General features: G+C 63.6%; 139 protein-coding genes, 2 tRNA genes, 1 pseudogene and 1 riboswitch (1 of these 143 cut by a window edge). Of the genes and pseudogenes, 72 read left to right on the top strand and 70 right to left on the bottom strand.

The window, feature by feature from the left end; all coding sequences use genetic code 11:
- Positions 1-472, bottom strand: partial view of an exopolysaccharide biosynthesis polyprenyl glycosylphosphotransferase gene (locus tag C5689_RS06710; RefSeq protein WP_244594609.1) — the 5' end (the start) only. 854 nt of this gene lie to the left of the window's left edge; only the first 472 of its 1326 coding nucleotides appear in the window; the start codon lies at positions 470-472; its stop codon lies off the left edge, out of view.
- 397 nt (positions 473-869) lie between these two features.
- Here C5689_RS06710 and ilvD point away from each other — a divergent pair, with 397 nt between their 5' ends.
- Positions 870-2714 (top strand): dihydroxy-acid dehydratase, encoded by a 1845-nt coding sequence (gene ilvD / locus C5689_RS06705; protein WP_108916491.1) that lies wholly within the window; start codon positions 870-872, stop codon positions 2712-2714.
- A 193-nt stretch (positions 2715-2907) separates the two neighbouring features.
- On the opposite strand, the gene C5689_RS06695 is transcribed toward ilvD, so the two are convergent.
- From C5689_RS06695 to C5689_RS06685, 3 genes are all read right to left on the bottom strand, one after another.
- Positions 2908-4062, bottom strand: coding sequence for a DUF3472 domain-containing protein (locus C5689_RS06695; RefSeq protein WP_146188349.1), 1155 nt, complete (start codon positions 4060-4062; stop codon positions 2908-2910).
- A gap of 164 nt (positions 4063-4226) precedes the next feature.
- On the bottom strand, positions 4227-5078 hold the full coding sequence (locus C5689_RS06690; RefSeq protein ID WP_108916488.1) for a 23S rRNA (adenine(2030)-N(6))-methyltransferase RlmJ: 852 nt from the start codon (positions 5076-5078) through the stop codon (positions 4227-4229).
- A gap of 3 nt (positions 5079-5081) precedes the next feature.
- Entirely contained in the window at positions 5082-5777 is a 696-nt protein-coding gene (locus C5689_RS06685) for a ribonuclease T2 family protein (RefSeq protein WP_108916487.1), read from the bottom strand.
- A gap of 154 nt (positions 5778-5931) precedes the next feature.
- Here C5689_RS06685 and C5689_RS06680 point away from each other — a divergent pair, with 154 nt between their 5' ends.
- The 3 genes from C5689_RS06680 (at position 5932) to C5689_RS06670 (ending at position 8753) form a co-directional block, all read left to right on the top strand.
- Complete coding sequence (locus C5689_RS06680; RefSeq protein WP_306432194.1) at positions 5932-6504, top strand: hypothetical protein; 573 nt, start codon at positions 5932-5934, stop codon at positions 6502-6504.
- Positions 6505-6584: 80 nt separating this feature from the next.
- Positions 6585-7982 carry an SGNH/GDSL hydrolase family protein gene (locus tag C5689_RS06675; RefSeq protein ID WP_108916558.1) on the top strand — a complete coding sequence of 466 codons (1398 nt, stop codon included), beginning with the start codon at positions 6585-6587 and terminating at the stop codon, positions 7980-7982.
- 159 nt (positions 7983-8141) lie between these two features.
- Positions 8142-8753, top strand: a complete 612-nt coding sequence (locus C5689_RS06670; RefSeq protein WP_108916557.1) for a L,D-transpeptidase — start codon at positions 8142-8144, stop codon at positions 8751-8753.
- A gap of 98 nt (positions 8754-8851) precedes the next feature.
- Here the strand turns inward: C5689_RS06670 and C5689_RS06665 are convergent, their stop codons facing one another.
- The 3 genes from C5689_RS06665 to C5689_RS06655 form a co-directional block, all read right to left on the bottom strand.
- Positions 8852-9043, bottom strand: coding sequence for a hypothetical protein (locus C5689_RS06665; RefSeq protein WP_108916486.1), 192 nt, complete (start codon positions 9041-9043; stop codon positions 8852-8854).
- 5 nt (positions 9044-9048) lie between these two features.
- Positions 9049-10467 carry a glutamate synthase subunit beta gene (locus C5689_RS06660; protein WP_108916485.1) on the bottom strand — a complete coding sequence of 473 codons (1419 nt, stop codon included), beginning with the start codon at positions 10465-10467 and terminating at the stop codon, positions 9049-9051.
- 90 nt (positions 10468-10557) lie between these two features.
- On the bottom strand, positions 10558-11445 hold the full coding sequence (locus C5689_RS06655; RefSeq protein WP_108916484.1) for a branched-chain amino acid aminotransferase: 888 nt from the start codon (positions 11443-11445) through the stop codon (positions 10558-10560).
- A 252-nt stretch (positions 11446-11697) separates the two neighbouring features.
- On the opposite strand from C5689_RS06655, the gene C5689_RS06650 reads away from it, so the two are divergent.
- The 4 genes from C5689_RS06650 to C5689_RS06635 are packed head-to-tail and all read left to right on the top strand — an operon-like array spanning position 11698 to position 14839.
- Positions 11698-12264, top strand: coding sequence for a MarR family winged helix-turn-helix transcriptional regulator (locus C5689_RS06650; RefSeq protein WP_108916483.1), 567 nt, complete (start codon positions 11698-11700; stop codon positions 12262-12264).
- The gene (locus tag C5689_RS06645) at positions 12261-13040 is read left to right on the top strand and encodes a response regulator (RefSeq protein WP_108916482.1); all 780 of its coding nucleotides are present in this window, start codon (positions 12261-12263) and stop codon (positions 13038-13040) included. The genes C5689_RS06650 and C5689_RS06645 overlap by 4 nt, the downstream gene beginning before the upstream one ends.
- Positions 13037-14404, top strand: coding sequence for an ATP-binding protein (locus tag C5689_RS06640; protein WP_108916481.1), 1368 nt, complete (start codon positions 13037-13039; stop codon positions 14402-14404). The genes C5689_RS06645 and C5689_RS06640 overlap by 4 nt, the downstream gene beginning before the upstream one ends.
- Before the next feature lie 39 nt (positions 14405-14443).
- A complete protein-coding gene (locus C5689_RS06635) occupies positions 14444-14839 on the top strand; it encodes a VOC family protein (protein ID WP_108916480.1) in 396 nt (131 codons plus the stop codon).
- A gap of 71 nt (positions 14840-14910) precedes the next feature.
- Here the strand turns inward: C5689_RS06635 and C5689_RS06630 are convergent, their stop codons facing one another.
- Both C5689_RS06630 and C5689_RS06625 read right to left on the bottom strand, forming a co-directional pair.
- Positions 14911-15120, bottom strand: coding sequence for a hypothetical protein (locus C5689_RS06630; RefSeq protein WP_108916556.1), 210 nt, complete (start codon positions 15118-15120; stop codon positions 14911-14913).
- Between the two features lie 57 nt (positions 15121-15177).
- Positions 15178-15867 (bottom strand): alpha/beta hydrolase, encoded by a 690-nt coding sequence (locus C5689_RS06625; RefSeq protein ID WP_108916479.1) that lies wholly within the window; start codon positions 15865-15867, stop codon positions 15178-15180.
- A 167-nt stretch (positions 15868-16034) separates the two neighbouring features.
- Between C5689_RS06625 and C5689_RS06620 the strand changes: the two genes are divergently transcribed.
- The 3 genes from C5689_RS06620 to C5689_RS06610 all read left to right on the top strand — a co-directional run bounded on the left by C5689_RS06620 (position 16035) and on the right by C5689_RS06610 (position 19281).
- Positions 16035-16226: a hypothetical protein gene (locus C5689_RS06620; RefSeq protein ID WP_026191360.1), complete on the top strand. Its 192-nt coding sequence runs from the start codon at positions 16035-16037 to the stop codon at positions 16224-16226.
- Between the two features lie 112 nt (positions 16227-16338).
- A complete protein-coding gene (locus C5689_RS06615) occupies positions 16339-16653 on the top strand; it encodes a hypothetical protein (protein WP_108916478.1) in 315 nt (104 codons plus the stop codon).
- A gap of 135 nt (positions 16654-16788) precedes the next feature.
- A complete protein-coding gene (locus C5689_RS06610) occupies positions 16789-19281 on the top strand; it encodes an esterase-like activity of phytase family protein (protein WP_158271779.1) in 2493 nt (830 codons plus the stop codon).
- A 22-nt stretch (positions 19282-19303) separates the two neighbouring features.
- Here the strand turns inward: C5689_RS06610 and C5689_RS06605 are convergent, their stop codons facing one another.
- The 4 genes from C5689_RS06605 to C5689_RS06590 form a co-directional block, all read right to left on the bottom strand.
- Entirely contained in the window at positions 19304-20143 is an 840-nt protein-coding gene (locus tag C5689_RS06605) for a TetR/AcrR family transcriptional regulator (protein ID WP_108916477.1), read from the bottom strand.
- A 101-nt stretch (positions 20144-20244) separates the two neighbouring features.
- Positions 20245-21069 carry a pyrroline-5-carboxylate reductase gene (gene proC / locus C5689_RS06600; protein WP_108916554.1) on the bottom strand — a complete coding sequence of 275 codons (825 nt, stop codon included), beginning with the start codon at positions 21067-21069 and terminating at the stop codon, positions 20245-20247.
- 5 nt (positions 21070-21074) lie between these two features.
- Positions 21075-21578 carry a type III secretion system chaperone family protein gene (locus C5689_RS06595; protein WP_108916476.1) on the bottom strand — a complete coding sequence of 168 codons (504 nt, stop codon included), beginning with the start codon at positions 21576-21578 and terminating at the stop codon, positions 21075-21077.
- 368 nt (positions 21579-21946) lie between these two features.
- On the bottom strand, positions 21947-22483 hold the full coding sequence (locus C5689_RS06590; protein WP_108916475.1) for a L,D-transpeptidase: 537 nt from the start codon (positions 22481-22483) through the stop codon (positions 21947-21949).
- Positions 22484-22707: 224 nt separating this feature from the next.
- On the opposite strand from C5689_RS06590, the gene C5689_RS06585 reads away from it, so the two are divergent.
- A complete protein-coding gene (locus C5689_RS06585; RefSeq protein WP_108916474.1) occupies positions 22708-23583 on the top strand; it encodes a methyltransferase domain-containing protein in 876 nt (291 codons plus the stop codon).
- A 43-nt stretch (positions 23584-23626) separates the two neighbouring features.
- Here the strand turns inward: C5689_RS06585 and C5689_RS06580 are convergent, their stop codons facing one another.
- Both C5689_RS06580 and C5689_RS06575 read right to left on the bottom strand, forming a co-directional pair.
- Complete coding sequence (locus tag C5689_RS06580) at positions 23627-23998, bottom strand: protease inhibitor I42 family protein (protein ID WP_158271778.1); 372 nt, start codon at positions 23996-23998, stop codon at positions 23627-23629.
- 2 nt (positions 23999-24000) lie between these two features.
- The gene (locus C5689_RS06575; RefSeq protein ID WP_108916472.1) at positions 24001-25317 is read right to left on the bottom strand and encodes a glycosyltransferase; all 1317 of its coding nucleotides are present in this window, start codon (positions 25315-25317) and stop codon (positions 24001-24003) included.
- An 81-nt stretch (positions 25318-25398) separates the two neighbouring features.
- Between C5689_RS06575 and rlmN the strand changes: the two genes are divergently transcribed.
- Positions 25399-26565 (top strand): dual-specificity RNA methyltransferase RlmN, encoded by a 1167-nt coding sequence (gene rlmN, locus C5689_RS06570; protein WP_108916471.1) that lies wholly within the window; start codon positions 25399-25401, stop codon positions 26563-26565.
- 43 nt (positions 26566-26608) lie between these two features.
- Complete coding sequence (locus tag C5689_RS06565) at positions 26609-27043, top strand: hypothetical protein (protein ID WP_108916470.1); 435 nt, start codon at positions 26609-26611, stop codon at positions 27041-27043.
- Between the two features lie 26 nt (positions 27044-27069).
- Here the strand turns inward: C5689_RS06565 and C5689_RS06560 are convergent, their stop codons facing one another.
- The 3 genes from C5689_RS06560 to C5689_RS06550 form a co-directional block, all read right to left on the bottom strand.
- On the bottom strand, positions 27070-27324 hold the full coding sequence (locus C5689_RS06560; RefSeq protein WP_142861356.1) for a hypothetical protein: 255 nt from the start codon (positions 27322-27324) through the stop codon (positions 27070-27072).
- Positions 27325-27440: 116 nt separating this feature from the next.
- A complete protein-coding gene (locus C5689_RS06555; protein ID WP_108916468.1) occupies positions 27441-27935 on the bottom strand; it encodes a disulfide bond formation protein B in 495 nt (164 codons plus the stop codon).
- A complete protein-coding gene (locus C5689_RS06550) occupies positions 27932-28513 on the bottom strand; it encodes a YqaA family protein (protein ID WP_174800264.1) in 582 nt (193 codons plus the stop codon). The genes C5689_RS06555 and C5689_RS06550 overlap by 4 nt, the downstream gene beginning before the upstream one ends.
- A gap of 151 nt (positions 28514-28664) precedes the next feature.
- Between C5689_RS06550 and C5689_RS06545 the strand changes: the two genes are divergently transcribed.
- A tRNA-Leu gene (locus C5689_RS06545) sits at positions 28665-28749 on the top strand.
- Positions 28750-28953: 204 nt separating this feature from the next.
- Complete coding sequence (locus tag C5689_RS06540; RefSeq protein ID WP_108916467.1) at positions 28954-30213, top strand: tyrosine-type recombinase/integrase; 1260 nt, start codon at positions 28954-28956, stop codon at positions 30211-30213.
- 323 nt (positions 30214-30536) lie between these two features.
- On the opposite strand, the gene C5689_RS06530 is transcribed toward C5689_RS06540, so the two are convergent.
- The 14 genes from C5689_RS06530 to C5689_RS06460 form a co-directional block, all read right to left on the bottom strand.
- Complete coding sequence (locus C5689_RS06530) at positions 30537-31088, bottom strand: hypothetical protein (protein ID WP_108916465.1); 552 nt, start codon at positions 31086-31088, stop codon at positions 30537-30539.
- Between the two features lie 10 nt (positions 31089-31098).
- Positions 31099-31380: a hypothetical protein gene (locus C5689_RS06525; RefSeq protein ID WP_108916464.1), complete on the bottom strand. Its 282-nt coding sequence runs from the start codon at positions 31378-31380 to the stop codon at positions 31099-31101.
- Positions 31381-31531: 151 nt separating this feature from the next.
- Positions 31532-31789 carry a hypothetical protein gene (locus C5689_RS06520; RefSeq protein WP_108916463.1) on the bottom strand — a complete coding sequence of 86 codons (258 nt, stop codon included), beginning with the start codon at positions 31787-31789 and terminating at the stop codon, positions 31532-31534.
- A 44-nt stretch (positions 31790-31833) separates the two neighbouring features.
- Complete coding sequence (locus C5689_RS06515; protein WP_158271777.1) at positions 31834-32622, bottom strand: DUF5131 family protein; 789 nt, start codon at positions 32620-32622, stop codon at positions 31834-31836.
- 86 nt (positions 32623-32708) lie between these two features.
- Entirely contained in the window at positions 32709-33056 is a 348-nt protein-coding gene (locus C5689_RS19105) for a hypothetical protein (RefSeq protein ID WP_368854977.1), read from the bottom strand.
- A gap of 20 nt (positions 33057-33076) precedes the next feature.
- On the bottom strand, positions 33077-33283 hold the full coding sequence (locus tag C5689_RS19100; RefSeq protein WP_368854978.1) for a hypothetical protein: 207 nt from the start codon (positions 33281-33283) through the stop codon (positions 33077-33079).
- Positions 33276-33641: a DUF6283 family protein gene (locus tag C5689_RS19095; RefSeq protein WP_108916459.1), complete on the bottom strand. Its 366-nt coding sequence runs from the start codon at positions 33639-33641 to the stop codon at positions 33276-33278. The genes C5689_RS19100 and C5689_RS19095 overlap by 8 nt, the downstream gene beginning before the upstream one ends.
- Positions 33638-34060: a hypothetical protein gene (locus C5689_RS06495; RefSeq protein WP_108916458.1), complete on the bottom strand. Its 423-nt coding sequence runs from the start codon at positions 34058-34060 to the stop codon at positions 33638-33640. The genes C5689_RS19095 and C5689_RS06495 overlap by 4 nt, the downstream gene beginning before the upstream one ends.
- Positions 34047-34556, bottom strand: a complete 510-nt coding sequence (locus C5689_RS06490; protein ID WP_244594608.1) for a zinc-finger-containing protein — start codon at positions 34554-34556, stop codon at positions 34047-34049. The genes C5689_RS06495 and C5689_RS06490 overlap by 14 nt, the downstream gene beginning before the upstream one ends.
- Positions 34553-36205 carry a recombinase RecT gene (locus C5689_RS06485; RefSeq protein WP_108916457.1) on the bottom strand — a complete coding sequence of 551 codons (1653 nt, stop codon included), beginning with the start codon at positions 36203-36205 and terminating at the stop codon, positions 34553-34555. The genes C5689_RS06490 and C5689_RS06485 overlap by 4 nt, the downstream gene beginning before the upstream one ends.
- A 202-nt stretch (positions 36206-36407) precedes the next feature.
- A complete protein-coding gene (locus C5689_RS06475) occupies positions 36408-37418 on the bottom strand; it encodes an exonuclease family protein (protein WP_108916455.1) in 1011 nt (336 codons plus the stop codon).
- Positions 37415-38728, bottom strand: coding sequence for an AAA family ATPase (locus tag C5689_RS06470; protein ID WP_108916454.1), 1314 nt, complete (start codon positions 38726-38728; stop codon positions 37415-37417). The genes C5689_RS06475 and C5689_RS06470 overlap by 4 nt, the downstream gene beginning before the upstream one ends.
- Complete coding sequence (locus C5689_RS06465) at positions 38725-38964, bottom strand: hypothetical protein (RefSeq protein WP_146188347.1); 240 nt, start codon at positions 38962-38964, stop codon at positions 38725-38727. The genes C5689_RS06470 and C5689_RS06465 overlap by 4 nt, the downstream gene beginning before the upstream one ends.
- Before the next feature lie 77 nt (positions 38965-39041).
- Entirely contained in the window at positions 39042-39782 is a 741-nt protein-coding gene (locus tag C5689_RS06460) for a S24/S26 family peptidase (protein ID WP_108916452.1), read from the bottom strand.
- Between the two features lie 414 nt (positions 39783-40196).
- Here C5689_RS06460 and C5689_RS06455 point away from each other — a divergent pair, with 414 nt between their 5' ends.
- From C5689_RS06455 to C5689_RS06370, 19 genes are all read left to right on the top strand, one after another.
- Positions 40197-40772 carry a hypothetical protein gene (locus C5689_RS06455; RefSeq protein ID WP_146188346.1) on the top strand — a complete coding sequence of 192 codons (576 nt, stop codon included), beginning with the start codon at positions 40197-40199 and terminating at the stop codon, positions 40770-40772.
- Positions 40772-41356 carry a hypothetical protein gene (locus tag C5689_RS06450; RefSeq protein ID WP_108916450.1) on the top strand — a complete coding sequence of 195 codons (585 nt, stop codon included), beginning with the start codon at positions 40772-40774 and terminating at the stop codon, positions 41354-41356. The genes C5689_RS06455 and C5689_RS06450 overlap by 1 nt, the downstream gene beginning before the upstream one ends.
- 4 nt (positions 41357-41360) lie before the next feature.
- Positions 41361-41624 (top strand): hypothetical protein, encoded by a 264-nt coding sequence (locus C5689_RS06445; protein WP_108916449.1) that lies wholly within the window; start codon positions 41361-41363, stop codon positions 41622-41624.
- 46 nt (positions 41625-41670) lie between these two features.
- Positions 41671-41814 carry a hypothetical protein gene (locus C5689_RS18700; RefSeq protein WP_159289143.1) on the top strand — a complete coding sequence of 48 codons (144 nt, stop codon included), beginning with the start codon at positions 41671-41673 and terminating at the stop codon, positions 41812-41814.
- Positions 41811-42068, top strand: coding sequence for a DUF1153 domain-containing protein (locus tag C5689_RS06440; RefSeq protein WP_108916448.1), 258 nt, complete (start codon positions 41811-41813; stop codon positions 42066-42068). The genes C5689_RS18700 and C5689_RS06440 overlap by 4 nt, the downstream gene beginning before the upstream one ends.
- Positions 42069-42072: 4 nt before the next feature.
- Positions 42073-42642, top strand: a complete 570-nt coding sequence (locus C5689_RS06435) for an MT-A70 family methyltransferase (RefSeq protein ID WP_108916447.1) — start codon at positions 42073-42075, stop codon at positions 42640-42642.
- A gap of 213 nt (positions 42643-42855) precedes the next feature.
- Positions 42856-43983 carry a hypothetical protein gene (locus C5689_RS06430; protein WP_158271776.1) on the top strand — a complete coding sequence of 376 codons (1128 nt, stop codon included), beginning with the start codon at positions 42856-42858 and terminating at the stop codon, positions 43981-43983.
- Positions 43898-44560, top strand: coding sequence for a hypothetical protein (locus C5689_RS18155; RefSeq protein WP_158271775.1), 663 nt, complete (start codon positions 43898-43900; stop codon positions 44558-44560). Before C5689_RS06430 ends, C5689_RS18155 begins: the two co-directional genes overlap by 86 nt.
- A gap of 185 nt (positions 44561-44745) precedes the next feature.
- Positions 44746-45069, top strand: a complete 324-nt coding sequence (locus tag C5689_RS06420; protein ID WP_108916444.1) for a hypothetical protein — start codon at positions 44746-44748, stop codon at positions 45067-45069.
- Positions 45059-45277, top strand: coding sequence for a hypothetical protein (locus C5689_RS06415; protein ID WP_108916443.1), 219 nt, complete (start codon positions 45059-45061; stop codon positions 45275-45277). Before C5689_RS06420 ends, C5689_RS06415 begins: the two co-directional genes overlap by 11 nt.
- The gene (locus C5689_RS06410; RefSeq protein ID WP_146188342.1) at positions 45274-46803 is read left to right on the top strand and encodes a DUF4942 domain-containing protein; all 1530 of its coding nucleotides are present in this window, start codon (positions 45274-45276) and stop codon (positions 46801-46803) included. Before C5689_RS06415 ends, C5689_RS06410 begins: the two co-directional genes overlap by 4 nt.
- A complete protein-coding gene (locus tag C5689_RS06405) occupies positions 46800-47111 on the top strand; it encodes a hypothetical protein (RefSeq protein ID WP_108916441.1) in 312 nt (103 codons plus the stop codon). The genes C5689_RS06410 and C5689_RS06405 overlap by 4 nt, the downstream gene beginning before the upstream one ends.
- 14 nt (positions 47112-47125) lie before the next feature.
- On the top strand, positions 47126-47335 hold the full coding sequence (locus C5689_RS06400) for a hypothetical protein (protein ID WP_108916440.1): 210 nt from the start codon (positions 47126-47128) through the stop codon (positions 47333-47335).
- Between the two features lie 165 nt (positions 47336-47500).
- Positions 47501-47860 (top strand): hypothetical protein, encoded by a 360-nt coding sequence (locus C5689_RS18150; RefSeq protein WP_146188341.1) that lies wholly within the window; start codon positions 47501-47503, stop codon positions 47858-47860.
- A complete protein-coding gene (locus C5689_RS06385) occupies positions 47857-48627 on the top strand; it encodes a hypothetical protein (RefSeq protein WP_108916437.1) in 771 nt (256 codons plus the stop codon). The genes C5689_RS18150 and C5689_RS06385 overlap by 4 nt, the downstream gene beginning before the upstream one ends.
- Before the next feature lie 237 nt (positions 48628-48864).
- Positions 48865-49122, top strand: coding sequence for a hypothetical protein (locus tag C5689_RS06380; protein WP_146188340.1), 258 nt, complete (start codon positions 48865-48867; stop codon positions 49120-49122).
- The gene (locus C5689_RS06375) at positions 49119-50108 is read left to right on the top strand and encodes a DNA cytosine methyltransferase (RefSeq protein WP_108916435.1); all 990 of its coding nucleotides are present in this window, start codon (positions 49119-49121) and stop codon (positions 50106-50108) included. Before C5689_RS06380 ends, C5689_RS06375 begins: the two co-directional genes overlap by 4 nt.
- Positions 50105-50266: a hypothetical protein gene (locus tag C5689_RS18370; protein WP_158271774.1), complete on the top strand. Its 162-nt coding sequence runs from the start codon at positions 50105-50107 to the stop codon at positions 50264-50266. The genes C5689_RS06375 and C5689_RS18370 overlap by 4 nt, the downstream gene beginning before the upstream one ends.
- On the top strand, positions 50263-50592 hold the full coding sequence (locus C5689_RS06370) for a hypothetical protein (RefSeq protein WP_146188339.1): 330 nt from the start codon (positions 50263-50265) through the stop codon (positions 50590-50592). Before C5689_RS18370 ends, C5689_RS06370 begins: the two co-directional genes overlap by 4 nt.
- A gap of 925 nt (positions 50593-51517) precedes the next feature.
- Here C5689_RS06370 and C5689_RS18945 read toward each other — a convergent pair.
- The 7 genes from C5689_RS18945 to C5689_RS06340 form a co-directional block, all read right to left on the bottom strand.
- Positions 51518-51652 (bottom strand): hypothetical protein, encoded by a 135-nt coding sequence (locus tag C5689_RS18945; RefSeq protein ID WP_280176403.1) that lies wholly within the window; start codon positions 51650-51652, stop codon positions 51518-51520.
- Positions 51649-51891 carry a helix-turn-helix domain-containing protein gene (locus C5689_RS19090; protein ID WP_108916433.1) on the bottom strand — a complete coding sequence of 81 codons (243 nt, stop codon included), beginning with the start codon at positions 51889-51891 and terminating at the stop codon, positions 51649-51651. Before C5689_RS19090 ends, C5689_RS18945 begins: the two co-directional genes overlap by 4 nt.
- A 10-nt stretch (positions 51892-51901) precedes the next feature.
- On the bottom strand, positions 51902-52162 hold the full coding sequence (locus C5689_RS06360) for a hypothetical protein (RefSeq protein ID WP_146188338.1): 261 nt from the start codon (positions 52160-52162) through the stop codon (positions 51902-51904).
- A 97-nt stretch (positions 52163-52259) separates the two neighbouring features.
- Positions 52260-52592 carry a hypothetical protein gene (locus C5689_RS06355; RefSeq protein WP_108916431.1) on the bottom strand — a complete coding sequence of 111 codons (333 nt, stop codon included), beginning with the start codon at positions 52590-52592 and terminating at the stop codon, positions 52260-52262.
- 136 nt (positions 52593-52728) lie between these two features.
- Positions 52729-53601 carry a DUF932 domain-containing protein gene (locus C5689_RS06350; protein ID WP_108916430.1) on the bottom strand — a complete coding sequence of 291 codons (873 nt, stop codon included), beginning with the start codon at positions 53599-53601 and terminating at the stop codon, positions 52729-52731.
- 141 nt (positions 53602-53742) lie between these two features.
- Positions 53743-53994, bottom strand: a complete 252-nt coding sequence (locus C5689_RS06345; protein ID WP_108916429.1) for a hypothetical protein — start codon at positions 53992-53994, stop codon at positions 53743-53745.
- Between the two features lie 14 nt (positions 53995-54008).
- A complete protein-coding gene (locus C5689_RS06340) occupies positions 54009-54236 on the bottom strand; it encodes a hypothetical protein (protein WP_108916428.1) in 228 nt (75 codons plus the stop codon).
- Between the two features lie 318 nt (positions 54237-54554).
- Here C5689_RS06340 and C5689_RS06335 point away from each other — a divergent pair, with 318 nt between their 5' ends.
- The 33 genes from C5689_RS06335 (at position 54555) to C5689_RS06175 (ending at position 83015) form a co-directional block, all read left to right on the top strand.
- Complete coding sequence (locus tag C5689_RS06335) at positions 54555-55016, top strand: hypothetical protein (protein ID WP_158271773.1); 462 nt, start codon at positions 54555-54557, stop codon at positions 55014-55016.
- Between the two features lie 125 nt (positions 55017-55141).
- On the top strand, positions 55142-55615 hold the full coding sequence (locus tag C5689_RS19085; RefSeq protein WP_108916426.1) for an HNH endonuclease: 474 nt from the start codon (positions 55142-55144) through the stop codon (positions 55613-55615).
- Between the two features lie 242 nt (positions 55616-55857).
- A complete protein-coding gene (locus tag C5689_RS06325) occupies positions 55858-56301 on the top strand; it encodes a hypothetical protein (RefSeq protein ID WP_146188336.1) in 444 nt (147 codons plus the stop codon).
- Between the two features lie 68 nt (positions 56302-56369).
- Positions 56370-58025: a terminase large subunit domain-containing protein gene (locus tag C5689_RS06320; RefSeq protein ID WP_158271771.1), complete on the top strand. Its 1656-nt coding sequence runs from the start codon at positions 56370-56372 to the stop codon at positions 58023-58025.
- A gap of 6 nt (positions 58026-58031) precedes the next feature.
- Entirely contained in the window at positions 58032-59846 is a 1815-nt protein-coding gene (locus C5689_RS06315; RefSeq protein ID WP_108916423.1) for a phage portal protein, read from the top strand.
- 1 nt (position 59847) lies between these two features.
- Positions 59848-60564, top strand: coding sequence for an HK97 family phage prohead protease (locus C5689_RS06310; RefSeq protein ID WP_108916422.1), 717 nt, complete (start codon positions 59848-59850; stop codon positions 60562-60564).
- 10 nt (positions 60565-60574) lie between these two features.
- The gene (locus C5689_RS06305) at positions 60575-61855 is read left to right on the top strand and encodes a phage major capsid protein (protein ID WP_108916421.1); all 1281 of its coding nucleotides are present in this window, start codon (positions 60575-60577) and stop codon (positions 61853-61855) included.
- A gap of 62 nt (positions 61856-61917) precedes the next feature.
- Complete coding sequence (locus C5689_RS06300) at positions 61918-62352, top strand: hypothetical protein (protein WP_108916420.1); 435 nt, start codon at positions 61918-61920, stop codon at positions 62350-62352.
- A gap of 63 nt (positions 62353-62415) precedes the next feature.
- Complete coding sequence (locus C5689_RS06295; RefSeq protein WP_108916419.1) at positions 62416-62781, top strand: hypothetical protein; 366 nt, start codon at positions 62416-62418, stop codon at positions 62779-62781.
- Positions 62782-62790: 9 nt separating this feature from the next.
- Positions 62791-63048, top strand: coding sequence for a spike base protein, RCAP_Rcc01079 family (locus tag C5689_RS06290; protein ID WP_108916418.1), 258 nt, complete (start codon positions 62791-62793; stop codon positions 63046-63048).
- Between the two features lie 19 nt (positions 63049-63067).
- Entirely contained in the window at positions 63068-63556 is a 489-nt protein-coding gene (locus tag C5689_RS06285) for a hypothetical protein (protein WP_108916417.1), read from the top strand.
- A gap of 3 nt (positions 63557-63559) precedes the next feature.
- A complete protein-coding gene (locus C5689_RS06280) occupies positions 63560-64213 on the top strand; it encodes a hypothetical protein (protein ID WP_108916416.1) in 654 nt (217 codons plus the stop codon).
- Entirely contained in the window at positions 64214-64612 is a 399-nt protein-coding gene (locus tag C5689_RS06275; protein ID WP_108916415.1) for a hypothetical protein, read from the top strand.
- A gap of 12 nt (positions 64613-64624) precedes the next feature.
- Entirely contained in the window at positions 64625-65134 is a 510-nt protein-coding gene (locus tag C5689_RS06270; protein WP_108916414.1) for a hypothetical protein, read from the top strand.
- A gap of 6 nt (positions 65135-65140) precedes the next feature.
- A complete protein-coding gene (locus C5689_RS06265) occupies positions 65141-65764 on the top strand; it encodes a hypothetical protein (protein ID WP_108916413.1) in 624 nt (207 codons plus the stop codon).
- On the top strand, positions 65765-66157 hold the full coding sequence (locus C5689_RS06260; protein ID WP_108916412.1) for a phage tail terminator-like protein: 393 nt from the start codon (positions 65765-65767) through the stop codon (positions 66155-66157).
- Positions 66158-66168: 11 nt separating this feature from the next.
- Positions 66169-66642, top strand: a complete 474-nt coding sequence (locus tag C5689_RS06255) for an iron ABC transporter substrate-binding protein (RefSeq protein ID WP_108916411.1) — start codon at positions 66169-66171, stop codon at positions 66640-66642.
- A 33-nt stretch (positions 66643-66675) separates the two neighbouring features.
- Entirely contained in the window at positions 66676-67092 is a 417-nt protein-coding gene (locus tag C5689_RS06250) for a hypothetical protein (RefSeq protein ID WP_146188335.1), read from the top strand.
- Positions 67032-67466 (top strand): phage tail assembly chaperone, encoded by a 435-nt coding sequence (locus C5689_RS19080; RefSeq protein ID WP_210252729.1) that lies wholly within the window; start codon positions 67032-67034, stop codon positions 67464-67466. Before C5689_RS06250 ends, C5689_RS19080 begins: the two co-directional genes overlap by 61 nt.
- On the top strand, positions 67466-70642 hold the full coding sequence (locus C5689_RS06240; protein WP_108916408.1) for a phage tail length tape measure family protein: 3177 nt from the start codon (positions 67466-67468) through the stop codon (positions 70640-70642). The genes C5689_RS19080 and C5689_RS06240 overlap by 1 nt, the downstream gene beginning before the upstream one ends.
- A 22-nt stretch (positions 70643-70664) precedes the next feature.
- The gene (locus C5689_RS06235) at positions 70665-70886 is read left to right on the top strand and encodes a hypothetical protein (protein ID WP_108916407.1); all 222 of its coding nucleotides are present in this window, start codon (positions 70665-70667) and stop codon (positions 70884-70886) included.
- Between the two features lie 3 nt (positions 70887-70889).
- The gene (locus C5689_RS06230) at positions 70890-71324 is read left to right on the top strand and encodes a hypothetical protein (RefSeq protein ID WP_108916406.1); all 435 of its coding nucleotides are present in this window, start codon (positions 70890-70892) and stop codon (positions 71322-71324) included.
- Between the two features lie 3 nt (positions 71325-71327).
- Positions 71328-71831: a hypothetical protein gene (locus C5689_RS06225; RefSeq protein WP_108916405.1), complete on the top strand. Its 504-nt coding sequence runs from the start codon at positions 71328-71330 to the stop codon at positions 71829-71831.
- The gene (locus C5689_RS06220; RefSeq protein ID WP_108916404.1) at positions 71828-72268 is read left to right on the top strand and encodes an NlpC/P60 family protein; all 441 of its coding nucleotides are present in this window, start codon (positions 71828-71830) and stop codon (positions 72266-72268) included. The genes C5689_RS06225 and C5689_RS06220 overlap by 4 nt, the downstream gene beginning before the upstream one ends.
- On the top strand, positions 72261-75344 hold the full coding sequence (locus tag C5689_RS06215; protein ID WP_146188334.1) for a host specificity factor TipJ family phage tail protein: 3084 nt from the start codon (positions 72261-72263) through the stop codon (positions 75342-75344). The genes C5689_RS06220 and C5689_RS06215 overlap by 8 nt, the downstream gene beginning before the upstream one ends.
- A 1-nt stretch (position 75345) precedes the next feature.
- On the top strand, positions 75346-76395 hold the full coding sequence (locus tag C5689_RS06210) for a hypothetical protein (RefSeq protein WP_108916402.1): 1050 nt from the start codon (positions 75346-75348) through the stop codon (positions 76393-76395).
- Positions 76396-76405: 10 nt separating this feature from the next.
- Positions 76406-76561 (top strand): hypothetical protein, encoded by a 156-nt coding sequence (locus tag C5689_RS18365; RefSeq protein ID WP_158271768.1) that lies wholly within the window; start codon positions 76406-76408, stop codon positions 76559-76561.
- 27 nt (positions 76562-76588) lie between these two features.
- Complete coding sequence (locus tag C5689_RS06205) at positions 76589-79627, top strand: hypothetical protein (protein WP_108916401.1); 3039 nt, start codon at positions 76589-76591, stop codon at positions 79625-79627.
- Between the two features lie 10 nt (positions 79628-79637).
- Complete coding sequence (locus tag C5689_RS06200; RefSeq protein WP_108916400.1) at positions 79638-80657, top strand: hypothetical protein; 1020 nt, start codon at positions 79638-79640, stop codon at positions 80655-80657.
- An 80-nt stretch (positions 80658-80737) separates the two neighbouring features.
- Positions 80738-81574, top strand: coding sequence for a lysozyme (locus C5689_RS06195; RefSeq protein ID WP_108916399.1), 837 nt, complete (start codon positions 80738-80740; stop codon positions 81572-81574).
- 286 nt (positions 81575-81860) lie between these two features.
- The gene (locus C5689_RS06190) at positions 81861-82289 is read left to right on the top strand and encodes a hypothetical protein (protein WP_108916398.1); all 429 of its coding nucleotides are present in this window, start codon (positions 81861-81863) and stop codon (positions 82287-82289) included.
- A gap of 214 nt (positions 82290-82503) precedes the next feature.
- Positions 82504-82785: a hypothetical protein gene (locus C5689_RS06180; RefSeq protein WP_108916396.1), complete on the top strand. Its 282-nt coding sequence runs from the start codon at positions 82504-82506 to the stop codon at positions 82783-82785.
- Between the two features lie 20 nt (positions 82786-82805).
- Positions 82806-83015, top strand: coding sequence for a hypothetical protein (locus C5689_RS06175; RefSeq protein ID WP_108916395.1), 210 nt, complete (start codon positions 82806-82808; stop codon positions 83013-83015).
- Between the two features lie 52 nt (positions 83016-83067).
- Here C5689_RS06175 and C5689_RS06170 read toward each other — a convergent pair whose 3' ends face one another.
- The 17 genes from C5689_RS06170 to C5689_RS19000 all read right to left on the bottom strand — a co-directional run bounded on the left by C5689_RS06170 (position 83068) and on the right by C5689_RS19000 (position 91004).
- Positions 83068-83316, bottom strand: coding sequence for a helix-turn-helix domain-containing protein (locus tag C5689_RS06170; RefSeq protein ID WP_108916394.1), 249 nt, complete (start codon positions 83314-83316; stop codon positions 83068-83070).
- A 489-nt stretch (positions 83317-83805) separates the two neighbouring features.
- The gene (locus C5689_RS18145; protein WP_146188333.1) at positions 83806-84285 is read right to left on the bottom strand and encodes a hypothetical protein; all 480 of its coding nucleotides are present in this window, start codon (positions 84283-84285) and stop codon (positions 83806-83808) included.
- Positions 84286-84620: 335 nt separating this feature from the next.
- A complete protein-coding gene (locus C5689_RS06155; protein ID WP_108916391.1) occupies positions 84621-84851 on the bottom strand; it encodes a hypothetical protein in 231 nt (76 codons plus the stop codon).
- Positions 84848-85198 carry a hypothetical protein gene (locus tag C5689_RS06150; protein ID WP_108916390.1) on the bottom strand — a complete coding sequence of 117 codons (351 nt, stop codon included), beginning with the start codon at positions 85196-85198 and terminating at the stop codon, positions 84848-84850. Before C5689_RS06150 ends, C5689_RS06155 begins: the two co-directional genes overlap by 4 nt.
- Positions 85195-85659 carry a histidine phosphatase family protein gene (locus C5689_RS06145; protein WP_244594607.1) on the bottom strand — a complete coding sequence of 155 codons (465 nt, stop codon included), beginning with the start codon at positions 85657-85659 and terminating at the stop codon, positions 85195-85197. The genes C5689_RS06150 and C5689_RS06145 overlap by 4 nt, the downstream gene beginning before the upstream one ends.
- Positions 85656-86075 (bottom strand): hypothetical protein, encoded by a 420-nt coding sequence (locus tag C5689_RS06140; RefSeq protein WP_108916389.1) that lies wholly within the window; start codon positions 86073-86075, stop codon positions 85656-85658. Before C5689_RS06140 ends, C5689_RS06145 begins: the two co-directional genes overlap by 4 nt.
- Positions 86072-86566: a hypothetical protein gene (locus tag C5689_RS06135; RefSeq protein ID WP_108916388.1), complete on the bottom strand. Its 495-nt coding sequence runs from the start codon at positions 86564-86566 to the stop codon at positions 86072-86074. The genes C5689_RS06140 and C5689_RS06135 overlap by 4 nt, the downstream gene beginning before the upstream one ends.
- The gene (locus C5689_RS06130) at positions 86563-87033 is read right to left on the bottom strand and encodes a hypothetical protein (protein ID WP_146188332.1); all 471 of its coding nucleotides are present in this window, start codon (positions 87031-87033) and stop codon (positions 86563-86565) included. The genes C5689_RS06135 and C5689_RS06130 overlap by 4 nt, the downstream gene beginning before the upstream one ends.
- 188 nt (positions 87034-87221) lie before the next feature.
- A complete protein-coding gene (locus C5689_RS06120; protein ID WP_108916385.1) occupies positions 87222-87551 on the bottom strand; it encodes a hypothetical protein in 330 nt (109 codons plus the stop codon).
- A 244-nt stretch (positions 87552-87795) separates the two neighbouring features.
- Positions 87796-88068: a hypothetical protein gene (locus C5689_RS06110; protein WP_108916383.1), complete on the bottom strand. Its 273-nt coding sequence runs from the start codon at positions 88066-88068 to the stop codon at positions 87796-87798.
- On the bottom strand, positions 88065-88295 hold the full coding sequence (locus tag C5689_RS06105; RefSeq protein ID WP_108916382.1) for a hypothetical protein: 231 nt from the start codon (positions 88293-88295) through the stop codon (positions 88065-88067). Before C5689_RS06105 ends, C5689_RS06110 begins: the two co-directional genes overlap by 4 nt.
- Positions 88288-88542, bottom strand: coding sequence for a hypothetical protein (locus C5689_RS06100; protein WP_108916381.1), 255 nt, complete (start codon positions 88540-88542; stop codon positions 88288-88290). Before C5689_RS06100 ends, C5689_RS06105 begins: the two co-directional genes overlap by 8 nt.
- Position 88543: 1 nt before the next feature.
- Positions 88544-88990: a hypothetical protein gene (locus C5689_RS06095; RefSeq protein WP_108916380.1), complete on the bottom strand. Its 447-nt coding sequence runs from the start codon at positions 88988-88990 to the stop codon at positions 88544-88546.
- Between the two features lie 121 nt (positions 88991-89111).
- Complete coding sequence (locus C5689_RS06090) at positions 89112-89759, bottom strand: hypothetical protein (protein ID WP_108916379.1); 648 nt, start codon at positions 89757-89759, stop codon at positions 89112-89114.
- Complete coding sequence (locus C5689_RS06085; RefSeq protein ID WP_108916378.1) at positions 89759-89944, bottom strand: hypothetical protein; 186 nt, start codon at positions 89942-89944, stop codon at positions 89759-89761. The genes C5689_RS06090 and C5689_RS06085 overlap by 1 nt, the downstream gene beginning before the upstream one ends.
- A gap of 38 nt (positions 89945-89982) precedes the next feature.
- On the bottom strand, positions 89983-90357 hold the full coding sequence (locus C5689_RS06080) for a hypothetical protein (RefSeq protein ID WP_108916377.1): 375 nt from the start codon (positions 90355-90357) through the stop codon (positions 89983-89985).
- Positions 90358-90503: 146 nt separating this feature from the next.
- On the bottom strand, positions 90504-91004 hold the full coding sequence (locus C5689_RS19000; RefSeq protein WP_342210423.1) for a SlyX family protein: 501 nt from the start codon (positions 91002-91004) through the stop codon (positions 90504-90506).
- Positions 91005-91055: 51 nt separating this feature from the next.
- On the opposite strand from C5689_RS19000, the pseudogene C5689_RS18825 reads away from it, so the two are divergent.
- Positions 91056-91410 (top strand): annotated as a pseudogene (locus C5689_RS18825) (P-loop NTPase family protein); the annotation flags it as partial.
- Positions 91411-91437: 27 nt separating this feature from the next.
- On the opposite strand, the gene C5689_RS06055 reads toward C5689_RS18825, so the two are convergent.
- From C5689_RS06055 to C5689_RS06010, 10 genes are all read right to left on the bottom strand, one after another.
- Positions 91438-92565: a GGDEF domain-containing protein gene (locus C5689_RS06055; RefSeq protein WP_142864762.1), complete on the bottom strand. Its 1128-nt coding sequence runs from the start codon at positions 92563-92565 to the stop codon at positions 91438-91440.
- Between the two features lie 109 nt (positions 92566-92674).
- Positions 92675-92749, bottom strand: a tRNA-Gly gene (locus tag C5689_RS06050).
- A gap of 23 nt (positions 92750-92772) precedes the next feature.
- Entirely contained in the window at positions 92773-93318 is a 546-nt protein-coding gene (locus C5689_RS06045) for a hydrogenase maturation protease (RefSeq protein ID WP_108916375.1), read from the bottom strand.
- 1 nt (position 93319) lies between these two features.
- Positions 93320-94612: a Ni/Fe hydrogenase subunit alpha gene (locus C5689_RS06040; protein WP_108916374.1), complete on the bottom strand. Its 1293-nt coding sequence runs from the start codon at positions 94610-94612 to the stop codon at positions 93320-93322.
- Positions 94602-95396, bottom strand: a complete 795-nt coding sequence (locus C5689_RS06035) for an NADH-quinone oxidoreductase subunit B family protein (protein ID WP_108916373.1) — start codon at positions 95394-95396, stop codon at positions 94602-94604. Before C5689_RS06035 ends, C5689_RS06040 begins: the two co-directional genes overlap by 11 nt.
- 2 nt (positions 95397-95398) lie before the next feature.
- Complete coding sequence (locus tag C5689_RS06030; RefSeq protein WP_108916372.1) at positions 95399-96250, bottom strand: FAD/NAD(P)-binding protein; 852 nt, start codon at positions 96248-96250, stop codon at positions 95399-95401.
- On the bottom strand, positions 96234-96698 hold the full coding sequence (locus C5689_RS06025) for a cyclic nucleotide-binding domain-containing protein (protein WP_174800277.1): 465 nt from the start codon (positions 96696-96698) through the stop codon (positions 96234-96236). The genes C5689_RS06030 and C5689_RS06025 overlap by 17 nt, the downstream gene beginning before the upstream one ends.
- Positions 96695-97807 (bottom strand): 4Fe-4S dicluster domain-containing protein, encoded by a 1113-nt coding sequence (locus C5689_RS06020; RefSeq protein ID WP_108916548.1) that lies wholly within the window; start codon positions 97805-97807, stop codon positions 96695-96697. The genes C5689_RS06025 and C5689_RS06020 overlap by 4 nt, the downstream gene beginning before the upstream one ends.
- A 177-nt stretch (positions 97808-97984) precedes the next feature.
- Positions 97985-98227 carry a hypothetical protein gene (locus C5689_RS06015; RefSeq protein ID WP_108916371.1) on the bottom strand — a complete coding sequence of 81 codons (243 nt, stop codon included), beginning with the start codon at positions 98225-98227 and terminating at the stop codon, positions 97985-97987.
- 129 nt (positions 98228-98356) lie between these two features.
- Entirely contained in the window at positions 98357-99460 is a 1104-nt protein-coding gene (locus tag C5689_RS06010) for a 2'-deoxycytidine 5'-triphosphate deaminase (RefSeq protein WP_108916370.1), read from the bottom strand.
- A gap of 139 nt (positions 99461-99599) precedes the next feature.
- Positions 99600-99678, top strand: a riboswitch (SAM riboswitch).
- Positions 99679-99731: 53 nt separating this feature from the next.
- Between C5689_RS06010 and C5689_RS06005 the strand changes: the two genes are divergently transcribed.
- Positions 99732-100925: an O-succinylhomoserine sulfhydrylase gene (locus tag C5689_RS06005; RefSeq protein ID WP_108916547.1), complete on the top strand. Its 1194-nt coding sequence runs from the start codon at positions 99732-99734 to the stop codon at positions 100923-100925.
- A 4-nt stretch (positions 100926-100929) separates the two neighbouring features.
- On the opposite strand, the gene C5689_RS18140 is transcribed toward C5689_RS06005, so the two are convergent.
- The 3 genes from C5689_RS18140 to C5689_RS05985 form a co-directional block, all read right to left on the bottom strand.
- On the bottom strand, positions 100930-101145 hold the full coding sequence (locus C5689_RS18140; RefSeq protein WP_146188331.1) for a hypothetical protein: 216 nt from the start codon (positions 101143-101145) through the stop codon (positions 100930-100932).
- Positions 101146-101752: 607 nt separating this feature from the next.
- Positions 101753-104218 (bottom strand): TonB-dependent receptor, encoded by a 2466-nt coding sequence (locus C5689_RS05990; protein WP_244594606.1) that lies wholly within the window; start codon positions 104216-104218, stop codon positions 101753-101755.
- A 188-nt stretch (positions 104219-104406) separates the two neighbouring features.
- The gene (locus C5689_RS05985; RefSeq protein WP_146188330.1) at positions 104407-104775 is read right to left on the bottom strand and encodes a hypothetical protein; all 369 of its coding nucleotides are present in this window, start codon (positions 104773-104775) and stop codon (positions 104407-104409) included.
- Positions 104776-104995: 220 nt separating this feature from the next.
- Here C5689_RS05985 and apaG point away from each other — a divergent pair, with 220 nt between their 5' ends.
- Together apaG and argE are read left to right on the top strand one after the other, a co-directional pair.
- The gene (apaG, locus tag C5689_RS05980; protein ID WP_108916365.1) at positions 104996-105388 is read left to right on the top strand and encodes a Co2+/Mg2+ efflux protein ApaG; all 393 of its coding nucleotides are present in this window, start codon (positions 104996-104998) and stop codon (positions 105386-105388) included.
- A 20-nt stretch (positions 105389-105408) separates the two neighbouring features.
- Complete coding sequence (argE, locus tag C5689_RS05975) at positions 105409-106569, top strand: acetylornithine deacetylase (RefSeq protein WP_167398691.1); 1161 nt, start codon at positions 105409-105411, stop codon at positions 106567-106569.
- A 33-nt stretch (positions 106570-106602) separates the two neighbouring features.
- On the opposite strand, the gene C5689_RS05970 is transcribed toward argE, so the two are convergent.
- Positions 106603-106786, bottom strand: a 184-nt coding sequence (locus tag C5689_RS05970) for a hypothetical protein (protein ID WP_206605357.1), incomplete at its 5' end; no start/stop codon positions are given.

Here is a 106786-nt window from a genome sequence, read left to right as displayed (position 1 = left end):
CGTAGCCGACGACGACCTCCTCGTTGCGGGTCTCGCCCTCGATCTCTCGCGGATGCAGCGGCGCGCAGAACACGCCGACCGACAAGGCGCGATGGACGAAGGCGCTCTCCGAGAGCGCCCGCCGAATGCGCTTCAGGACCAGAGCGCGCGCGACGATGGCGAGCGATGCGCTGGTCGTGGCCCAGGAAAAGAACCAGAGGCGAGAATAGCTCTCCGCCGACTTGGTCGCCGCGGCGATGCAGATCATCATGGCGAAGGTGGACAGAAAGGAAAGAGCCGCGCGCCTCAGCACATGGCGGCGGTCCAATATGGTGGGCGTCCGATACAGCTCGAAAATATGCGCCAGACCGAATTGCAGAGCCGCGGCGAAGAAAATCGCCCAGATTTGCCCGTCATGCGGCGGCTGGCCCGAAAATCGCGGCGAGCTGAAAAGATCGGCGCATAGGAAACCGGTGAAGAGGAGAGCGATCATATCGAAGGCCGCAAATCCAGCGGCGAAATTATACAGAGAAATACGCTTCGACTTCAGCGTTGGCCTATGGGACCACGCGATCTCCCGCGAGTCGCTGTAATCCAACCACATACGCATCGACCCCGAAAATACACGCAAGTAATATACCTTAATTTTCCGTTAACGCAATCCTCGGGCGGGAGCCGATTTTTCAGGAGACCTGAGCGTATTCGCCTATATCGTTCGAAATAAAACTGCTGGACGGCGCGCTTCGCGCCGCGCCCCGCATGACGGGCGCGGGCCGAGCCGCCCGCCTCCCGACGCCGGGGCTCGATGGGCGTCGACTGGTTGCGGGGCCTTGCTCGTTGGGATAGTGCATCCGGGAACACGCGTTTTGCAAGAAGAAGAGAGCCGCCCAATGCCGCCGTTCCGCTCCCGCACCACCACCCATGGACGCAATATGGCGGGCGCGCGCGGCCTGTGGCGCGCCACCGGCATGAAGGATGATGATTTCGGCAAGCCGATCATCGCCGTCGCCAACTCCTTCACGCAATTCGTGCCGGGCCATGTGCATCTGAAGGACTTGGGCCAGCTCGTCGCGCGCGAGATCGAGAAGGCCGGCGGCGTCGCCAAGGAGTTCGACACGATCGCCGTCGATGACGGCATCGCCATGGGCCATGACGGAATGCTCTATTCCCTGCCCTCGCGCGAGATCATCGCCGATAGCGTCGAATATATGTGCAACGCCCATTGCGCTGACGCTCTCGTCTGCATCTCCAATTGCGACAAGATCACCCCAGGCATGTTGATGGCCGCGCTGCGGCTGAACATTCCCACCATCTTCGTTTCCGGCGGGCCGATGGAGGCCGGCAAGGTCACGCTGCATGGCGAGGCTCACGCCCTCGATCTCGTCGACGCCATGGTCGCCGCCGGCGACGACAAGGTCAGCGACGCCGACGTCGCGGTCATCGAGCGTTCCGCTTGCCCCACCTGCGGCTCCTGCTCCGGCATGTTCACCGCCAATTCGATGAACTGCCTCGCCGAGGCGCTCGGCCTCGCCCTGCCCGGCAATGGCACTGTGCTGGCGACGCACGCCGATCGCGAGCGCCTCTTCGTCGAGGCCGGCCATCTCATCGTCGATCTCGCCCGCCGCTGGTACGAACAGGATGACGCCAGCGTGCTGCCGCGCTCCATCGCGAAGTTCGAGGCTTTCGAGAACGCGATGACGCTCGACATCGCCATGGGCGGCTCCACCAACACCGTGCTGCATATTCTCGCCGCCGCCTATGAGGCGGAAGTTCCCTTTACGATGGCCGATATCGATCGCCTGTCGCGGCGCGTGCCGGTTCTGTGCAAGGTCGCGCCCAGCGTGCCGGACATTCACCTCGAGGATGTGCATCGCGCCGGCGGCATCTACGCCATTCTCGGCGAGCTCGCGCGCGCCGGCCTGCTGCATACGGAGCTCCCCACCGTCCATTCCGCCACGCTCGGCGAGGCGCTGTCGCGCTGGGACGTGCGCGTCTCCAATAGCGAGAGCGTCGCGACTTTCTACCGCGCCGCGCCCGGCGGCGTGCCGACGCAAGTGGCCTTCAGCCAGAGCCGCCGTTTCGACGCGCTCGATCTCGATCGCGAGAAGGGCGCCGTGCGCGACGCGGACCACGCTTTCTCCAAGGATGGCGGTCTCGCGGTTCTCACCGGCAATCTGGCGCTCGACGGCTGCATCGTGAAGACGGCGGGCGTCGACGATTCCATTCTGAAATTCGCCGGCCCGGCGCGCGTCTTCGAGAGCCAGGACGCCGCGGTCGATGCGATCTTGAACGGAAAGATCGTCGCCGGCGATGTGGTGGTGATCCGCTATGAAGGCCCGCGCGGCGGCCCCGGAATGCAGGAGATGCTCTATCCGACGAGCTATCTGAAATCGAAAGGCCTCGGCAAAGCCTGTGCGCTCATCACCGACGGGCGTTTTTCGGGCGGCACATCGGGCCTCTCCATCGGCCATGTCTCGCCGGAGGCGGCCGAGGGCGGGCTCATCGGCCTGGTACGCGAGGGCGATTCGATAGAGATCGACATTCCGGCGCGCTCCATCCGCCTCGCCGTTTCCGATGACGAGCTGGCGAAGCGCCGCGCGGCGGAAGAAGCGCGCGGCAAGGACGCCTGGAAGCCGGCGAAACGCGCGCGCAAAGTCTCGAAGGCGCTGCGCGCCTATGCGGCCATGACCACCAGCGCCGCGCGCGGCGCCGTGCGCGAGGTTCCAGAAGGCTGAGACGCAAGGGAGGACGGCATGGCGCTGACATTGGCGCTCGTCGCGGCTGTCAGGGGCGGCAGCCGCGTGAAGCCCATGTTGAAGGCATAGGCGCGATGACGACCGGCGCCGCGCGAGGCGCCGCGCCGGAGATTTGATCCCGCCTCTCGCGTCGTCGCGCGGAGCCGCGCCTCGCTCTCCCCTCTCGTCTGGCTCAGGGACCGCAGCCGCAAACGCGCTGCGCGCCGGGCGCCGACGAGGCGGCCGTCGTGTCGGGCTTCAAGAGCCACCAGCTCTTGGGGGCATAGCGGTGGCAGCCGAGCCCCTCCTGGGGATTTATGCGCGTGCCGGCCTCCGCTTTCGGCAGCTGGAGCGCCGCCAGCACGCTGTCGCATCTTCCGACATCCCCTCCCTGCCCGGGCGTGCCGAGATAGGGCGATGTCACGCGATCGGAGGCGATTCCACCGAGCGTGTAGGGGACCGCCGCGCTGCATGTCGTCGTCGGCAGGGTTCGCGCCGAGGTGCAGACATCAGAGCAGGATTTTCCGGCGTCGCCGAGATAATAGCAGGCGCTCGCCCCGTAATTGCCCATCGGCACGCCGCCGAGCGGGCAGGTGAGCGTCTCGTAATGCCTGTTCCCGGCTTCGGGAAAGATCTTGAAAGGCGCTTGCGTCCCGTCATAGCCATATGTCTTCGGAGCCACGCCGAGATTGTCCATCGTGGGGCTCGTCCACACGACTTTTTGCGGCGAATAGGCGCAATTGCCGCGGCTCTGCTGACCGCCGAACACTTCCTCCCACTGGACGCTCGAATTCGTCGGATTGAGACGTCCTTTCGGGAAGTCCTGGCTGTCGATCGAGCCGAAAAGGGTCTCCTCCTTCGTCGTCATGTCCATGACGTAGAAGTTCCACCAGCTTCCGTCGACATTCCAGACGCGCAGCCGATAATCACGACCCTCGACCCAGGGATAGGTCGCGACGATCTGCGCGCCGGGAGCCTGGTCGCCGGCATTCTGCGACGCCTGACACGAAATGTAGCGATCCGCCGGCAGAGGGCATTTGACGCTATTCGCGTCGACGACCGTCGTCGGCTTGTAGAATATCGACATGATCACGTTTCGTCTGCCGTCCTGCTGTTGCTGCAGGCCCATATACATCGTGTCATGATCGCTCTTGTCGCCGACGTAGAATTGGTGGGACCAGAAGAACCCGCCGAATTCCGGCGTCGGCGCTCTTTCGATCCGCAAGATCTGATCGAGATTGTATCCGCTGTGATCCGGCCATGTGAAATAGGTCGGCGAAAAAGCGAAACACGATCCCGCGAACGTCATGGTGGCGATGTTACACAAAAATGCGACGAAAAACCTCATGCGCGCCTCCGGGCGTCTGGTCGAAAATCGACGGGCCGAGCAGCTCGATCACATCGACGCATGATTTTAGCACGAGCTGGACAGCAGGGCTCGGCCGCATTTCGGACATGCACAGCGCGATCACGGATTTCCTCACGACAGGGACGGCGCGCGAGATTCGAATCTCACTCGCCGCTCACCCATTCGATCTCGCATTTCGCGCCCGGCCCCTGCGCCAGCCGCTTTTCGAGAAAGGCGCAAATCGCCCTCGCCTCCTCCTCGAAGGTGAAGGGCGGATTGACGACGATGAGCCCCGTGCTCCGCAATTTCGTATCCAGATCGGCGCCGCCCACCGAAAGATCGAGACGCAAGATCTTCTTCACGCCGCTCTCGCGCAAGGCGCCGATCAGCCAGCGAGACTCCGCCGCGTCCTTGATCGGCCGCCACAGCGCATAAATGCCCGTCGGCCATTTGCGATGCGCCTCGAGCAAGGCCTTCAGCATACGCTCGGTCTCGTCGCGCTGCTCGAAAGGCGGATCGACGAGCACGAGCCCGCGCCGCTCCTTCGGCGGCACGAAAGCCGAGAGGCCGACATAGCCGTCGAGATGAATGGTCTTGACGCGCTTGTCGCGCGCAAAGCGCGTCTGCAACGCGTCATATGCGTCGGGCCGCAATTCGCAGAAGACGGCGCGATCCTGCGTGCGCATGAATCGCGTCGCGATCAGCGGCGAGCCGGGATAGAGCGCCGGCCGTCCATCGGCGCCGAGCGGCCCCACGACATCGAGATAGGGCGCGAGCAATTCGCGCGATCGCGCATCGGCGCCGGAGAGATCGGCGAGCCGCGCAACGCCGCCGCGCCATTCGCCGGTGCGCTCGGCTGCGTCTGCGGAAAGGTCATAGGCGCCCTCCCCCGCATGTGTGTCGATGACGCGAAACGGCGTCTCCTTGCGCGTGAGACAGAGGAGAAGCCGCGCCAGCAGCGCATGTTTGAACACATCGGCGAAATTGCCGGCGTGGAACCCATGGCGATAATTCATCGTCTACAGCGGCGCCGGCACGGAGATTTCGCCCGCGCGGCACGCGCCGCGCACGATCTCGGGACAGGGGCGGAACTCGCGCAGATCGCGCGAAAGGCAGATGCGCACATCCTGCAGCGCGCCCTTGCGGCAAGTGACGGCGAGCATCCCCGGCCGCAGCCGCGGATTGGCGGCGATGAAAGCGCGCTGAATATCGAGCGGCGCGAAGCGCTGCGCCTCCCGCGGCCGCTCGAATGGCGCAGGGATCGTCACGCTCTGCGTCGCGCGGCGCACATCGAGGAAATAATCGCTCGGGCTCTTGCCCGAGCAGCGGCCATGCTTGCGCCATTCGTGCCGCGCCAGCCCCTCGTCGGGATAGACCCCTGAGGCATGGTCGAGCGCCATGCGCGAGGGCGTCGCGGCGCCGTCGCAATCGCTGGGGAATCCGTGCTCATATTGCGGCCACAAGCCGTGCGTGACAAAACCCTTGCCGAGGCCGGGCTCGCATTGCGAACGATATTCGCGGCCGCCGCCGCTCTCGCAGAAGGCCGGCGACCAGGAGAGCGTCAGCACATAGAAATCGAAGGAGCCGCCGCCGCGCGCCTCCGCCGGATCGATTGCCGCGCTCCGCTCACGCTCCGGCTCCGCCATGACGCCGATCGGCGCGAAAAACGACAGCAGCGCCAGGACCGCGCCGACGAAGATCGATTGCTTGAACATGCGCCGCTCCGCAAAATCCCGGAAGCGGATTGATGCCGGAGCGCGAGGCGCCGCGTCAAGCCGCCGCGCGGTGAAACGGAGGGCGTTGACGCAATCTACTTATTCACTAGGATATTGCATCGACGCGACAGGGCGACGTCATAGGGAAGCTCATATGCCGAGCGCTATTCGCACGCTCTTTGCCGGCTTTGCACTGCTCGGGCTCGCCGAGCCCGCGCAGAGCGCGCCGATCGTCCCCGTGACGCGCCAAGACGCAGACCGGGGCGCGGCGTCCCGTCTCGCCGACCAGAGGAGCATGAAGATGAGCGAAGAGCTGCGCTATCAGATCCGGCTGAACATCAGCGACGACTACGCCGAGCTCGCCCGCACCGATCCGCAGAACGCCGCGCTCGCGCCGATCGCGGCGATTTTGGCCAAGCATCACGCCGCGCTGAGCAATCAGTTCGACGCTTTCGCGCATTATGTCGCCGAGGCGGAGAAACAGGGCGTCGAACATTTTCCGCTCTATAAATGGACCAAGGCGACGATCGCGGATCCGGTCAAGAAAGCCAAGCACGTCAAATCCTTCTCCCTTTATGTCGAAGGCGAGGAGGTCTATCCGAAAGCCGCCGCGGACGCGCTCGAGGCCGATCTCGCGCCGCTGGTCGGCGGCCGCCTGGTCGAGAAGCTTTCCAAACACGACACCGATCCGGCGCATAATCCGCAGGCGCCCGCGCATCTGCGGTGACAGCGCGAGCGCGGCCGCCAATGCGCGCGCAGCGGGGACGCCGGATCGCTTTGCCGCCGGGGCCGCGCTATATTGGCGATATGCGCAGCCTGTCCCATTCTCTCGGCCTCCTCGCGGTCCTTCTCGTCGCGCTGCTCCTCGGCGGCGTCGAGAGCGCCCGCGCGCAGGACCCTGTCGCGGATTTTTTTCAAGGGCTGTTCGGCGGGAGGCCGCACGCTCCGCAGGCGCGCCCGCCCGCACATGAGACCGGACGAATGCGCCGCCTGGTGCCACATCGCGAATATAGCGCACCGGCCTATTGGCGCGGCCAGAGCAAGGCCGCCAAAAAGGAGAAGACCCAAAAGCCCGAGGACCCCGACGCTCCGCCGCCCTTCCATGTGGCGGTGATCGGCGACAGCCTGGGGCAGATGCTGGCCGACGGCTTGGAGGAGGCCTATTCGGACCGCGCCGACATTCGCATTTTGCACAGGGCCAAGGACAGCACCGGCCTCGTGCGCGAGGATTTTTTCGATTGGCCGAAAGCCGCGCGCGAGCTGCTGGCCGGCGGCGACAAGATCGACATGACCGTCATCATGATCGGCTCGAACGATCGCCAGGCCATTCACGAGGGCTCGGAGACGATGGAGGCGCTGTCGCCGCGCTGGCGCGAGCGCTACGCCCAGCGCGTGGAGAGCGTCAGGGCCGCTTTTCGGGATAAGAAGATTCCGCTCGTCTGGGTCGGCCTGCCGGTCACCAAGAATGAGCATTTCGCCGCCGATATGGCCAAGCTCAACGATATTTATCGTCGCGCGGCGGCGCAGGAGAGCGCGCCTTTCATCGATATTTGGGAGGCCTTCGCCGATGAGCGCAACCAATATCAGGCCTTCGGCCCGGACATAAATGGACGCATCGTCAAGCTGAGATCGGCGGACGGCGTCCATTTCACGGATGTCGGCGCGCGAAAGCTCGCTCATTTCGTCGAGGGCGAGATCAAACGGCTGTTCGACGCGCGCCATCCGGCGCCCGACGCGGCGCCGGCCGACGCCGCCGCTGCGCCTCCCGTCCAGCCGTCCATGCGGCCATCCGCCGAGGAAACCGCGCCCGCGGAGGCCGCGGCGGCCGTCGCCCCGCCGATCCAGATCATCGCGCCGAGCGGCCCTGTTCCGGCGGCCGCGCCCATTTTGCCCGATCGTCCGGCGATCGGCCCGCTGCAATCGCTGACGGCCAGCGCCATCGCCGCCGACAGCGAGCTGGCCCGGCGCGGAAAATCGCCCGCCGCCAATGGAGAAGAGGCCCGCGCGACAGCGGCGCGGGCGCTGGTCGATCATATTTACGTAGAGGGCGGCGAACAGCCGAGCCAGCCCGGCCGCGCCGACGACTTCTCTTGGCCCAAGGGCGCGTCTCGGCCGAAGGGCGCGCCAAATCTCGCGCCGACCGCCACGCAGGCGTCGACGCCGGCCCCAGTAGCGGCCCCGCCGTCCGCCGCCGAGACGCGCTGAGGCGCGAAATCGCTCAAAACGCGCAAAAGCCGTCAATTGCGCGTTCAATTCGTCTCGAATGAAGCGCGACGACAGCGCGCCGGCGTCGGAACCGGCGCGCCTCACGCGGCATTTTCCTCCCGCTCGAAGGGCCCGAGGGCCTCGAAGGGAGTAGCCATCATGAATTTTCGTCGTCCGTCTCTTTCCGTCGCGCTCGCTCTGGCGTTCGGCTGCGCCGCGCCGGCCGCGCAGGCTTTCGAAAACCCGTTTGCCTTCCTGTTCAGCGGACGTTCCGCCGCGAGCGCTCCGTCCTATTCCGACGGCCAGCTCGCCGGCGAAGCTTCGTCGACCCGCTCGGTCGTCGCCGATCCGACCCGCCAGCGGCCGGGAACGATCACCGTCGATACCCAAAACCGCTATCTCTATCTGTCGATGAACGATGGTCAGGCGATCCGCTATGGCGTCGGCGTCGGCCGACCGGGCTTCACCTGGCGCGGCCACACCCATATCGGCCGCAAGGAGGCCTGGCCGGCCTGGACGCCGCCTTCCGCCATGCTGCACCGCCGCCCCGATCTGCCGCGCCATATGAGCGGCGGAGCCAACAACCCGCTCGGCGCGCGCGCCATGTATCTCTATTCGGGCGGCCGCGACACGATGTTCCGCATCCATGGCTCCAACGAGCCCTGGACGATCGGCCATGGCGTCTCTTCCGGCTGCATACGTATGCTGAACGGCGACGTCACCGACCTCTATAGCCGCGTGAAGGTCGGCACGCAGGTCCACGTTCTCTGACGCGATCCCCGCTCTGACGAAAACCCCGCGCTCGTCCGATCCGAAGCGTGATCCGATCCCATCGGATCACGCTCTCGGCTCTCTATTCGGATCGAAGGTCAGCCGACGCAATTGGCGTTGGTCAGGCCCGACATGACGATCTGCGCGACGGCCCAGACGCCGATCAATATCCAGGCGATGCGCGTTTTCTTCTGCCCGTAGAGATAGGCTCCGCCCATCGGCATGGCGAGCAGCAGATAGGGCAGCGCGGAATTTCCGATATTCTCACAGTACCACAGGGCCGTGGGCATTTTCCTCACCTCGGTAGATTTGTTTCGCCCATCAGAAACGCGTCCACCGAGGCGGCGCATTGCCGGCCCTCGCGGATCGCCCATACGACGAGCGATTGCCCGCGCCGCATGTCTCCGCACGCGAAGACTTTCTCGCGTGACGATCGGTAGGATTTGACGTCGGCGGCCACATTGCCGCGCGGGTCCAGCGTGACCGCGAGCTTCTTCAGCAGTCCCTCGCGGACCGGCGAGACGAAACCCATGGCCAGCAGCACGAGATCGGCCTTCAGCGTGAACTCGCTGCCCGGAACGGCGGCCAGCTTACCGTCGACGCGCTCGCAGCGCAGGCCCGTGACGGCGCCGTCTGCGCCCAGAAACTCCCGCGTCATCACCGCGAACTCGCGCGTCGAGCCCTCGTCATGGGAGGAGGAGGTGCGCAGCTTCAGCGGCCAGTCCGGCCAGGTGACGAGCTTGGCCTCCTTCTCCGGCGGCCGCGGCATGATCTCGAGCTGCGTCACCGAAAGCGCGCCCTGCCGCACCGATGTGCCGATGCAGTCCGAGCCCGTGTCGCCGCCGCCGATGACGACGACATGCTTGCCGGAGGCGAGGATCGGCTCATTGGTGACGAGCGGCTCGCCGGAGACGCGGCGGTTCTGCTGCGGCAGGAAATCCATTGCGAAATGCACGCCGCGCAATTCGCGCCCCGGAATGGGAAGATCGCGCGGCTGCTCGGCGCCGCCGGAGAGGATCACGGCGTCATGCTCTCCGACGAGCTTCTCCGCCTCGAGATCGACGCCGACATGCACATTGTAATGGAAAGCCACCCCTTCCGCCTCGAGCTGCGCCACGCGGCGGTCGATGAGATGCTTCTCCATTTTGAAGTCGGGAATGCCATAGCGCAGCAGGCCGCCGGCCTTGGCGAATTTCTCATAGACATGCACGTCATGGCCGACGCGCGCCAGCTGCTGCGCGGCCGCGAGACCGGCCGGGCCGGCGCCGACGACGGCGATGCGCTTGCCGGTCTTTTTCTTCGGCGGCTCGGGCAGAACCCAGCCCGCCTCGAAGCCGCGGTCGACGATCGCGCATTCGATCGTCTTGATCGTGACCGGCTGATCGACGAGATTCAACGTGCAAGAGGCCTCGCAGGGCGCGGGGCAGACGCGGCCGGTGAATTCCGGGAAATTATTGGTGGAGTGGAGATTGGCCAGGGCGCGGCGCCAGTCGCCGTTGTAGACGAGATCGTTCCAGTCCGGGATCTGATTATTGACCGGGCAGCCATTGTGGCAGAACGGAATGCCGCAATCCATGCAGCGCGCCGCCTGATTGCGCGTCGCCTCCTCCGAGAGGGGTATGACGAACTCGTCATAATGGCGGATGCGGTCGGCGGCCGGCTTATATTTGCGGTCCTGCCGGTCGACTTCCAGAAACCCCGTGACCTTTCCCATGCCTCGCCACCCCCTCGGCCCGTCGCGTCAGTCGCGCCTTCGAGGGATTTTTTTACCACGAAGACGCGAAGGACACGAAGCAATTCGTCTTTAGGCGGCGGCCGCCTTCGGATTCACTTCGCGCGTATAGTCTTCGATCAGCGTGCGCGAAATGGCGCCCGGCGTGAAGCGATAGGGACCGGCCTCGGCGACCGGCGTGACCTCCGCGCCCGTGCCGCAGATGAAGCATTCGCTGAACTCCGGCAGCTCGTCCGGCATGATGCGGCGCTCGATCACCTCCATCCCGCGGCGGCGGGCGAGATCGATGACCGTGCGGCGGGTGATGCCGTCCAGAAAGCAATCGGCGAGAGGCGTATGCAGCACGCCGTCCTTCACGAAGAAAATATTGGCCCCGGTGCATTCGGCGACGCGGCCCTGCCAGTCGAGCATCAGAGCGTCGGCGTAGCCGCGGCGCTCGGCGCGATGCTTGGAGATGGTGCAGATCATATAGAGGCCCGCCGCCTTGGCCAGCGAGGGCGCGGTCTGCGGATCGGGCCGGCGATAATCGGCGATGTCGAGGCGAATGCCCTTCATCTTCGTGGCGACGTCGAACATGCTCGGCCAGTCCCACACGGCGATCGCGACATTGATCGTCGAGTTCTGCGCGGCGACGGCCATCATCTCGCTGCCGCGCCAGGCCACCGGCCGCACATAGCAGCTGTCGAAGCCATTGGCCTTCACCACCGCGGCCTTGGCCGCGTCGAGCTCGGCAACGCTATAGGGAATCTCGAAATCGAGAATTTGCGCCGAACGCTTGAAGCGCTCGGAATGCTCGGTCGATTTGAAGATCACGCCGCCATAAGCGCGCTCGCCCTCGAACACGCTGGAGCCGTAGTGCAGCCCGTGCGAGAGAACATGGAGCTTGGCGTCGCGCCAGGGGATGAGCGCGCCATTGAACCAGATGTAGCCGTCGCGCTGGTCGAAGGGCAAAACCGACATCCGACACTCCGATGAGGTCAAAGGCGAAAAAGGGGGGCCGTCCCATGCGGCGGCCGGTCTCGAGCCGGCCTTCTCCAAACCACTAGCCATCGGTCAGAAATATGTCAATATAGCTGACGTATAAGTTCAGGACGATCGAGCGGCGCCGGAGGGGCGTTTCACCCTCCTATTCAGAGGGCGGGCTTCCGAGCGCCCTGTCCAGGGCATGGTTCACGGCTTTTTCGCTTCCACCGACATATAGCGGTTCCCGACGTGAAAGCATCCATCGAACGCAAGCCTTTGCGCCCGGCCTCGACGCAGGCGCTCGTCGGACGCGAGCCTGCGCCCGAGAGCGAGCCCATGTTCGACCTCATCGAGCTGTTCTTCTTCGCCTATCGCGATTTCGTCGGCGACGCCGACCGTCTGCTCGAGAACTACCAGTTCGGCCGCGCCCATCACCGCGTGCTGCATTTCGTCTATCGCCGCCCCGGCCTCGCCATCGCCGCCTTGCTCGATATTTTGAAAATCACCAAGCAGAGCCTCAACCGCGTGCTCAAGCAATTGCTCGACGCCGGCTTCGTCGAGGCGCGCGAAGGCGCGACCGACCGCCGCCAGCGCCTCCTCTTCCCGACAGCCAAGGGCGCGCGTCTCGCCCAGGAGCTGGCGACGCTGCAATCGGAGCGCTTCCGCCGCGTCTTCGGCGAGCTGCCGCCGGAGGCGCGCGAGACGACCGTCGATTTTCTGCTGGCCATGGTCAACGCGCCGGACCGCGAGAAAGTGCGCGCCCATCTGCCGCCGCGCCGGCGCCGGCGGCAGCACACCGAAGACGACGCCGCATGAGCGCGCCGGCGCCGCAGACCGCGGCCGAGCCCGGCCCGCATATTCTCGTCGTCGATGACGACAAGCGCATACGCTCGCTGCTGTCGCGCTATCTCGCCGCGGAGGGCTATCTGGTCAGCGCCGCCGCCGACGCCGTCCAGGCGCGCGCGCGGCTCGCGGACATGACCTTCGACCTCATCGTCCTCGATGTGATGATGCCCGGCGAGAGCGGACCGGAATTCGCGCGCAAATTGCGCAGCGAGGCGGAGCCGCTGCGCTCCTCCCCCATTCTCATGCTGACCGCGCGCGGCGAGACGGCCGATCGCGTGGCCGGGCTGGAGGCCGGCGTCGACGATTATCTCGCCAAGCCCTTCGAGCCGCGCGAATTGTCGCTGCGCATCGCCAGCATTCTGCGCCGCGCCGGCCGCGCGGCCCGCCCCGCCCCGGCGGCGGCGAGCGTGCGTTTCGGCGCCTTCGGCTTCGATCTCGAAAAGGGCCGATTGCGCGAACATGGTCGAATCGTCCATCTGACGACTCGCGAAGAGGAGATTTTGCGCGTGCTGGCGATGAATGCGGGCGAGATCGTGTCACGGCAGAGGTTGGCGCAGCGGCTCGTCAATGGCAAAGTCGAGAGCGCGGGCGAGCGCAGCGTCGATGTCGAGGTGGCCCGGCTGCGGCGCAAGCTCGAGAGCGACGAGCTGGCTCCGCGCCATTTGCAGACGATCCGCGGCCGCGGCTACAGGCTGTGGGTGGACGCCATCGTTGGACAGGCCGAGGAATACGGAAAAGCGCAATGACCCTAGCCCTCCCCGCCGCGCTCGACGCCCCGCGCCAGCTCTGGCGGCGCTTCGCCGGCTGGCTGCACGAGCGAATGCCCAAGGGGCTCTACGCCCGCTCGCTGCTGATCGTGATTCTGCCGATCGTGCTGCTGCAATCGGCGGTCGCCTATTTCTTCATGGAGCGGCATTGGCAGGCGGTGACGTCTCGCCTCTCCGCCGCCGTGGCGCGCGACGTCGCCGGGCTGATCGATTTCTACGACGCCTTTCCCAAAGGCGAGCATCGCGACATCATCCAGCGCATCGCCGGCGAGGATTTGAGCATAGACGTTCATTTCCTGCCCAAGGAGCCGCTGCCGCCGCCGGCCGCCAAGCCATTCTTCTCGCTGCTCGACCATACTTTGTCGCGGGAATTGTCGCTGCGCCTGCAGCGCCCTTTCTGGATCGACACGGTGGGGCGCTCCAACATAGTGGAAATAAGAGTCGCGCTCGACGATTCGGTGATGCGGCTGCTCGCGCATCGCACCCAGGCCTATGCGTCCAACTCGGAAATCTTCTTCATCTGGACCGTGATCGCCTCGATGGTCATCATCGCCATCGCGACGTCCTTCCTGCGCAATCAGATTCGCCCGATCCTGCGCCTCGCCCGCGCGGCGGAGGAGTTCGGCAAGGGCCGCGAGGTCGCTTTCAGCCCGCGCGGCGCGCGCGAGGTGCGGCAGGCGGGCGCCGCCTTTTTGGAGATGAAGCGCCGCGTCGAGCGCGCCATGGAGCAGCGCACCACAATGCTCAATGGCGTATCGCATGATCTGCGCACCATCATCACGCGCTTCAAGCTGTCGCTCGCCCTCATCGGCGAGACGGCGGAGACGGCCGAGATGAAGAAGGACGTCGACGAAATGGAGCGCATGGTCGAGGCCTATCTCGCCTTCGCGCGCGGCGACGGCGGCGAGGCGACGGCGGAGACCGACGTCGCGGCGATGCTCGACGAGCTGAAAACCGATACGGAGCGGCGCGGCCTCGGAGCGCAGACGGACTTTTCCGGCCGCAGGCTGGTGGCCGTGCGTCCCGCGGCCTTCCGACGCTGCCTGGCCAATCTCGTCGGCAACGCCCAGCGCTACGCGAAAAACATAACGCTCACCGGCGTCAACGACGGCCATATGCTGACCATCCATATAGACGACGACGGCCCGGGCATTCCGGTCGAGCGACGTGACGACGCCTTCCGGCCCTTCTACCGGCTCGACGAGTCGCGCAATCAGGACGAGAGCCATTCCGGGCTCGGCCTCGCCATAGCGCGCGACATCATGCGCTCGCATGGCGGCGAGGTGACGCTCGAGGGCTCGCCGCTCGGCGGCTTGCGCGCGACCGTCACTTTGCCAGTGTGATCGCCGGCGGATGCGCCGACAAGGAGGGGGAGCTTTCTCATGCCGAAAAATATGACGCCGTTTCTGATGTTCGAGGGAAGCGCGCAGGAGGCGATCGACTTCTATCTCGCCTCCATCCCCGACAGCAGCATCGTGACGATGGATCGTTATGACGGCTCGGGCCCCGAGCCGGCGGGCAGCGTGAAACGGGCCCTGGTCTCGATCTGCGGCCAGGAGCTCATTTTCTTCGACAGCCCCATTCCCCATCCCTTCTCCTTCACGCCGAGCATCTCATTCTTCATCACCTGCGCCGATGAAGGAGAGCTCGACGGAATCGCTGGCCAGCTGAGCGCCGGCGGCGAATACCTCATGCCGCCGGCCGATTACGGCTTCAGCAGGAAGTTCGGCTGGCTGAAGGACAAATTCGGGATTTCCTGGCAGCTGAACGTCGAGTGACCGCAGCGGCGGACGCCGCTGCGGGAGCGCCATGCGTCATCGACGTCCGATCTTCGCGCGGCCTCGCCCCGCTATTCCGCCGGACAGGGGATTTCCTTCGTCACGCCTTCGAGAAAGGCCTTCATGCCGCAATTGGCGCGCAGGGGGCTCGGCTTCTGATTGCCTTCCCAGGTCAGGAAGGTGACGATTCCGCGCGGATTGATGGCGATCACCTTGTATCGCTCGGGTCCGCGGGTCGCATAGCATTTGCCTTCTTTTATGTCCTCGGCGGTCAGGGCCATGGCCATATCTCCTTTCGCATAGAGCCTGACCTCGTCCCGCAAGAGCCGTGCCGAGCCTCAATGCGCGTGATCGCGGTCGTCGTGATCGTGATCGTGGTCGTGATCGTCTTGCGCCGCGCCCTTCTTGTGCACGACATGCTCGGTGAGGAAATCGCCGGCGGCGATAACGCCATCGTCGTCCATCGCATGATCGAGCCCCTTGCGCGTCATCGACCAGACCTTGGCGCCCTGCCCCGTCAGCTCAGCCTTTGTCTCGCGTGCGGCGGCGAGCGGCGAAACCACGTCGGCGTCGCCATGGATCAGCAGAATGGGCGGCGCGCCATCGGCGCCGACGGGCGGAGCGCCATAGGGACCGCCGGAAAACGCCACCACCGCCGCCGCCGGCCCCGGCCGCGCGACGCCGGCGAGCAGCGCGAGCGTCGCCCCCTGCGAGAAGCCGACCAGCGCCAGATGCGAGGCCGGAAGGCGGCGCTTCGCCAGCGCCGCCTCGAGAAAGCGCTCGAGCGCCGCCAGCCCTTTGGCGAGCCCCTCTGGATCACCGCCGTCGAACCAGCGCTTCACGCCATCGACGCCCACGGGCGCTTCGGCGGCGAGAAATTCGGCCTTGGGCATGGTGGGAGCCCAGTTCAGCGCATGATCGACCATGGTCTGGCCGTCGGCGCCCTCGCCATGCAGCATCACGACGAGAAAGGCGGGCTTGCCGCAGGAGAGAGCGGCCAGCGCCGGCCCTTCAACAATGTCGGTCATGGGGTTCGTCCTCCTTGCCCCGGCGCTCCGCCGGCCGCGAGGCGAGGTTCAATAAGCGTGCCGCCGCATGTCTCGCCATATGGCGCCCAATCTGCTTCGCCACAGTCGCGCCGGGGACGGACCGGCGCACCGTGAGAACAGACGCAGCAAAGCAACAGGAGGACCGCGTGGCGGACTACAAAGTGACGGTCGAGGAGCAGGCCGACGGAAAATGGGCCTGCTTCCTGCACGTTCCGGGCGAGGAGCCGTATAATCTCGGCAAATCCTTCAAGAACGAGGACCGCGCCGAGGCGTGGCTCACCGTCGGCGAAGCGACGACCGCGATCGACATGGCGGTGGCGAAGCTCACCAAGAAGTGAGCCTGCGGGAAGGGCCGCGATGTGCGCCTGTCGGCTATCCGACAGGCGATCCCGGCCCTTCGTCCATTTTGTCCCGCGCCGCCGAAGCCGCGCGCAGCAAGGAGCGAAAAAAATGGCCGTTGATTTGAAGGGCGATTGGACCGACGCCGACATTGCGAAGCTGATCGGCTCGGTCGTCGACGACCGCGACTGGCGCCTCGAGGTCAGCGCCGACGGAATCGCCTCGCTCGCCGACAAGACGGCGCATCCCACCGACGACGCCTACGACAACACGCTCCACTGCTTCCTCGAGACATGGATGCAGGGAACGGATTTCGTCGGCCCCTCGGCGGCCGGCGACAAGGACCTCGTCGGCAAGATCGCCAAGGCGCTGCGCGAGAACTACCCGACGCTCAAGGGCCTCAAATTCGTCTACGTCTCCTTGTGACGCTCGCGAATTGTGGCGGAAGGGCCACAGCCTGAGAATGTTTCCGTCCTGTTAGCGACCGTGGCCAGACTGTCACGGAATCGTTAACGGGCGGCCATAGACCGACCTCCGGCCAAGCTAAAGCCGGGGGATAAAATGCCTTTTCGTAACTGGTTGCTCGCGTCCATCTCGACGCTCGCGCTGCATGGCGCCGCAATGGCGCAGACCTATCGCACGCCCAATGTCGTCGCCAATGACGGGGCCGCCTCTATCAGCATGGGAGGCGTGACCTTCACCAATCAAGGTCTCGTCGGAACCGGACGTCTTCCGGCTGGGACGGTCGATTTCCTCGGCGACACGCTCGGCTCCTTCTCGAGCCTCGCCATCGATCCTTATTCCTGGCGGCGCAGCGGCTCGACTTTCGTCGCGACCATGCTCGCCCTGCCCGACCGCGGCCTCAACGATCCCGCCAATGGCGTCTTCTCCGATTATGCGGGACGGCTGCTGCGCTTCAACATCGCCTTCTCGCCCTATTCGGGCGCGAATCTCCCCGCCTCCACCAGCTCGCAGAATCAGGTGCAGATGACGCCCGACGGCGGCGTTCTGCTGCGCGACAATCAGGGCAAGACATTCACCGGCGCCGATTCTGGGTCGGGCGCCGTCAATCTCTTCGGCCGCCTCGCGCCGAGCCCTGCCGCCGGCATAGGCGCCGGCAAGATATCGCTCGACGCGGAGGGCCTCGCCTTCAAGACCGACCGCAGCTTCTACGTCAGCGACGAATATGGCCCGTCGATCTTCTATTTCGACGCCAATGGCAATCTCGTCGGCTCGGTCGGCGTTCCCTCTTCGCTGCTGCCGCGAACCAATGGCGCGATCGACTTCAACTCGACCGTCGCGCCGACGACGGGACGCCGCAACAATCAAGGCCTCGAGGCGGTCTCGGTGAGCCCGGACGGCAACCGGCTTTTCGCGATCCTGCAGAGCGCGACGATGCAGGACCAGGCCTCTGGACAGCAAACGCGCAACAATACGCGCATCCTGGTCTATGATATTTCGCTCAATCCGACGCCGGCGGCGCCGATCGAGACCTATGTGCTGCAGCTGCCGACCTACAGGCAGAACGGCGATGGCGGCAGCGCCAATCGCACCGCGGCGCAGAGCGAGATGGTGGCGCTCAACGACAAGCAGTTCCTCGTGCTGGCGCGCGACGGAACCGGCCAGGGTTCGGCGGGCGGCAATCCGATCATGGTCAAATCCATCTATCTCGTCGACATCGGACAGGCGACCAATGTCGCCGGCACGGCCGCCGATACGACGGCGGGCGGCCAGGTCGCGCCCAATGGCGTGCTGAATCCGGCGATCACGCCGGCGCAGTCTGTCGAGCTCGTGAACATGCTCAACCCGACGCAGCTCGCCCGCTTCGGCCTCAATCTGAACAATGGCGCGCCCGGCCAGTCGGCGCAATCGCAGCTCACCCTGTCGGAGAAATGGGAGGGCATGGCGCTCGTCCCGACGCTCGTCGAGGGCCGGCCGAACGACTTTTATCTCTTCGTCTCCAACGACAATGATTTCACCACGACCAATGGCGTGATGCAGGGCCAGAGCTACAACTCCGGCCAGAACAACGACAATATGGTCCTCGTCTATCAGCTCACTTTGCCGACCGCCGTCGATCCGCTGTTCCTCAAATCCATGCGCGATACGACGCCCCAGGTGCTCGGACGCATCGACGCCGGCGCTCTCGGCCTCGCCTCCAGCGCCGCCGCGCCGGTCATCGCGCAGCTGCAATCGATTCGACGCGCGCAGAGTGGCGTCTTCGCGGCGCAGGGCCTCTCGACCTGGCTCGGCGGCAATGTCGATTTCGGCCCCACTTCGTCGCGGCCCGGGCTCGACGGCGACCGCACGCTCTATGGCGGCTCCTTCGGCGTCGATTATGGCTGGAAGGAGATTCGCGTGGGCGTCGCGGCGACGGTGCGCGCAGGCCAATATGGCGGCGGCGCGCTGGGCTATTTCGACATTTCGCCGACCGTCTCGCCGAGCCTCTACGCCGGCTATTTCGGCGATCTCTTCTATCTGCACGGAACGGCGACCTTCTCGCCGGACGTCGGCTTCTCGGACATTCGCCGCCTCGGCGCCTATGGGCTCACCGGCGTCGGCCGCACCAGCGTCGATTCTTACGCGTTCGGCGGCGAGATCGGCGCCAAGCTCAAGCTAGACGCCTTCCAATTCACGCCCTTCTTCGGCGTGACGCAGACCCATGCGACCATTCGCGGCTATACGGAGAGCGGCGCCGCCGGCGGCAATGTCGTTTATCCAGAGCACTCGACCTATGCGACGACGCTGCGCTTCGGCGGCGAGCTCTCGGCCTCTTTCCTGGGCGTCAATCCTTGGGTGCGGGTCGCCTATAATGAGATGCTCGACCGCGATCCCAGACGCGTGAACGTCAGCCTCGCCGGCGTGCTCAGCCAAATGGCGACGCAGACGATCCTCATTCCGACCTATGATCGCAACTCCGTCACGGTCGGCGTCGGCGCGCAGGGCGATCTCGCGCCGAACATCGGCTGGCGCATCGGCTATGACGCCGATGTCGCGACTCGCAATGGGGCGGTCGCCCATTCGGTGACGACGGCAGTGCGCATCGGCTTTTGATGAAAGCGGGACGACGCCGCCATCAGGCGGTGGCGTCGTCCTGATGCCGGCGATGGCCCTCCTCATGGCGCCCCTCGCCATGGAGGTGGCCTTCTCCGTGAGAATGCTCTTCGGCGTGGTGATGACGCCGACGCGCCTCCTCATAGTCTTCCTCGAACTCATCGTCGCGGTCGCGCGCATGATGGCGGTGGCGACGGCGGCCGGTCATTCCGCGGAACACCGCCCGCGCCAGACCGCGCAGCGGCGAGGTCAGGCGGCTCACATCCTCGATCCGCTCGATCACCGCCTCGCTGCGTGAGAGCTCACGGTCGAGCGCGGCCTTGGTGCGGCACAGATCGACGTCGCGATCGTCGAACCAGGTTCCGAGCACGCGCCACCAGGCGATGGCGAGTCCCTGCAGCTTCAACGCGCCGAGCGCGCCTTCGCTGTCTATGTCGGCGGCCTCCAGCATGAAGCGCATGGAATTGACCGTCTCGCGATTGAGCGCGGCCGCCGCCAGCGGATCGGTCGAAGCCCATTGCGAGATCGATTCCAGCGCATTGCGATAGGGCTCGAGCGCCTCGAGACGGCGCAGCAGCACCTCATAGAGCCGCTCCTTGGCGGGCTCCGAGGCGTAGCGGCCGGAAAAATCCTCCAGCACTTGCCGGTCGATCTTGCGCGAGAAAGCCGCCAGCACCGCGCCCTTGGACGGAAAGCAGTCGCGGAAATCCGCGAGCGAGACATCCGCGTCCTGGGCGATGTCGGAAATCGCTATATCCTCGAAGGCGCGGCGCGCCGCCAGCCGCATCAAGGATTCGACGATGCGGTCGCGGACCGAGCCGCTTCCATTGCCTGTTTCGTTGGTCTTGCCGCTCGTCGCCATCGCCGCCTCCTCACGTCGCTCGAAGCCAGCCGCTTCCAAGAAGTCAATTTAGGCAAGTTAATTTAGGGCGTTTTTGCCGAATCGGAAGCGCTTTGCGCCACTCAGCCGGACAATTCCCCCGCCCGGCGCTTCGCCGCGGCGACCGCGCGCTCCAGCAGCGGCGCGAGCCCGTCGTCCGCCATCAGAACCTCGAGCGCCGCCGCGGTCGTTCCACCAGGCGAGGTGACGTTCTGACGAAGCGTCGCCGGCGTCGTATCGGCGCTCTGACGTAATAATTCGCCGGCGCCGGAAACGGTTGCGCGGGCCAGCCGCGCCGCCGTCTCCTCCGGCAGGCCGGCCTCGACGCCCGCTCTGGTCAGGCATTCGACGAAATAGAAGACATAGGCCGGGCCGGAGCCGGACACGGAAGTCACGGCGTCGACCAGCGGCTCGGTCTCGACCCAGACCACCTCGCCCACGGCGGCGAGCAGAGTCTCGGCCAGCGCGTGATTCTCCGCATCGACGGCGGGCGCGGCGAAGGCGCCGGTGATTCCGCGGCCGATGGCGGCCGGCGTGTTGGGCATTGCGCGCACGAAAAGCCGCGCCTGCGGCAGTCGCGCGGAGAGATCGGCAACGCGCTTGCCGGCGAGAATGGAGACGATGAGCGTATCGGAGCCGGCTTCTCCCGCGATCGTCGGCGCGACTTGATCCAGCGCCTGCGGCTTCACGGCGAGCAGAAGCGCGCGCGGAGCCTCGCGATTTTCCGGATTGAGGCGAAAACCGCGCTCCTGCGCGAGCGAGACGAGCGCCGGCGAAGGCTGCGGCTCGACAATGGTCACACCCGCGCCAGAAAGCCCGCGAGCCGCCCAGCCCTGCAGCAGGGCGAAACCCATTTTTCCGGCCCCGACCAGAGTGATGGAGCGGGGCAGCTCGGCCGCGTCGGCCATTTGGATCATGCTTCTCCCTTGGTCTCGAAGGTCGCGGTCTCGAGCGCTTCCTTAGCGCCCTTGCCGGCCCAGAGCACGAATTGGAACGCCTGATAATAGCGCTCGCAGGTCTCCAGCGCATGGTCCAGCAGAGCGGCGCATTGCGGACCGGAGGGCTGGGCGCCGCCGGTCAGCAGCAGGCCCTGGCGGTGCATGACGACCCCCTCGCTCGGCCACAAATCGAAATGGCCGACCCAGAGCTGTTCGTTGATCGTGCGGATCAGCGCCTGCGCCTCGGTGCGGCGGCGTTCCGGCACGCGCAGATCGAAGGCGCAGCTCACATGGAGAGTCTCGAGCTCCGCCAGCCAGGTGAAGGCCACATGATAGTCGGTCCAACCGCCGGCGACAGAGATCGAAATCTCGTCTTCATCGTCGCGATCGAAGCTCCAGTCATTGGTGGAGGCCAGCTGCTCGACGATATCGACGGGATGTCGGGGACGGTCGAAGTCTTTGTCAGGTGCGATCAGCATGAGCGAAACCTAATGTGAGGGTCGGCCAGACAAGGGCGACGGACGCTTCTCTCTTCAGAGACGCAGACGCTGACTGCGAGCCTTCGCGCTCCCCTTGTGGAAACCGCCCGACGAAACGAATCGTCCTGCTCGTTCACTCTACTCGAAACAATTGAAATGCCGCCGACTCGACGATGTGTGGACGCGAACCTCATGTGCGTTCGTTGATTTGTCGCACAGTGGTGGATTCGTTTCCGCCGGTCTACAGGCGGCGAGCCGACGTCCACAAGCTGAAGCATTCGCGAAACGAAAAACCGTGGGACAAGTCTGCGTCGCGCGGCTTGCGCGAAGCTGCGCGACGCGGCGGACCGGCTCCGCTCTCGTCTTTTTTAAGGAGTCATCACCACCGGCGTGCCGACGCTGACGCGCTCATAGAGGTCGACGACATCCTCGTTCAGCATACGAATGCAGCCATAGGAGGCCGCAGTGCCGACCGAGGCGCGCATTTTATTGGTCGTGCCATGGATCGCCACCTGATTGCGATCGAGCGTCAGAGCGCGGACGCCCATCGGATTATGCGGCGAGCCACCGTGGATGAAATTGGGCAGCTCGGGATGGTCCTGCTTGACCACCGCCGGCGGAACCCAATCGGGATTCACATATTTCCCGTCGATGCGGGCGTAGCCGGACCATTCCTTGCCGGCCTTGGGCACCGCGACCGGATAGCGAATGGCGGTGCCGTCCCCATTGACCAGGAACAGGCTGCGCTGGCGGGCGCTGATCACCACCGTGCCCGGCTGCACCGGGGCGCTGTAGGAGACGACATTATGCGCCGCGCTCGCCGCTCCCGGCAGTGAGGCGAGGCCGCAAGCGAGCGCCGCCGCGGCCGTGTAACGCGAAATACGCTGACGAAACGAAATGCTCATGGCTCACACCTTCTCCGAATGGCCGGCGTCGCATTCGAACATGTCGCGCATTCTAGCTTCGGCCATAATTCGCGCCAGCCATCTCATAGTTGCGGTTACGGTTTAACACTAAGATTTCCTTACCTGTCTCGCTAAAGCGCGACAGAAGCTGGGGAAATCTCCGCCTTAATTCGGCCTTGCGCGGCGCCGGTTGCGCGGCGCGCGTGTTCGGGGCATGACGGGGCATGGAACATGGACAGTCCGCGCCGGCGATTTTCGACCGCGCCCTGCTGCGCCGCCGGCTGGCGCGGGCGGCGTCCCGCGGCGCGCCCGATTTTCTATTGGCCCGCGCCGCCGACGATCTCGCCGATCGGCTGAGGGGCATAAAGCGTCCCTTCCCCCGCTCGCTCGATCTCTGCACGCCCGCGGCGCATTTCGCACAGATCGTCGCGGCGAGCGGGCGGCCCGCGCCGCTGCGGGCCGGGCGTTTTCAGGAGCCGAGCGTCGATCTCGTCGCCGAGGAGGAGACGCTGCCCTTCGCGGCGGAGGCCTTCGACCTCATCGTCTCCGGCTTTGCGCTGCAATGGGTGGACGACCTCCCCGGCGCGCTCGCCCAGGCGCGGCGGATGCTGGCGCCGGACGGGCTTTTTCTTGCCTGTTTTCCGGGCGGCGCGAGCCTCATCGAGCTGCGCGCCGCGCTCGCCCAGGCGGAGGACGAGATTTGCGGCGGGGCGAGCCCGCGCGTCTCGCCTTTCGTCGATCTGCGCGATCTCGGCGGGCTATTGCAGCGGGCCGGCTTCGCCCTGCCGGTGACCGACGTCGACTCCTTCACGCTGCGCTATGATTCCATGTTCGCGCTCTGCGCCGAGCTGCGCGCCATGGGCGCCGCCAATGTGCTGACGCAGCGCTCCCGCAAGCCGCTGCGGCGCGCCGTTCTGCTGCGGGCCGCGGAAATCTACGCGACGCGCTTCTCCGACGCCGACGGCCGCGTGCGCGCGACGATGGAGCTGGTCTGGCTCTCCGGCTGGGCGCCGCACGAGAGCCAGCAGAAGCCGCTCGAGCCCGGCTCGGCGCAAATGCGGCTCGCCGATGCGCTGAAGCCGAAGGAAGGATCGTCGTAGCGGTCCAGTGTCTCGCGAAGCGCGCCTTCCGGCTCGCAGATCGCTAGCGCACGCGAACCTCGACCTCCCGGCGGCGCACCGCCTGCTTCTCCCAAGGCCGTTCCTCGACGAAGACGAGACGCGCTCTGCCGGCGACGACGGCCTCGATGCGGAAAAAACGCAGGCTGGGGGCGCCGGCTCGCGGCGGCTCCGACTCGTCGCCCGAAGGGACGAAACCGCCATCCACGACCCGCACAATGGCCGGATTTGTGCTCGCCGCGCGGTCGAAACGCCAGACATAGCCGGTGGAGGGATTCTCGATCAATTCGAGCCTCCGCGTCTCGCCCTTTGCGAGCGTCAGACGCGCCTCCCCGGCTCGAACCGACGATAATTCGAGCAAAATCATCGCGATCGCGATAAGAACCAGCTTCGTCATCCTTAAGCCTCGACAGCAACTGCCGCGCATCCGACAAGCTCCGATATCTTCGCCGCGGCCGCGGCTGCGCCATCCTCGCGGCCGATGCGCCCGGCCGCCTCGCGGGCGCTTTCGGCGTAGCGGTCATCGGAAAAGAGAGCGCCCAGCTCCTCGACGAGGCGCTCCCTCGAGCATTGCTCATAAGGGAGGCGCCGGCCGACGCCGAGACGCTCCACGCGCGCGGCGTTGTCGCCCTGATCGCCGAAGACCGGGACGATGAGCTGCGGATGCCCGGCGCGCAGCGCCTGCCCGCAGGTTCCCGAGCCGCCATGATGCGCCACGACGGCGGCGCGCGGAAATATCAGCGAATGGCGGATATGGCCGGCGACGAAGAGCTGCGGCGGCAGCCCCTCGGCCAAAGCCTCTCGCTCCTCCTCCGCGACCAGCAGCACGGCGCGCCGCCCCAGGCGGAGCGCCGCATGGCCGGCGGCGCGGTAGAAGTCCGAGCGCCCGCGCACGACGAAGCTGCCGAGCGTCACGACGATCGGCGGCGCGCCGGCTTCGAGGAAATCTACGAGCGGCTCCGGCAAGCCCTCGGCCGCATCGGTGAAACGGTCATGGAAGGTATGGCCGGCGAGAAAGACATTGGCCGGATGATCGGGCTGCGGCGGCGCCAGCAGCGGGCTCATGAGCCCGAGAGTCGCCTGCGCATAGGAGCCGCCGGTCAAAAGATCGCGCCCGCGTCGATGCGGCAGGCCGAGCTCGCGCCGCAGCCGCGCGATCGGCCGCCCCTGCCAAGCGAGAAAATGCGTCACCGCGAAAGCTAACGCTTTGTTATAGGCGAGCGCGAGGCCGGAACGCGGGTCGGCCACGAAGCGCGAGCGCGGACCGAGCGGCGGATCATAGGCCGAGAACAGGAAGAGCGGCGACACGACGCCGTCGAAGAGCGGCACGGCGAGCCGTTCCGCGGCGAGCTTCGCCGAGAAGCAGATGCTGTGCGCGACCACCGCCGCCGCACCCTCGCCCGCCGCCGCGACATCCTCGAAGCTCTGGCGGAGATAGGGAAAGATCAGCTCGCGGAACATGAAGCCGTCGTCGCGCGCGACGCGATCGGCGACGCCGCCCAAGTCCAGACCGAGCCGCTCGGTCAATTCCTCGACGTCCGGCCGCACGGCGGCGAAGCCGAGGCCCTCGCCCTCGATCCAGTCGCGATAAAAGGCGCTGGTGGCGATCACCGGGCGAAATCCGAGGCGTTTCAGCGCGTGAGCGAGCGCCACGTAAGGATTGATGTCGCCGAGCGAGCCGAAGGTCGCTATGACGATTTTCCGCCCGTCTCCCATGTCCGTCTTCGTCCCTTCGCCGCCCCATGGAGTCGGCCGGCGCGCATGTTATACTGATTTCCTCGCAGAAAAGAGGACTTGATGACCGCCGCTTCCGCTTCCGATCCCCGCCCGTCGCTCGCCGGCGCCACACGCGCCGAGCTGGCCGATGCGCTGCGCGCCATAGAGATACCGGAGCGCGAGATCAGAATGCGGGTCTCGCAGCTCTGGCATTGGATCTATTTCCGCGGCGCGCGCGAGTTTTCCGAGATGCTCAACATCTCGAAAGTCGTGCGCGCGAAGCTCGCCGAGCGCTTCACCTTGGCTCTGCCGGAGATCGCGGCCGAGCAGGTCTCCACCGACGGCACGCGCAAATGGCTGCTGCGGCTCGACCCCGTCGACGCCAATGACAAGGGCGCGGAGATCGAATGCGTCTATATTCCCGAGAGCGACCGCGGCACATTATGCGTCTCCAGCCAGGTGGGCTGCACGCTCAATTGCAGCTTTTGCCATACGGGCACGCAAAAGCTGGTGCGTAATCTCTCGACGCGCGAGATCGTCGCGCAGCTTCTCGTCGCACGCTCGCGGCTCGGCGATTTTCCCGGCCTCGAGCCGCCGACCGATGGGCTCGTGCCCTCGGGGCCGGATGTGCGCGCCGTCTCCAACATCGTCTTCATGGGCATGGGTGAGCCGCTCTATAATCTCGAGCAGGTCGAGAATGCGATCGAGATCATGTCCGATGGCGACGGGCTGTCGCTGTCGAAGCGGCGCATCACCGTTTCCACCTCGGGCGTCGTGCCGCAGATCGAGAAGCTCGGCGCCGAATGCGGGCCTATGCTGGCGATCTCGCTGCACGCCGTGCGTGATCCGCTGCGCAATGAGCTGGTGCCGCTCAACAAGAAATATCCGATCCGAGAATTGCTCGACGCCTGCCGCGACTATCCCGGCGCCTCCAACGCCCGGCGCATCACCTTCGAATATGTGATGCTGAAGGGCGTCAACGACAGCCCGGCGGAAGCGCGCGAATTGGTGCGGCTGCTGAAGGGCATTCCGGCCAAGATCAATCTGATCCCCTTCAACCCCTGGCCGGGTGCGCCCTATGAGTGCTCCGATTGGGAGACGATCGAGCGCTTCTCCGACATCGTGTTCAACGCTGGCTATGCGAGCCCTGTGCGCACGCCGCGCGGCCGCGACATTCTCGCGGCCTGCGGTCAGTTGAAGAGCGAGACCGAGAAGCTGCGCGCGCGGGCGCGGCTCGCGGTGGAATAGAGCGCGCTCGGTCCCGAAGAACGAGATCTCCGGAAAGATATCCATGCGAGACATCGTCCCGATCGTCGAAGGACTGGCGAAGGCTCTCGACCGCGATGATTTCGATGCGGCGAGTTGTTTTCTGAGTGAGGATTGCGTCTACGACACCGGCGGCGACGTCGTGACGGGACGCATCGCGATCATCGACTCCTATCGCGCCGCCTCGGCTTGGGCGCATGCGACATTCGATGAAGTCGTCTACGAATCGGAGATCGATCGAGCCGACGTCTCCGACACGTCCGTCGCCGTGATCTATACGGATCGCATACGCAAAGGCGAGCGCTGGCACACGCACAAATGCCGACAAACGGTCGACGTGGACCGCCGATCCGGCAAAGTCGTCGCCATCGCCCATGGCGATTTCGAAGGCGAAGCGGAGCGTCTGAACGCTTTCTTCGCCGCCTGCGGAGTCGTTCGGCGCGCGCGCCCCGAAAGCTAGCTGCGGCCCGATGTTCGCGGCGCCTGTCAGCCCAGCAGCCGCCGCAGCGCCTCCGCGCTGGTGACGGGGCCATTTGTCGGCGCGCCCTTATTGGCGAGCTTGTCGAGCGTGATGAGAATCTTCGTCAGCTTGTCCTGCATCAGATTGACGTCATTCGCCAATTCGTTGAAACGATTCTCCAATAGGATGAGATGCCGGCCGAGCGCCCGCGTGTTGGGCGAGCCGTCCGGGCTGGTCTGAACGCCCTGCGTCTGCATGTCGTATTGCTGGAAGACTCGCATGGAAATTCTCCGATTGCTCGCGAGCGGGCCGCGCCGCCGCCGATCGAGAATGGTCAATTCTCTATCGGGCAGAGGATGGCGCGAGCGGCCGCTGCGACAAGGCCGTTCGGAGAATTTCAGCGGCCGCGCGCGGCGCGAAAGGCGATGGCGGCGAGAGCGGCGGAGATCAGCACATTCCAATTGCTGAGCGTGAGCGCGAAAATGCGCAGCGCCGGACGATCGCAGCTCACCACTTTCATCTTGTCGAGCGAGGAGCGGAAATCGTCGAAGGAGCCGGCCTTGCTCAGCGCCCCCGTGCATTCGGAGGGGCCGGGAAAAAGCTTCAGCTCGACGCCGGAATGATAGAGCGCCAGCGCCGTCCCCGCCGCGAACAACAGCCCGAGCAGCGCCAGCGCGATGCGCGCGGCGCCCTCCCCGCCCCGCTGCAGCGCTATGGCCGCGAAGGCGGCGAGCGGAATGCCGGCGTAATAGGGTATGCGCTGCTTCAGGCACAGCTCGCAGGGGGCGAAGCCCATCGCCTCGAAGATCCAGGCGCCGCCTATGGTGGCGACGGCGACGCCGAGAACGACCAGCGCCGCGCGCCGCCGCGTGGAGAGCAGCGCCGCGATCACAGGAATTTCGCCGCCACGACGAATCCGACGACGACGATCGCCGCCATGCCGCCGACGAACACGCCGAAATTCGCCTCCAGCTTGTCGCGCAGAAAATCGCCGAAATGATTGATGGCGGCGGCGAGGATGAAGAAGCGCGCGCCGCGCGTGACGAGCGAGAGCGCGAGGAACAGGCCGAAATTATAATCCATCAGCCCGGAGACGATGGTGACGAGCTTATAGGGAATGGGGGTGAGCCCTTTCACCAGAATGAAGATGGCGCCCCATTGGGCGTAGAAGGCGCGCAGCGCCTCCATTTTGGCGGCGTAGCCATAGAGATCGATGAGCCAGAGGCCGATCGTGTCGTAGAACAGCGCGCCTATGGCGTAGCCGAGCGCGCCGCCCGCAACCGAGCCGACAGTGCAGATCGCGGCATAGAGCCAGGAGCGCTTCGGCTGCGCCAGCGACATGGGCAGGAGAATCACATCCGGCGGAACCGGAAAGAAAGAGCTTTCCGCGAAAGCTATGGCGCCGAGCGCGAGCGGCGCGTGCCGGCTGGCGGCGAGCGACATGGTCCAGTCGTAGAGCTTTTTGATCATTTTCCAACCGGTTCGGAAGGCGGAGCGCCTCTCGTTTATCATTTCGGCAGTCGGGAAGCGAGGCTCGAGGCTCGAAGATGTGCGAGGTCGCCTTGACGGAGGCTTCGGCCCGGCTAATATCCGCGCCGCGACGCCGGCCCCGCCGGCCCGCGCCCCTGTGGCGGAATTGGTAGACGCGCTCGACTCAAAATCGAGTTCCGCAAGGAGTGCTGGTTCGACTCCGGCCAGGGGCACCAACTGCTTTTTCCCTGTGGAAATCGGAGGTCAACGAATCCCGCACGCTCCGCCTTGACGCTTCGACAATCCTGCACTGGATTTCCCGCAATGACAAGGGATTTTTCCGCCGCCTAATTGAAATCCCTTACCTTCCATAGATTGCGGAATCTTGGTTTCCGGTTGTTTGTAAGGGCTTGGTCGCAATTAGAACCAAGAAAAACCAAATGGCGCTCACTGACGCGAAGCTCCGCGCCGCCAAGGCGACGGAAAAATTGGTGAAATTGTCGGACGGCCATGGGCTGCAATTTTGGCTCTATCCCTCCGGCGCGCGATCGTGGCGGCTCGTCTACCAGTGGCGGGGCAAGCAGCGATCTATGACGCTCGGGCCATATCCCGAAATGAGCCTGAAGGCGGCCCGAATAGCCGCCGAGGACGCGCGCCGCACTCTCAGGGGCGGGATTGACCCCTCGCCGCAGAAAAACGCGCCAGCGGGCCGCGCTGGCTCGGGAGCGCCGACATATGGGGCAATCCGGTCCATGTGGCAGGCGAAGGAAGCCCGGAATGCCCGCGGCGCCGACACGCTGGCCCGCTATGACCGCCTCGCCAAGATCGGGGCGGATCTGGACGAGCGGCCGATCGCCGAAATCAAGGCGGCTGAAATCCTCGAAATCCTCCAGCGCCTCGAGGCCCGGGGGACATTCGAGACGGCGAAGCGGCTCCGGGCGATGATCTCCCGCGTTTTCCGATTCGCAGCGGCGCTCGACCACGTTTCTGGCGACCCGGCGGCGCTGCTCGTCGGGATGATCGCCTCGCCGCCGGCGCGCGCCCGGTCGGCTGTGACCGATCGAAAGGGCTTCGCCGCCCTGCTCCGCACGATCTCGGCCTATCAGGGGCGATCATGCGTCGGCGATGCGCTCATGCTCTTGGCGCTCACGGCCGCGCGCCCGGGCGAGCTGCGGCTCGCGGAATGGACAGGGGAGTTCGACCTGGACAATGGCGTTTGGACTATCCCCGCCGCTCGAATGAAGATGCGCAAGCCTCACCGCGCCCCGCTCGCGCGCCAGACAATCGCCATCTTGAAGCGGCTGCAGGTGCAGAGTGAAAAGCTCGGGACGCACTTTCTATGCCCCTCGCCGCGCCACGGTCGGCCCCTATCCGAGAACGCTTTCAATTGCGCCCTGCGTTCCATGGGCGTCGAGCCCGAGATTGCGACGGCGCACGGCTTCCGCTCGTCATTCTCGACGCTCGCGAATGAGTCGGGGCTCTGGCGTCCCGAGGCTATCGAAATGACGCTCGCGCATGTCGACGCAACCGTGCGCGGCGTCTATCAGCGTGGCGACTACATGGATGAGCGCGCGCGGCTCGCGCAATGGTGGGCCGACCAAATCGACGCGATGATCTCAGGCCGCGAAGTGGTCGGGAACCTCAAAGAGCCCGACGTCGCCGCGCCAGCGCCGGAAGGGAATTGCGCGGACGTCGCGTAGGACGAAGCCATAAGGCCCCGTGAACCATCTCCCGCCCATAGCGTCGCTCGGCGGCCGACTCACGCAATCGACGAGCAGCGCCGAGGCGAAGAGCCCGCCGCGCGGCATGTCCGCCGGCAACGGGAAATAGATCGACCGCGGAGCCGGATGCGCCAGGGAGAAGACGTCCATCGCTTCCGCCCATTCTCGCGCGTTGCTCGGAGTCTTGCTCACATGCAGCATGATGCGCCCGCGATGATCGGTCGGCCAATGCCGGTTTATGACACGACAACCCGCCCTCGTTATGAGGGCGGGCCAGGGATTGCGAATGCTCAGAGCGAGCGTCAATGCGCGGCCTGTTTCAGAATGTAGAGCTTCGCTTCGATCATCGCTTGAATGATCGCGATAGGCAGGTTCCCCGCCGGGCGGCGATCTATGTCGAACCCATCATTGAACGGGCCATAGGTGAAGTCTCCATGCTCGTCGCGATATTTCACCTCCGGCAACGGGAACTCTCGTGCGAGCCGTTCCCCATGCTCCGGGTCGCTGAAGTCTGGCGCGATGCGAACGTCGTCGCTCAGATGGCATTCGCCCGTATTCATCCACCATCCGGGGAAAATCGAGCGGAACAGCGCCCGCGCCTCGTCCAGGCTCTTCGTGACTGCCTGCGCGCCATAATGCGCGATATGCTCGCCATTCTCCCCGATGATAAGCACACGGCCGACCAAACGATGATCTCCCGGCACGAAATTATCGTCGGCAAACTTCGTCATCCATGACGAGTAGCAGTCCCCCGCATATCGGAAGCCGGCGCAGACCCGCGCGTCGAGTTCGATGCACGGGCCATCCGTCGTTTTGATGTTGTCGAGCAACAACTCCCATTCGTCCAAATTCATCGCATCCCCCTCAGTGCTTCGTGCAAGGCTCGTCGCTCGGCTCCGCCTCACATTGCGGGCATTTCCGATCCTTCAAATCGTTCACATACGAGACGATCAGTTCAACCAGATCGCCGAAACAGCCAATGTTCGATGACGAGGTGACAGTTGCATTCCCTTCCGCGTCCACGAGCTCGGTAAGAACCATGAAATTGAATTCCCGCTCGTCTCCGCCCGCCTTCAGCTCATTTTCTATTGACGCCATCGTGGCCCTTATCGCGTCGCTGATTTTCTTTGTCGTTTCACTGGTCAAATTCGTATCCTCTTCCTCGCCGCGAGAACGCGCGCTCGCGCCCGTTTCACCATCCCGGAAGGCCGCCGAATTACGATCGCCGTCCGCCCTACGCTTCTACCGTCCTTTCGAAATTGGAACGGGATGATTTCCCCGCCGCGCCAAAAGAAGCTCATGCGGCGGCAACCTGTTTCTTCGCCCAGTTCGCGAGGCCGTTTCGGATGACGCGCCAGTCCTTATCGAACTCGTTTTGAAGCGCGGTATTCGCCCATCCATGTTCGAAATGCAGCCGGCCCCAAACCTCGGCTCGCGCGTCGATAATCGGGCCGAGGCGCAGTCCGGCTGTGTTGTTGCGGATTTGATCCTCAGTGAAGCCTGTGCGCTGCTCCACCTCGGCAAACACCTTCTTCAAAATAGCGGTCTTGTCCATGTCACTCTCCGTTGAAAATTGAACTGCTGTTGTGCTCGCGGCCGTCAATATGCTGTTGGGAATTCTCTGACGAGCAAATCGTCAGGAAGCGGTCTCTTGCCGACGTTCTGCTTGCCGAAGAAGGGGGCGCCCGCCTCTCGACATTGCGCGCGCATGACGCGTGCGTTCGCTTCGAAATTGTTGTCTCGCGCGCCTTTGCCGCTCTCGCCGCCGACGATGATCCAATCGAGAGATTGCAGCCAATCCCAATTTTCTGAGAATGTGATAGCCCCGAGCATCGGCTCTATCGATAGGCCTGCGACCGGAATTGCGAGCTTCGATTTCAGTTCCAATAGTCGGGGAACTTCCCGCTCGGCGCTCGCCTGATCGTGGACGCTCGTCAGCAACCATGCATGTTGCGGCCAACCATCGAAGCCCGCCTCCTTGAGGCGCTTTTCGATCATCGCAAGGCGCTTGGTCACGATGATGATATCGACGAGGTTGCAGTCATAGATTGTCTGCCATGCTTCCTCGAACCAATCGAGCGGAACCTCATTGTCGAAGAGGTCTCCCATCGACATGCAGAACACTCGACGACGAATTCCGCTCAGAGGCGGGAGAAGGCCGCATTCATGGTCGGCGGCCCATGCCGCATAATCATTGTCGAGCCGATGCAGCAGCGTGCGCGCGCCCTTGATCTTGCGCCGTGGCGCTCCCGCGCCCCAATGCTCGCCACCAAATCGCTTCGCCCATGTCTCGGCGTAGCAATGATCGCACGCGGCGCTGACCTTCGTGCAACCCCACCAAAAATTGACGGTAGAGTCCGCCCATTCGATATCTGTCTTATCGCCCATGGCGATGATCTCCATTCTTGCCGATGCGAAGGCACGCGACGATCGCGAGCGCCATCGGGATTGCCAGGAAGAGCGCGGGCAAAGCTTCACGCATTGGCGGCGCTCGCCTTCGTCCGTTCTTCGAAGAGTGACCGCAAAAGTGAGGGGTCTACGCGGAAGCAGGCGCTGCGAATTGCCGTCTTGTCGCGCTCGGCGAAATCGCCGCTATTTGTCGTTTCGAGGATGCGCCGGAGCATTTGCCGCTCGCCATCGCGCCGCGCTTCGACGAGCGCGGCGGTGAGAAGGGCGATGGAAGCGAGGTCGCCCTCGCTCTCCCGGCAGCACAGCGCGAGGTCGCCGGCTTCCTTGTGGCCCGAGAGCTTCGCGAAGATGCACTCGGCGATATCCTGAATCGCTTTGTTGTCGATGACGCATTCCGCGATAAGGTGCGTCACTTCGGTTCGCAGGTTCGCGCTCACTTCTTCGCCTTTCGTTTCTTCGCCGGCTTGCGCTTCTTCGGCGCCGTCTGTTTCTTCGTCGGTTCTTTCGTTTCGATCGCAGCACGCGCGCCGGCAATGCGCTTTAGCTTCTCTTGGGCCTTCGGTGGGGTCTCTTCGCCGGCCACGAACATCGAGCGGCGCGGAAGATTTTCGAACGGGTCTTTGAATGGTTCCTTAGCCATAGCGGCGGCCTCCATTCCCGCGCGGGAGAGTATCCTCGAAGCGCTTATGCTGCGCGCCGTCGAGCGCGATCTCGCGAGCGTTCTCGCAATCGCGCATCCGCATTCGGAGCGGGATGTTATTTCCAGGGCCGAGTTGATGCGTCAGCCATCCGACGCAATGCATTTCATCGGCCGGCGCGTGCTCATGACAGGCCATTGTCGTGGTTGATCCGAGCGGCATGTCTGGGCTCGCGATCGTTCGCGAAAGCTCGCGGTGAAGCGCCTCGGAATAGCTCGGGATATCGTGCGGGTCCGTCGTGACCTTCCACGGGCATTTCTTGCACTGGCGCGTGCGCTTCAGTCTGAACGGCTCTCTCATTTTCTTCGCCTCGCTATCTGCCGCTTCGGCCATTTCGATCGCGGCCTCTCGTCCCGCTTCTTGTCGGGGGCCAGGATGCGCGCCTGGAACTCTTCATGCTCGCGCGAGAGACGCCGCGCCTTGTGGATTTTATGAACGTCGGAGTCGGCGCATGTCGCGCCGGCGCCGCTTGTCTTCTTCCGATGATCGGCCTTCGCGCGCGGCGTGATATACTGCGGCGCATGTTGCGGAGGATCGAAGTCATTGCCGACCACTCTCCTAAGTCCGAGCGGCGGCGTATGGTCGAATTCGATGGCGCCGGGCGTCGTCACTTCCTCGAATGAGAAGCCCGCTGCGAGCAGTGCCGCTTGAAGCTTCACGCGCATGGGGATGGCCTTGCGCAAATCGGAGGTCTTCACAACGAGCTTACGTGTCGCCATTTTCTTTCGCGGCCTTCTCTCTAACCTTCGCCCATTCGCGAATTTCGGCGTAGGAAATCCCTTGCAATGCGCGCCACGCAGCGCGGCATTGATCGAGATCGAAAGACCCCGTGTGGCATTCCTCTTTCGTCATCGAGAGCCGGTTCGCGAGGAACGCATAGACGCGGCTCCGGGCCTTCCCTCTGACGATGGTGCGAGCCAATTCGTTTTCAAATCCGCCCTCATAGATTTGGTCGGCCGTCTGCCAAAGCGGGTCGAGCATCCGCTTATGCAAGAGCGTCCTTGCCTCTCGCACTTTTGGCCCTGCCGGGCGCCCGAGCGGCCGTTGCGAGCCCTCATGACAACCGCAGTGTGAGTCCGCGCACATTTGGCATTTCCACATGATCTTGCCGGCAAGGTCGGGCCGATGCGGATAAGCCTCTCGCCCGGTCGCGAGGACAGCCTCCGCGCCGCATTCGACGCAGCGCGGGGCCGTGATCTTCGTGCGCTTGCTCACAGTTCCTCGACGACAGCCGCCGCGGCCGTTTTCTCGAGTTCCGCCATGAATGGGGCGAGCAATTCGAAATCGTGTTGCGAAATCGAGTTGAGCCACATCTTGAAGCGCTTCTTCCCGCGCGACGCTTTGAGCCGCGCATTGCCGAGCAGGTCAGGATTTTCCGTCCAGATCGCCGCTTCAGCGGTAGAGGCCGCAGAGACCGCAGAAACCGCCTTCTCCGTCGGCTTTTCTTCAGCCTTGGCCCTCGGCGCGCGCTTCGGCTTTTCGGCCGCTGGCGCCGGGGCCGCCGCCTTGTCCGCCTCGCGAGTCCTGAGCGTGTTATCCAAGACGAGCTTTTCGGCTATCGCCTTCACGTCGGCCGGGGCGCTCACATACCAAGAGCCTTCGCCCGAATTGCGCGCGGCGATCTCATTCACTTCGCCTTCCGTCTTCGCGCCCGTCAGATCGGCCTCGAGCGTCAGGAGTAGTTCGGAATAGGACGGCTCGTCTTCGGCAGGCGCGCTCGTCCCCATGACTTCATCGACCTCGCCCGCGCGCGCCTGCCCTTCCGCATAGATCGCCTTCACGCGCGCGTTCGCGATCTCGTCGATTTGGTCGAGAACATCATTCGGCGCGTCTCCATACCAAGCGTCGTCTTCGTGCTCGCCGAAGTCGCTCACGAAATGCTCGAGAGCATCCTTGTCGCTGAAGGCCTCGCACCTGACGCGGAAGTCCTCGACGAGCGCCGGATAGTCGGGCTTCGCCTGCGGCTCGACGCTCGCCTTACGGCTATCCGGCTCGCCTGCGGGTTTGGGCTCGTCCCGCGGCTTCCTCTCTTCCTTGGGCTTCTCCGGCTCGCCCTGGGGCGCGGGAGAGGCCTTCCCTTCGATCTCGGCCGTCCCGCGCTCGACGATCTTTGCGTCATAGCCGGCGGCGCCGATCGCCGGGGCCGCGTTCGCGCGCGCCAGCCGCTCGGCCATTTCGTTCGCGCGCAACCGCTGTTCCGACTCGCGATTGTGGAACGTCGGAAGCTCAGAATATTCGATCTCCTCGCGGTCATAGACGCCTAACAGAACGTCTGGGAAATGTCGGCGAGCCATCGCTCGAATGCCGTAGTATCCGAGCTGCTGGTCAGGATCATCGGTCCACAACGGCGACTTCTTTTTGATCTTTCTGAGCTGCGGCGTCTCGTAGTCGTAGATTTCACCGTCCTTGCCGAGAACTGATACCTTGCATTTGCGCTCTTCGCCTTCGCCCGACCATTCGTATTTCGGGCGGCCAACGATCGGCGCGCACGTCAAGATGATCGCCGAGACGAGCTGCGCCTCGAACGCAGTTTGGTCGTTGACGTAATAGCTCTTGTTCGCGACCGTCCAGGGGTCCATCCCCCACCGCAGAGCGAGGTTTGCGATAGCGACACAGGCGCCGGGGTTTTCGCGGAAATGCGAGCGGATCATCCCGCCGGAACGCGCCATAAGGTCGCCGAGCTTCACCATTTCCATGAAGTTTTGCGGCACGACTTGAAAGCCGACGCCGTTGTTGACGACGGTAAGTGCCTGCAAAGAGCCGGGCGGCGGCGCAAACGGGGCGAGCGCCTGCGCGTTATCGACTTGCACCTGTGCATTCATCGTTGCTTCTCCTTCTTCGGGGCGCGCTTGTGACAGCCGCATGATTTCGTCGCGCCTCTGCGCAGATCGGTGCTCGATCCTGCGAATTCATTTCCACAAACGCATTCGCAGACGAAATAGATGCTTTCTTTTCGGCGCCCGAGATATCGCTTCACCTTCACGTCGCCGAACTGCTGGCCGCTCAAATCGACGAAGCGCGAATGAGTCGGGTAAGCTCGTGTGTCCATCGCGAGAAGTTGCGCCATCATTCGGACCTCGGGATAATGCCGCCTTCGATCATCTTTTCGTATTCATCGCTCCGATATTTCGGCAGCGAGACCGTCTGAAAATCGCGCGTCTCGTATCCTTCGAACGCTTCCATCGGAAAGCGGTCGAGCTTCGGATTTTCCTTTTCGAGAACGCGCGCATTGTTCAGCGCCTCCGCGATCTTGCGGAGCGTTGCGCGGATTTCGAGGCGCGCATAATCGATCGCGTATTCGCTGATAGGCTGGATGACGCAACAATGCGGGCGCACGCTCTCTCCGAACATGAGATAGCGGAGCCCGTCGTTGCGTTTCCAGCCGAGCACTTCCTCCAGCCCCATTCCGACGAGCGCCGCTTGAATGTGGAGGTTCGAGTCGTTGAGCGAGCGCTGCACGCCGCGCCGGCTCGCATCTTGAACGATCTTCACATCGACGCTCGTTTCATCCGCGAGCGGAACCGCGTCGGGGCGAGCCTTCAGCCATACCCCCGTCTCTTTGTCCTTCCAGAAAAAGGACTTTTCAACGAGGCCATTGAGAATTCCACCGCGGACATGCGGATTTGCGGCGAAGGACTTTGCAATCCCCTTCACCTGTTTCAGCATCGTCTCAGTGAGAATTCCTTTTCCAGCGAGGACTTGTTCGGCTTCCCATTTCCGGCAAAAAGTCTTGTTCCCGTTCCAGGGGCCGATCTTCCCGGTTGCGTCGGGCGCTTCATTCGGGCGCAAAACGAAGTGCTCGACGAACGCGGCCTCGCCAAGCAAAAGGTGATGACCGGCCCGCCCGAGGATCGAGTATTTCGTGTCGTCGCTCGCGTCGTCTTCCTCTTCGCGATCTGGGTTTAGATATTTGTCCCACCAATGGCGGATCGATTTCGATATCGCGACCCGCAGGCCAGTCGAGCTGATGGATACGCCATCGCAAATGTCGGCACGGTGATAAGCGGCCATTGATAAATCATAAATGCCGGGCTTCGTGATCTTGCCTTTCGGCGCGGGCAGAATTTCGATGTTCATTTTTCTTCCCCAGTGTGACTGCCGAAACTCTTCACGGCGCCGTCTTCGATGACGATCGCGCTCGGCCGACCAGACGCCACGGACTCCACAAAAACCTGCGCATCGAATCGTTCGGCCAAATCCTCGAGCGCTTCGAACGTGTCGGGGTCCATCAAGGCCCCTTCGGAAATGCGGATCACGCGCAAGCGGGAATTACTCGCCATGGCGATGGCGACTGACGCGGTAAGGCGCTCGGCGGCGCTCGCCTGTTCGAAGGGCTGACCGTTGAGCAGAATGCAGCCGTCGCCGAACGAAAGGCCGCGAATGGGGAGGTTAGCCTGTTCGATCGCTTCGCGCTTCGTGCGCTCGCGCTCTTCCATTCGCAGCGTGAGGCGGAGCGCCTCCGCTTCGAGTTCCTGCGCCTGCTCGAGCAGGCGAGCCTTCTCCGCCGCGCGGCCGCCTGCGGCATTGTGCTTGCGGGCCGCGTCCAGTTGCGCGCGCAAATCGGCGACGTCGCGGCGCTCCGGCAGAGGCTCGGCCTCGGCGATCTTCTCCCGCAATTCCTCGGCCTCGGCCGATTCCTCGAGGAGCGTCGAGCGCATGACGGCTATCCGCTCTTCCATCGCGGCGATATCGCGTTGCAGGTCCGCCGCGCGCCGATCGATTTCGGCGATACGTTGCGTGACCTGCCGGCGCCGCTCCTCCCGTTTTCCGATTGCCTCATTGAACTCGGCGGCGCTTGTCATCGCTTCGATGATGGCGGTCTCGTCGATGGCCGTGAAGTTCTCGGGGATGGCGATCAGCTCGGCGGCGGCGAGCTTCTGTTTCGCGTCGCGGTTCGCGTCGCGCCGACGTTCCATATCGCCGCGCGTTTGCGCATCCAGCGCCTCGAAATCGAAATCCGGCACAAAGCGCCGCAACGCCTCAAATTGTTCCTTCGGAGCCTTGTGCTCGAATTCGATCGGATCGAATGAAAGCGTTCCGAGTAGGCTGTCCAGGATGGTTTGCGGCTTCGAGAACACCGCGCCGTCCGCGCCCTCGACGCGCAGGCTCGGCTTGATCTCGCCATCCGCCCCGCGCTTGAAGGTGCGCGTCACGACGAGCTCGCCCATGTCGACGACGATGCGCGCGCTCTCTTCGCCGTCCCTTATCGGCTTCGCCTGGACATGCTTCGTCCCGGCGAGCGCCCAAAAAATTGCGTCAAGGATTGAGCTTTTCCCGGCGCCATTGTTCCCCGTGATCTCGATCACGTTTCCCTTTGGGCGGATTTCGATGGCGCGGAGTTTTTTGATGTTCTCCGCCTGCAGGCGGACAATTCTGAGCGCGCTCATGAGAACGCCCTCCGGCGGGCCAGCTCATAGCGAGCGGCGGCGGGGGCGAACGCGCGCGCCTCGACGAACGTCGCGCCATTGGCGCACAAGATCGCTTCGGCGACGTGCGGAATATCAATGTTGTGGAAGGGGCGCAGGAACCGGGCCGCGCGCGAAACGATCTGATCGCGGCCGAGCGGGGAATTATCCTCGCCCGGCCCCATGAAGGGAATTCGATGTTGCTGCATAGCCGTCATCCTGCAAATCGGATGACGCCACTATGCCAGGGATATTTCCCGTAGCAAGGGAAATAATGGATTTTTCCGCTACTACGTTATTTCCTGAACAGGACAGCCACTACGGGAGAGACAGAGAGGATTTCGGCGTGTTGGATAACGGTTTCCCGCTGGGGAGTGAGGGTCTCGACCCGCAGTCCCTCGTCAGTGCGCCCGATCAGGCGCCGGATGAATCCCTCATTCTCGCCGTCTGTGCCTTCGATCTCGAGGAAAACGAAATCCGCTCCAGCGAGGGGAGCATCTTCCTGGACAATGACCTTATGCCCAGGCCCGAATGCAGGCCGCATCGTCTCATCCGGGACGGTGACGGCAAATGTTTTGTTGTTAGATTCCAACCCAATAGGCGTTTCTAATTCGGCCGCTGATGACATGCGGACCCCTCCAGTGCGTAAATTGACGCGCTCATATAAGGGTATTTTCCGCGCTGAGGGAAGGTCGGGAACGGCGTTCACGGGAATTTTCCGCTTTATAGGTATTTGTGCGAACGGAATAATCTGCGCCTCTGAGGACAGAAGCCCGGTGAGCGCTCCCCTCTCGAAACGAAGAGCATCCTCAACGTCCATGAGAGCTTTCGTGTTTATAGATTTCTTCTTGGGCTTTTTCCAAGCTTTAGACGGATCATCTGGCCCTACCAAATCCTGAATAAACGATGCGTCTCTCTTGATATACAGAGACAGACTCCGCTTGCTGAATCCAAGCTCTTTAATTCTTTCTCTTATCATTTGTCTAAGAGCCTCTGTCTGTTCGTCGTTTGCTTCGTTTTTCTGCTCGTCTGTCACGCCCGTTGCCTCCTCTGCGATGGTTGCGAATAATGGTTTTTTCCGTTACGAAATCCTGCATGTGGGAAAAATCGCTTCGTTCTCAGCTCCTCGAGCTCCTGCGTCTCTACAAAGAGCACACAGGACGCTCCGCATCCGGCGTCTGCAAGCTGGCGCTCAATGACAACCATTGGGCGAATCGCTGTATTTTCAGCGATTCGCCCGCTGGATTTACCGTCTCTTCCGCCGATCGAATTGCCAACTGGCTCTCTGACCATTGGCCTCGAACCGCCGTATGGCCTTCAGAAATCCCGCGGCCCGGAAAGCATCCCGCTCCCGAGGACCGTCAACCGTCTCCAAAAGCCTCGAGAAATTCCCGCAATTCCCGTGGCCCCGCGAAGAAGGTTGTAGGGAAAAAACCATAACACGGCAACCTTGCAAACCACGCATGTGGATACGGAGTGGAAAATGGTAGAACAAACATTTAAATTCCCTAACGAAAAGCGACTTGTCGCGCTCGCGAAGGCCATCAATGAGAACAAAACCAAGGTCGGGAATCTCAACAAGGGAATTGCCGATCGAGTGTCGGACGCGGTGGATTCCGGCAACGTCAATAAGCCGGCACTTGCGTTTCTCGCCAAGCTCATACGGACCGAAGAGCTGAAGGCGAAAGAGTTGGTCGCGCACTTTCGGTTTAGCATCGAAATATTCGAGAAGTTTCTCGCCGAGAACGGCCATGCCGGCGATCTCGCGGACATGGCGGCGGACGAGGCCGAGCAGCGCGCGGAAGCCGAGCGCAAGAAAAACGGCGCGAAGGTGCTCGCGGGCATCAAGCCCATTCCCGATAAGAAGGGCCGCGGCATTTCCAGGGACAAGGCGGCAAAGGCGAAAGCCGAGGAGCCGGCGACCGAGGAAGCGCAGGCCGCGCCGGCCGGCAATGTCACGCCCCTGCGCGTCGGCGGAGGCCGTGGGCGCCGTCCCACGATCGGCACGACGGCCGGCAACGCCTGATGAAAATCCTCGGGCTTGATCTCGCGCGGAAGTGCGGCGTGGGCTACGGGGACGAGAGCGAGCGCACACCGCGCTCGTTTTCGTTTGAGCTGTATTCGGAAGGCCGAAGCGAGGGCTATTACGACGGCGCCGGCAAGCTCGGCTCTTGGCTCAATGATTGGATCACCGCGAACGTCGTCGATGCGATCGTTTGCGAGCGGTTCCTCGACCCCTCTGCGCAGGAAAATCAAGCGGCTATCATTTCCGGCCTGCTCTATCAGGGCGCAGTTCTCGGCGTCGCGCGCTGCTACGATATTCCGGTCTATCTCTACCCGGTCGCGAGCGCGCGCATCCACCTTTGCGGCCGCGCAACCGCACATCCGCCGCGCCGTGGTGGAGCGCCGCGCCTTTCCAAGCGCGAAGTCGCGCAGCGCCGCGAAGACACGAAGCGGATGGTTTGGAAGCAATGCGTAATGCTCGGCTTAATCCCCAGCGACGCCATTCCCGACTACGACCGCAGCGATGGCGTCTGCATGTGGGAATACGGCGTGGCGAAACTGACGCGCGCGACTCGGCCGCTGGCGCTCTCTAACCCGGCATGGTGACGACATGGACGATGCGCCGAAAATGCCGCTCGGTTCTCTAGAAGACGAAGCGACGCTCGCCTTCATCGGCCTGAGAGACCAGATCGAAATCCTAGAGGCGAAAACTGGGCGTGGCTCCCGTTCTTCGGAAGAGCTCGAACGAATGCGCCAGCGCTGCCGCGAACGCCACAGGATCGCGATAGCATTACGCGAACTCGCGAAGCGCCGCGACGATCTCCCGCGCTGGCAGGTAGCGCTTTTCGAAAATGGAACCCTCCCCGACGATTGAGCGGCGGACGCGCGAGCGCATCGCTGTTCGTGCGGTCAATTGGGCTGTGAGTGAGTTCGGCTGCGGCATGGAATCCGGCGAGCTGGCTATTCGATACGCCATTCTCGAAATCCTGAAGATCCGCGGAACCGTCGAGGATTGCGCGCTCGTCGTGCAGGACGTCATTCGACATTGGGTGGTGATGAAATGATCGAAGCAGCGAAGCGCCATAGCGAAAATTATTGGATCAAGGATTTCGATCCCCGCGCGCGGATCACGCGCTGGACTCATATCCGCAAGCTCGCGCTCATTTTCGAAATCGACCGAGGCATGATCTCGGAAGCCGAGGCGTGCAGCGTTCACGGGATATCGACGGACGAATTGGCCGAATGGCGATTGCGCATCGCCAACTACGGTGTCGACGCGATCAAGGCGACGAAGCAGCCGTGGCGCCGGGGAGAGTGACGCCGTGAAAAATTGGCTCTTCGATCCGCTCACGCCATTCTGCGCGGATATCCTTTGCGTCGACCCGCCTTCCGACTTCGAGAACTATTCCGCGGCCGGAGAGACCAAAGGCCCGCGCGCCCAATATGCGACGATGAGCGATGACGAGATTGCAGCTCTGCCGGTCGGAGACCTCGCCAGCGGCGACGCATGGTTCTTCCTATGGGCAACGGCGCCGAAGCTCCCCACGAACCTCATCTGGCTCAAGAAATGGGGCTTCAAGTTTGTGACGATGATCGTTTGGCACAAGGTCACAGCCGCCGGCAAAAACGCCGTTGGCTGTGGCTACGTCGCCCGTTCGATGCAAGAGCCTGTGCTCATAGGCAAGGTGGGCTCTCCGCCATACCGGACGGCGCTACCGGGCATTCTACCGGGCGTCCGCCGCGAGCATTCCCGAAAGCCCGAAGAGTTCTATGCGGCCGTCGATCGCTTCGCCGACCCGGGCGCCAGGAAGGTCGATCTCTTCGCGCGCCAGTCGCGGCGGGGGTGGGTGGCCTGGGGAAACGAGCGTACGAAGTTCGATCCGCCCGAGTAATGGAATTATCCCTTGTTTTTCCCTTGCCGGCGCCGGAATATCGCCAGAAGCCCGTCCTGCGTCGCTCCAACCCGGAGCCAGGACAAAGAAAAACCCCGGAGCTGTCACTCCGGGGTTGAACCTACAAACCGAATGCCCTTCCAGAGGCGAGATAGAAGCTATGGAAATTTCCCCTGAAGCGCAAGCCCCTTTCCGCGAGAAAGCGATGTGGGGATGCGCGTGAGCATCACCGCAGCAATAGAACGCATGATAGCCGCCGGCGTTGAGCCGCGCGAGGCGATTGCTATTGCCGGAATGTTTGAGCGCGCGCTCACCCGCCCTCGGCGGCAAGAGAAAAGGATTTCTGCGGCAATCGCTGAAACCGAGCGTGAAACCGCACGTGAAACCGCACGTGAAACCAAGCGCACATTCGCGCGCGCCGCGGCAGAGGAAGGAATCCCGATCGGGACGCTTAAAACGGTATCACACCGCAATAAATGCGGGCTTGAAGAAGCTGTTACTATCATTCGCGGCGCTGAAACCGAGCGTGAAACCGCACGTGAAACCGCACGTGAAACCAAGCGTGAAACCGCTGCGGTTTCACGCTTGGTTTCGCCGTTGATGGCCGCCGCTTTGGCGAAGGCCGCCCCCCCAAGAGATATAAATCAACCCCCCCTAGAAAATTTAAACCTCCCCGGGCGCGAGACCGCCCCGATCTCCGAGGCGTCGCCGGATGAATCCGCCGGGGCCGCCCCGGAGAAGTCCTCTCGCCGGAAGCCAGAGCGGCCGCTCGGCCAAGATGCGAAAATCACCACTGGCATGATCGCCGCTGCCGCGAAACTTGACCTGACCCAGGGCGAGCGCGACCGCGAATACGAGCGGTTTCAAAATCATGCGCTGCAAAACGATCGCCGCTGCCGAGATTGGGATGCGGCCTTTCGGAATTGGCTCGTCGGATACGTCGAGCGCCGAAAACGCGACGCAGGACGCGGGATGATCCCCGCGGACTATCAGCCAACGGCCGAGGATATCGCCTACGCGGAAGCGCAGGGGTGGGACAGGCAGAAATTCCGCAAGCACTGGCCGATCTTCCGCGACGAAATCCGCGCCCGCGCCTCTCCGCCCGCGGACATCGGCGCTGCGTGGCGAACCTACGTCACCCGCGAGAACAGAGCTTCAGAGCGCCAGCACGCTCGAGACCGCCCGCGGAACGGATCAATTGTGGAAGTTGTCGGCGAGCTTATTGCGGAAGAAAACCGAAAGAATGGATCGACAGATGAAAACAATCGGGCAGTTGACGACATCGATTTCTCAGCCGGGGCAATCGATCTCGACCCAAGTGAATACCGCTTCGACAAGTGAGTTATACGCAGGAATTGGAAAGCTATTTGCAAAGCTTGCTCGACGGGCAGACGATAAACAAGAGCTGCGATTAAAGATTGTTGCCTACGGAGAGGCGCTTGCTAAGCTGCCGAAAGACGAGCTCGAAGAGACGATGCTCAAATTCGGCGATGGTCGCCTCGGGGATGGCGTTTTCGCGCCGACTGCCGCGCAGATCGCGCAGGAAGTTCGCCGCGAACTCGACCGAAAAGCCCGCATCGCCGAGCGCGACCGCCGAGAGGCCGAACAGCTCGCCGAGCGCCGGGCGGCTGTGGAGCGCCGCAAGAACCTCGCGCCTGGCGCTATGGCGCGCGCCGATGCGCTCATGCAGCGGTTTCGCGAAAGCCTGCCGCCAGATCCGCTGAAGAGCGCCAAGAAACCCTATTCCGAGATAACGCGGGACGAGGCCGAGCATAGCCTCAAGACCATCCGCGAGCGCGTCGGCGGCCCCTGCGACATGTCTGATGACCTTCGGAAGATGCTCGGCCTGCCGAGCCATGCGCAGGAATCCGAGAGAGCTGCGGAGCGGGAGGCAGAGCGAGGCGGTCTCGACCAGTAGCGGAATTTCCCCTATTTTTTTGTCTTGTCTAAGGGATTTTTCCTTTATATATTCCCTGACATTGGAACTGGTGTCAGGGAATCAGGCAATGCGCACGATCGGGCAGATTATCGTTCTCATTTCCCTCGCTTCGTGCTGCGCGTTTGTCGGCGCCGTATCGGCTCTTTCGTTCATCTGAGGCGGCAATGCGGACTTTCGAACAAATCCGAGACGACGCGCGCAGCGCCACCCTTTCCGACGTCAGGCGCGCGTCAGATCGTCTCATCAGCAGCGAGGCCGAATATGAGGCGCGCGTGCGCTTCATGATCGGCCCCGACTCCGTGAAGATGCGAGACACGGATATCGCCGCGCATTGCACGATCAAATGCGAGAAGCTTCTCGCCCTCGCCAAGCGCGGCCATTGGACGTTCAGCACGACGGAATATCTCGGCTGGCTCGCCCTGCGGGACGCGGCGAACCTGCGATTGATCGTCCGCGCGAATGGGGAGCTCACGCGCCATGCAGGATGATCGCAGCTTCCGCGAACAGGTCGAGGCGTGTTTCGGAACGCGCGACCCGCTTCTCTATCGCAACCCGGCGCGCGTGGCCGAGAAGGCGCGAGACCGCCTCGAGACAATGGCGAACAATGGTCAGTTCAACTCGCCGCGCTATCGCAAATTCTACAAGCTTTACGAGGCCGCCAAGGCGTGTGCGGCGAGCGCGAGGGCTGCGCAATGACCGCCGCCCTCCCCGTCCCTCGCCAGACGATCGAAGATATCGTGCGAGCGCATGACGAGACGCTCGAGCTCTATGAGCGCGCCTTTTCCGCGATGGAGATTGCCGACGAAGCGTTGCAGGCGGCGCATAGGCGAGCGCATGACGCGGACGGCGGCCAACTCTATGTCTTCGGCGGATCATCGAACGTCGATGAAATACAGCAATTCCGCAATGCGCTCGTCCTGCCGAAGCGCGAACATTACATGCGAACGGCGCGCAAGCTCCTCGCGAATGGAACGTGGGCGAACCTCGTCAAAATGACCGAGCTAATGCGCCTCATGGACAATGAGTCGAAGGAACAGCTCCGCGCACAAATGAACTACGTCCCCGACAAGGTGACGTATGACGGCGAGGTCATCAATCAAGCTGAAATCGACAAGGGCTTGCCGCCGATCACTGTCGGCAACGTCTATGCGACGCTCGAGAAATTCATAGCCGACTCGGGGATGATCTTTCGCCGAGGGATTGCGAACGTCTTTTCGAAATTGGACCGGCGCTTCAAATCGCACGACGGCTTCAAGATCGGCGGCCGGATCATTCTGCGGTGGGTGTTCGATGGCTCCGGCTATCTCAACTCCGGCGCGATCCGCGACAAGCTCATCGACGTCGAGCGCGTTTTCTCAGTGCTCGACGGCGTGGCCGAGGCGGATTTTCAATCGGCGTTGAAAGAACTCGCCGGGCGCAAGGTTCGCGGCACAACCGGCGGAGCGCAGAGCGAGCACGAGACGCCCTACTTCAAAATCCGCGCGTTCAAAAACGGAAACGCGCATCTATGGTTCACGCGCGACGACTTGGTGGAGAAGGTCAATAAGCTGCTCGCCGAATATTACGGCGAAGTCGTCGGAGACGCGCGCACGGCCGATGATGACCCGCTCGAAAATCGGAAGATGACGCCCGCGAAGGATTGGGGCTTTTTCCCTACGCCCGACAAGACCGCAGACGATCTCATAGAATTCTCGCCGCTGCGAACTGAGGGCGTCTCGCTGCGCATATTGGAGCCGAGCGCGGGAACGGGGAACCTCGCCCGCCGTATGGCCGCGGTGCGAACCGCTTCGATTATTTCGGCGGGTCAGTGGATTGATAAAAGATACGCTCACACAGTCGATTGCGTCGAAATCCAGCCGCACCTAGCGCACGCACTTACCGAGCTGCGGCCGAGCATAAACCGAATCGTGACGGCCGACTTCCTCACGCTGCCCCCCGATCCGATCTATGACCGCGTGGTGATGAATCCTCCTTTCGATCGCGAGCGCGATATCGACCATGTGACGCACGCCTGGAAATTCTTGAAGCCCGGCGGCTGTCTCACCGCGATCATGAGCGCTGGCACCGAGTTCCGAGAGACGCGCAAGGCGCTTGCGTTCCGCGTCTTCGTCGAAACGCGCAAGAGCGAATGGCGCGACCTTCCGGCCGGCTCGTTCGCCGAGTGCGGAACGAACGTCAATGTCGTGATGGTCAAGATTTGGAAGGGAGCGAACGAACAATGACGCCTCAGAATATCGCCGAATTCGCCCATAGGCTCGGCTTCGAATTGCCGCTCGTCGGCTTCATGGCGGAGAACGATTTCTTCAGCCGCAGCGATCTCAAAGAGGCCAGCGTCACGGCTGAAGATGTCGTGAAGTTCGCCGTCGCGATGCACGCGGATATGCGAGACATGCGGTTCCCGCCGGGCTGCGAAAGCGTTCGCGAGCGCATGTCGTTCTACCTGTGCGACACGTTCGGAACCGATCTCGACAAATGGGCGCGCGCCGTTCTCGCCAAGGCGCGCGAAGAGCTGCAACAGGTCGCGGCCTAAAGAGGAGAAGGAAGTTGAGCTACAATCGAACGAAGAGACTCGAGCGCATCCGCGAGCATGTGGAGGGATTGCTCGACTGGGCGCACGATCGGCATGGATTGGCTGGCGTCAATGTCGCCATCGGGCTGCTCTGCGCTCTCGTCGTGGAGCTGCTCTATCTCGTCGCCACGGCGCCGGATAGCACGCTCTTGGCGATCATCTTTTTCGTCGTGCTCTTGAAATGATCGTCGCCGCGCTTTCCGACGCAGAGCTTCGCCGGCGCATCGCCGAGCTTGCGCGCGAAGGAAAGCGCGCCGGCCTCCGCCGCGATCTCCCCCGTTACACCGCCATAGCGCGCGAGCTGGTCTCGCTCAGAGTGGAGCGCGATCTCCGCGCAAGAAAGGACCGCAATGTCAAAAGTCGATGAACTCGTTAAGATCGTCGCGCGCATCGTCGATCTAAGCTCGGACGCTGGATTCCACCCGATCGGCGACGCTCGGCAACTCCCCGGAAAATATTCACGAGCTGCTCAGAACCTCATTATGAGCCGCGACGAAAAATCTCCGGTGGTGGCCCGCGCGAAGGAAATTGTCGGCGAAGAAGAGCGTGCGCGCGGCGAACGCGAGCGCGACCAACTCCTCTCGGAATATTCCGCCGAATTGGAAGGGCTGCGCGCAATCCTTCCGTCCATCGCCGCCGCGGCATCCATAGAAATCGGCGTGAGGGCGCGAGCCATCGCCAGCGAAGCGAAAAGCGGGGGCGCGCAATGATGACGGAAGATTTTGAATTCCAAGAGAACGGGATTTTCTGGACTGTGATTGATCGTCCAGTCGGACGGCAGGCGCTCCCAACTTGGATTGCTGACGCTCACATCAATTGGATGGACGGCTACGACAACTCGCCTAGAGTGACCTTCAAGACCCGCGGAAATCCGTCCGAATGGGAAGGGAAGCGGTGGAGGAGAGAGGGCAAGGGCGATTACTTTGCTGAACATGAGGACGGCCGGCTGGACCATTACTTTCACCGTGGTCAACTCGCCCGACGCAAGATCGAAATGTATGTCGACTTCGCCGGGAATCCTCACGTTTATCGGCCTCTCAAGTCAGGATGGCCGAGGCGGACAGTCGACATTCTAGCAACGACTCAAGAAGACGGTTACGCAGGCCGTGCGTATCAAATCACAATGGAAAGCGGCGAAACGGCGCTCTTGCGCGGGCCGTGGTATGGGCTCGCTCGGCCTGGATATGTGGCGTTTTCGTTTGTCGATTTGGGCGCATCTTGGCGCTCGCGGTCTGTATCGAATAGATGGCGTCGCCCATGGTTCAAAGAGACCGCGTGCTTTGGCCTTTACATGCGCACCGATGTTTGGGTTGCCGCGCTCGCGCGGTTCTGCCCCGAGATTGAACTGGCGATTGTGAAGCATTCCAATATCGTCAGTTTGGAGCCTTTCAAGCCGGAATGGGGCGTTCCGAAATGCGTCATCCATGAACGCAAGCGGCAAGCTTTTCTTGCTTCTCAGTCTCGCGCTGCGGAGTGACGATCATGACCCACTGCGACACCTGCAAATTTTGGGATCAATCCGGGCTCCCGCATTATTCACCGCACAGTGACAGCGGCTGATGCAAAGCGCTCCCGCCGGTCCCCGACGATCGAAACGAAGTCGCGCGCTGGCCTATCACAGACTTTCTGGACTGGTGCGCCGCTCACTCGCCCCGTGTCGATTGGCCGTTCAAGAGCCAAGACGAAGACATACCGTTCTGAGGAGAGCGAACCGATGAGCCTGCATGTGCTTTCCTGGGCCTATTCGCGCTCGGCTGGTGATCCAGTGGCGAAGCTCGTCTTGCTCGCGCTGGCGAATGAGGCCGATGCGTCTGGCCTTGTCGGGCGTTCAAGAGCGCTGATCGGTCGGCTGACCGTCGTCACTGAGCTGCCGCGCGGTGACGTGCTTTCCGCGCTGGAGCGCCTGCAGGATGTGAGCGCGATCGTCGACCAGCCGAACGGGTTTCAGTTGAAGTTCGGGGAGGCAGCATGACGAGGCCGCTCGCGCTAGATCTCTTTTCAGGGGCGGCGGGCGGATGGTCGCTCGGTCTCCATCGCGCCGGCTTCACGACAGGCGCGGCTTGCGAATTCGACCCATGGCGCCGCGCTGTCTTTGTGCAGAATTTTCCAGATGCTCGGATGTATGACGATGTTCGAGAACTCACGGCAGATCGAATTATTTCCGACCTCGGCCGCGCGCCCGACATCATCATCGGAAGCCCGCCGTGTCAGGACGCCAGCGCCGCGAACACGAAAGGCAAAGGAGTCGATGGCGAGCGCACAGGGCTGTTCTTCGAAGCGATCCGACTCGTCAGAGATTTGCGACCTCGTTGGGTTGCTCTTGAGAACGTCCCTCGCCTCAGAACTCGCGGTGCTGACCGGGTGCTCGGCGCGTTGGAAGAGATCGGCTACTCCGCTTGGCCGTTCGTGGTGGGTGCTGACGACATCCGCGCCAACCATGAACGAAAGCGCGTCTGGATTATTGCTTTCGACCCCGCGCAAATCGGACGCGGCTGCTGGTGGACACGGCGATACGGGCCGGATGGGGACGGTGCGGCATATCCTGCATCAGGCGATGCTCGCCAGTCCCGCCGCGCGGGACTGGCGCTCCGGCAAGGCTTCTCCGGAGACGATGACCCGCAATGCCAGGCCGCTGAACGAGCAGCTTGCCGGCGCGGATATGATGCTGACGCCAACAGCGAAGGGCAATCTGACGGCGCCGTCGATGCAGAAATGGGCGGGAGCTCGGGCCTTGGCGAAGATGCTGGCGAACCATGGGCTCATTGGAACGGCGGCCTTGCCTATCACATACGGATGGATGCAGGGCTTTCCGCCCGGGTGGCTGAGCAGCGCGGCCTTGCGGGCGCCATTGTCGCCGCGTTCGGAGACAGCGTCGTCCCGCAAATCCCGGAAGCGATAGGACGCGCGATCTGGCGCGTGGAAGAATCGCTCGCTGCTCTTTTCGGGGAGCGCCGATGACCTTCTTCTGGCGGCTCCCCACCATCGCCTATGTGCTCCGCCGCGACGGCCTCTCTGAGGAGCGCCGCGCTGTCGTGGTGCGGCGTCCATCTCAGATGATCAAGCGCGCCAGAGCGCGCGCGAAGGCAGCGCGGCAATGGAAGGCGGCGGCCCCATGATCATCGCGCCCCACGCCATCATCCGGTACCTCGAGCGCATAGAGGGCTTTGATGTCGAGGGCGCTCGCCAACGGCTGCGCCCGGCGGCTCTGCGGACGATCGGCGACGCCGCTCTTGTCGCGCTTCTCGAGCAGGAAGAGCCGGCGCTGATCGCGCGGGTGAGCGAGACGATGATGCGGGCGTGCGCCGATGCTGCGGGGTCTGGCGCGGTGAGTCTGGTGAGCGCAGGCGTCAAATACGTGTTCCGTGGCAGGGCGATTGTCACCGTGATGCGACCGGGCGCGAGGATCAAGAAAAGGAAGCGCGAGAGGGAGACCATCGCTTGAGCGCACGCCCACCATTGGACATTCTCCCGCGCCGAGGCAATCCCGCCAGCTTACACCCGACACATCGCCGAGGCGGCCATCCGGGCGCTCACGGGCGCGGGATTGACGAGGGAAAGTTCCACTTGACGCGCGGGATTCGGCGCGGCTACAAATCGCACACCTCCTGAGTGATGGATTGTTCGTAGCATTCCCGGGCCGGTTCCTCCCCGTCGATAGAGCCGGCCCGGCGGATTGCCTCCCAGTTTCGCCCGAATGGGCAGTTTGTTTCGATCGGCTCTCAGGGGCTCGCCGCGGAGCGTGGGGCGGGTCAGTCGCCGGCGCCAGCCGTTCCCCTCGAGGGACATGGGGCGCGCGGGTCACGGCTTGGGGGAACGGCTCTAGCCGATCGGAAGCTTTCGCCCGCAAGGGCAACGGCACAGCCGGAACAACATAGCCGGCGATAGCGCCCCTCGTTTCTGGCCTTGCGAGGGGGAGGCGAAGAGTGAACGCCAGCGGGCGGGGTTTGCGCCAATAGGTCGCCTCAAGCCCGAAAGTTTGCCGCCCTCCACCGTTGGAGGCTTACCCCCGGCGATGGTCGTAAGCGGCCCGGCCCGCGCGGCCTCCTCGAGGAGCGCGGGCCACCTATTCGCCGCGGGGGTCGCAGCCTTCGGCGGAAGCCCCCTCTCCGAGTCAGACCGGAGAGGGGGCGCCTATTCGAGCGTCGGCGGCCGCACGCCCGGCGCTCGAACTCCCCCGCGCCGCATCGTCCCGGCGCGGGGGAACAAATTCCCGAGCGAAACGAACCAAGGGCAAATCCGGCCAAAGTCAGGGACGGCGGCCGGGCGGGGTTCGGAGTAGGCTGGCGCCTCCCGGCGGATGAGAGGCAAGCCCCGGCGCGCTCTGGCAGAAATGCCTACGCCCTCAAGCAAAGAGCGCCGCCGGGGCGCTATTCGTCGCGCTCTATGCCGCACGTCGGCCGCACGCCGCAGCGCCAGAAACGGACGAAGGGCCAGTAGAGCCAAAACGGCCCTATCGCGAATCCCCAGCTCGTCGCGCCTTTCTGAAAGACGATGATCTTCATTTTTCCGGCTCCCACCTGAAATTCAGCCCCGCGTCGATCGCCGCGCACGCGAGCCGATACCGGAGCATTTCGCGCTCTCCGATCGGCGCCCTCTCGTCCCTGCCGCGCTGAAATCCCGCCTCGAAATCTTGAATGGCGCTTTCGGAATATCCCGTGATCTCGGCGAGCTCGCGCCGGGAGAGTTTCAACGATTCGCGCCATAGGCGGGCGCGCTCGCCTTCGTGGGGATGTTCGGTCATGGCTCTGTCCTCAGCGCGGCATGAAACCGCCGAGCGAGTTCCGCCACGCGCGGTCTTCGGCGATCATTCGTGCCTCGAATGCGTCAATTTCCGCGTCAACGGCGGCGTGCTTCCAGGCGAGCGCCGGGTCCGCCTCGAGCGCCTCCCGCAACGTCGTGAATTGATCGTGGTGGGCCTGAAAAGCCCGGTCGACGAGCCGGCTCTTTTCCTCTTTCAGCTTCGCCCATTTATCGAGCTGTGCCTTCGTCATCTGGCGGCGCGGATTCGGCACGGCCGATCCTCTCATGTTGCGGATGGTGCGGAATGGGCGGCCCGCGACAATGGAGCCGCCCCTGGGGGAGTGAGGGGCGAAAGCCCCCTGTCATTCGTCAGATATGCACGCGGCGCGGGGCGCGGATGGAAGCGAGCGCATGGTCTATGACGTGGGCGTCATAACGGGCGGCCCGCTGCTCGCCAGCGGCCTCGGCCTCGCGCTGGCGCAGCACGACGCCGGCGCGAACCTCGAGTTGAGCGCGGCGGTCTAGGAGAGATTGGTTGCGGCGGCCGAGTTTGGCGCCGAGCAGCCGGGCCAGCGCCCCGCGCAGGATGCGAGCCTCATTCGGGATTTCGTTCCAGCGGCAACCGGCAAGCGAGTTGATCGCGTCGCGCGTCGAGTCGCAAACATCGCGGAACTGAGAAGCGGAAAGAGCGAGCTTATTCATGGTCGCGGTCCTCTGTGGCAATCACCGTTTATCGATGGATTGTTTATAGCGATAATCGCTAAATCACGCAACGGAAAAATCCGTTACTAAGGGAAAAAAGAAGGGCTCGGCAACGTCGCCGAGCCCTTGTTATCGATCAGGCCGCGCGAGCCTGAGACGACAGGATAGAGGCCATTTTCTCGCCGAGGCTCCACAGGGCGCGATTGACTTTCACGTCCTGATCGATACCGCCGATCTCGCGCGTCGTGCGCATCCGGCCGCGGCGCACAATGCCGCGCTCATCCTTCGTCGGTTCCTCGCGGGCCGAGAGGCCGCCGCGGATGGCGTTCTCTTGAATGACGTTGAACGTCGTCCACAGGTCGGAAGCGCGATCTTCGGAGCGGCGCGGCACGAGAAAGGCCTCGGCCTTAATCGGCGAGTCGACCTCGCCCTCTGCGTCGCCGAGGCGGATCATCCGGGCGCTTTCGGCAAAGGCGAGGCGCGCCGGCGCCGGAAGCTGAAGGCCAGACCATTCGATAACGCGGTCTTGCTGCTCTTCGACGGTGGAAATGACGCGGAACGATCCTTCGATAACTTCGTCGACGGCGTTCCCGCTATGGCGGACCTTCGTCTCGTCGATCCGGCAATTTTGGATAATCATTCCATTCGAGCAAATGAAGCGGAACATGCCGCCCATGAGCTTGTAAGCGCTCGAGCCGTCATTCGCATTGACGAGCACGACTTCAGGGGTCACGCCCGCGATATATTGCTTCGTCGCGCGGCTGCGGAAACGAATGATGTGTTTCGTGAAATCCTTCCGGCTCTCGTCGCGGGTCCGGCACTGAAGAGCCTTGAAGGGCTCGAAGCCGGCTTTGCGCATTCCCTCGACGACGTCGATCGTGGCGATGGGCGCGAAACGCTCCGAGCGGCTTTCGTGCGCCTCGCGGGCGAAGATCGAAGGGGCGGCGGCGCGCAGGGCGTCATTATCGAGCGGGAGATTGGCGGCGGCGGAGGCGTAATGGCGGATCATGGTCAATTCCTTCCGTGATTTGAAGCGTCGAACTGCTTTGTTCGATGTTTAATTTTTAGCTGAAGTCGCTAAGATCGTCAATGGATTTTTCCACTACTAAGGGATTTTTCCCGGAGCTTTTGCGGCGGATTCCGGCGCCGGTCATCCCGCAATGAGGTGAACGAAAATTTCGCGCGGCTGATTGAAGGAAAACCGGGAGAATTCCCCGCCTGCCGCGTTGCGAAAGCCGAGGCCGTTGAGCGTGTCGAGAACGGCCGCTTGCGAGCCGTCGAAACAAACGCGGATCGAAGTCGGGAAAACGCGAAGGCGAGCCTTCACGCCAGCGTTGAGCAGGGCCAGCGCGATGAGCGCCTTGTGGTCACTGGTGACGCGATAAAGCTTGATGATCGCCATGGTCCCCACTCCCCTTAGATGACGTCGAAAGCCGAGCGATTGGCGCCGCCCTCGGTCACAACGCCCGTGCTGGAAACGAGGCGGAGTTTCCAGGGATAGCCGTTGAAGTCCTTCCCGATGATCTCACCTTCCATGCCGTGAGCGCGGACCTTCGCGCCGATCGTCGCGCGTTTCGCCGCCGGCTTGCGAGCCTTGCGAACCTTCGGGGTGGTGGCAGAGAGGAAGCGGCAAATCTCATACATGGCGGGCTCTTTCTTATGGGCGTGTCGGTTCGTTCGATGATTTGTTTTTAGCGATTGTCGCTATAAACGTCAATGGAAATATCCATCACAGATTACCTAGTATGCTGGAATTTGACCGCATCATCGCGGAAGCATAAGGATAAATCCGTTATCGGACTTATTCGGAGGGCTGGCATGACGGCGCCGAGACGCAAAGAGGGTCGATACGACCGAATTGAGAATGCGACGCATCCGGGCCCGGCGCTTCCGAGCGCCCCGCGGAAGATGCGAGGAAAGGTCGAAATCGTCGTCGGCGCAGTGCCGGACCCGAACCCCGTCATGGGCGAGAAACTGAGGCGGCAAAAGGTCGCCGTGAATGCCGCCTGTGACCCGCTCGAGCGCGAGCACGCCTATCACCGCATTTCGCCGGCAGCCTACCGCGCCGGGCGCATCTATCAGCGGATCATCGAAGCGGCCAGGATCGGCGGCGGCGGGTCCTCGTTCGGCGAAGCGACGGGCGGCGGCCCCACGGCGGGCGCGCAAGACGCGAAAGCTGCGGAGGCGATCGACCGCGCCGCGGCCGTCGTGAGCCTCACGGAACAAACGCGCCGTGCGATCGGCCAATGGGCGGAGATAACGCTCCGCATGATCCTCGGCGACGGCTTGTCGTTTGCGCAGGTTGCGGCGGCCCGCAGAGAGCCCACAAAGCGCGGAACCGCAAAAGTGGCGAGCGAGTTCCGGGAAGCGCTCTGCGGCCTCGCCAACGAATTTGATCGTATAGGTTGGCGCGGGGGGGATTGACACGCGGGAGCAATTCGATTCACAAACTATACAACGCGATTCACGCCCGGGGCCGGAGACGGCTTCCGGGCGTTTCTGATTCGAGCGCCCGCTCTGCGGGTAAGGCAACACGGGTCGGGCCGAGGATGACCTCGGACATTCGGCGAAAGCTGAATGGATTGGCGACACCACGTCGAGGCCCTACCTTGACGCCGCCGACGAACCTGCGCTCGTTCCATCCCACGGGCAGTGTTGAGCCCACCCTCGACACCCCTATGATGACCTTCCCGGCCACACAGAGTGAGGCGATGGCGCTCCGCACTATCCCCCCACGCCTCAAGCCGGCGCAGCAAAGCCGCGCCAAGCGCATCGATACCGCAGGCGGCGCGAACAAAGCTCACTATCAGAGCGCTGCTCATGACGCATGGGCTAAGGCTGTAAAGGACAGAGACGGCCACCGCTGCGTCAAATGCGGGGCCGCAGGCCCCCGCCTCACAGCCGACCACATCATCGAGGTCAAAGACGGCGGCGCAAAGCTCGACGTCGCTAACGGTCAAACGATCTGCCTCCCCTGTTCGAACACAAAGACCGCACAGGCCCGCAGAGAGCGCCAACGGTAAGCGAACCTCCGCCCTGCCCTCTGCAAAGACGCATCACCAAAAGAACGCCCACAGCGCCCTCCGCAGCCCTTCCCCGAGGCCATCACCTGCTCCATACGCAATAACCCTCGATAGGGGGTGGGGGGGGTAAAATCTCGGGGCCGATAGGGCCTCCCACCGGTTGGGGTCTCACGCGGAGATTTTTTCCCCCAGCCCGGAAAATCGGGCGGCGCCCGGCAACCGACCGAAAAACAGAGGCTAAATTGACGACACGGAAGCGAGGGCGGCCGGCGTTCCGCAAGACCCCGGCGCTGGCCAAGAGGGTCGAGGAGCTGACGAGCGGCGGCATGTCGCAAGGGGCTATCGCCAAGGTGCTGCGCTGCGACTCCGACACTCTGCGGAAGCATTTCGGCGACGAGTTGGACAATGGGATTCAGCGACGGCGGGCCGAGGTTATCTCGCTGCTCTTCAAGAGCGCGCGCGGCGGCAACGTGACCGCTCAAAAGAAGCTCGAGGAAATGACCGGACGCGCCGCCGTCGAGGACGAATTCAACGGCGATCGGGCGCCCGCGCCCGCGTCCCCGAAGCCGAAGAAGGTCGGGAAGAAAGAGTCCGAGTCAGCGCAGGCGACGTCCATGGTCGAAGATCAAGACTGGGGGGCCGATATCGCGGCCTCTCTCGGCGGCGCGCATAAGACGCTGCAATGATACGAACCTCGACGGCATGCCCAGACTGGGAACAGCGCCTCATTGAGGGGCGGTCGCTTGTCCCTGCCATGGACCTGGACGAAGGGGAAGCCGCGCGCGCGGCGCGGTGGTTCGATCGGATGCGGCTCCCCGAGGTCATTGGTCAACCGCTGATCGGAGAGGTTGTCGGAGACTGGTACCGAGACGCAGTTCGCGCGCTTTTCGGGTCATACAACAAAGCGAACAATGTCCGCCGTATCGCGACGGTGCATATGATCCTGCCAAAGAAGCAAGGAAAAACGACCCTCTCCGGCGGAACGATGCTGACGGCGCTCTTGATGAACAAGCGCCCGAATGCGCGCTTTGGCATTCTTGGAGCGACACAGAAAATTTCCGGCGAAGCGTATGACTCTGCCGCTGGCATGATCGAGGCCGAGCCGAAATTCAAAAAGTTCCTGAAGACGACGGACCATCTGAAGCTGATCGAGCATCGGCTCACCGGCGCCTATCTCGAGGTCACGAGCTTCGATACGAAAGTCGCGACGGGCGGAAAATTCGCCGGGTGCCTTGTCGACGAGCTGCATGTTCTGGGCTCAGTCGCTGCCGCTGATCGCGTCATCGGACAAATCAGGGGAGCGAGAATCGCATTCCCCGAGAGCTTCGTATGGCTGATCACTACGCAGTCAGAGGCTCCGCCCGCCGGCATATTCGCAAAAGAACTGAAATATGCGCGAGAAGTCCGCGATGGCGTCATAACCGATCCGAGCTACCTACCGATCATCTATGAGTTCCCGAAGCATATCCAGGAAGATCGCAATAGGCCGTGGGAAAACCCGGAACTCTGGCGCCGCGTTATGCCGAGCCTCGGGTCCGCAGTTTCCCGCGACGTCCTGGAGGAACAGTTCCGGGCGGAGAAGCATAAGGGCGAGGCGGACGTCCGCCGGTGGGCGTCGCAGCACCTGAATATCGAAATCGGAATCGCGCTCGGAGCGGATAGTTGGGTGGGCGCTGAATTCTGGCCCGACGCGGCAGAAAAAGCGTTGACGCTCGAAAAAATCTTGTCGCGATGCGAGGTTGTCGTCGTTGGAATAGATGGCGGCGGCGCGGATGACCTATTGAGCATCTATGTCATTGGTCGACAGCGGTGCGACTCACAGGATGTTAGACGCCGAAAATGGTTTGGATGGGGGCATTCGTGGGCGTTTAGCGACCCCGTACAGGGGCGCGGCGTTGTAGAACGCCGACTCTCTCTCGAGCCGCAGTTGAGCGATTTCGTCGAAGATGGCGATCTTACGATTTTTACGCAGCCGGGCGCAGGGGTCGAAGGCGCGGTCGCGATCATCAAAAAAATTTATGATGCAGGCCTTCTTGGCGGCGTTGGAGCCGACCCCGCGGGCAAAGTCGTTGCATCAATCTCCGATGCTCTGGAGCTTTCCGAAATGACTGACAGCGACGGACCTCTACAGGTTCAGTCCGTCAGCCAGGGTTTCTTACTCCAGGGTGCAATAGGAACATGTGAATTGGAGCTGTTGTCTGGCCGGTTCATCCCCGCAGATCAACGGATCATGGCGTGGGCTCTCGGTAACGCAAAAGCCGAACTGAAGGGTAGCGCGCAGATGATTTATAAACAGGCCGCTGGCTATGCGAAAATCGATCCTATCATGGCGATGTTCGACGCTATTCGCCTTATGAGCTTGAACCCGGAAGCTCCATCCGGAGGTTTCGACGAATTCGCGGTTGTGTGAGGCCGGATGAGCTTTTTCGAGCGCATATTCGGGCGAGGCTCGCACTCGTCTCCGATCTCTGTTGTCGCGGCTGAAGAACAAAAGTCCGTCGACATATCCCCAGAGCTTTGGGCCGCCGTCAATGGCGGCTGGGGAATCCCGACGAAGGCGGGGACGGATGTTTCGTCTGTCACTGCGTTGCAGGTCCCCGCGTTTTTCCGTGGCGTCATGGTGATTGCCGATGGAATTGCGCAACTGCCCGTCGAAATCTATCGCGACCTCCCGAGCGGCAAAGGATCGGAGCCGGCGGTCGACCATCCGCTTTATGATCTGCTGTTGCACCGCGCCAGCGAATTGCAGGATGCGTTTCAGTTCTTCACGACGATCTTGCTGCACGCTGCGGCGACGGGAAACAGCGTCTCCTATCGCGTCGTCGTCAATGGCGAGACGAGAGAGCTTATCCCGATCCGCCCGGAAAGCACGACGATCGACATAGAGACGCGCTTCATGCGCAAGCGCTTCGATCTGACGTTTGAGAATGGAGTCTTCGCTACGGTCGGCGCGGAAGAGGTTTTCCACCTCAGCGGGCCGGGCTGGCGCGCCTATAAGGGCCTCGACCCTGCGGTTATCGGGCGAGAGGCAATCGGGCTCGCCAGAGCGACGGAAGAGTCACAGGCGCGGCTCCATTCGAATGGCGCGCGAACCGGCGGCATTTTGGCGCCGGCGGATGAAAAGGTGCGCCTGACCAGCGAACAGCTTTCCAAGCTTCAGTCCGGCTGGGCGCAAATGCAGACTGGCCTTTCGAATGCGTTCAAGACGTTCGTTTCATCCGGCGCCCTGAAGTGGACGCCGCTTGCTGCGACGGGTGTCGATAATCAGCACCTCGAGACGCGGAAACACCAGATCGAAGAAATCTGCCGCGTGCTCGGCGTCTTTCCGATCATGGTAGGACATGCTGGCGACCAGTCGCCGACATTCGCAAGCGCAGAGGCGTTTTTCGACGCCCATGTCCGCTACACGCTGCAACGATGGATCAAGGCGCTTCGCTCGGCGATCAATACGCAGCTGCTGACGAAAGACGAGCGGCGCGAAGGCTACCACGTCCGCATCGACACGACGGAATTGACGCGCGGGTCCCTCGAGGCGCGAACGAAATACTATCAGGCCGCGCTCGGAACGAACTCGAATCCGGGATGGCTCGATAGGAATGAGGTCCGCGACGACGACGGTTGGAATCCGCGGCCCGAGAATGAGAATGCTGGGCGTCTTTTGGAGCCGCTTACGATGGCCCCGGCCGGAGAGGCGCGCCCCGCCACTACGACGGCCGCTCGACCGCCGGAGCCCCCGCCGTCCGAGCAAAAATCGATGGAGCCGCGCACGCTCTATGTGTCGCGTCGCCTGCTCAACGCCGGAGAGTTTCTCGCGTGGGCGAAATCGCAAGGCTTCAAGACGACGCTCGCAGAGAGCGATCTGCATGTCACCATCGCCTACAGCCGCAAGCGTCTCGATTGGAGCCTCGTCGGAGACGATTGCATTATCTGCGACCCGAAGAATGACGGCGGGCTCGTCATCACGCCCGGCGGCCCCCGCGTCGTCGAGCCGCTCGGTCCGCAAGGCGCGATCGTTCTGAAGTTCGCATCATGGGCGCTGTCCAGGCGCAACCACGAAATCACGGAAGCCGGCGCGTCGTCGGATTGGCCGGAATTCCAGCCGCACGTCACCATCACATACGACGGCGCGGGCGTCGATCTTTCCAAGGTCGAGCCCTTCCGCGGCGCGCTGCGCTTTGGACTGGAAATTTTCGAAGAGATCGACGAAAACTGGAAACCGAGGATCGATTGACATGGAACTCGGCTGCATTGCGGTCCCTCTGGAGCTCAAATTCGACGCTGCCGACAAGCCCCCCGGCTATTTCGAAGGCTACGGCGCCGTGTTCGGGAACATGGATTCCCATGGCGACGTAATCGAGCCCGGCGCTTTCGCGAAGTCGCTGCTCGAGCGCGAACGCTCCGGGCGGCGGCTCCCGCCGATGCGCGTCATGCACGGAAAGGCGAAATGGGGGCCGTCGCCGATCGGTAAATGGCTGGCGATGGCGGAGGACAAGAACGGTCTCGCCGTCGCGGGCCAGCTCTCGAACATGGACCTCGAAAGCGGCAAGGAAATCTATGGGCTGCTGAAGGATGACGTTCTCGGCGGTCTGTCGATTGGATATCAGGTCGCGCCCGGCGGTTCGAAGATGGGGTCTGGGCGCGCCGGCGAGCCGCGCCGCTATCTGAAGACGGTTCACCTTGGCGAGGTCTCCATCGTCGATGACCCGTCCAATCCTCTGAGCAAGGCCTATTACATCAAATCCGCCGGCGTCGATGCGACGCTCGCCGATGAGATCAAGACCATTCGCGACTTCGAGGATTTCCTGCGGGATGCAGGGTTCTCGCGCGCCGCTGCGAAATCCATCGCCATTCGCGGCTTCAAGGCGCAACCGGAACCTCGGGATGAGGACGAAATCGGCAAACACATCCGCGCGCGCTTCGCCGCGCTCGCATCCGTCATCGCGAAATAGGAAACCGATCATGGAACCCGAAGAGATCAAGTCTGCCGTCGACAAGGCGGTGAACCCCGTCATGACCGCGTTCGAACAGTTCAAGGCGGCGAATGACGCTCGCCTCGCCGAGATCGAAAAGAAAGGCTCGGCCGATCCGCTGCTCGATGAGAAGCTGGGCAAGATCGAAAAGCGGCTCGGCGATTTCGAAGGCCTGAATCAGAAGCTGACTCTCGCCGAGGGCCAGGCGAAGGCCGCCCGCGAAGCTGCCGACCGTATCGAAGTCGCGATGGCGCGCATTCCCGGCGCGGCGCGCGGCGGCGGCTCCCCCGGCGAGGTCAAGCAGCGCGCCAATGATTGGCTCCGCTCTGTCGTCTCCGCTCACACGCTCGGCATTCCGAACCTGGGCGCCGAACAGCGCAAGTCTATCGAGGACGCCATCGCCGAATACAAGTCGCTCAACGTGTCGAGCGACACGGCCGGCGGCTATCTGGCGCCGCTCGAATACGTCCGCGAGATCATCAAGGGCGTGACCGAGCAGAGCCCGGTTCGTGCGTTGGTGCGCGTCCGCACCACGGCCGCGAAGTCGATTCAGATTCCGAAGCGCACGGGCCAGTTCGCGGCGCAGTGGGTGGCGGAACAGGGCACGAAGTCGGAGACGACTGGGCTTGCCTATGGCCTAGAGGAAATCCCGGCGCACGAAATCTTCGCGCTGATCGATATCTCCAATCAGATGCTCGAGGATTCGGCCTTCGATATGGAGTCCGAGCTTCGCATGGAAGCGGAGGAACAGTTCGCGGTCGCGGAAGGCGCGGCGGTGATCTCCGGTTCCGGCGTCGGGAAGTCGCAGGGCGTCCTGGTGCATGGAAGCGTCGCCGAAACCAACAGCGGCTCCGCGGCGGCTATCACCGCGGACGGCGTTCTGAGCCTCTTCTACGGCATCAAGACCGCCTATGCGCGCGCCGCGACCTGGGGCATGAACCGCTCGACGATCGGCGCCATTCGCAAGCTGAAGGACGGCGACGGCCAGTATCTATGGTCTCCCGGCCTCGCGAACGGCGTTCCGAATTCGATCAACGGCGCGCCCTATGTCGAGCTTCCCGACATGCCCGACATTGCCGCGAACGCCTATCCCGTCGTCTTCGGCGATTGGCGCCGCGCGTACACGCTTGTCGACCGAATCTCCATGGAGTTCCTGCGCGACCCCTACACGCAGGCGACGGGCGGCAATGTGCGCTTCATCTTCCGCCGGCGCCAGGGCGGGCAGGTCGTGCTGCCGGAAGCGATCCGCAAGCTGAAGATCGCGGCGTAATCCATTCGGCGGCGCATCGCGCGCCGCCGCTTTCCCCATTTCCTACATGAGGAGCGCCGACCATGGCGTCGAAAGACCTCCACAACAACATCCACGTCGCGCGCGGGCTCTCTCCCGTCGCGGCCGGCACGGACAATACGGCCTATGTGTCGCAGATCATCGACACGGCCGGCTATGAGGCGGTGGAATTCCTGATCGCGATCGGCGCGAACACGGACGCCGATGCGACGTTCACGGTCCTTTTCGAGGATGGCAACGCGGCGAACCTCTCGGACGCTGCGGCCGTCGACGATAAGTTCCTTCTGGGGACCGAGGCGCTGGCGAGCTTTCAGTTCGACGACGACAACGAGGTTCGCAAGATTGGCTACGTCGGTCCAAAGCGCTACTGCCGCGTGACCATCACGCCGGCCGGCAACGGTGCGGGCAACATCTTCATCGCGGGCCTGTGGTTGCTGGGCCATCCGCGCTCGGCTCCCACGTCCAATCCCCCGGCCTGATCGGCGGCGCCGCAATAAGCGCCCCGGCGGGCTCTGCCGGGGCGCGATTTTGGAGATTGACGCATGCTCGCCTTCATAAAGAAATCGTTTCCCTACGCGCACGATGGAATCCACGTCGAGGAATTGGCGGCAGGCTCGACGCGAGAGATCGCCGATAGCGTCTTCGATGGTCTCGAGGCGGCCGGCTATGTCGAGGCTCCGAAGCCGCAGCCGATCGCCCCCATAGAGCCGCCGGCCGCAGAGGCCCCCGCCGCCACAGAGCAGGAAAACAGCGGCTCTGAGGAGGCCCCCGCCGCCACAGACGCCGCCGAGTTTTCCGTTCGCCATATCGGGCGCGGCAAATACGATATCTTCATCGGCGATGAGCGTTACACGCATGACGCGATGACGAAAGACGAGGCGGACGCCGCGCTCGCCGCAATGATCTGAGGGCCGAAGATGGCTGATAATTTCTCGACTTTCGCGCCTGGCCTGTCCGACGTTGCGACGCGACACTTCGCGATCTCGCCATCGGACTCTGCTGACCTCGCCATCAAGCCCCGTGCGATCTATTGCACGGTCGCCGGCGATGCGGTCATCCGCGACGAAGCCGGAACCGACATCACCTATCCGCTCACGGCGGGGCAAATTTTACCCTTCCGTGGCGTCCGAATTCTCGCGACCAACACGACGGCGACCGTCGTCGGCTGGTACTGAAATCTGAGAGGAAACGACCATGGTCGACGCGACATACCAGCCGAAAGTCTATGACAAGCAAGGTGGTGACGAGCTGGTCGTCGCCTCGGGCGGAAAGATCACGATCGAAAGCGGCGGCCTCATCGAAAATGCCGGCGTCTATGCGATCGTCCAGGGCGCGCCGACAGCCAAGACGGTCTCGGCGACGCTGACCGCCGCGGAGATATTGGCGGGAATCATCACCGTCAATCAGGCCGCCGGCGCCGCTTCCGCGCTGCAACTGCCGCTCGCGACCGCGATGGATACCGCGCTCCCGGCGTTCGGCGCGAACTCCTCTTTCGACTTCTCGGTCATCAATATTTCGACCGTCGATGCCGAGGATGCGAGCCTCACGACGAACACGGGCTGGACGCTCGTCGGAAGCATGGACATCCCAGCTTACAGCGCTGCCGGCTCGCTGAATTCCTCTGGCCGCTTCCGGGCTCGGCGCACGGCCGCCGGCGCCTGGACGCTCTATCGGCTGTCCTGATCTATGTCTTTCACCGTCACCGTTCCGGCAGCCGATCGCGCGCTCTTGACGCTCGACGAAATCAAGGGCGCGCTCGGAATCTCTGGCACTGACCAAGATGTAGCTCTTGCAAATTTTGGACTGCAAATCTCTGATATCATTTCCGACGAATGCCGCGTTCCCGGCGATGGAATCGCTATCCCGACGCTGTTGCGCGAGACGATCGTTCAAACCGAGCGCATCGTCAGGTGCGATGGAAATGCGAAGCCGGCGTCTTTGATCCTGGTGCGGCGATTCATCGGCGCGATTAGCTCCATCACAGTGGACGGAACCGCGCTCGAGGCGAGCGATTACGAGATCGATCGTGGGGCTGGGCTTCTGCGTCGGCTGTGCGGCTCTTCCTTCGTCGATTGGCCCCAAGGAACGACTGTCGTCTCCTACACGGCTGGATTTGTCGAAATTCCCGGCGCGTTGAAGCGCGCGGCGGTCACCGTGCTGCGCGAGCAAGCGTCGGCGGATAGCCGCGACCCCTCGCTGAAATCTCTTCGCCAGAAAACCGACGGGCTCTCCGAAACAGAATGGGGCTACTGGGTGAATTCTGCCGCTGGCGGGACATCATCTGCGATATCCGGTCCGGCGAGCGCCATGCTCGATCCTTACCGCTATTGGACGGTGTGAGTGTTCGCCGTGACGACCGCGGCCAGCGAGCGAGCGACGCTCGATCGTGTTCTCGCGCTTGTCGGCGAGCCCTGCCGCCTCGAGCGCTTGCTCCCCAGCGGGGAAACCCGCTCCGTCGACGTGCAGGCCGCCGTGCGAGACTACAACGCCGTCGAGATCGGGCAGAGCAACGGCGGGCTCCAGGCTGGATTTTCCAAGGTCATCATGTCGTCGACTGAAATCGACGCGGCGGGATGGCCGGACCTCGTCACGTTGGCGACGCAGACGGCGGATGATCCGCGCATCCCGCGCCGCGGCGATCGCTTCATCGTGCAAGGCAGGGCTCGCATCGTGCAAGCCGCATGGGCAGCACCGCGCATCGGCGGGGAACTCGTCAGAATCGAAATGACGATCAAATAGAAGGAATCTGCAATGTCTGTCACCGCACAACTCCGCGCCGCGCTTTCGTTCAGCCAGACCCGAACGGCGGTTCTCGGCGCTGCGCCTTCGTGGTCGGCCGCGTTCGACCAAATCGTGAGCCTCGTCAACGGCACCGGCGCGGGCCAATTCGACCTCGGCTATGCGGCCGAGCGCACGGTCGCGAGCGCGGCGAATGACGACATCGACCTCGCCGGCGTGCTGACCGACGCCTATGGGGCGGCCGTCACGATTGCCGAGCTCGTCGCCATCATGATCGTGAACAAGCAGCGCGACGGTACGGCGAACACAACCGATCTGACGCCGGGCGGCGGCTCGAATTTCGTCCCTGGCTTTTCGGCGGCGCTCCCCCCGATCAGCCCCGGCGGAATTTTCATGATGGTAGCGCCTGGCGCGGCTGGCCTCGCGACGGTGACGGCATCGACCGGAGATATTCTCCGCGTTGCGAATTCGTCGGGCGCTCAGAACAAATTCCAAATCGCGATCTTGGGCCGCTCGGCCTGAATTTTCATGGCGCGTATCTCGACGTTCGGCCGAGACATCAAGCTGATCGTCGACAAGAACCTATCTCCTCAGGCGCGCCAGAAATTCGCGGCTGCGGAGGCGAGACGCATCCTTTCCGATGTCCAGGCGTCGAATGCGCGCGTGTTCGGAGAGGCGCCGCAGCACACGACGATTGTTGACGGGAAGATCGGCGCGCCGCTGGAAAGCGTGAACCCGGAACACGGCAAGATCGTCTTCGAATTCCAGCTTGTCGGCCCTGTGCTGGAATGGATCGGCGAGCAGCTTGTCCTGAATTCTCCAGTTCTCACCGGCCGCTATCGTGACTCGCACGTCATGCTTGCGGATGGCGTCGAGGTCGATGTGGACGCTGGCGAGAAAGCGCCGGCTGCTGACGAATACAAATTCGTGAATACGCGTCCATACTCGCGCAAGATAGAGCGCGGGCTTTCCGATCAGGCGCCGGATGGCGTTTTCGAAGTTGTCGCCGACTCGGCGCGCCGTCGCTTCGGCAACATCGCCAACATCAAATTCACCTATGTGGCGCTCTACGTCCCGGCGTCTCGCGCGAAATCCGAGCGCGCCGCAGAGCGCGAAAGCCGCAATCCCGCGATCGTCGTAAGGCCGAGGTAGATGGCGCATCCTGACGTCGAAACGGCGATCTATGACCATTTTGTCGCGAACTGGACGCGCTGCGCGATCATGCGTCCGAATGAAGATTTGACGCTTCCCGGAGACGGCTCGCCTTGGCTGCTCGTCACCTATCCGGTGTCGCGCACGAAGAAAGCAGCGCTCCGCCAGCGCAGCCGCGAAACCGGGTCGATCCGCGTCGTAATCGCCGTCGAGATCGGAATCGGCGGCGCGAAGTCGCGGCAATGGGCCGAGGAAATCGCCGCGCTTTTGAGCCGCGAGACGATAGGAGGCGTCGTCTGCGATGTCGCCTCTGTTGGCGACGGGTTCGATGACGGATCGAATTATCGGCGCTCTGTCATCGTGCCTTACCGATACGAATTCACCGTCGTCTGAAAGGAAGCATCATGACCGAACCTTACAGCCCCGAAGGCGCGCGGGTTTATATCGCGCCGGCCGTCACAACGGCGCCCGCAGACGCCGCCGCTTATACGGCGCTCACCTGGACCGAGATCGGCAGCGTCGAAAGCCTCGGCTCCTACGGCGACACGGCGCAGGAACTCACGGCCACCAATCTGCGCAATAACCGCGTGAAGAAGGTGAAGGGTCCGCGCAACGCTGGCACGCTGGCGATCGTCTGTACCGATGATCCGGCCGACCTCGGCCAGCAAGCGGCGATCGCGGCGGAGAGGACCAGATACAACTACCCGATCAAGATCGTGTTCGACAATGCCGTGACAGTCGGCGGAGATGGAGAGATCAACTATCTCACCGGCCCCCTCATGTCTCGAGAGAAGAACGTCGGCGACTCCACGAACATCGTGAAGCGCACGTTCAACGTCGGGATCAACTCCGACATCATCGAAGTCGCCGCGACCTGATCGTGGCGCGAATAGCAAAAGGAGAAGTGAGCAATGGGTTTCGACCTTTCCGAACTCGATACCGTTGCGGCGGCGTCGGCCGGCGCTTGGATGGATGTCACGCACCCGACGACTGGCGTCGCCATCATGGCCGACAAAGACACGACGATGGCGATCAACCTCGTCGGCGACGACAGCGACGTGGCCCGGAAATATGACCTCGGCGCGCGCAATCGCCGGCTCGCGAAAATCCAGCCCGGTCGGCCGGCGAAGGTGAGCGCCGAACAGATCGAGGCCGACGAGATCGACCGCTTGGCGTCGCGGACGATCGGCTGGCGCGGCGTTGCGCTGGACGGCGCCGATGTCGAGTTCTCGGCCGCGGCGGCGAAGAAGCTCTACACGCGGTTCCCGTGGCTTCGCGTCCAGGTCGCGGAATTCATCGAGGACCGCGCGAATTTTTTGAAGGTCTAGCGGAAGAGCTGCTCGAGTTCGCTCGGGCGGCATATTCCGCGAAGGCTGGCGCGCCGATCTATGGCGCTCCGCCTTATCAGCTCGCCCATGTCTGGGAATGGTTCTCTGATCTATCGTTCTCGCGGGGGAGCAACGGATTTTCAGCGCTTCCCCTCCCGCCGAGCGAGATCGCAGCATGGGCGCGCGGGATGCGCATCGAACTGACAGCGTTCGAATTCACGCTGTTGCGCCGCATCGATCGCGTCGTATTGCCGATCCTCAATAAGACGAAGCCAAGCGGCAATGAATCAGCGCCTGATATCGTGCCTATCAATGACACAGCCGGGCTGAAAGCGCTGTTCGCCGGGCTGAAAGAGCGTGCCAGGAGGGATTGATGGCCGAAAATGTCGTCACCCGGATCGATATCGATGTCCGCGGTTCGGACAGCGCGGACCGTGCGACCGCTGCTCTCGAGAAGCTTGTCGGCGCCGAAGAGCGCGCGACGGTATCATCGGACAAGCTGGAAAAGGTGCGTGAGCGCAGCTCGGCGGCGGCCGATCGCATCGCGAAGCGCTATGACTCAGAGTATCGCGCAGTCCAACAGCTCGCAAAGGATCAGGCGGCGCTCAACCGCGCCTATGACGCCGGCCTCGGCGGGACGCTCGCTTATGAGCGCGCACTCGCCGGGGTGACGAGACAGCAGGCCGAGCTTTCCAAGGCCGTCAACGACAACGGCAAGTCCGCCGGGCTCGCGCGCCATGAATGGACGAATCTATCCCGCCAGATGCAAGACGTTGGGACCATGCTCGCGAGCGGTTCCTCGCCGACGCAGGTTCTGGCGACGCAGGGCGCACAGATCTACGATATTTTCTCGTCGTCGAAAGGCGGCGCGGTGTCGGCGCTGAAAGACTTCGCGCTAGCGACGACGCGCTTTCTCACCAATCCGCTGACGATCGGTGTGGCGGTTGTCGCCGGCGCCACCTATTCATTCATACGCTGGCGAGACGAGATCGCAGCGACGACGATCGCGCTCAACGGGCTCGGTCGCGCGAGCGGGCAGACCGTCAATGGCGTCATGTCGCTTTCGCAGTCTGCGGCGGACCGGGCCGGAATATCGGCTTCGTCGGCACGCGGCGTCGCGGGGCAGATGCTCAACGCAGGGGTGAGCGGATCGAACATAGAGGGCGGTGTCGGCGCTTCGGTCGATTTCTCGCGGCGCTTTGGCGTCGACCTCGAAGCGGCGGGACAGACGCTATCCAAAGCGCTCGCGGACCCCGCCAAGGGCGCCGAGACGCTGGCGAAACAGTATGGGCTCGTCACCTTCGCGGAACAGCGCCAGATTTCCGAGATCGCGGCGCTGGGGAACAAGTCGGAAGCGAGCTCGAGGCTCGTCGCCATCTTGAACCAACGCCTCGCCGAAATGGAGGACCCGACTTCGCGAATTGCGAAGTGGTGGGAGACCGTGAAGAAGGGATTTTTCGACGGGCTCGACAAGATCGGACGCGGGATAGACCGCGTTGTCGACGGCCCGGCCGAGACGCAGCGCAAAGCGGAGCAGCGCGCGAAATCCGCGTTGCAGGGGACGCTGCGCGGGCTGGAGAGCGCCGAGCAAGAGCGCGGTCAATCGCTGGACAGGATGCGCGAGGACAGCGCGCTCGCCGTCAAGGAGATCAATGCCCGGACCTATGCGGAGCGCGAGTTTATCGCACGGCAGCGGGCGTGGAATGAGGTGATGCGCTCTGAGGTGCCGGACGCGATCAAGGCCGCGATGGCTGCGGAGACCGAGCGGGCGAAGATGCTCGCGGAAACGTCCCGCAAAGTGGAGGATTATGCGCGCTCTGTCCGCGATCGGGCGGGCATGGCCGGCATGACTGACTATGAACGCGGGCGGCAACAAATTCTGAATTCCGCGCGCGACTTCCGGGAGCAGAATTTTTCAGACGCCGCTACGCCAATGGCGGCAGCGATGAACACGGCGGGCTCGGCCGCGACGACATTCGCGGATGTCCTGACACAGGCGACGGCGAAGATAGGCGGCACGTTCGGACGGCTTGTGCCCGTTTCGGAATGGAAGAACGGCCTCGGGCCTTCCGCCAATGCGACGGCCGCCGACCCGCGCGGCATGTCCGGTTATATCCGCGATCGCGCCGGAGCCTATGGGATCGACCCGGAGACTGCGCTGCGCGTCGCTCGCTCCGAAGGGCTGGGGAACTTCTACGGCGACAATGGAACAAGCTTCGGCTCCATGCAGCTGCATGTCGGCGGCGGCATCGGCGACGAGTTCCGCCGGGATACGGGGCTCGATCCGAGCAACCCCGCTAATGAGCGCGCGACGATCGATTACGCGCTGAAAATCGCGGCACAGCGCGGCTGGGGTCCGTGGCACGGCGCGGCCAAGGTCGGAATCGGCGAGTGGGATGGCATCGGCACGCCCGGAGCGCGCCGGCTCACGGTGTCCCGCAGCGCGGTCAACGACAATGGGACGCGCTCGAAATATGAGGCCGCTGTCCAAGAGGACTTGAAGACATACGACAAAGAGCAAATCGACAAGCGCATCAACTCGTCGAATAACAGTCTGCGCGAACAGAATGCGTTGCTCGACGCGCAACAGAACGCCTTGACGGCGGACAATGCCACTCTGTCGGGCGTCATCGAATCCCAAAAGTTGCTGAACTATTTCACGACGCAGCGTATCGATATCGACGAAAAGTTGAAGAAGTCCATCCTCGGGGTCGGCGAGGCGGAAGCCGCCCGGATGCGCAAGGAAGAAGAATTTCAGCGCCAGAGGAAAAGCTACATCGAAAATCTCGACCTCGCGCGCAGCACTCTGAGCGGGTCGCTCGGCGGTGGGTTGAAGGCGCTGGCTAAGGGCGAGGATGTCGGCGCGGCGTTGCAACAATCGATGCAATCGGCAATGGACCGCATGATCGATATGCAGGCCAACCGCCTCACCGAGTCATTGCTCGGGGCGACGGGTTCCGCGAACGGTGGATTGCTCGGCGATTTGCTCGGGTTCGGTCGTCAGCAGCAGACAGCGCAGATGAACGTCCAGGCGGGCGTCGTCACGGTCAACGGTGGAGTCGGAACCGGGGCAACCGGCGGCGGTATCGGCGGGCTGATCGGCTCGCTGTTCAGCAGCTCGAGTTCCGGCTCGCTCCCGACGATGGCTCAAGGCGGAATGGGGCCGGATTATATGCCGGGGAACGCGAACGGAACCGACTTCTGGCGCGGCGGTCCGACCTGGGTTGGCGAGCGCGGCCCGGAGATCATCAATCTTCCGCGCGGCTCTCAAGTGATGTCGAACAGCGATTCCGTCGCCTATGCGAAGTCGCTCGCGGCTGCTGGGCGCGCGGGCGGCTCCGGCGGTTCGGGCTCGCATCCGCCGACGCAGGTGTCTTTCATCAATGCGCCGGGCGGCGAGGCCGAGGTGAAAGAAACCAGGCGCTCCGATGGCGGCGTGAGCCTCGAGGTGACCTTCAAGAAGATGTTGAAGAAGGCCGTAGCGCAAGGCGTGATCGATCGCGAGATGGGCGCCAGCTACGGCGCGCTCCGGCAAGCGAAATCCCGCTGAACCATCACCAAAGGACAGGGAAATGAGCAATAACTCCGATCTCCCGGAGCGCGTCACTGCGCTCGAAAAGCAGGTCGCCGAGCTGACCGAACGGCTGGACAATCTGAGCGCCAGGCCGCCCGTGCATATCAATGTGAGCGAGACTTTCAGAGACCTTTTGAAGGAGTCTCTCCGGCACGGGGCCATCGATCGCGCGATATCCGAGCGCTTTGGATTTCGTGCCAGTCCGGCGCGCCCGCGCTGATCCATGGCAATCCCCGTCTTTCCCGACGAGCTGTTGGGCAGCGTGCTCACCGATGGATTCGGCGACACGCTCCCCGATGGGCGCTCTGAAGTCCCGACCGATTACGGCCCGGCCATGATGCGCCGGGCCTTTTCGTCGGCTGTCGAGCCGGTGACGGTGACGATCGTCATCGAGCATTACCTCGTATTCCGCTTCAAGCGCTTCTGGCGCGAAGATATCGGCGGCGGCGCTCTGCCTTTCATCCTGCCCGATCTATTGGCCGATGGAGACGTTGTTCTCGACGACGCGGGCGAGCCAGTTCTCGACGATTCCGACGAGCCTATTCTGGTCACGGCGAAATGGCTCGCGCGCTTTGCGCCTGGACAGGCGCCGAAAATCGAGCCGTGGGGCATCGATTATCAGATCGCCATGCAGCTCGAAATCCTCCCGGTCGAATAGCACATGCGCTCTCTGTCATTCCCGATGCGCGCGGCGTTACAGGCGGCGACGGATGAAGTTCCCGTGCTGTTGGTGACGATCACGCACCCTGACCTCGAAGCGCCGGTGCGGCTGTCCAGCGACCCGACGACGCCGATATCGCTCGAGCCTTATGTCATGGGCACGCGCAGCAACGGCGCCGACTACATCTATCTGATCCGCTCCTATCGCCTGCCGGATGATCCAGACGGCGGGACGCCGGGCGGCCAGCTCGTCATCACTGATCTGGACGGCGCGATTTCGCGCTCGGCCCGCGCGCTGACGAACGGCTATCCCATCATCAATTTCGACATCGTGTTGGCGTCGTCGCCGGACCTCATAGAGGACAGCCTGCATGATGAAATCGAGGTCGTATCCGCGAGTTGGAGCGGCGGCGCTTTGACGCTCGATCTGCAGGCGATCAACTATGATGAGCCCGTCCCGGCGCATCGGATGAGCAAGCGCTATTTTCCGGGGCTGCATAAATGAGCGCGCGGGCATGGACAGACGCCTACGTCGGCATTCCGTTCCGCGCGCGCGGCGCCGATCGCGACGGCTGCGATTGCTGGGGACTGGCACGCTTGGTCTATCGGGAATGCCTCGGGATAGCGCTGGTCTCCTACACCGAGTCCTATGCGACCGCCGAAGAGACGATGGAAATCGCTGACCTCGTCGCCGGCGCGCGCGACGTCGGGCCTTGGGCGCCTGTCGAGCCCGGTTGCGAGGGAGCCTATGACATCGCCCTATTCCGCGACCGTCTCGCGCTAGCCAGCCATGTGGGCGTCGTCACCGCGACGGGCCGGGCGCTGCATGTGATGCGCGGGCGCGGCGCCGAGCTTATCAATTATCGCGAAGGCGTCTGGAAACATCGGCTCGTCGCCTTCCAGCGCCATGTGGCGCTCCGCGCGGGCGGCGAGCATGTCTGAGCGCGCGCCCGTGATTTTGGCCCCAGAGGCCAGGGCCGGCGGAATAACCGCCCTCGCAATGCCGTGGATCGATTACGAGCGCCGGGAGGAGCGCGTCTACGCGCCGGGCGTGACGGTGGCCGAGATCGTGGCCGACATGGTGCCGGTCGAACTGCTCATTGCCGAGCGCGTCGCGGTGCGCGTCGTCGTGGGTGGCCGTCTGATCCTGCAGGCCGAGTGGGAGACATTCCGCCCCGAGCCGGGCGCGGTAGTGATCCGCGTCATTCCGGGCAATTCTGGCCTGCTCCGCTCAGTCCTGTTGCTGTCGGCGACGATCGCAGCGACGGCGCTGGGCCAATGGTATCTGACGCCAGCTCTTGCTACCGCCGGCATATCTGGGCTCGCCGCGAATGCGATCGTCGCCGGCGCGACGTTCGCGGCGATGACCGGAGCGAGTTTCCTCGTCAATGCGCTCGTTCCGGTCCGCCCCTCACAAAAATCGAGCGGCGCCGCGAACAGCCCGACATATGCGATTTCGGGATGGTCGAATCCCGTCAGCCCAAACGGCGCGGTGCCGATGATCCTCGGCAGAATGCGGGTCTCGCCGCCGCACGGCGCGCTGCCCTATCGCAAGGTCGTCAATGGCGAAAACCATGGCGTCTCGCGCTATGTGATCGCCTACGGCCCGGCACCGCTCGAAGGTCCGCGCATCGGCTCGACGCCAATCGACAAATACAAGGAAATCACGCTGGAGCTGCGCGAGGGCTACAGCTCGGATGCGCCGATCACGATCTATCCGACGCAGGTCATCGAAGAGAATGTCAGCGTCGAGTTGACGAGCGGCCATGCCGGGCAGTTCGGACCGGACTCCCGCTATTCGGCAGCGGCCGCGAGCAAGATTCAGGTCGACCACACATTCCCCGGCGGACTGATCGCATATTCGGAACAACAGTCGGGTGAATCCACGGTCAATAGCCAGGGCGCTTGGTCGATCGAGTTCGCCGTTGAGGCGCGGCTCGAGACGAGCGACACATGGACGACGGTCGGACCTTGGACGATCGCCGGGATGCAGCAACGCACGCTCACTGCGACATTCGAATGGACGCCTCCGACGCGCGGGAGATATGAGTTCCGCGACGCCAGAATATCGACCGATTGGGATCGTATCGACCAATCACCTTACACCTGGAAAATCATTTCGGTTTCGAACTGGACAGCGATACGCACTTTTCGCCCCGAGGTTCCAATCAATTTCCCCTACCCGCTCGCGCAAGCGGCGCTCGATATCCGCGCGACGGAACAGCTCAACGGGCAAGTCGACGAATTCAACGTCGTCGTCAAATCTATCTGCCCGGATTGGGATTCCGAGACACAGACCTGGATCACGCGCGAGACCCGCAATCCTGCCTCGCTGTTCCGATATGTGCTGCAACACCCCGCATTCGTTCGCCGCGTCCCGGACTCGAAAATCGATCTGGAGCGCTTGCAATATTGGCACGAACGATGCGCCGCGCTCGGTCTCACCTATGACCGCTATCACGACTTCGTTTCATCTCTGACCGAAATACTCGCGGACATCGCCGCCGCCGGTCGTGCAAAGCCGATCCGAAGAGCCGGAAAATTCTCGGTTGCGATCGATGAGCCCGGCAAGCCTGTCGTCGCGTGGATCGGCCCGCGCAATTCGAGCGGGTTCGAACAAAAGCAGGTCTTTGTCAAACCGCCGGATGCGTTTCGAATTTCGTTCAAAGACCAGACCAACAACCACGAAGACGCGGAGCGCATGGTTCCGCGCCCCGGCCTCGTCTGCGAGCCCGAGGAGATCGAAGAGCTTTCGCTCCCCGGCGTGACAAACCCCGAGATCGTCTATCGCGAGGGGCTGCGTCGCCACTACGAAATCCAATATCGCCGCTTCGAATACAGCGTAACGCAGAGCTATGAGGTTCTGACGGCGGAGCGCTTGGACCGCGTCCAGCTTTCCCACGATGTCTTGAACGCCGTGCAGCGGCAGGCGCGCGTTTTGACAGTCGACGAAGAGGCCGGAATCGTCATCATCGATGAGACCGTGACGATGGAGGCGGCCGGCTCTTACGTCGTCATTTTCCGCGTCACGCCAGACGACGAGAGCGCGCCAGACGATGGCCTGCAACGGACCGTCGTCACCGTAGCGGGCGAGACGAATGCGCTCATTCTCGAGGGCGACGGCGCCCTTCCCGAGGCCGGCGACCTCGCCAGTTTCGGGCCTGCCGATGAGGTCGTCATTGACGCCGTGGTCAAGGAAATCGAAAACGGCGACGGGCTGCAACGCCACCTCACTTTGGTGGACTATGCGCCTCAGATTTTCGAGCTCGCGAACAGCGCTGTAGTCCCGGATTGGAATGGCGCGGTCGGCGACGATATCGAGACAGCGCCAGACGACGACGTCGCGCCCACGGCGCCGACTATCGCGAGCGTCTGGTCTACGGCGATCGCGCCGCAGAGCGGATCATCGATGCTATACGTGCAGCTCGCCTATGGGGCGGGCGGCGGGACGGTCGATCATTTCGAGCTCGATCATCGCCTACAGGGCGCCGGATCATGGACGACGGAGACGCTCGGCGCTGGGGCGAGCGCGGCGGTGATATCGACATATGCCAGCGGCGACATCGTGGAGCTCCGGGCGCGCGCGATCGGGACGGGAGGCACGTCCGCCTATTCGGCGACGACGACTCACACGGTCGCCGCGACTGATCCCGTCCCGATGCATGTGACCGCATTCGCGGTCGCGCAGATCAGCGCGACGACGTGGGAATATACATTCTCATTGGACGCGCAGCCGGTCGGAACAGGCGTGCGGATCAAATATCGGCTCGGCCACTACACGACATGGGCGGAACTGACGTCGAGTTTCGGCGGCGTCGTCACGGTGAGTCCTTACGATTCATCGACACCCACAATCGTCGATGGAACCGAATATTCGTTCGGCGCGCGGGCGATCAATTCGGCAGGCCAGGAAAGCGGCGACCCGATCGTGATCCAAGTCGTCGTGTCGGCCGGCGGCGCGCCGTCGCTCGACTTCTCGGACCCGGCGAACTCGCAAAACCAATTCTTGGGGTGGTGACATGGGCGCACTCGCGACAAAGACGATCAAGGATGGCGCTGGCGCGAATTTTACCGAGCGCTGTTGGGATGAGTCCGGCAGCGGAGACGGTCCCTACCAGCGCATCGGCCAGCTCGCCAAGGCCGACGGGACGGTGATCGATCCGGCGCAGGATGGAGTCGACGGCACCGGCATATCGGCGCCCTCGGGCGGCTCCGGCATTCGCGGTTGGCTCTCCGGCATCTATCAGCGTCTCGGCGCACTGCTCTCGGCGACCGCGCCGGCCGACGCCAATCGCGTCCCGGTGTCGCAGCGTGACATGCTCACGATCGGACCGTCATCCGTCACCTCGGCGGCCGTGCTGTTTTCGCAGGACGTCTCGGGATTCGGAAGTCTCGCTTTGCAGGTCACTTCGATCGGCGCTGGAAATACCATCGTCTATGAGGCCAGCAACGACAATTCCACTTGGTATTTTGTTTCGGGCTATTCGCCGCTGCTGCCGGCGTCCGACTCTGCCCAATATCTGACGACGCTGACAGACCTTCTGCTGTTTCCATGCGTCGCAAAATATTTCCGCGCGCGCGTGAGCAGCTACGGCTCCGGGACCGTCACCGTCGTCACCGCGCTGCGGTTCGCGCCGCTCAATCGGTCGGATGTGTTCATCGGCAATGTGACCTCGTCTCCGGTCCCGATATCGTTCTCCGGGCTCGTCGTTCCGGCGAGCTCCGCGATCGGCGCGATGACGCGAGCGCGCGTCGCCTCCGCCGCGAGCACCAATGCGACCTCGGTCAAGGCGACGGAGGGCAGGCTTTACGAAATCCACGTCGCCAATACATCGGCGGCGATGAAATTCTTGAAGCTGTACGACAAGGCCAGCGCGCCGACTGTCGGAACCGATATGCCTGTCGCCACCTATCCGATCGCGGCCAATGGCGGCCGCATCGACATCGTCTCGATCAATGGGCAGTCGTTTCCGAACGGGCTCGCTTACGCCATCACCGGCGCGGTCGGCGACGCAGACACGACCGCAGTCGCCGCCAATGATGTGACCGGCGAGCTGCTCTACGCTTGAGGACACTGACATGACCACCTATCGCATCCTCATCGAATCCACGCCCGGCGAATTTACCGACACGGGCCAGACGCTCGACGCCGAACCCGACGAAATCGTCGCCATCTTGGTGCATTGGCAGACCGAAAATCATGTCTGCTACGCCGCAGAAGCGATTGCGCCCTGAGACGCTGAAATCTGACGAGGAAAAATCATGCCGAGAGCAGTCGATTTCCCGCAATCCTCACGCGCCGACTATTTTCTCGCGCTGACAGATGCTGGTATAGGCCTCCAGGGCCCGCGCAAAGTCTCGGCGGCCAATGTCGCCGCGCAGCTCGCCGTTGGCGCCGGGCGCGTCTTCGCGACATGGGCGGCGGCGGCCACCTATGCCCCTACTAAAGCTGGCGAGCGGATCGAGGTCCATGGCGACCCCGGCACACACACTGATCCAGTCGTTGGCGGCACAGTGCCGAATTCCGGAGTCTTTTCAGGCTCGCTGGCGCCGATCGGCTGGCGCTGGATCGACGACAGCACGCTGGCGCATCTCGACACACAGCTGGCGGCGGAGACCGCCAATCGCATCGCTGGAGACACCGCCGAGGCAACAGCGCGTGCGGCGGCGGACACCGCCGAGGCGGCTGCGCGCGCGGCGGCCGACACGGCGGAAGCGAACACGCGCGGCGCTGCCGACGCCAATCTGCAAAGTCAGATATCGGCGCTCGGCGGCGCGCTCATCGCTGACGGCTCCTGGAATGCGTCGACCAACTCCCCGACACTCGCGTCTGGCACGGGCACGAATGGTCACTATCGCATCGTCTCGACGGCCGGCTCCACGGCGCTCGACGGCGAGTCGTCATGGGCGGTCGGCGACTGGGCGCTGTTCAGCGGCGGGGCGTGGAAGAAAATCACCGGGCAAGTGGTCCCGCTCGAACCGCAAATCACGCTGGCGCAGCTGCCGTCGACGCATGTCCCGGCTTCGATTACGCGCATCGTCGTGACTGGACACACGTCTTATGGCGATCCAGGCTGGGGCGCCGTGTTCCGGCGCGGCGCGTCGGGGCGGCCGCTGTCGACGCAGGATGCAGACGGCGCGTGGTGGGAATATGTGCCGAGCGATGGCGCGATCGGCGCCGGCATCTACGGAATGGTCATGGATGGCGCCTGGAGCGTCGATTATTCGACCGGCGTCATGACGATGACCGGGACGGACAACGCGCCCATGCTGCAGGCGGCCGTGGACGATGCGCTTCGGTTCGGATTCCGGCGCGTGAATATGCCAGTAGGCAAAGCCCGCTACTACGACACGATCCACCTCGGTTACGGGACGTCGATCGCGTCGATCGAGCTGACGTCCTATCACATGATGCGCCCCGGCTATGTTGGGCAGGGCGTCGGCGCGGTGATGATTTTCGCCAACAGCGATCGGCCGGCGATCAATGTCCAGGCCGGGCGCGAATTCATGATCCACGGCTTCGCGATCATCGGGCTGAATTACGGCTACATCGAGCGCTACATCTTCGGACCAGAGGGCGGCAGGCTCTACAATTATTCGGCCGACCCCGCCGATTGGCTCGATCCTGCATGGACTCCGTCCGGCGACAATCCCGGCGGATTGCAACGCCATTCCCCGCTCTGCGCTATCGCGATCGACGCCTATAAGGGTGCGCAGCCGGCCGACCATTATCCGACCGTGACCTATCCAGATTGGACAGGAATCGGAACGACGCAGTACGGAAAAGGCGGCTCCAGCGACGGCCGCATTTTTGATCTCGACATCCATGGATTCCCGGTCGGGATCATCGACTCCCCGAACGGCGACGGGAACGGCGACTTCATCAAAATCACCGACATCGTTTTCTCGCGCAACATCGTGAACATCGCGATCTGCAATACGCAGGCGAGGAACAACGAAATCCGCAATCTGAACTGCGTCTTTTACCACACGCTGCTCGACAACGTGAGTTTCGGCGTCGGCGCCGGGACGATCGATGGACCGCTCGAAAACATCGCTGGAGGCCAGTGCTACCAAGCGTTCAAGCTCAATATCGCGCAGGCCGGCCCCATCACGATGAGCAATTGGTACGCCGAGGGCTCTGTGCGCATCGGCGAGATTGTCGGGGCCAGCGTGCTCTCGCCGGAGGTGATCCTCGATAATTGGAATTACCAGTGCGACGCATCTGAACATAGATGGATTCCGCCCGCGCTCATCCACAATGGAACCGGAAAATATGCGCCGACCGTGCGCTTGCGAAATCCCGGCATTGTCGCAACAGAGCGGCTTACCTCGCTGACGACCGGCGGCGAATGCATCGTAGAGGGCGGCTACATCATCGGCGCTATCGATCTGCCGGCGTCTCACCAGACCGCCGCGATGCGGCAGGCGGTCAATTATGCGGCGGGCGCTTTCGTCGGTCTCCCGCGCACGCCGCTGGACTTCGGCCACGCCATCGCGCGAAACAAAATGGGCCGGACCTGGGTCAATCCTGATTTCAGCCATTCGGTCACGCGCGACGGCCCCGACGCGCTGTTCGACACGGTCGAGTTCGGCGGCGTCGTCAAGCAGCTGTCGCAGTGGAACACAGGATTTATCGACAACCAAGGCAAGCAATGGCGGTTCGGCCGTGCTGTTCCGCACATGCAATTCGAAATGTCGAATGCATCGGTCGTCGTCGTCGCGCATTCGTTCACAAATGATGTCCTGACGTTCAATTACGCGAATGCGCTCCAGAACAACGCCGCGGTCGCATTCTCCATCGGCGACATCATCATGCACCAAAACACGGGGACGCTCTTTGTCATCGAGACGATCGGCGCAGCGGACTCCGGCCATGCCAACAGCTACCCGATCACGGCGCGCCAGACCAACAATATGCGCGTCGACTCCTCGGGCGAATTTGCGACGCAGCTCATCGCCGATCTCGCGCTTCCGGGAAATATGTTCTGGTTCAAGACGGGGATATGGATTCCGAAATGGGTCTACTACGGCGATTTCACGGCAGCGAGCGCGTCAGTCGCGAATGTCCATCTCGGGAACGGCTCCGGCGCTGAACTGGCGTCGCATCTGCCGTCGTCGGCGCTACCGTTGAAGATGATCTCGTATGAGCTCCCCGATGCCGCTCTGTCGTGGCCTCTGAGCGCCAATAACGCGATCGACACGGTGACGGCGGGGAGCCCCGGAAGCCTCACGCTGACCGGTCAAGCGGCGCGCACGGGGCGCTTCCCAATCCATCCCCTCCCGCTCATCCCGGCGTAAGGAGGGGCACATGCTCGGTCTCGGTCTGTCGCTTTCGAACATCGCCGTCATGCATCAGCGCGGGCCCACTCCCGTGATCTCGATCCAATCGGGAGGCGGCTACGCGGGCGCTGTCTACGCGGCCAGTGTCGCGGGCGGCCAGTGGTATGCCGATGGCGTCGCGATCATCGGCGCGACGTCTCAGACCTGGACGATGACGGCGGCCTACGAGGGCGCCGCCATCACCTATCGCGTCGGCGCGCGCGCGAGCAATGCAATCGAGCTGTGGGTTGTCAGCGATCTAGGAGCGCCGCCGTTCGCTCAATTCGACGCGCGCGTGTCCTCCAGCATCATGATCTCGTCGCCCTACATCACGTCTTGGTCATCGCTCGTCGGCTCGCTCTCCGCATCATCGGTGAGCGGCGCACAGCCGACCTATTCGGCGACGGCGATTGGCGGCAATCCCGGCGCGGTTTGCGACGGCGTGAATGATTTTCTGGCGACCGCGCCCGTCGCGCACCCTGCGGCATGGACGGTGCAGATCGTCGCAAAAAAGACCGCGCTCGGAACTCTCAAAATCCTCGCGGCGGCGGATGACGAAGTGCTCGGTAGGCAGGCGCAGCTATTGCGTGTCAGTGCGTCGAACAAAATCGAGACGGTCGCATTTAACACATCAGGCGCGGTCGCTCTCGCGGCGACGACGACAAGCATTTCGGCAGGCGCTCCATTTATCGCGGCCGCCGTGCATCAGACGTCGCCGACCAAGGTGCTGACCGCGTATCTCAACGACGCCGGCTCCGGGTCCGTCACGCCCGGCGGGACACCGCGCACGCTGTCCGCGGCGCTCAGTATCGGGGCCGGTCTATCGAATGGAAATCCGGTAACTCCATTCGACGGCGCCATATCCGAGCTGATCTACATCAGCCGGGACGTCACAACCGACGAGCGGCAAAAGCTCGCTGCCTATAGTGCGTGGCGCTTCGGGCTCGAGGCGTCTCTCGACATGACCAATCCGTATCGGACAGCGCCGCCTTTCGTGACGGCCCCGTGAAATCTCGCTGAATTGCAGGCATTCGCTCGCCGATCGCGAGCGCTCCCGCGCGCCGATGCGCGCTTTCCAAAAGGTGAAACATGACCATGCGAATGAGCGCGGGCGGCCGCGCGCAATTGATCCGTCGCGAGGGCAGCAAGACGAAAGCCTATCGCGATAGCGTCGGCGTCTGGACGATCGGCGTCGGGCACACTTCGGCGGCCGGCGCTCCCGTCGTGACGCCCGGTCTCGTCGTCTCGAAGGCCGAGGTCGACGAAATCCTCTCGCGCGATCTCGGCCAGTATGAGCGCACGGTGAACGACTCCATTCGCGCGCCGCTTACGCAAGGCCAGTTCGACGCGCTCGTCTCGCTCTGCTTCAATATCGGTTGCAAAGGCTTCGCGAATTCGAGCGTCGTGAAGCGCCTCAACGCTTATGATTATGCGGGCGCCGCTGACGCCTTCCTCCTTTGGAGCAAGCCGAAGGAGATCATCGGCCGGCGCAAGACCGAGCGCGCGCAATTCATCGCGGCCACGGGAGACAATCATCTGGACCGCGAGCCGCAGCACGCCGCCGCGCCGACTCACGCCGAGGGCGAAGACGTCTCGACCGCTTATCTGCGCGCCGCGGGCTCGCGCACGATCAAGGGGGCCGACCAGGCGCAACAGGGCGTTGTCGGCTCGCTCGCCTCGATCGGCGGAGCGACGGCGGCGCTCTCTCAGGTCAAAGACGTCGCCGATCAGGCGCAGGAGGCAGCGACGGCCGTCCAGAGCGGCGTCTCGACGCTCGAGGCGCTGCGCACCTATTGGCCGCTGCTCGCCGTCGTCGCCCTCTCCGCCGTCGCCGCTTATTTCGTCTGGCGCGCGTGGCGTGGCGCTGCGCTCGTCAAAGCGGCGCGCGTCGACGACGCCGCGTCGGGGCTCAACATCGGGAGGTGACTATGCCGGAGCTCCACGCTCTTCTGGGCAACGCGGGCGCGGCGGCCGTCATCATCGTGCTGGCGTCCGTCGTCGTCTGCGGCGCGGTCTCGCTGATCTGGCGCTTGCTGTGATCCGCGACATGCTCGGACGCATCTTGGCGGTCCCTTTCATCGTCATCGTCGTCGTCGTCGCGGCGGCGTTTTGCGTCGCCGAGCGGCTGTCCGCGCCGCGGCGCCGATAGTCAAAGCAATCGCGCTCATAATCAACGCTAGAGCGCCATCACTCAACGGCAGGGACACGCATCATGTTCGGTCTATTCTCTGCGATCGGCGACGTTTTGACATTCGCCGCCGACCATCGCTTCGCTGTGCTGGCGCTGCTCTGCGCCGCCGGCGGGCTCGCCGCGCGCGCCTATATCCCCGTCGCCGGCGCGCCGATCGGCAAGGCCCTGTTCGCCGCCGCGATCGGCCTCGGCTGTTTCGACGGCGGCTATAGCCTGCGCGCCCGGCAGGATAGGAGCGCCGAGCTGCGCGCGCAGGTCGACGCCTTGCAAGAGGATATCCGCGCGGCGAATGAGGTCGCGAGCGCGGCGAAGGCCAGAATCGAAACGGCGGAGCGCCAACGCGCCGCGGATCAACGAAAGGTGGCGGACTATGCGAAAATGCTCGCCAAGAGCGGCGACTGCCCTCTGTCTCGCGATGACGCTCGCCGGCTGCGGGACATCGGGCGGTAAGCGTCACCTTCCGCCCGCGCCCGCGGGATTCGGCGCGCCCGTGCCGCTGCGGCCGATCGGCGCCGGCTCCGGGGCCAAGGCCGCCCTCGCCGCCGAGCGAGCCGACCACGCGGCGGCAAATCGGCGCCTCGAGAGCGACGGCGCCTTTTACGACGACGTGCGGGGAAAATTCAGCGCCGATTGAGGCGCGACGGGAGAGGTGAGGGCTCGAAAAATGACCTTGGGGATGTCGATAGACTACTCGATCCGCGTCGGCGATTTGATCCAAATCGCGACGATCGCCGCCGGCGGCCTGCTCGTCTTCGCTCAGATGCGATACGACCTGCGCAGCGTCAACGAGCGGCTCGACAAGAGTTCGACCGATTTGGCCAAGAGGCTCGACAAGAGCGAGGCCGAACTCGAGAAACAGACCGACATCCTCACACAGCTGGCCGCCGGCGACGCGCGCATGGATGGACTCGACCGCCGGCTCACGCTGTTGGAAAACGCCCGATAGCCGGCGCGGCGGCCGTCATCATGCCCGTCCTGGCCGCCGACCTCGCCGCAGTGGTGGGCGAGCTGGACGCGCTGCTCGAGCGCGAGCTCCCCGACAATCTGCGCCGAGCGATAGAGCGCGCCCGCCGCAGCGCCGCCGATGCGCGAGATATGGCTTTCCTCGAGGAGCGGCCCGGGCCGATGGAAACGGGCCTGGGCGGCGACGTAAGGGACATGGGCGGCGTCACTTGACGATCACCGCCCCGGCGCTTCGGCGTCGGGGCTTTTTGTCGATTGGTCGGGATCACCCCGTCACCATCCGCGCCAGCTCGAGCGCCTCTCGTCTGATCGTCACCGGCGCGAGCATAGGGTCACCGCGCTCGACGGCGACCGCCAGCGCGACCCTCTCGGCGGCCGCGACGTGCAGCCCCCGAAGCGATTCGCCGGCCTCGATCACCTGTAGCGCGCGCGTTGACAGCCCCATGCGGTCGGCCATTTCCACCTGCGTCAATCCGAGCCGCTTCCGCAGAGCGATGAGCTCCTCATTCGTCATTGATTTTCCCCGAGGCCGGCGTATCTTCCCCTTCGGAACCGGGGATGAGGCTTGCGCCCCACCCCCGGCCCCTTCGGACTAGAAGGAAATGGAGAGGGCTAGTCTCCATTTCCCCCACCGAAGTTCGATTTTGAGCTTGATGCTCATCTTCGGACTCCAGTCGTCGAGCGGAATTGCCCGACGCCCTTTTTATACGAAAAAACGGCGCGCCATGCAATAGCGACGCGCCGTTTTTGCGTTATTTGTGGATTTTTGCGCTTCAGTCGGCGCCTTGGCCCGGATAATTTGCCTTATACCATTCCACGAATTCCGCAACTCTCTCGTCGCTTAGCCATCCGGTAGACTGGGCTGTGGCAATCCATATCCGACCATCCTCAGAAATACACACAGTAACCGAGAGCAACCACTCGGAGATATATCGCTTGAGCCGATCGATAGACCCGACGCGGTTCTTGAGCGCGCGAAAATCGTCTTGAACAGACATAGCATCTACCGATAGTTATAGTAGCGCTTGAGCAGCTTATAGAGCTCCTCTATCAGAGCAGTCCGCGACACATACGCAGACGTCGGCTTACCCGCCAACTTACGGCGCCAGAGCACATCGTCGGCGAGATGCTCGAGGGTCAAATCGGACAGTAGCCGGGCCTGCGTCGGTGAGTCGCCGTCGAGCCCCATTGTCTCGATATAGTCTCGCGCGATCGACTCCTCGCTCTCCCGCTTTGCGATCAGAGACCGGGCGACGTCGATAAATTCAGCCGCGCCTGTCGACAGATTTACCACCTGCACGCGCTCGCGCGACGCTGGCGCGAAAGGTGACGACCCGTATTGCCGGACCTGCGCATAGCCGCGCTCGTCTGCCTCGCCGTCCCTCAGATCGCCGCGGTAGGCTGCTCTGACCGCGCCTATAGCGTCGGGCGCTTCGTGCTGGCTTGTCGTCTTTGACGGGCGGATGACTTGGAAAAATGCCATTTGGGAATCCTCTTAGATATTGTGCTCCACCACGGGCACGCCGCCGGCGCTGGGCCGGCCAGATAGCGCCGCCGTCTCCGGCCGATCATCTCCCGCCAGGAATAGCCGGCGCCGACGCCGAGCAAAAACATGATGATCAGCAGCGCGCCGAGCGCCATGACGTCGTTTGCGGCGTTAGTGATCGCTGAATTGTCGACGAGCATGGATTGCGCCCCTCGCAAGCATATGATTTTAAATTAGATATTTACGAAAGCGCAGGTCTGGCGCCCGATATACCTAGGCCGCTTCTGCAGGCCGCACAATCCGGGATGATCATGATGCCGGAAAAATGCGTTTCAGGGCTCGCGGCGACGGAACCACATGCGCCGGACTTTGGAGAAATAGATTACGCGTCGCTTTTTCATCCTTTCGAGCGCCGCATTGACGGCCGAGAAATTACCGCCCGGATCGCCTGGATTATGGCGGTTCGCTTGGCGCTCGATTTGCGCGCGCGTCCCCCGGCCCTGGTCGATGCAATGCAGGACCAAGGCCTCGACGTCCTCTCGCGAAATGCCGGCGGCGCTCAAATCCCCGTCCCCCGTTCGATCGCTTGGCGCTTGCATCGTTCCCACGCGCGCCGCGCTTGCCTCAATTTCAGCTCGCGCCGATATGCGACCTTGTGGAGCTCGTCATAGAATGTCGGCGACACGATATCGAGCGAGTGGCCTAGTCGCTGCATGGCGTCGTGTTTTTCGTCCAGCCTATCGAATGCCGCGGTGGCGCGCTTTTGAAGCCTCTTCGCGGCCGGATGGACTAATCGCCAGTGCGTCGCGCAAATCCAGTCCATCCCCTCTTCGATCGGATATCGGTCGCCCTTGCGCGGGCCGCGCGTCCGCCGGCAGAACGGGACGCAGCACGGGAGGCGCGCGGTCATGGCTTTCGATTCTTCAATCGCGCTTCGGCGTAATCCCTGCCGAGCATCGCAAGCCCGTCTTTGAAATGCTCCGGGAACAGCCCGTTGTTGCAGTGTGGGCACGCCGGGACCATCGTCCTCGAGCGCCATGCCTTGTCGAGTTTCTTCGTCGCGATCTGGCGCGCTTGGAATGCCATTGCTTCGTTAAGCTCGGTCGCTTGGCGCTCAAGTTCGGCGGTCGCCCTATGCATTTGCTCGACGAGCAGCCGGAAAGCGTCAAACGGCTCCACGTCCGTTTCGCAGTCCTGGCACCACACGCGCCGCTCTTTTTCATCATAGGCGAGCCGCCGATGATGGCACAAAGAGAATGGACGGCGAGATAGTCCTCGCGACACTCGGACATCGCCGATATCGACGACGTTGACGCCGGCGATGAATCTCTGCTCGATTATCGGCGGTGTTTTCGGGGGATCATCGTTCACGGCTTTTCCTTTATGAGCTTCGCGATGATCGCGGTCCGCGCCGCCTCATCCTCCACGACGATCGTCTCGCCGTCCTCTTCGCCGTAATCGACGACGAAAGCCCTGCGCCCGGAGATCTTCACGACCTTCGTCGGCTTCGGCTCATCCCAAATGCAGACCTCGCCTTCGAGACGCCGCCCCTGCCTCGCCCAAATCCGATGCGCGCGCCAGAACGGCGAGCGCTCCGACGGTTGCTTGTCCAGCACGTCGCCGCGCGCGCTGACGAGATAGGGGCCGAAGCGGTCGCTATCTTCGAACCGAAATGCTTTCCCGCCGACACAGATCACGAATGGACCAGTGCCCCAAGCGTCGATGTGAAAGCTCTGCCCAGTCGCGTCGCGCACCGTCGCGTATTTGTGTCCGAACTCTTTCGTCATGGGGCGCGCTCCATGATCTCAAGCAATGTCGTGGGCGGAGGAAGGGGCGGCGGCGGTGGTGGCGGAGCGATGAAAACCTTGCGGGCAGGCCTGCCGACCATTTCGAGCGTCCATGCGATGAGGAGAGGATAGTCCTTCGCCGAAACGTGATTGTGCCCTGTCCATCGCCGCGCGCGACGGATCATTCGGATCAGGCGCGCCGCGGCCGTCCGCAATGCCGTTTCGCGGGACCGAAAAAACTCCATGGCTGACTCGTCGTCTTTGACGAACCCCTCAACAATCCAGCGGCCGTCAGCGAGAGCGACAACGGAAAAGTTCCATGTGCTGGAGAACCGCCGACCTAAATCGTTGTAGGCCCAGAACCAGTCGTCATGGAGCGGCCAGAGGTAATGATTGAAGGGCGCTCGGCCGTCGATCCGGCGGAGAGGCCCCTTGTAGGGAAATGGATCACCGTGCTCGGCCGCTGTATTGTGAAGTCGCTTCTTGCTCATAGCGCTTCCCTTTCAAGCTTCCACCACTTCCCGAGCGCGTCGAGATAGCCGCGACAAAAACGCAGCTTGCGGCGCTCACTCGGATACGCAAATCCGTCTTTGCTTTCCGGCGCTATCGGCACGCCCTTGTGGCAATGAAACGAGCCGCCGGCTTTGAGGCTCGCAATCAGCTCTCCCCACTTCGCCTTGTCGGCCTGTTCCGGCGAGCCCGGACGAAATGCGCAGTTGTCGCAAGGCTTCGTGAAGCTGCTGGTCTCGTCGTCGCGGTCCATGATGGCGGACTCGTCGATCGGCTCCCATGCAGCGCCGCAGCGGCAGACCGTGAGCTTGCGCCCATAGAACTCGACCGCCTCGGGCGTGTCGCAGGTCATGACGCGCGTCGAGAGGCATACCGGACAGCGGCCAGGGCCGCCGGGCCATGGGCCGCGCTCGAGGGCCGCTGCGCGTTTGCGCTTCGCCTCACCCATTGGCGGCTTTCCTTTCCTTCTCAGCCGCGTATTTCGCGCGCTGAATTGCCCTATTCGTGATTGTGGCGCGAGCGGCGTTGAGCCTCGCCCATTCGTCCCGAGCGGCGTCCGCAGCCTTTAGGACGTCCCGCTCTTCCGCGGTGAGATAGTCCCGCCAGGGATGCTTCGGAGGGCGCTTTTCGAATGCCTCACCCATCGATCTCGTTCCCTTCTGCGTCGAAATATTCAATCGTGGTCGTCGCGCCGCGGATGCACTTCGGACAATCCAGGAGGATGCGTGCCGTCCTCGGCGGGTCGGATGGATCGGGCAGCATGTGCTTCGAGCGCCCGCATGTCGGGCATACGATCGTCACGCGCGGCGACACCGTGCAATTCGGATTGCGGCACGCCTTCCCGGTCTCATAAGTCCAGCCGCACGCGCAGCGCGTCCAGCATGAGCAGGCGCCGGCAGGCGCGCCGCAGATCGTGCAGCGCATGTCGGCGTGGCCAAAGAGCACGTCGATCGGGGAGCGGCTCATCTGCGATTCCTCGCTCGCTTTTCATCCTCAGCAATGGCGTCGCCAATTCGTTCAAATCCGAACAGCGCGAGCCTGCCGTCCTCAGTCTTCGCGATCGATGATTTCCGCAAAACGCGGTGGACGCTCTCCGCATAATCGCGCCAAGCGCGCTCTGCGCTCGTCTGGGGCGCTTCCGAGCCGCTATCGGGCGGACCTCCGTCCGAGCTGCAATATTTGTCGGCGAGGCGCTTCGCGTCGGGAGTCGTCATCGCGGAAAGTCCTCTTCGTCCAGATCCTCGCCAGGATTTAGCGCCGCCTCGGCGCCGGCGCGGGTAAGCCAAAAACAATCGTCCCCGCCGAACAGATCACTTCCTTGGCGCCGCCTCGCGAGCCCGCGCTCGGCCATCCCGAGCCATGCCGCATGATCATCGCCAGATCCGACGACGTAGTGATTGCGGTAGGAGCGCCGGCGCCGGCCGTCGAGCCCGAGCGCATGTCTCGCGAGCACGCGCTCCCGTAGGGTGAGGGTCGCGGTCACTGCTTCACCTCTTCGCAGATGATCGGCACAAGCGGCGCCGACCGCTCCCCATGGCAATCGCAGCGCCAATACAGCCTCGGCTCGTCGCGCAGATCGACAGTCACCGAGCTGCGCACTTCGATGCAGGCGCCTTCTTCTAACCAGTCGAAGGTGATCTCGAAGATCCCGCGGAACTCTCCACTCACTTCGACAGTCGAACCAGCCGCCGTTCTGTAGCGCTCAACCATGCTTCACCTCTCCATCGGCGGCGCGAGGGGCGGCGATGGCGCGCGGCCCTTCCATCATCGCAACGTCGGTAATATCCTTCGTGAGACAATTCGCGACGATCGTCTCGGCGACTTCGCGATCGGTCTCCGGCGTGCGCAGAATGCCGGTATCTTTCGCGCGCTCGTCGGCAAGCGCATCGGCGAACATTTCGAGCGAGCGGCGCAGCGATGATTTGCGGCGCTCGGCCGCGTCGAGTTCTCGTGTCATCCTACTTCCCTCCAAGCGCGCGGATCGCGGCGGCGGCAATCCGCAAAGCACGCTCGGCCGCTTGGAACGGAGCGCGCGCCGCCTCGGCGGCGAACGCTGGCGATAGCGCGCAATCCTTCATGGCCTCGTCAGCTTTTGTCCGTGCGTCCGCAGCGGCAGCATCTATGACCTTCGCCGCCTCTTCGATCCCCTCTGCCTTGCCGGCAGCGCGGGCGACCGCAAGCTCTCTTGCTCTCTCTGAGAATGAGAAGAATCCGTCGATGCAGACAACGCCGTCTCTCGCCGAAAGAAGCTCTAGTTCCTCCACCATCCCCGGCAGCTTCTCCGCAATCGCGAGGGCGCGGCGAGCGGCGTCTCTAAATTCTTCGAAAAATGCGCAGTCGTGCACTTCTGCTTCTCGCCGGCAAAATGCTACCAGCTCGTCGATCTCAGCGCGGGCGATGGTCATCTATCGATCTCCGTCTCATGAAACTGCCGCGTCAATTCATCGACGCGACGGGCGGCGCGACGAGCGCAGACAATCGACACGACAGCGGCGAATGCCGTCACGATAATGGCTGGCATGTTGCTCATTTCGCCATCCTGTCGAGAAACGCTTGCAGCGCGGAGCGCATCATCTCTTTTTGTCGATCGCCCAGCGTGTAGCTCGCCCCATGGCCTTGTGGATCAAGGCCGATTGAGCGCATCGCCGCGTGCTCGACCTCTTCATCCGTGATCGCGGCGCTTGGCTTTGGCGCATCGAGGGCGGAGAGGGCATCGTGCGCAAGGCCGACAGCTTGTGACAAGCCTTCTTCCAATCCAGCCAAGTCCGACGCATCGCAACCGCCATGGCGAAGGTGGCGCGATAGCCCCTCGATCTCGTCCAGCGCCTCCTTCATCGCCTCCACCTGCCGCCGTGATGCGGCGAGCGCGGCTCTGAATTCCTCCACTTCTTTGACTCGATAATGCTGCGACTCGGCGAGTTCGCCCTCAAGTTCCGCCACGCGCGCTTTCAAAGACGACACGATATCGCTCGGCGCCGGCCCATTCATTGTCTCAGACATCGCTTTTCCTTTGCTGTGAGGGTTGCTGATGAGCGCGCGGATTTTTACGCTGGCATCGCGCAGCTCCGCGACGCCTGGAGCATCTTGTCCGCCGAGCGCTGCGGCGGCCTCGTCGACGATATGAGCGGCCGACTCCAGCGCCGCGTTGTTCGCGCCGGCGTTGATCGTGAGCATCAGTCCAGCCGTCCGGCGACATAGGCCAGAGTGAGCACCGCGGTGCTCGCGGCGATGAAGGCGAACCGCCTGCGGCGCGCGCGGATGTGCTCGCCGCGCTCTTCGAGGCTGGCGGCGGTGAGATAGGCGTTGGCGCCGCAGAGGTTCGCGGCGAGCGCAAAGGACAGCAGATAGATCGTCGCCATGTGTCACGTCTCCTATTCGTGATGCACGAGGGAATGTCTCACCGGGCCGCCGGCGTCATCGCCAAGGCGTCATCGGTCGGCAGGATGTAGAGATAGACGAGCATCGTCGGGGCGCATTGCAGGCCGTTCTCGGCGGTCGGCAGCGTCGCCCCGGTGCCGACCGAAAGCGCCAAGAGCAGGCCGGCGAGGCCATCCCGGCGCCGCGTAACGAAATCCTCGAGCGCATGGCGCACGCTCTCTCGGAAATCCATGGACGGGGCGTCGATGAATTCCGCCAGCATCCGGTCGACCTCGGCCGGCGTCGGCGCTCCGAACCGGCCCTTGGACTCCTGTCCGGTTCCGCCGATATGCGGCTTTGGATCGAAAACATAGGGGCTCTCGCCCGTGAAAAATCTCTCTTTTCCGCACGGCATGGGAGGGCTTTCTTGGCTGTGTCTTGGTTGCGATCGACCATCGCGCCAGAAAGCGGAAATAAATCAATATACGTGCAGTTAGAGTTCGACTCCGGCCAGGGGCACCAATAACATTCATAAATTCAAATAGATAGCGCGCGTCCGCATTAGTAATGCGGCGGCGGGGGCTCTGGCGCGTCGCGGTGGCCGAGCGTCTGGAACTCCTCGCGCAATCGGGCGAGCTGCCGTTCCAGCGCATCGATCCTTCGCCATTGCGACGCGATGACGTCGTTCAGCTCGGCGACGGTCCTGTCCTGATGCGCGAGCGCCGTCTCCAGGGCGACGAGACGAGAGGACAATTCCGACAGCTCTTCGCTCATGAGGACTCCATTGCGCCGCACATCCCATCGGCCGGCGCGCGCATCCAAGCTTCGATCGCGCGGAAAGACAAGAGCTTCCGCTCCGCCGCCGCCCTCGCCGTCCCCTCGATCCGCCGCCACCGCCTTCAGCGCCACGGAGGCGGCGGAGGAGCGGCTGTCGACGCCGAGCTTCACGAAAATGCGCTCCAAATGCTTATGCGCCGTGCGCGGCGAGATGCAGAGAATCTCGGCTATGTCGAGATTCGACTTGCCGCGTGCGAGCCAGCTCAGCACCTCCGCCCTGCGCATAGACATCGCGTCCATGCGCCATGAAACGCAATATACGAGGCTGTTCCGCTCATGACCGCGCCCCATTCTCCCAACGGCCCTCTGCGCGTCGGCGTCGGCGGTCCGGTCGGCTCCGGAGTTTCTCACCCGCTCCGGCGCGCTCGCGCCCGAGCGCATCGTCGGCGCGAGACCGGGGGCTGCCCGCATACGGCGCGATCCGCGAGGACGCCTCGGCCAATCTCGCCGCGACCTTCAGCCCCGAGCTCGCCGACTTGACGCTCTATGTCATCGACGTCTCGGCCGGCGACAAAATTCCGCGCAAGGGTGGGCCCGGCATCATGCGCTCCGATCCGCCTCGCTCGAGGTAATGGATCGCGACGCCCGCCGAATGCGCGGCGAACGTCCCTTCGTCTTCGCCAATCTGAAAGACCCGCCGAGGCTCGGTGACGCCATTTCACGACTGCGCGACGAACACCTGATTGCGGCCGCTGGATTTCGCGGCGTAGAGCGCCTTGTCGGCGGCCTCCTTCAGCGCGGAGAGATCGCTCGTCTCATGCCCGGAGAGCGCGATGCCGACGCTGACCGAGGAAAGCCCGTCGCCGAGCGCCGCTGTGGCGGAGACATAGGCGCAACGAATGCGCTCGGCCACGGCCACCGCCCGCGCGCCATCGACACGGGTCAGCAGCAGCGCGAATTCGTCGCCGCCGATGCGCGCCAGAAAATCCTCGTCGCGAATGCTCTTGGCCGCCACCTCGCCGAACGTCGTCAAAGCGCGGTCGCCCATCGAATGGCCGAAGCTGTCGTTGATCGTCTTCAACCGATCCAGATCGAAGATCAGCAGCGCCGAATCGCCCTGGCCGCGCGAATTGCGGATCACGACATCGGCGTTGTGATCGAAGCTGCGCCGATTGGAGAGACCGGTCAGAGGGTCGGTCGCGGCCATGAATTTCTGGCGCTCCACGGCTCGCTCCTTGGTCACCGCCAGCAGCGCGAAACCGATGAGGAGACCATAGCTCAGCGACTCGAAGGTGATGGCGACGATGAAAGGCTTCAGGTCGATCGCCTCTCCCCGCGCCATCAGCGCAACGACGATCACCGCGACGACGGCTCCGAAACAGGCATGAGCGGCGGCCAGCGCGATCGTCGCCTGCTGCGTTATCGTTCGCTGCCGACGAATCGAGCCGAACTCGTCGGCGAGCAGAAAGGCGTAGACCGCCGAGATCGCGCAGCGGTCGACGACGCGAACCGAATCGACGCTCGAGGAGAAGAACAGAAGCCAGATGACCCCGCCTGCCGCCGCCAGCCGCATATCCACCGGCCGGCCGCTGAAAACGCGGGCTCCGCCCCACGCGAGGCCGACGCCCCAGAGAGTGAGTGCATTGCCGAGTCCGATCGCGAGAAGCGGATAGGATGCGCGAAACGACAGCAAGGCGAGGCCTATGCTGATCGCGAATTGAGCGGCGCACCACCAGCGATATTCGTCCGCCTCCGGATCCTCCCGCCACACGAGATAGAGAAAGGCGCCGAGAACCGCGAACACACAGGAATGCATCAGCAGCAAGGTCGGGAGACAATCCGCCATGTTCACACGATCCGGATGAAACGTCCCGACCGTCTCCGCCACGAAAGCACGAGACGCGTTCGAGCGAGGCGGCCGAAAAGCGGACGCTGGTGAAACGAAGGACGCGAAATGGAGCGGGCGATGGGAATCGAACCCACGACATACAGCTTGGGAAGCTGTCGTTCTACCACTGAACTACGCCCGCGAACCGCCGGAAGACGCCTATTCCTATAGGATTTTTCCGCCCTGCGGGCAAGGTCCGACCAAGTCCCCGCGTCCGACCATGTCACCGCCGGTGGAAAACAATGGCGCGGCGGATCGCCGAATCGACGGGAGCTCCCGCAAAATCAGCCGCGCGGCCTCGGCGGCCCCGGCTCTCGCCGCCTCCGATAGCGGCGCGCCGGGCGCAAAGCTCTCTCCCTCGATCACGAACAGAACGCAAACAGCGGGCATTTCGCCGAGCGCGCGCGCGACACCGAGCGCCTCGGCGAGGCCGAGGCCGTGGCTCGACCAGCCGAAATTCAGGCGGAGCGGCGGGCCGTCGCCGCCGATCTCGAAGCGCCGCACGGTTCCGGGCGGAGCGCCGGACAAGGCCGCGTCGACGATGATCGCCGCGCCGGCCTTTTCGAGCGCGTCGAGAACGGCGCCCGACTCGCCCGGGCATTCGACGATTTCCGGCGCGCCCGCGTCCCGCAGCAGCGCCGCCACCGTGCGGCCGACGGCGTCGTCGCCGCGATCCGAATTGCCGACGCACAGAATGACGCAGCGCTCCATCTCAGCCCCGATCGATATCGAGGCGCAAAAAATGCGTCGAGCAGGAGATGCAGGGATCATGATTACGCACCGTCTGCTCGCAGCGATGACGCAGATCGTCTTCCGGCAGATGCAGAAAGGCGCCGACGAGGCTCTTCAAATCCTCCTCGATCAACCCCTGATTTTGCGAGGTGGGCGGCGTGATGACGGCCTCGGCGATCGATCCGTCCGCCTCGAGCCGATAGCGATGATAGAGCATCCCGCGCGGCGCCTCCGTCGCGGCGAAGCCGACGCCGGCGCGCGGCTCGATCGCGATGTGAGGCGCTTCCGGCTCCTCATAGCGTGCGACGATGCGCAGCGCTTCATCCAATGCATAGACGGTCTCCACCGCGCGCACGATGATGCTGCGATAGGGATTGGCGCAAATCGATCCGATACCCGCCTCGCGCGCCGCCTCCTGCGCGAGCGGCGACAGCCGCTCGAAATTGAGCGCATAGCGGGCGAGCGGACCGACCAGATAGGGATCGTCGCCATGGCGCATCCGCGCATGGAGCGCCGTCGAGCGCTGGACGTGGAACTCCTCGAAGTTCGCCTCGAATTCTCGCGCGGGGATGTCGAGGCCGCGGCTCGAGACGATGCGGCCCTCGTTGAACGGATATTCGCCCGGATGACGAAGCGACACGAAGACGTAATCGCGCGCGCAATCGGGAAAATCGAATCCGGCGACGAAACGTACGACCTCCAGCGCCTGCTCCAACGCGCGCTCGAGGCGCTCGCCGAGCGCGCGCAGCTCGCTCTTGCGCGGCGCGCGATAAAAGCCGCCGACGCGCACATTGATCGGATGAATCTCGCGCCCGCCGATGAGCGTCATGATCTCATTGCCGACCTTCTTGATCGCGAGCCCGCGCCGCACGATATCGCAATGGTCGCGCGCCATTTCGACGCCGCCGGCGTAGCCGAGAAAATCCGGCATATGCAGCATATGCACATGCAGCATGTGGCTCTCGATCCACTCGCCGCAATAAAGCAGGCGCCGCAGATCGCGCAGCGGTCCGGTCACGGCGACGCCGAGCGCATCCTCGATCGCATGGACGGCGCTCATCTGATAGGCGACAGGACATATGCCGCAAATGCGCGCGGCGATATCGGGCGCCTCGGTGAAGGCGCGCCCGCGCATCAGCGCCTCGAAAAAGCGCGGTGGCTCGAAAATCGTCAGCGCCGCGCTCGTCACCACGCCGTCTCGCACGGTGATTTCGAGCCCGCCCTCGCCTTCCACCCGCGCCAGCGCGCCGACAGAAATGGTTCTACTCGTCATGGCGCTCGCTCTCCTCGCGGAAGGCCTCCGCCTGCGCGTTGAATGTGCGATAGACGCGCTGCAGCGCTCGCTCATCCATGCCGAGCGACGAGAGACGCGCGCTCAGCGATGGCGCGTTGGGTGTCTCCATCGGACCGAAACATCCATAGCAGCCGCGATCGTAAGAGGGACACAGCGCGCCGCAGCCGGCATGAGTGACGGGACCGAGGCAGGGCGTTCCATGCGCGACCATCACGCAGACATTGCCCTTCAGCTTGCATTGCAGGCAGACGCTATGCGACGGCGTCGCGGGCTTGCGGCCGGCGAGAAAGGCCGAGATCACCTCGATCAGCTGGCCCTTGTCGATCGGGCAGCCGCGCAGCTCGAAATCGACCTTCACGTGATCCGAAATCGGCGTCGATGTCGCGAGCGTATGGATATAGTCCGGCCGCGCATAGACGATCGACGCATATTCGCAAACATTGGCGAAATTGCGCAGCGCCTGTACGCCGCCCGACGTCGCGCAGGCGCCGATGGTGACGAGCGCGCGCGAGCGGCGCCGTACATCCTGTATGCGCTCGGCGTCATGCGGCGTGGTGATCGAGCCCTCGACGAGCGAGAGATCATAATTGCCGCGGATCGGCGCGCGCGTCGCCTCTGGAAAATAGGCGATATCGAGCGCTTGCGCGACGGCGAGCAGCTCGTCCTCGCAATCGAGCAGGCTGAGCTGACAGCCGTCGCAGGAGGCGAATTTCCATACCGCGAGCCGCGGCGCAGACGGCGTCCGATGTCCTTGCCCGCTCATCGTCAGATTTCCTTCTTCGCGATGAGGCCGCGCAATTGCGAATAGGGAAACACCGGCCCGTCGCGGCAGATGAAGACCGGCCCGAATTGGCAATGGCCGCACCAACCGATCGCGCATTTCATATTGCGTTCCATGGAAAGATAGACGCGCTCTTGCGCGACGCCCCGCTCGAGCAGCGCATTGGCGACGAAGCGCATCATGATCTCTGGTCCGCAGAGCATGGCGAGCGCATTGGAGGCGCTGAATTGCGCGCGCGACAGCAGTGTCGTCACCACGCCGACATTGCCGCGCCAATCGCCGCGCGCATGATCGACCGTCGCCACCACCTCTATGTCGAGCCGCCCGCGCCAGGCTTCGAGTTCGTCGCGAAAAAGAATATCCGCAGGACTGCGCGCGCCGAACAGAAGAAGGATGCGCCCGTATTTCTCACGCTCCGCGAATAGGCGATAGAGCGCCGGCCGCAACGGCGCGAGGCCGAGCCCGCCGGCGACGACGATCACATCGCTGCCCTCCGCCTCCTGCATCGGCCAGCCGCGTCCGAAGGGTCCGCGCAGGCCGATCGGCTCGCCCACATGCAGTTCAGTCAGCGCGCGCGAGACGGCGCCGACGGCGCGGATCGTGTGAACGAGCCGCGCGCTATTGGCCGGATCGCCGCTGACGCTGATCGCCGCCTCGCCGACGCCGAAAGCTGTGAGCATGTTGAATTGCCCCGGCGCGAAATCGAAAGCGCCGCCCTCTATCTCGAGAGTCACGACATCCGCGATTTCGCGCCTTCGCTTCACGACGCGGGCGACGCGCGGAATCATGGGATCGGCGATGCTCGCCGCGGAAAATGCGTCAGCCATGGGCGCCATAAATGTCGATCATCTGCATTCGCGCCGCTTGTAATCGCTCGACCAGCGGCGGCATGAAACGCTTCATCATGTCATAGCCGAGCCGTGGATCGGCCTCGCTCTTGCGGCGCAGGCAGGCGGCGTCGACGGCGATGGCGCGGACGAGATCGATTGCGCGCGCATCATATGTCCAGCGATAGGGCGGCACGAGCCAGGAAAGGCCGCAGAGATCGCCCTCATGCAGCGTCTGCACGGTGACGGCGCCGCGCGCCGGATCGCGCAGCTCAATGGCGACGCTTCCATTGCGCAGCAGAAAAAACCAATCGGCGCTGTCGCTTTCGTGGAAGAGATATTGGCCCGGATCGAAGCGCGCATTCTTCGCGCAGCCGGAGACGAGCGCGACGAATCCCGCATCCATGCCGGCAAAAAAGCGATGCTCTTTGACGATATGCTCGATGCTCTCGATCATGTCGCGCCTTTCTGCGCGTCGCTCTCGCGAATGGCGCGCGCCTCCTCGGTCAAGTCTATGCCGACGGGACACCAGACGATGCAGCGTCCGCAGCCGACGCAGCCGGAGCTTCCGAATTGGTCGTACCAAGTGGAGAGCTTATGCGTCATCCATTGGCGATAGCGCGATTTGACACTCTGCCGCACGCTGCCGCCGTGAATATAGGAAAAATCCAGCGTGAAGCAGGAATCCCAGCGCCGCGAGCGCTCGCTCTCGAGGCCTGTGAGATCGCTCGCATCCTCGACGCTGGTGCAAAAGCAGGTCGGGCAGACCATTGTGCAATTGGTGCAGGCGAGGCAGCGCGCGGCGACGTCGTCCCAGCGCGGATGGTCGAGATTGCGCGCCAGCAATTCGCGCACATCGCCGGCCTCGAGACTGCGGCCCATGTTCTCGGCCGTATGCGCGAGAATAGCCTCCGCCTCCTCTGTCTCGCTCGCGCTCGCGGCGCGATGCGGCAGAGAGTCGAGGAGCGCCCGGCCCGCGTCCGTGCCGATTTCGACGAGAAAGGAGCTTCCGGCGACGATCTCGGTGAGCGCTATGTCGAAGCCCATGGTCGCCTTCGGCCCCGTATCCATCGAGACGCAAAAGCAGGCGCCGCCGGCGACGCCGCAATTCACCGCGACGATGAAGACGTCCTCGCGCCGCGCACGATAATGCGGATCGGCGTAAGCGCCGCCGAGGAACACGCGGTCTTGAATGGCGATGGCGTGCAGCTCGCAGGAGCGCGCGCCGATGAAGGCGAATTTCTCGACGCGAGCCGGCTCGGCCTCGACGCGCAACTCGTCGCCCTCGCGTCGCGCGCGCCACAGGCGCAGCACAGGCGGGTGCAGCAGCTTTTTCCAGGATTGCGGGCCGACGACATAGCCGAACAAGGCTTCGTCATTGCGGCGCGTCAGCCGATAATGGCCGCCGTCCTGCTCATCGCCGACGCCGCGCGGCAGATCGTCCAGCGTGGCGATCTCGTCATAGACGATCGCCTCGTCGCGCACGGTCGGGCCAATGAGCGCATAGCCCTGCCCGCGCAGAGCCTCGAGGCCGGCGGCGTCGACGATGGAACGGGCCTCGGCCATGCCTTTGTCCATAGTCTCGAATCTAGGGTTCGAAATGCGCTCGTCGTTATCGCGAACGACCGAGCGCTGCGTCTCGGTTCGCAATGACGCTCCGCCGACGCGCCGGAGCGCTCGTTGATCTCATCGAATTATTGCAGTTTCCCGACAAAAAGCGAGGCGGCGCGCTGTCGCGCCACATCAGATGAGAATCATGACGATCGCAATGGCGATTGCGAAGATATTTTCCGTCGGCGCATACGCCATGCATCGGCTCGGGTTCAGCGGATCATAGCTTATTTCGACTTCGTCGTTCGCTTCGGCGCCATTACGCACATGGCCGAAGGTTTGCTGGACGTCGGAAACATATCGGCGATCGGATATGACGTACGCGACCTCGATCTTATCTTCTATGATCTCGCCAGGCAGCGTCTGACGTTCCACGACCCCAACGTCTGTAGCGGAGGAGATTGAAAGCCGCCAGGACCAGCAGCAGACATCCCGGGATCACAAAAATGTTATGAACGCTCGGGAACGACATCTTAGTCTCCGATCAGCCGCTCTCGGATGCGCTCACGGCGCCTTGAAATGCTTGGAGAGCTTCAGCTCCTGCCCCTGATAATTCGAGACGCCGCCTTGGCCGTAGAGAATCTTCGGTTCGGCGGCCATTGGCTCGTAGACGAGCCGTCCGATCACCTGCCCGTCCTCTAAAATAAAGGGCACGTCATGGCTGCGCACTTCCAGCACGGCGCGGCTGCCGGGCAGGCCCTGCGCGCCATAGCCGAAGCCGGGATCGAAAAAGCCGGCGTAATGCACGCGGAACTCGCCCATTGCGGGGTCGATCGCCATCATCTCGGCCGAGAGATGCGAGGGAATGCGGATGCGCTCGCGCGAGGCGAGAATGTAGAATTCATTCGGGTCGAGAATGAGCTTATTGCCGCGCCGCGGCGTCAGCCGCTCCCAATAATCCTCTATGGCGTAGTGGTCGACGCGATCGACGTCGATGACATCCGTGTGCTTTTGCGCGCGATAGCCGACGACGTCGCCGAGGCCGTCCAGCGCCACGCGGAGGATCACGCCGTCGCGCAGCGTCAGCTCGCCATCGGCGAGCGGCGCGCGCGAATGCTCGGCCGCGAGCGCGGCGTCGGAAAGCGTCGTCTCACCGGCGGCGCCGCGCCGGCGCAGGCGCAGCTGATCGAGCCGCGAACCCTGCCGCGCGCGCACGCTGAAGCTGCGCGGCGAGACCTCCGCATAGAGCCGCCCGCGATAGCCGACCGCGACATGATCGAAAATCTCGGTGTCGTCGGTGATGAGGCGGGTGAAAATGTCGAGCCGCCCGGTCGAGCTCTTGGGATTGGCGACGCCGGACACATCCTCCGGCAGATGCAGGCTCTCGAGCAGCGGAATCACATAGACGCAGCCGCGCTCGAGCACCGCGCCGGCGCCGCGCAGGTCGATCTCGTCATAGGTCAGCTCGGCGAGCAGCGCCTCGACGCTGCGGCGCTTGCCGGGCAGAAAGCTGGCGCGCACGCGATAGGCCGTCGGGCCGAGGCGTAGATCGAGGCTCGCCGGCTGATGCTGGCCGTCCTCGATCGGCTGCGTCGCGGCGATCACGCCGGCGGCGGCCAATTCTCGGATCTGCTCGCAAGAGAGCACGCCATGGACGGCAGACGCCATCGAAACTCCTATCACAACGGTTCGGTCGTCATGGGACCTTACACGCCCGACGCCATCGTGTTCTAGTGGCGATAAAATCGGTGCGCTGCAAGGATGCGGCAGAGTGTTGACTTGGCCGCGTCCTTCGGTTCATTCTGTTAAACGAACGCGTGGTTCTTTGAGCCGGCCGGCTTGCCGCCACGTAAAACAAGGCGCTAAAAGGCCGGGTTTCCTCGTGAAATCCGCTTTTTGTCGCCGTGGCGCGCCCCGCGCGCCGCAGGGGAGACCAAAGTTGAGCGACGACGAGAAGAAACTGCGCCCCGCGACACGGCTCGTGCATGGTGGGGGGCTGCGCTCGCAATTCGGCGAGCTGTCCGAGGCGATGTTCCTCACGCAGAGCTTTGCCTATCCCACGATGGAGGCCGCCGAGGCGCGCTTCAAGGGCGAGGACCCGGGCTTCATCTATTCGCGCTTCTCCAATCCGACCGTGGCCATGTTCGAGCAGCGCATGTGCCTGCTCGAGGGCGCCGAGGCGGCGCGCGCCACCGCGAGCGGAATGGCCGCCGTCACCGCCGCGCTGCTGGCGCAACTGCGCGCCGGCGATCATATTGTCGCGGCGCGGGCGCTGTTCGGCTCCTGTCTCTATGTGGTGGAGGATCTGCTGCCGCGATTCGGCGTCGCCTCGACCTTGGTCGATGGGGCCGATCTTTCGCAATGGAAGGCCGCCGTCCGCAAGGAGACCAAGCTCTTCTTTCTCGAGAGCCCGACCAATCCCGGCCTCGAGGTCTATGACATTCGCGCCATCGCCGACATCGCCCATGAGGCGGGCGCGCGGCTCGTCGTCGACAATGTCTTCGCCACGCCTCTGCTGCAAAAGCCCTTCGAATTGGGCGCCGATGTCGTCGTCTATTCGGCGACCAAGCACATAGACGGCCAGGGCCGCTGCCTCGGCGGCGTCATTTTGGCGTCGCAGGCGCTGATCGAGGAGAATATCCATAATTTCCTGCGCCAGACGGGGCCGGCTCTGTCGCCCTTCAACGCCTGGACCATGCTGAAGGCGCTGGAAACCCTGCCGCTGCGCGTTGCGCAGCAGACGGCGAGCGCGGCGCGGATCGCCGATTTCCTCGCCGAGCAGAAGGAGATCGCCCGCGTTCTCTATCCTTTCCGCTCCGATCATCCGCAGGCGGAGCTGGCGCGGCGGCAGATGACGGGCGGCGGCACGCTGGTGACATTCGACGTGGCCGGCGGCAAGGCGGCGGCGTTCCGCCTCGCCAACGCGCTGAAAATCGTCAAGATTTCCAATAATCTCGGCGACGCTAAGAGCCTTGTCACCCATCCGGCGACGACGACGCATCAGCGGCTGACGCCGGAGGCGCGGGCGCTCATCGGCGTCGGCGAGGGACTGCTGCGTCTCTCGGTCGGGCTCGAGGATACGGATGATCTCCTCGACGATCTGGCGCGCGGCCTTTCCGCCGCGCGCGGCTGAACGGTCAGAACTGGCCGAATTTCGCGCGGCGCTCGAGGTCGATGAGGCGGCCGCTGCGCCGCGCAGCGACATTGGGCGCCGGCCGCGGCTTTTCCTCCGGCTGCGGGAGCGGAACGCCGATCGCGGCGCGCGTCTCGAACAGGCCGAAGGTGCGGCGCTCGCCGGCGAGCGTCCGCAGAAAATCGCGGAAAAACGCGCCGACCCCGGCGCGATCGTTCATCGAAAATCCAAACAATCTCCCCTCCCCGCGCCGCCTTTCGCGACGCATCATCTTTTTTCGAAACCACGTGCCGACGCCCGCGAGACGGCGGGCGGTCGAATTCGGTCGGAAGTCAGATGGAGAGAGGCGGCGCCCGCGCCCGCCGCGCATGATCGGGCTCGAAAATGGCCGCGCGTCGGACCGTCGCCGCCCATTCGGCCCAGGTCCAGCCCGGCGAAGCAATCCGCGCGATTTCAGGAGACGCCGCCAGAGGAGCCGCGACGCCGCAGCAAAGGGCGCAGAGATCACAGAGCTCAGGTCCCGCCTCAGCATGGCCCGCAGGGACGACCGAAGGCGCTGCTTTGCTATCGGCGAAGGCCGCGCAAATCTGCCCCGGAGCGAGCGCGGATCGGGCGAGCCCAGCCGTCGCCGGCGCAATGGCCTGAACGGCCAAAGCCAACGAAAACAGCAATATGCTGGCCAAATTCCGACGCATGAACGCTCCTGCCTGCGACGGGACGAAAGTCTGTCGCAATTCACCCCGCGGAGCAAGAGACGAGGCGGCGGGGAATGTGATGCGCCGCAGCATCCCCTCCTCGCCGTCGCGTCGCATTCGGCTGGAAACGCTCTATTTCGCGCCGAGCTTCATATCGGAGAACATCCCCGACGCCGGACCGCCGAAGTCATATTTCAGACCGAGGAAATAGGTCCGTTGCGGATATGGGTTCGGATTGACGTAATATTTCCAACGGCCGATATTGTCGACGCCGGCGTTTAGCGTCCATTCCTTCGTGAGCTTATAGGTCACCTTGGCGTCGAATACGAGATATTCATTGTCGACGCTACCGTAAATATTGTGGTTGAAGTCAGAATTATTTAGGCTGACGAAGGCCGCCGAACCATAGCGCACGCCCGCCGCAATCGAAAACTCGTCGGTCGGCGCATAGGAGGCGACAGCGCGGATGCGGATGCGCGGAATGCGCGGATATTGCATCCCTTGAATCCAGGGCTGCTGATAGTCGGACACGATCTTGGCGTCGGTGAAGGTCACGCTGCCGTTGAAGTCGAGACCTTTCCAGACGATGTCCTTCAGCACGACGGAGCCTTCGACGCCGCGGAAGATCGCCTTGCCGATGTTGGAGTTCTGCGACACCGGGATACCGGTGGTGAAGTCGGTCTGCGAGACGATCGAGTTCCAGCGATGGTCCATGAACAGCGAAATGCGCGGCCGCACCTCGCCGATGAGGCCGCCGAACACATTCTCCGTCACATATTCGCCGGTCAGGTCATAGGACGTGCCGCTCTCCGGCTGTAGCGTCGGATTGCTGATAGAGACGGAGTTGGGCCCCGAGATGTTCTGGAACAATTCGAGCACGGTGGGGAAGCGATAATAGCGTCCGACCGAGCCGCGCAGCGTGAAATCGGGGAAGACCTGATATTCGATCGCCGCCTTGGGCGAGAAGGTCGGCTTGGAGACCGCGGGCAGAGTGGGCGGCGTGACCAGCATGGGCGGCCAGCCGGCGAAGCCCGGCGCATAGTTCTGGCCGAGCGTGTTGTTGACGCCGCCGAAGGCGCTCCAGAACTCCTGGCGTCCGCCCAAGGTCAGCTTCCATTTCGGCGCGAACCACCAGACCTCTTGCAGATAGAGCGCCTTGGTCTCGGTCTTGCCGAGGTTTATCGCCTGGATGGAGTTGTAATAATTGTCGGTGAAGACATTGGTGTTGGTCTGCGTCTGCGCCAGCGAATAAATGTCCCAATGCGCGCCGACCGAGACTTCGTGCCGGCCGAGCTCGGTCCATTCGGGACGCCAGACGCCGCGAATGTCCAGCGTATGCCAGAAGCTGCCGGTCAGATTGACGTTGGAGCCCCGCGGATTGATCGAATAGGAGGTTCCGGCGGCGTTGGGCAGCCAGCCATAGGCGCGCGCCGTATTATTGTAGTCGCGCAGATAATTGTAAGAGGTTCCCGAGATATCGAAGTCGAAGACGCCCTTGGTGTCCGACTTCAAGGACAGCGCCTGCATCAGATGCGAGGCGTTGCCATGGCTCGGATTGACGGTGAAGGGAAAGACGGCGTTGCCGATCTGCACATTGCCGTTCTGCGTATTATAGATCGGCACGCCATTGGCGTCGCGTATGTAGGTCGTCGGAAAAGTGTCGTCGATCAGCGACCAGAAGCCGAGCTGATAAGTGGCGTGGATTTTGGGCGCCAGCTCGTAGTCGAGCTTTATTTTCGCCATATGCTGCTGGGAATGGTCGGCCTGATTGGCGCCGCCGACGAAACGCGGATTGCCCGCCTGATCGACGTCGGCGAAGCCGCCGAGAATCGGCGTTCCGCTCACCTTGCCCGTCTTGACATTGCCGCCGGGGAAAGTCTGCGACTGGCCTTGCGCGTCGAGCCGGTCATAGCTGACCCAGAAGGAGAGATCATTGATCTTATGGCCGACGAGGAGGTTCATGTCGCCGGCGAGCGCAGTCTCTTTCGAGCCATAGAGCGAAAAAGTCTGCACGCCGGCGTTGCCCGCGAAGTGAACCTCGAAATTCTCCGGCATACGCGTCGTGATCGTCATCACGCCGCCCATCGAATTGCCGGGGTAGAGGGCGGAGAAGGGTCCGTAGATGAGATCGACGCGGTCGATCTCGCCGGGCGACACCATGCCCCAGCGCGGCGCGGTGCTGAATGTGTTGCCGAACAGATTTGAGATCAGCATATTGTCGGCGTAGACGAGGTTCTGCGCGCCGGCGATCGGCGTGTTGACGCGCGTCTGCAATATGCCGTTGCGGTCGCCGATGAAGCGCTCGCGCACCAGCACGCTCGGCATATATTTCATCGTCTCGGCGGTGGTCATGACATTGACCGTTCGGTCGATGTCGGCGCGGGTGACGCTCTCCACCACGGCGGGAATATTGTCGGGAATGGCGCGGCGGACCGGCGCCTCCGGCCTGCGCCCGGAGCCCTGTCCCTGGGCGGGCTTCTGTTCGCCGGCGATGTCGATCGACGGCAATGCCTCTTGCGCGCGCGCCACTCCGGCGGCGAGTGACATGGCCAGCGCGCAGGCGGAGGCGCCGCGCAGCAAATGGAAATGATCGCTCATTCTGGTCTCCTGCGCCTTCGGTCGGGCGCTTTTCGACGCGCCGCGGCTCGCCAAAGCCGGCGCGCATCGTCTCGATGGGGAGGTTGGTCTCGATGGGATGGATCGGAGCGGCGCGCGCTCGCCGACGCTCCGGCGTCCGCGTGACATCGCCTCGTCGGCAGCAGCGCTCGGGCGGCGGCGCCGTCGTGTCAGGAAAATGCGGGCGGGGCGCGGGCCCCATGGGCATGGGCGCGGCCAGAGCCGACGCCGGCTACAGCATCCCGGCTCCAATCCGCATCGGCGACACGGCGCCGGTCGAGCGCATGGCCTGCGAGGGAATAGGGCAGCAGGGGCGAGAAGCCGCCGAGACAAAGCTGGCAGGTGAGGCAGGCGCCGGCGTCCCTATGGCCACCGGCCGGCGCGCGCCGGTCGCTCTCTGCGCCGGCCGCCTCGCAATAGGCGAAGTCGCCGCGGCCATGCGTACCGGCGATGGGAGCGCCGAGCGCATAGGCGGCGCTCAGCGCCTGAAGCGCCAGAGCGACGACCGCCAACATGCCGCGGAGAGAAATTCGACGCATCGCCACCATTCGCCGCTCGGGAGATTTTCCCGCGCCGAAGCTACGCGCCGAAGACGGCGCGAGCAATCGAGCTCATCGTCGACGGAGCGGCTTTTCCTTGACCCGTGTCAATTATGTCACAGATTTTGCTACGCAGATGCAGGTCGGCGCCGGCTTTTGCGGCGGGGCGCCGACACATTCCACATTCCCCTTCGGCGCGCCGCGTCCTAGAGTAGGCCTCATGTATATATCCGTCACTCGCGACATTCAGGTCACCGCGCTGCCCGACTTCCTGCCGGAGCAGTCGGACCCCGCCAACGATCGTTTCGTCTGGTCCTATACGATCGAGATCGCCAATCTCGGCAAGGAGCGCGTCCAATTGCTGTCACGCCATTGGATCATCATCGACGCCTATGGGCGTCGGGAAGAAGTGAAAGGACCCGGAGTGGTCGGCGAGCAGCCGATTCTCGAGCCCGGCGAGACGTTCCGCTACGCCTCGGGCTGTCCGCTCTCGACGCCCTCCGGACTGATGAAGGGAAGCTATACGATGATCACTCCCTACGGCGAGACCTTCGACATAGAAGTGCCGGCCTTCTCGCTGGACAGCCCGCTCTCCAAGCCGACTCTCAACTGAGCCGGCCCATGTCGCAGAACATGTCGACCCTCGAGCGCGCGATCGAGCTGACCGGCCGGCTCGTCGCCTTCGACACGGAGAGCTCCAAATCCAATCTGGCGCTCATCGATTTCGTCGAAGGCTATTTGCGCGCGCAAGACGTGCCGTTCATCCGCGCGCCCAACGCCGAGGGCGACAAGGCGGCGATCTTCGCGACGATCGGCCCGCAAATCGAGGGGGGCGTGGTGCTCTCCGGCCATACCGATGTGGTGCCGGTCACGGGGCAGAATTGGACCGCCGATCCTTTCACTCTGCGCCGCGAGAGCGACCGGCTGCTCGGCCGCGGAGCCGTCGATATGAAGGGCTTCGGCGCGGTTTGCCTCGCCATGGTCCCGGAATTCAAGGCGGCGGGGCTGAAACGCCCCATCCACCTGTTTCTCAGCTATGACGAGGAGACCACCTGCCTCGGGCCGCTCGACCTGCTGGGCCGGCTCGGCCATGAGTTGCCGCGGCCGGCGGCGGCCGTCATCGGCGAGCCGACCTCCATGCAGGTGGCCGATGCGCATAAGAGCGTGACGACCTTCGTCACCAGGGTCCGCGGCTATGAGATTCATTCCGCCAATCTGCATCGCGGCGTCAGCGCGGTGCATGTCGCTCTGCTGCTCGGGGCGGAGCTGCTGCGAATCGGCGAGGAGCTGGTCGCCGCGGGCGATCCGACCGGGCGTTTCGATCCGCCCTATTCCACCCTGCATATCGGCGCGATAGAGGGCGGGACGGCGCGCAATATCGTCGCCAAGGACTGCGTCTTCCATTGGGAGGTTCGCGGCGTGCCGGGAACCGACGCAGCCCGAATCGTCGAGGAGCGCATTTCCGCCTATTCGGCGGAGCTGACGCAGCGTTTCTTCGCGCCCTTTCCCGGAACCGGGATCGAGACCCGAATGGAGGTGGAGGTTCCAGGCCTCGCGCCGCAGCCGGGCTCGCCGGCGGAAACCCTGGCGCTGCGACTCGCCCGCGCCAACCGCACCATCGCCGTGCCTTACGCCTCAGAGGCGGGGCACTTCCAGCAGACCGGCATTCCGAGCGTCATATGCGGCCCCGGCCGCATAGACGAGGCGCATCAGCCGGACGAATATATAGAAGTGAGCGAACTTTCGGCCTGCGTCGATTTCATGCGCGGCCTCGCCCGCGAGCTCGGCGCCTAGGCTAGAGGCGCCGAGCGTCGCGCGATGTTCGGCTCAGTAGCAGGCCCAGACCCAATAGCCGGCCCAACGCCAGCACGGCCCGACACCGTAATTATACCAGCGCCCGTGCCAATAACGGCCGCGGCCGTAGCCATGGCCGCCGCCATGCCAACCGCCGCCGCCATGCCAGCCGCCACCATGGCCGCCGCCCCAGTGGCCGCCGCCGTAATGCTGAGCG

The organism is Methylosinus sporium, from assembly GCF_003113265.1.
Classification (GTDB): Bacteria; Pseudomonadota; Alphaproteobacteria; order Rhizobiales; family Beijerinckiaceae; genus Methylosinus; species Methylosinus sporium.
This window is presented reverse-complemented; position numbering and strand designations above follow the sequence as displayed.

What these genes read in the sequence shown, in the direction of transcription:
- ilvD (WP_108916491.1), top strand. Translation starts at nt 870, where the DNA reads ATGCCGCCGTTCCGCTCCCGCACCACCACCCATGGACGCAATATGGCG.
- C5689_RS06695 (WP_146188349.1), bottom strand. Translation starts at nt 4,062, where the DNA reads ATGAGGTTTTTCGTCGCATTTTTGTGTAACATCGCCACCATGACGTTC.
- C5689_RS06690 (WP_108916488.1), bottom strand. Translation starts at nt 5,078, where the DNA reads ATGAATTATCGCCATGGGTTCCACGCCGGCAATTTCGCCGATGTGTTC.
- C5689_RS06685 (WP_108916487.1), bottom strand. Translation starts at nt 5,777, where the DNA reads ATGTTCAAGCAATCGATCTTCGTCGGCGCGGTCCTGGCGCTGCTGTCG.
- C5689_RS06680 (WP_306432194.1), top strand. Translation starts at nt 5,932, where the DNA reads ATGCCGAGCGCTATTCGCACGCTCTTTGCCGGCTTTGCACTGCTCGGG.
- C5689_RS06675 (WP_108916558.1), top strand. Translation starts at nt 6,585, where the DNA reads ATGCGCAGCCTGTCCCATTCTCTCGGCCTCCTCGCGGTCCTTCTCGTC.
- C5689_RS06670 (WP_108916557.1), top strand. Translation starts at nt 8,142, where the DNA reads ATGAATTTTCGTCGTCCGTCTCTTTCCGTCGCGCTCGCTCTGGCGTTC.
- C5689_RS06665 (WP_108916486.1), bottom strand. Translation starts at nt 9,043, where the DNA reads ATGCCCACGGCCCTGTGGTACTGTGAGAATATCGGAAATTCCGCGCTG.
- C5689_RS06660 (WP_108916485.1), bottom strand. Translation starts at nt 10,467, where the DNA reads ATGGGAAAGGTCACGGGGTTTCTGGAAGTCGACCGGCAGGACCGCAAA.
- C5689_RS06655 (WP_108916484.1), bottom strand. Translation starts at nt 11,445, where the DNA reads ATGTCGGTTTTGCCCTTCGACCAGCGCGACGGCTACATCTGGTTCAAT.
- C5689_RS06645 (WP_108916482.1), top strand. Translation starts at nt 12,261, where the DNA reads ATGAGCGCGCCGGCGCCGCAGACCGCGGCCGAGCCCGGCCCGCATATT.
- C5689_RS06640 (WP_108916481.1), top strand. Translation starts at nt 13,037, where the DNA reads ATGACCCTAGCCCTCCCCGCCGCGCTCGACGCCCCGCGCCAGCTCTGG.
- C5689_RS06635 (WP_108916480.1), top strand. Translation starts at nt 14,444, where the DNA reads ATGCCGAAAAATATGACGCCGTTTCTGATGTTCGAGGGAAGCGCGCAG.
- C5689_RS06630 (WP_108916556.1), bottom strand. Translation starts at nt 15,120, where the DNA reads ATGGCCCTGACCGCCGAGGACATAAAAGAAGGCAAATGCTATGCGACC.
- C5689_RS06625 (WP_108916479.1), bottom strand. Translation starts at nt 15,867, where the DNA reads ATGACCGACATTGTTGAAGGGCCGGCGCTGGCCGCTCTCTCCTGCGGC.
- C5689_RS06615 (WP_108916478.1), top strand. Translation starts at nt 16,339, where the DNA reads ATGGCCGTTGATTTGAAGGGCGATTGGACCGACGCCGACATTGCGAAG.
- C5689_RS06610 (WP_158271779.1), top strand. Translation starts at nt 16,789, where the DNA reads ATGCCTTTTCGTAACTGGTTGCTCGCGTCCATCTCGACGCTCGCGCTG.
- C5689_RS06605 (WP_108916477.1), bottom strand. Translation starts at nt 20,143, where the DNA reads ATGGCGACGAGCGGCAAGACCAACGAAACAGGCAATGGAAGCGGCTCG.
- proC (WP_108916554.1), bottom strand. Translation starts at nt 21,069, where the DNA reads ATGGCCGACGCGGCCGAGCTGCCCCGCTCCATCACTCTGGTCGGGGCC.
- C5689_RS06595 (WP_108916476.1), bottom strand. Translation starts at nt 21,578, where the DNA reads ATGCTGATCGCACCTGACAAAGACTTCGACCGTCCCCGACATCCCGTC.
- C5689_RS06590 (WP_108916475.1), bottom strand. Translation starts at nt 22,483, where the DNA reads ATGAGCATTTCGTTTCGTCAGCGTATTTCGCGTTACACGGCCGCGGCG.
- C5689_RS06585 (WP_108916474.1), top strand. Translation starts at nt 22,708, where the DNA reads ATGGAACATGGACAGTCCGCGCCGGCGATTTTCGACCGCGCCCTGCTG.
- C5689_RS06580 (WP_158271778.1), bottom strand. Translation starts at nt 23,998, where the DNA reads ATGACGAAGCTGGTTCTTATCGCGATCGCGATGATTTTGCTCGAATTA.
- C5689_RS06575 (WP_108916472.1), bottom strand. Translation starts at nt 25,317, where the DNA reads ATGGGAGACGGGCGGAAAATCGTCATAGCGACCTTCGGCTCGCTCGGC.
- rlmN (WP_108916471.1), top strand. Translation starts at nt 25,399, where the DNA reads ATGACCGCCGCTTCCGCTTCCGATCCCCGCCCGTCGCTCGCCGGCGCC.
- C5689_RS06565 (WP_108916470.1), top strand. Translation starts at nt 26,609, where the DNA reads ATGCGAGACATCGTCCCGATCGTCGAAGGACTGGCGAAGGCTCTCGAC.
- C5689_RS06560 (WP_142861356.1), bottom strand. Translation starts at nt 27,324, where the DNA reads ATGCGAGTCTTCCAGCAATACGACATGCAGACGCAGGGCGTTCAGACC.
- C5689_RS06550 (WP_174800264.1), bottom strand. Translation starts at nt 28,513, where the DNA reads ATGATCAAAAAGCTCTACGACTGGACCATGTCGCTCGCCGCCAGCCGG.
- C5689_RS06540 (WP_108916467.1), top strand. Translation starts at nt 28,954, where the DNA reads ATGGCGCTCACTGACGCGAAGCTCCGCGCCGCCAAGGCGACGGAAAAA.
- C5689_RS06530 (WP_108916465.1), bottom strand. Translation starts at nt 31,088, where the DNA reads ATGAATTTGGACGAATGGGAGTTGTTGCTCGACAACATCAAAACGACG.
- C5689_RS06520 (WP_108916463.1), bottom strand. Translation starts at nt 31,789, where the DNA reads ATGGACAAGACCGCTATTTTGAAGAAGGTGTTTGCCGAGGTGGAGCAG.
- C5689_RS06515 (WP_158271777.1), bottom strand. Translation starts at nt 32,622, where the DNA reads ATGGGCGATAAGACAGATATCGAATGGGCGGACTCTACCGTCAATTTT.
- C5689_RS19100 (WP_368854978.1), bottom strand. Translation starts at nt 33,283, where the DNA reads ATGGCTAAGGAACCATTCAAAGACCCGTTCGAAAATCTTCCGCGCCGC.
- C5689_RS19095 (WP_108916459.1), bottom strand. Translation starts at nt 33,641, where the DNA reads ATGAGAGAGCCGTTCAGACTGAAGCGCACGCGCCAGTGCAAGAAATGC.
- C5689_RS06495 (WP_108916458.1), bottom strand. Translation starts at nt 34,060, where the DNA reads ATGGCGACACGTAAGCTCGTTGTGAAGACCTCCGATTTGCGCAAGGCC.
- C5689_RS06485 (WP_108916457.1), bottom strand. Translation starts at nt 36,205, where the DNA reads ATGCGGCTGTCACAAGCGCGCCCCGAAGAAGGAGAAGCAACGATGAAT.
- C5689_RS06475 (WP_108916455.1), bottom strand. Translation starts at nt 37,418, where the DNA reads ATGAACATCGAAATTCTGCCCGCGCCGAAAGGCAAGATCACGAAGCCC.
- C5689_RS06470 (WP_108916454.1), bottom strand. Translation starts at nt 38,728, where the DNA reads ATGAGCGCGCTCAGAATTGTCCGCCTGCAGGCGGAGAACATCAAAAAA.
- C5689_RS06465 (WP_146188347.1), bottom strand. Translation starts at nt 38,964, where the DNA reads ATGACGGCTATGCAGCAACATCGAATTCCCTTCATGGGGCCGGGCGAG.
- C5689_RS06450 (WP_108916450.1), top strand. Translation starts at nt 40,772, where the DNA reads ATGAAAATCCTCGGGCTTGATCTCGCGCGGAAGTGCGGCGTGGGCTAC.
- C5689_RS06445 (WP_108916449.1), top strand. Translation starts at nt 41,361, where the DNA reads ATGGACGATGCGCCGAAAATGCCGCTCGGTTCTCTAGAAGACGAAGCG.
- C5689_RS06440 (WP_108916448.1), top strand. Translation starts at nt 41,811, where the DNA reads ATGATCGAAGCAGCGAAGCGCCATAGCGAAAATTATTGGATCAAGGAT.
- C5689_RS06430 (WP_158271776.1), top strand. Translation starts at nt 42,856, where the DNA reads ATGCGCGTGAGCATCACCGCAGCAATAGAACGCATGATAGCCGCCGGC.
- C5689_RS18155 (WP_158271775.1), top strand. Translation starts at nt 43,898, where the DNA reads ATGAAAACAATCGGGCAGTTGACGACATCGATTTCTCAGCCGGGGCAA.
- C5689_RS06420 (WP_108916444.1), top strand. Translation starts at nt 44,746, where the DNA reads ATGCGGACTTTCGAACAAATCCGAGACGACGCGCGCAGCGCCACCCTT.
- C5689_RS06415 (WP_108916443.1), top strand. Translation starts at nt 45,059, where the DNA reads ATGCAGGATGATCGCAGCTTCCGCGAACAGGTCGAGGCGTGTTTCGGA.
- C5689_RS06410 (WP_146188342.1), top strand. Translation starts at nt 45,274, where the DNA reads ATGACCGCCGCCCTCCCCGTCCCTCGCCAGACGATCGAAGATATCGTG.
- C5689_RS06405 (WP_108916441.1), top strand. Translation starts at nt 46,800, where the DNA reads ATGACGCCTCAGAATATCGCCGAATTCGCCCATAGGCTCGGCTTCGAA.
- C5689_RS18150 (WP_146188341.1), top strand. Translation starts at nt 47,501, where the DNA reads ATGTCAAAAGTCGATGAACTCGTTAAGATCGTCGCGCGCATCGTCGAT.
- C5689_RS06385 (WP_108916437.1), top strand. Translation starts at nt 47,857, where the DNA reads ATGATGACGGAAGATTTTGAATTCCAAGAGAACGGGATTTTCTGGACT.
- C5689_RS06380 (WP_146188340.1), top strand. Translation starts at nt 48,865, where the DNA reads ATGAGCCTGCATGTGCTTTCCTGGGCCTATTCGCGCTCGGCTGGTGAT.
- C5689_RS06375 (WP_108916435.1), top strand. Translation starts at nt 49,119, where the DNA reads ATGACGAGGCCGCTCGCGCTAGATCTCTTTTCAGGGGCGGCGGGCGGA.
- C5689_RS18370 (WP_158271774.1), top strand. Translation starts at nt 50,105, where the DNA reads ATGACCTTCTTCTGGCGGCTCCCCACCATCGCCTATGTGCTCCGCCGC.
- C5689_RS06370 (WP_146188339.1), top strand. Translation starts at nt 50,263, where the DNA reads ATGATCATCGCGCCCCACGCCATCATCCGGTACCTCGAGCGCATAGAG.
- C5689_RS18945 (WP_280176403.1), bottom strand. Translation starts at nt 51,652, where the DNA reads ATGAAGATCATCGTCTTTCAGAAAGGCGCGACGAGCTGGGGATTCGCG.
- C5689_RS19090 (WP_108916433.1), bottom strand. Translation starts at nt 51,891, where the DNA reads ATGACCGAACATCCCCACGAAGGCGAGCGCGCCCGCCTATGGCGCGAA.
- C5689_RS06355 (WP_108916431.1), bottom strand. Translation starts at nt 52,592, where the DNA reads ATGAATAAGCTCGCTCTTTCCGCTTCTCAGTTCCGCGATGTTTGCGAC.
- C5689_RS06350 (WP_108916430.1), bottom strand. Translation starts at nt 53,601, where the DNA reads ATGATCCGCCATTACGCCTCCGCCGCCGCCAATCTCCCGCTCGATAAT.
- C5689_RS06345 (WP_108916429.1), bottom strand. Translation starts at nt 53,994, where the DNA reads ATGGCGATCATCAAGCTTTATCGCGTCACCAGTGACCACAAGGCGCTC.
- C5689_RS06340 (WP_108916428.1), bottom strand. Translation starts at nt 54,236, where the DNA reads ATGTATGAGATTTGCCGCTTCCTCTCTGCCACCACCCCGAAGGTTCGC.
- C5689_RS06335 (WP_158271773.1), top strand. Translation starts at nt 54,555, where the DNA reads ATGGGCGAGAAACTGAGGCGGCAAAAGGTCGCCGTGAATGCCGCCTGT.
- C5689_RS19085 (WP_108916426.1), top strand. Translation starts at nt 55,142, where the DNA reads ATGACCTCGGACATTCGGCGAAAGCTGAATGGATTGGCGACACCACGT.
- C5689_RS06320 (WP_158271771.1), top strand. Translation starts at nt 56,370, where the DNA reads ATGGACCTGGACGAAGGGGAAGCCGCGCGCGCGGCGCGGTGGTTCGAT.
- C5689_RS06315 (WP_108916423.1), top strand. Translation starts at nt 58,032, where the DNA reads ATGAGCTTTTTCGAGCGCATATTCGGGCGAGGCTCGCACTCGTCTCCG.
- C5689_RS06310 (WP_108916422.1), top strand. Translation starts at nt 59,848, where the DNA reads ATGGAACTCGGCTGCATTGCGGTCCCTCTGGAGCTCAAATTCGACGCT.
- C5689_RS06305 (WP_108916421.1), top strand. Translation starts at nt 60,575, where the DNA reads ATGGAACCCGAAGAGATCAAGTCTGCCGTCGACAAGGCGGTGAACCCC.
- C5689_RS06300 (WP_108916420.1), top strand. Translation starts at nt 61,918, where the DNA reads ATGGCGTCGAAAGACCTCCACAACAACATCCACGTCGCGCGCGGGCTC.
- C5689_RS06295 (WP_108916419.1), top strand. Translation starts at nt 62,416, where the DNA reads ATGCTCGCCTTCATAAAGAAATCGTTTCCCTACGCGCACGATGGAATC.
- C5689_RS06290 (WP_108916418.1), top strand. Translation starts at nt 62,791, where the DNA reads ATGGCTGATAATTTCTCGACTTTCGCGCCTGGCCTGTCCGACGTTGCG.
- C5689_RS06285 (WP_108916417.1), top strand. Translation starts at nt 63,068, where the DNA reads ATGGTCGACGCGACATACCAGCCGAAAGTCTATGACAAGCAAGGTGGT.
- C5689_RS06280 (WP_108916416.1), top strand. Translation starts at nt 63,560, where the DNA reads ATGTCTTTCACCGTCACCGTTCCGGCAGCCGATCGCGCGCTCTTGACG.
- C5689_RS06270 (WP_108916414.1), top strand. Translation starts at nt 64,625, where the DNA reads ATGTCTGTCACCGCACAACTCCGCGCCGCGCTTTCGTTCAGCCAGACC.
- C5689_RS06265 (WP_108916413.1), top strand. Translation starts at nt 65,141, where the DNA reads ATGGCGCGTATCTCGACGTTCGGCCGAGACATCAAGCTGATCGTCGAC.
- C5689_RS06260 (WP_108916412.1), top strand. Translation starts at nt 65,765, where the DNA reads ATGGCGCATCCTGACGTCGAAACGGCGATCTATGACCATTTTGTCGCG.
- C5689_RS06255 (WP_108916411.1), top strand. Translation starts at nt 66,169, where the DNA reads ATGACCGAACCTTACAGCCCCGAAGGCGCGCGGGTTTATATCGCGCCG.
- C5689_RS06250 (WP_146188335.1), top strand. Translation starts at nt 66,676, where the DNA reads ATGGGTTTCGACCTTTCCGAACTCGATACCGTTGCGGCGGCGTCGGCC.
- C5689_RS06240 (WP_108916408.1), top strand. Translation starts at nt 67,466, where the DNA reads ATGGCCGAAAATGTCGTCACCCGGATCGATATCGATGTCCGCGGTTCG.
- C5689_RS06235 (WP_108916407.1), top strand. Translation starts at nt 70,665, where the DNA reads ATGAGCAATAACTCCGATCTCCCGGAGCGCGTCACTGCGCTCGAAAAG.
- C5689_RS06230 (WP_108916406.1), top strand. Translation starts at nt 70,890, where the DNA reads ATGGCAATCCCCGTCTTTCCCGACGAGCTGTTGGGCAGCGTGCTCACC.
- C5689_RS06225 (WP_108916405.1), top strand. Translation starts at nt 71,328, where the DNA reads ATGCGCTCTCTGTCATTCCCGATGCGCGCGGCGTTACAGGCGGCGACG.
- C5689_RS06220 (WP_108916404.1), top strand. Translation starts at nt 71,828, where the DNA reads ATGAGCGCGCGGGCATGGACAGACGCCTACGTCGGCATTCCGTTCCGC.
- C5689_RS06215 (WP_146188334.1), top strand. Translation starts at nt 72,261, where the DNA reads ATGTCTGAGCGCGCGCCCGTGATTTTGGCCCCAGAGGCCAGGGCCGGC.
- C5689_RS06210 (WP_108916402.1), top strand. Translation starts at nt 75,346, where the DNA reads ATGGGCGCACTCGCGACAAAGACGATCAAGGATGGCGCTGGCGCGAAT.
- C5689_RS18365 (WP_158271768.1), top strand. Translation starts at nt 76,406, where the DNA reads ATGACCACCTATCGCATCCTCATCGAATCCACGCCCGGCGAATTTACC.
- C5689_RS06205 (WP_108916401.1), top strand. Translation starts at nt 76,589, where the DNA reads ATGCCGAGAGCAGTCGATTTCCCGCAATCCTCACGCGCCGACTATTTT.
- C5689_RS06200 (WP_108916400.1), top strand. Translation starts at nt 79,638, where the DNA reads ATGCTCGGTCTCGGTCTGTCGCTTTCGAACATCGCCGTCATGCATCAG.
- C5689_RS06195 (WP_108916399.1), top strand. Translation starts at nt 80,738, where the DNA reads ATGACCATGCGAATGAGCGCGGGCGGCCGCGCGCAATTGATCCGTCGC.
- C5689_RS06190 (WP_108916398.1), top strand. Translation starts at nt 81,861, where the DNA reads ATGTTCGGTCTATTCTCTGCGATCGGCGACGTTTTGACATTCGCCGCC.
- C5689_RS06180 (WP_108916396.1), top strand. Translation starts at nt 82,504, where the DNA reads ATGACCTTGGGGATGTCGATAGACTACTCGATCCGCGTCGGCGATTTG.
- C5689_RS06175 (WP_108916395.1), top strand. Translation starts at nt 82,806, where the DNA reads ATGCCCGTCCTGGCCGCCGACCTCGCCGCAGTGGTGGGCGAGCTGGAC.
- C5689_RS06170 (WP_108916394.1), bottom strand. Translation starts at nt 83,316, where the DNA reads ATGACGAATGAGGAGCTCATCGCTCTGCGGAAGCGGCTCGGATTGACG.
- C5689_RS18145 (WP_146188333.1), bottom strand. Translation starts at nt 84,285, where the DNA reads ATGGCATTTTTCCAAGTCATCCGCCCGTCAAAGACGACAAGCCAGCAC.
- C5689_RS06150 (WP_108916390.1), bottom strand. Translation starts at nt 85,198, where the DNA reads ATGACCGCGCGCCTCCCGTGCTGCGTCCCGTTCTGCCGGCGGACGCGC.
- C5689_RS06140 (WP_108916389.1), bottom strand. Translation starts at nt 86,075, where the DNA reads ATGACGAAAGAGTTCGGACACAAATACGCGACGGTGCGCGACGCGACT.
- C5689_RS06135 (WP_108916388.1), bottom strand. Translation starts at nt 86,566, where the DNA reads ATGAGCAAGAAGCGACTTCACAATACAGCGGCCGAGCACGGTGATCCA.
- C5689_RS06130 (WP_146188332.1), bottom strand. Translation starts at nt 87,033, where the DNA reads ATGGGTGAGGCGAAGCGCAAACGCGCAGCGGCCCTCGAGCGCGGCCCA.
- C5689_RS06120 (WP_108916385.1), bottom strand. Translation starts at nt 87,551, where the DNA reads ATGAGCCGCTCCCCGATCGACGTGCTCTTTGGCCACGCCGACATGCGC.
- C5689_RS06105 (WP_108916382.1), bottom strand. Translation starts at nt 88,295, where the DNA reads ATGGTTGAGCGCTACAGAACGGCGGCTGGTTCGACTGTCGAAGTGAGT.
- C5689_RS06100 (WP_108916381.1), bottom strand. Translation starts at nt 88,542, where the DNA reads ATGACACGAGAACTCGACGCGGCCGAGCGCCGCAAATCATCGCTGCGC.
- C5689_RS06095 (WP_108916380.1), bottom strand. Translation starts at nt 88,990, where the DNA reads ATGACCATCGCCCGCGCTGAGATCGACGAGCTGGTAGCATTTTGCCGG.
- C5689_RS06090 (WP_108916379.1), bottom strand. Translation starts at nt 89,759, where the DNA reads ATGCTCACGATCAACGCCGGCGCGAACAACGCGGCGCTGGAGTCGGCC.
- C5689_RS06085 (WP_108916378.1), bottom strand. Translation starts at nt 89,944, where the DNA reads ATGGCGACGATCTATCTGCTGTCCTTTGCGCTCGCCGCGAACCTCTGC.
- C5689_RS06080 (WP_108916377.1), bottom strand. Translation starts at nt 90,357, where the DNA reads ATGCCGTGCGGAAAAGAGAGATTTTTCACGGGCGAGAGCCCCTATGTT.
- C5689_RS19000 (WP_342210423.1), bottom strand. Translation starts at nt 91,004, where the DNA reads ATGCGCAGGGCGGAGGTGCTGAGCTGGCTCGCACGCGGCAAGTCGAAT.
- C5689_RS06055 (WP_142864762.1), bottom strand. Translation starts at nt 92,565, where the DNA reads ATGGCGGATTGTCTCCCGACCTTGCTGCTGATGCATTCCTGTGTGTTC.
- C5689_RS06045 (WP_108916375.1), bottom strand. Translation starts at nt 93,318, where the DNA reads ATGGAGCGCTGCGTCATTCTGTGCGTCGGCAATTCGGATCGCGGCGAC.
- C5689_RS06040 (WP_108916374.1), bottom strand. Translation starts at nt 94,612, where the DNA reads ATGACGAGTAGAACCATTTCTGTCGGCGCGCTGGCGCGGGTGGAAGGC.
- C5689_RS06035 (WP_108916373.1), bottom strand. Translation starts at nt 95,396, where the DNA reads ATGAGCGGGCAAGGACATCGGACGCCGTCTGCGCCGCGGCTCGCGGTA.
- C5689_RS06030 (WP_108916372.1), bottom strand. Translation starts at nt 96,250, where the DNA reads ATGGCGCCCATGGCTGACGCATTTTCCGCGGCGAGCATCGCCGATCCC.
- C5689_RS06025 (WP_174800277.1), bottom strand. Translation starts at nt 96,698, where the DNA reads ATGATCGAGAGCATCGAGCATATCGTCAAAGAGCATCGCTTTTTTGCC.
- C5689_RS06020 (WP_108916548.1), bottom strand. Translation starts at nt 97,807, where the DNA reads ATGGCCGAGGCCCGTTCCATCGTCGACGCCGCCGGCCTCGAGGCTCTG.
- C5689_RS06010 (WP_108916370.1), bottom strand. Translation starts at nt 99,460, where the DNA reads ATGGCGTCTGCCGTCCATGGCGTGCTCTCTTGCGAGCAGATCCGAGAA.
- C5689_RS18140 (WP_146188331.1), bottom strand. Translation starts at nt 101,145, where the DNA reads ATGAACGATCGCGCCGGGGTCGGCGCGTTTTTCCGCGATTTTCTGCGG.
- C5689_RS05990 (WP_244594606.1), bottom strand. Translation starts at nt 104,218, where the DNA reads ATGAGCGATCATTTCCATTTGCTGCGCGGCGCCTCCGCCTGCGCGCTG.
- C5689_RS05985 (WP_146188330.1), bottom strand. Translation starts at nt 104,775, where the DNA reads ATGCGTCGAATTTCTCTCCGCGGCATGTTGGCGGTCGTCGCTCTGGCG.
- apaG (WP_108916365.1), top strand. Translation starts at nt 104,996, where the DNA reads ATGTATATATCCGTCACTCGCGACATTCAGGTCACCGCGCTGCCCGAC.
- argE (WP_167398691.1), top strand. Translation starts at nt 105,409, where the DNA reads ATGTCGACCCTCGAGCGCGCGATCGAGCTGACCGGCCGGCTCGTCGCC.